Annotated in this window: 95 protein-coding genes and 4 pseudogenes (2 of these 99 only partly in view); 45 read left to right on the top strand and 54 right to left on the bottom strand. The window is 41.2% G+C overall.

Going from position 1 to position 115,343, the window contains the following annotated elements:
* The 3 genes and pseudogenes from metK to H3299_RS12510 all read right to left on the bottom strand — a co-directional run.
* A pseudogene (gene metK / locus H3299_RS12500) lies at positions 1-357 on the bottom strand (methionine adenosyltransferase); it reaches 907 nt to the left of the window's first position.
* A gap of 401 nt (positions 358-758) precedes the next feature.
* Positions 759-2,129: a sensor histidine kinase gene (locus tag H3299_RS12505; RefSeq protein WP_182417976.1), complete on the bottom strand. Its 1,371-nt coding sequence runs from the start codon at positions 2,127-2,129 to the stop codon at positions 759-761.
* A gap of 304 nt (positions 2,130-2,433) precedes the next feature.
* A complete protein-coding gene (locus H3299_RS12510) occupies positions 2,434-2,718 on the bottom strand; it encodes a BolA family transcriptional regulator (RefSeq protein ID WP_182417977.1) in 285 nt (94 codons plus the stop codon).
* Positions 2,719-2,999: 281 nt separating this feature from the next.
* On the opposite strand from H3299_RS12510, the gene H3299_RS12515 reads away from it, so the two are divergent.
* Both H3299_RS12515 and H3299_RS12520 read left to right on the top strand, forming a co-directional pair.
* Complete coding sequence (locus tag H3299_RS12515) at positions 3,000-3,620, top strand: J domain-containing protein (protein ID WP_182417978.1); 621 nt, start codon at positions 3,000-3,002, stop codon at positions 3,618-3,620.
* Positions 3,621-3,795: 175 nt separating this feature from the next.
* A complete protein-coding gene (locus H3299_RS12520; RefSeq protein ID WP_182417979.1) occupies positions 3,796-4,620 on the top strand; it encodes an inositol monophosphatase family protein in 825 nt (274 codons plus the stop codon).
* Between the two features lie 143 nt (positions 4,621-4,763).
* Here the strand turns inward: H3299_RS12520 and H3299_RS12525 are convergent, their stop codons facing one another.
* Complete coding sequence (locus tag H3299_RS12525; protein WP_182417980.1) at positions 4,764-5,054, bottom strand: YggT family protein; 291 nt, start codon at positions 5,052-5,054, stop codon at positions 4,764-4,766.
* Positions 5,055-5,306: 252 nt separating this feature from the next.
* The gene (locus H3299_RS12530; RefSeq protein WP_182417981.1) at positions 5,307-6,263 is read right to left on the bottom strand and encodes an aldo/keto reductase; all 957 of its coding nucleotides are present in this window, start codon (positions 6,261-6,263) and stop codon (positions 5,307-5,309) included.
* Between the two features lie 290 nt (positions 6,264-6,553).
* Between H3299_RS12530 and H3299_RS12535 the strand changes: the two genes are divergently transcribed.
* Both H3299_RS12535 and H3299_RS12540 read left to right on the top strand, forming a co-directional pair.
* Complete coding sequence (locus tag H3299_RS12535) at positions 6,554-6,844, top strand: hypothetical protein (RefSeq protein ID WP_246708078.1); 291 nt, start codon at positions 6,554-6,556, stop codon at positions 6,842-6,844.
* 53 nt (positions 6,845-6,897) lie between these two features.
* The gene (locus H3299_RS12540; protein ID WP_182417982.1) at positions 6,898-7,650 is read left to right on the top strand and encodes a class I SAM-dependent methyltransferase; all 753 of its coding nucleotides are present in this window, start codon (positions 6,898-6,900) and stop codon (positions 7,648-7,650) included.
* 81 nt (positions 7,651-7,731) lie between these two features.
* On the opposite strand, the gene H3299_RS12545 is transcribed toward H3299_RS12540, so the two are convergent.
* From H3299_RS12545 to H3299_RS12580, 8 genes are all read right to left on the bottom strand, one after another.
* Positions 7,732-8,184: an SH3 domain-containing protein gene (locus H3299_RS12545; protein ID WP_182417832.1), complete on the bottom strand. Its 453-nt coding sequence runs from the start codon at positions 8,182-8,184 to the stop codon at positions 7,732-7,734.
* Positions 8,185-8,508: 324 nt separating this feature from the next.
* Entirely contained in the window at positions 8,509-9,063 is a 555-nt protein-coding gene (locus tag H3299_RS12550) for a hypothetical protein (protein ID WP_182417983.1), read from the bottom strand.
* A gap of 132 nt (positions 9,064-9,195) precedes the next feature.
* Positions 9,196-10,245 carry a LacI family DNA-binding transcriptional regulator gene (locus H3299_RS12555; RefSeq protein WP_182419765.1) on the bottom strand — a complete coding sequence of 350 codons (1,050 nt, stop codon included), beginning with the start codon at positions 10,243-10,245 and terminating at the stop codon, positions 9,196-9,198.
* 186 nt (positions 10,246-10,431) lie between these two features.
* Positions 10,432-11,712, bottom strand: a complete 1,281-nt coding sequence (locus tag H3299_RS12560) for a D-tagatose-bisphosphate aldolase, class II, non-catalytic subunit (protein WP_182417984.1) — start codon at positions 11,710-11,712, stop codon at positions 10,432-10,434.
* 48 nt (positions 11,713-11,760) lie between these two features.
* Positions 11,761-12,702, bottom strand: coding sequence for a sugar kinase (locus H3299_RS12565; protein ID WP_182417985.1), 942 nt, complete (start codon positions 12,700-12,702; stop codon positions 11,761-11,763).
* Between the two features lie 2 nt (positions 12,703-12,704).
* Complete coding sequence (locus H3299_RS12570) at positions 12,705-13,679, bottom strand: ABC transporter permease (RefSeq protein WP_182417986.1); 975 nt, start codon at positions 13,677-13,679, stop codon at positions 12,705-12,707.
* Positions 13,676-15,205, bottom strand: a complete 1,530-nt coding sequence (locus tag H3299_RS12575; protein ID WP_210276106.1) for a sugar ABC transporter ATP-binding protein — start codon at positions 15,203-15,205, stop codon at positions 13,676-13,678. Before H3299_RS12575 ends, H3299_RS12570 begins: the two co-directional genes overlap by 4 nt.
* Before the next feature lie 5 nt (positions 15,206-15,210).
* Positions 15,211-16,071 carry a substrate-binding domain-containing protein gene (locus H3299_RS12580; RefSeq protein WP_371739847.1) on the bottom strand — a complete coding sequence of 287 codons (861 nt, stop codon included), beginning with the start codon at positions 16,069-16,071 and terminating at the stop codon, positions 15,211-15,213.
* Between the two features lie 693 nt (positions 16,072-16,764).
* On the opposite strand from H3299_RS12580, the gene H3299_RS12585 reads away from it, so the two are divergent.
* Both H3299_RS12585 and H3299_RS12590 read left to right on the top strand, forming a co-directional pair.
* Positions 16,765-18,951: an AAA family ATPase gene (locus H3299_RS12585; protein WP_182417988.1), complete on the top strand. Its 2,187-nt coding sequence runs from the start codon at positions 16,765-16,767 to the stop codon at positions 18,949-18,951.
* Positions 18,941-21,127: a UvrD-helicase domain-containing protein gene (locus H3299_RS12590; RefSeq protein WP_182417989.1), complete on the top strand. Its 2,187-nt coding sequence runs from the start codon at positions 18,941-18,943 to the stop codon at positions 21,125-21,127. Before H3299_RS12585 ends, H3299_RS12590 begins: the two co-directional genes overlap by 11 nt.
* Before the next feature lie 281 nt (positions 21,128-21,408).
* Here H3299_RS12590 and H3299_RS12595 read toward each other — a convergent pair whose 3' ends face one another.
* Complete coding sequence (locus H3299_RS12595) at positions 21,409-21,567, bottom strand: hypothetical protein (protein WP_182417990.1); 159 nt, start codon at positions 21,565-21,567, stop codon at positions 21,409-21,411.
* Between H3299_RS12595 and sdhC the strand changes: the two genes are divergently transcribed.
* Genes sdhC through H3299_RS12615 form a run of 4 tightly spaced genes read left to right on the top strand, consistent with a single transcriptional unit; the run spans position 21,566 to position 25,016 of the window.
* Positions 21,566-21,991 (top strand): succinate dehydrogenase, cytochrome b556 subunit, encoded by a 426-nt coding sequence (gene sdhC / locus H3299_RS12600; RefSeq protein WP_182417991.1) that lies wholly within the window; start codon positions 21,566-21,568, stop codon positions 21,989-21,991. The two genes, H3299_RS12595 and sdhC, sit on opposite strands and share 2 nt — an antisense overlap.
* A complete protein-coding gene (sdhD, locus tag H3299_RS12605) occupies positions 21,991-22,374 on the top strand; it encodes a succinate dehydrogenase, hydrophobic membrane anchor protein (RefSeq protein ID WP_182417992.1) in 384 nt (127 codons plus the stop codon). Before sdhC ends, sdhD begins: the two co-directional genes overlap by 1 nt.
* A gap of 5 nt (positions 22,375-22,379) precedes the next feature.
* Positions 22,380-24,224: a succinate dehydrogenase flavoprotein subunit gene (gene sdhA / locus H3299_RS12610; protein WP_182417993.1), complete on the top strand. Its 1,845-nt coding sequence runs from the start codon at positions 22,380-22,382 to the stop codon at positions 24,222-24,224.
* Positions 24,225-24,236: 12 nt separating this feature from the next.
* Positions 24,237-25,016 carry a succinate dehydrogenase iron-sulfur subunit gene (locus H3299_RS12615; RefSeq protein WP_182417994.1) on the top strand — a complete coding sequence of 260 codons (780 nt, stop codon included), beginning with the start codon at positions 24,237-24,239 and terminating at the stop codon, positions 25,014-25,016.
* 262 nt (positions 25,017-25,278) lie between these two features.
* Here H3299_RS12615 and H3299_RS12620 read toward each other — a convergent pair whose 3' ends face one another.
* The 9 genes from H3299_RS12620 to gshB all read right to left on the bottom strand — a co-directional run bounded on the left by H3299_RS12620 (position 25,279) and on the right by gshB (position 35,053).
* Positions 25,279-25,590, bottom strand: coding sequence for a hypothetical protein (locus H3299_RS12620; RefSeq protein WP_182417995.1), 312 nt, complete (start codon positions 25,588-25,590; stop codon positions 25,279-25,281).
* Positions 25,591-25,963: 373 nt separating this feature from the next.
* On the bottom strand, positions 25,964-26,827 hold the full coding sequence (locus H3299_RS12625; protein WP_182417996.1) for a cell wall hydrolase: 864 nt from the start codon (positions 26,825-26,827) through the stop codon (positions 25,964-25,966).
* A gap of 330 nt (positions 26,828-27,157) precedes the next feature.
* The gene (gene phoB, locus H3299_RS12630; RefSeq protein ID WP_182417997.1) at positions 27,158-27,841 is read right to left on the bottom strand and encodes a phosphate regulon transcriptional regulator PhoB; all 684 of its coding nucleotides are present in this window, start codon (positions 27,839-27,841) and stop codon (positions 27,158-27,160) included.
* A 274-nt stretch (positions 27,842-28,115) separates the two neighbouring features.
* Entirely contained in the window at positions 28,116-28,835 is a 720-nt protein-coding gene (phoU, locus tag H3299_RS12635; protein ID WP_182417998.1) for a phosphate signaling complex protein PhoU, read from the bottom strand.
* Positions 28,836-28,854: 19 nt separating this feature from the next.
* A complete protein-coding gene (gene pstB, locus H3299_RS12640) occupies positions 28,855-29,613 on the bottom strand; it encodes a phosphate ABC transporter ATP-binding protein PstB (protein WP_182417999.1) in 759 nt (252 codons plus the stop codon).
* A 130-nt stretch (positions 29,614-29,743) separates the two neighbouring features.
* A complete protein-coding gene (gene pstA / locus H3299_RS12645) occupies positions 29,744-31,048 on the bottom strand; it encodes a phosphate ABC transporter permease PstA (protein ID WP_182418000.1) in 1,305 nt (434 codons plus the stop codon).
* Positions 31,045-32,523 (bottom strand): phosphate ABC transporter permease subunit PstC, encoded by a 1,479-nt coding sequence (pstC, locus tag H3299_RS12650; protein WP_182418001.1) that lies wholly within the window; start codon positions 32,521-32,523, stop codon positions 31,045-31,047. The genes pstA and pstC overlap by 4 nt, the downstream gene beginning before the upstream one ends.
* A 64-nt stretch (positions 32,524-32,587) precedes the next feature.
* On the bottom strand, positions 32,588-33,637 hold the full coding sequence (locus H3299_RS12655; protein WP_182418002.1) for a substrate-binding domain-containing protein: 1,050 nt from the start codon (positions 33,635-33,637) through the stop codon (positions 32,588-32,590).
* A 477-nt stretch (positions 33,638-34,114) separates the two neighbouring features.
* Positions 34,115-35,053 (bottom strand): glutathione synthase, encoded by a 939-nt coding sequence (gene gshB / locus H3299_RS12660; RefSeq protein ID WP_182418003.1) that lies wholly within the window; start codon positions 35,051-35,053, stop codon positions 34,115-34,117.
* Between the two features lie 195 nt (positions 35,054-35,248).
* Between gshB and H3299_RS12665 the strand changes: the two genes are divergently transcribed.
* From H3299_RS12665 to H3299_RS15695, 6 genes and pseudogenes are all read left to right on the top strand, one after another.
* A complete protein-coding gene (locus H3299_RS12665; protein WP_182418004.1) occupies positions 35,249-36,004 on the top strand; it encodes a molybdopterin-synthase adenylyltransferase MoeB in 756 nt (251 codons plus the stop codon).
* Positions 36,005-36,102: 98 nt separating this feature from the next.
* Positions 36,103-37,065: a ribokinase gene (gene rbsK, locus H3299_RS12670; RefSeq protein WP_182418005.1), complete on the top strand. Its 963-nt coding sequence runs from the start codon at positions 36,103-36,105 to the stop codon at positions 37,063-37,065.
* 200 nt (positions 37,066-37,265) lie between these two features.
* Positions 37,266-37,586: a hypothetical protein gene (locus H3299_RS12675; RefSeq protein ID WP_182418006.1), complete on the top strand. Its 321-nt coding sequence runs from the start codon at positions 37,266-37,268 to the stop codon at positions 37,584-37,586.
* A gap of 30 nt (positions 37,587-37,616) precedes the next feature.
* On the top strand, positions 37,617-39,335 hold the full coding sequence (locus H3299_RS12680; RefSeq protein WP_182418007.1) for a leucine-rich repeat domain-containing protein: 1,719 nt from the start codon (positions 37,617-37,619) through the stop codon (positions 39,333-39,335).
* Between the two features lie 474 nt (positions 39,336-39,809).
* Complete coding sequence (locus H3299_RS12685; RefSeq protein ID WP_182418008.1) at positions 39,810-41,999, top strand: TonB-dependent hemoglobin/transferrin/lactoferrin family receptor; 2,190 nt, start codon at positions 39,810-39,812, stop codon at positions 41,997-41,999.
* A 159-nt stretch (positions 42,000-42,158) separates the two neighbouring features.
* A pseudogene (locus H3299_RS15695) lies at positions 42,159-43,025 on the top strand (hemin ABC transporter substrate-binding protein).
* Between the two features lie 114 nt (positions 43,026-43,139).
* Here H3299_RS15695 and H3299_RS12700 read toward each other — a convergent pair.
* Positions 43,140-43,358, bottom strand: a complete 219-nt coding sequence (locus H3299_RS12700; RefSeq protein ID WP_182418010.1) for a DUF1674 domain-containing protein — start codon at positions 43,356-43,358, stop codon at positions 43,140-43,142.
* Between the two features lie 223 nt (positions 43,359-43,581).
* On the opposite strand from H3299_RS12700, the gene htpX reads away from it, so the two are divergent.
* From htpX to H3299_RS12735, 7 genes are all read left to right on the top strand, one after another.
* On the top strand, positions 43,582-44,565 hold the full coding sequence (gene htpX, locus H3299_RS12705) for a zinc metalloprotease HtpX (protein WP_182418011.1): 984 nt from the start codon (positions 43,582-43,584) through the stop codon (positions 44,563-44,565).
* Complete coding sequence (locus H3299_RS12710) at positions 44,556-45,989, top strand: RsmB/NOP family class I SAM-dependent RNA methyltransferase (RefSeq protein WP_371739561.1); 1,434 nt, start codon at positions 44,556-44,558, stop codon at positions 45,987-45,989. The genes htpX and H3299_RS12710 overlap by 10 nt, the downstream gene beginning before the upstream one ends.
* 40 nt (positions 45,990-46,029) lie before the next feature.
* Positions 46,030-46,416: an Imm8 family immunity protein gene (locus H3299_RS12715; RefSeq protein WP_182418013.1), complete on the top strand. Its 387-nt coding sequence runs from the start codon at positions 46,030-46,032 to the stop codon at positions 46,414-46,416.
* A 173-nt stretch (positions 46,417-46,589) separates the two neighbouring features.
* A complete protein-coding gene (locus H3299_RS12720) occupies positions 46,590-47,843 on the top strand; it encodes an aminopeptidase (RefSeq protein WP_182418014.1) in 1,254 nt (417 codons plus the stop codon).
* Between the two features lie 292 nt (positions 47,844-48,135).
* Positions 48,136-49,005: a bifunctional DNA-formamidopyrimidine glycosylase/DNA-(apurinic or apyrimidinic site) lyase gene (mutM, locus tag H3299_RS12725; protein WP_182418015.1), complete on the top strand. Its 870-nt coding sequence runs from the start codon at positions 48,136-48,138 to the stop codon at positions 49,003-49,005.
* A 123-nt stretch (positions 49,006-49,128) separates the two neighbouring features.
* Positions 49,129-50,508 carry a M20/M25/M40 family metallo-hydrolase gene (locus H3299_RS12730; RefSeq protein ID WP_371739563.1) on the top strand — a complete coding sequence of 460 codons (1,380 nt, stop codon included), beginning with the start codon at positions 49,129-49,131 and terminating at the stop codon, positions 50,506-50,508.
* A 67-nt stretch (positions 50,509-50,575) separates the two neighbouring features.
* Complete coding sequence (locus H3299_RS12735; protein WP_182418016.1) at positions 50,576-51,202, top strand: ribonuclease D; 627 nt, start codon at positions 50,576-50,578, stop codon at positions 51,200-51,202.
* A 189-nt stretch (positions 51,203-51,391) separates the two neighbouring features.
* Here the strand turns inward: H3299_RS12735 and H3299_RS12740 are convergent, their stop codons facing one another.
* The 6 genes from H3299_RS12740 to H3299_RS12765 all read right to left on the bottom strand — a co-directional run bounded on the left by H3299_RS12740 (position 51,392) and on the right by H3299_RS12765 (position 58,931).
* Positions 51,392-51,769: a hypothetical protein gene (locus H3299_RS12740; RefSeq protein WP_182418017.1), complete on the bottom strand. Its 378-nt coding sequence runs from the start codon at positions 51,767-51,769 to the stop codon at positions 51,392-51,394.
* 305 nt (positions 51,770-52,074) lie between these two features.
* Entirely contained in the window at positions 52,075-53,721 is a 1,647-nt protein-coding gene (locus tag H3299_RS12745) for an ABC transporter ATP-binding protein (protein WP_182418018.1), read from the bottom strand.
* Positions 53,718-54,929 (bottom strand): ABC transporter permease, encoded by a 1,212-nt coding sequence (locus tag H3299_RS12750; protein WP_246708079.1) that lies wholly within the window; start codon positions 54,927-54,929, stop codon positions 53,718-53,720. Before H3299_RS12750 ends, H3299_RS12745 begins: the two co-directional genes overlap by 4 nt.
* A complete protein-coding gene (locus H3299_RS12755) occupies positions 54,929-56,038 on the bottom strand; it encodes a microcin C ABC transporter permease YejB (protein WP_182418019.1) in 1,110 nt (369 codons plus the stop codon). The genes H3299_RS12750 and H3299_RS12755 overlap by 1 nt, the downstream gene beginning before the upstream one ends.
* A gap of 209 nt (positions 56,039-56,247) precedes the next feature.
* Positions 56,248-58,185: an extracellular solute-binding protein gene (locus H3299_RS12760; RefSeq protein WP_246708080.1), complete on the bottom strand. Its 1,938-nt coding sequence runs from the start codon at positions 58,183-58,185 to the stop codon at positions 56,248-56,250.
* Positions 58,186-58,346: 161 nt separating this feature from the next.
* Positions 58,347-58,931 carry a cytochrome c family protein gene (locus H3299_RS12765; protein ID WP_182418020.1) on the bottom strand — a complete coding sequence of 195 codons (585 nt, stop codon included), beginning with the start codon at positions 58,929-58,931 and terminating at the stop codon, positions 58,347-58,349.
* 136 nt (positions 58,932-59,067) lie between these two features.
* On the opposite strand from H3299_RS12765, the gene H3299_RS12770 reads away from it, so the two are divergent.
* From H3299_RS12770 to H3299_RS12825, 12 genes are all read left to right on the top strand, one after another.
* Positions 59,068-59,823: a 3-deoxy-manno-octulosonate cytidylyltransferase gene (locus H3299_RS12770; protein ID WP_182418021.1), complete on the top strand. Its 756-nt coding sequence runs from the start codon at positions 59,068-59,070 to the stop codon at positions 59,821-59,823.
* The gene (locus H3299_RS12775; protein ID WP_182418022.1) at positions 59,823-60,698 is read left to right on the top strand and encodes a prephenate dehydratase; all 876 of its coding nucleotides are present in this window, start codon (positions 59,823-59,825) and stop codon (positions 60,696-60,698) included. The genes H3299_RS12770 and H3299_RS12775 overlap by 1 nt, the downstream gene beginning before the upstream one ends.
* Before the next feature lie 18 nt (positions 60,699-60,716).
* A complete protein-coding gene (locus H3299_RS12780) occupies positions 60,717-61,175 on the top strand; it encodes a GNAT family N-acetyltransferase (protein ID WP_182418023.1) in 459 nt (152 codons plus the stop codon).
* Between the two features lie 31 nt (positions 61,176-61,206).
* A complete protein-coding gene (locus tag H3299_RS12785; protein ID WP_246708081.1) occupies positions 61,207-61,716 on the top strand; it encodes a CAP domain-containing protein in 510 nt (169 codons plus the stop codon).
* Positions 61,717-62,162: 446 nt separating this feature from the next.
* Positions 62,163-62,579: a hypothetical protein gene (locus H3299_RS12790; RefSeq protein WP_182418024.1), complete on the top strand. Its 417-nt coding sequence runs from the start codon at positions 62,163-62,165 to the stop codon at positions 62,577-62,579.
* A gap of 212 nt (positions 62,580-62,791) precedes the next feature.
* Positions 62,792-63,847 (top strand): bifunctional transcriptional activator/DNA repair enzyme AdaA, encoded by a 1,056-nt coding sequence (locus tag H3299_RS12795; RefSeq protein WP_182418025.1) that lies wholly within the window; start codon positions 62,792-62,794, stop codon positions 63,845-63,847.
* 143 nt (positions 63,848-63,990) lie between these two features.
* Positions 63,991-64,194 (top strand): 50S ribosomal protein L35, encoded by a 204-nt coding sequence (gene rpmI / locus H3299_RS12800; RefSeq protein WP_182418026.1) that lies wholly within the window; start codon positions 63,991-63,993, stop codon positions 64,192-64,194.
* A gap of 46 nt (positions 64,195-64,240) precedes the next feature.
* Positions 64,241-64,642, top strand: coding sequence for a 50S ribosomal protein L20 (gene rplT, locus H3299_RS12805; protein ID WP_182418027.1), 402 nt, complete (start codon positions 64,241-64,243; stop codon positions 64,640-64,642).
* Positions 64,643-64,929: 287 nt separating this feature from the next.
* Positions 64,930-65,751 carry a serine/threonine protein phosphatase gene (locus H3299_RS12810; RefSeq protein WP_182418028.1) on the top strand — a complete coding sequence of 274 codons (822 nt, stop codon included), beginning with the start codon at positions 64,930-64,932 and terminating at the stop codon, positions 65,749-65,751.
* On the top strand, positions 65,748-66,830 hold the full coding sequence (pheS, locus tag H3299_RS12815) for a phenylalanine--tRNA ligase subunit alpha (RefSeq protein ID WP_182418029.1): 1,083 nt from the start codon (positions 65,748-65,750) through the stop codon (positions 66,828-66,830). The genes H3299_RS12810 and pheS overlap by 4 nt, the downstream gene beginning before the upstream one ends.
* 57 nt (positions 66,831-66,887) lie before the next feature.
* Positions 66,888-69,302 (top strand): phenylalanine--tRNA ligase subunit beta, encoded by a 2,415-nt coding sequence (pheT, locus tag H3299_RS12820; RefSeq protein ID WP_182418030.1) that lies wholly within the window; start codon positions 66,888-66,890, stop codon positions 69,300-69,302.
* An 849-nt stretch (positions 69,303-70,151) separates the two neighbouring features.
* Positions 70,152-70,421 carry a hypothetical protein gene (locus H3299_RS12825; protein WP_182418031.1) on the top strand — a complete coding sequence of 90 codons (270 nt, stop codon included), beginning with the start codon at positions 70,152-70,154 and terminating at the stop codon, positions 70,419-70,421.
* Positions 70,422-70,526: 105 nt separating this feature from the next.
* Here H3299_RS12825 and H3299_RS12830 read toward each other — a convergent pair whose 3' ends face one another.
* A complete protein-coding gene (locus tag H3299_RS12830; protein ID WP_182418032.1) occupies positions 70,527-70,688 on the bottom strand; it encodes a hypothetical protein in 162 nt (53 codons plus the stop codon).
* Positions 70,689-70,902: 214 nt separating this feature from the next.
* On the opposite strand from H3299_RS12830, the gene H3299_RS12835 reads away from it, so the two are divergent.
* Entirely contained in the window at positions 70,903-71,166 is a 264-nt protein-coding gene (locus tag H3299_RS12835; protein ID WP_182418033.1) for a hypothetical protein, read from the top strand.
* Between the two features lie 74 nt (positions 71,167-71,240).
* Here the strand turns inward: H3299_RS12835 and H3299_RS12840 are convergent, their stop codons facing one another.
* Complete coding sequence (locus H3299_RS12840) at positions 71,241-72,068, bottom strand: hypothetical protein (protein WP_182418034.1); 828 nt, start codon at positions 72,066-72,068, stop codon at positions 71,241-71,243.
* 362 nt (positions 72,069-72,430) lie between these two features.
* Entirely contained in the window at positions 72,431-75,127 is a 2,697-nt protein-coding gene (acnA, locus tag H3299_RS12845; protein WP_182418035.1) for an aconitate hydratase AcnA, read from the bottom strand.
* Positions 75,128-75,549: 422 nt separating this feature from the next.
* Between acnA and ccmA the strand changes: the two genes are divergently transcribed.
* The 6 genes from ccmA to H3299_RS12875 all read left to right on the top strand — a co-directional run bounded on the left by ccmA (position 75,550) and on the right by H3299_RS12875 (position 79,470).
* Positions 75,550-76,194, top strand: coding sequence for a heme ABC exporter ATP-binding protein CcmA (ccmA, locus tag H3299_RS12850; RefSeq protein ID WP_182418036.1), 645 nt, complete (start codon positions 75,550-75,552; stop codon positions 76,192-76,194).
* Complete coding sequence (ccmB, locus tag H3299_RS12855; protein WP_182418037.1) at positions 76,191-76,856, top strand: heme exporter protein CcmB; 666 nt, start codon at positions 76,191-76,193, stop codon at positions 76,854-76,856. Before ccmA ends, ccmB begins: the two co-directional genes overlap by 4 nt.
* Positions 76,857-76,926: 70 nt before the next feature.
* A complete protein-coding gene (locus tag H3299_RS12860) occupies positions 76,927-77,694 on the top strand; it encodes a heme ABC transporter permease (protein WP_182418038.1) in 768 nt (255 codons plus the stop codon).
* Positions 77,691-77,879 (top strand): heme exporter protein CcmD, encoded by a 189-nt coding sequence (ccmD, locus tag H3299_RS12865; protein WP_182418039.1) that lies wholly within the window; start codon positions 77,691-77,693, stop codon positions 77,877-77,879. The genes H3299_RS12860 and ccmD overlap by 4 nt, the downstream gene beginning before the upstream one ends.
* The gene (locus H3299_RS12870) at positions 77,876-78,448 is read left to right on the top strand and encodes a DsbE family thiol:disulfide interchange protein (protein WP_182418040.1); all 573 of its coding nucleotides are present in this window, start codon (positions 77,876-77,878) and stop codon (positions 78,446-78,448) included. Before ccmD ends, H3299_RS12870 begins: the two co-directional genes overlap by 4 nt.
* A 467-nt stretch (positions 78,449-78,915) precedes the next feature.
* Positions 78,916-79,470 (top strand): hypothetical protein, encoded by a 555-nt coding sequence (locus tag H3299_RS12875; protein WP_182418041.1) that lies wholly within the window; start codon positions 78,916-78,918, stop codon positions 79,468-79,470.
* A gap of 10 nt (positions 79,471-79,480) precedes the next feature.
* Here H3299_RS12875 and H3299_RS12880 read toward each other — a convergent pair whose 3' ends face one another.
* From H3299_RS12880 to mdcA, 18 genes and pseudogenes are all read right to left on the bottom strand, one after another.
* Positions 79,481-80,404 carry a YihY/virulence factor BrkB family protein gene (locus tag H3299_RS12880; RefSeq protein WP_182418042.1) on the bottom strand — a complete coding sequence of 308 codons (924 nt, stop codon included), beginning with the start codon at positions 80,402-80,404 and terminating at the stop codon, positions 79,481-79,483.
* Between the two features lie 131 nt (positions 80,405-80,535).
* Complete coding sequence (locus H3299_RS12885) at positions 80,536-82,038, bottom strand: tryptophan 7-halogenase (protein WP_182418043.1); 1,503 nt, start codon at positions 82,036-82,038, stop codon at positions 80,536-80,538.
* Between the two features lie 298 nt (positions 82,039-82,336).
* On the bottom strand, positions 82,337-91,039 hold the full coding sequence (locus tag H3299_RS12890) for an Ig-like domain-containing protein (protein WP_182418044.1): 8,703 nt from the start codon (positions 91,037-91,039) through the stop codon (positions 82,337-82,339).
* Positions 91,036-95,004 (bottom strand): Ig-like domain-containing protein, encoded by a 3,969-nt coding sequence (locus H3299_RS12895; protein ID WP_371739848.1) that lies wholly within the window; start codon positions 95,002-95,004, stop codon positions 91,036-91,038. The genes H3299_RS12890 and H3299_RS12895 overlap by 4 nt, the downstream gene beginning before the upstream one ends.
* An 80-nt stretch (positions 95,005-95,084) precedes the next feature.
* Positions 95,085-95,264 (bottom strand): annotated as a pseudogene (locus H3299_RS15835) (Ig-like domain-containing protein); the annotation flags it as partial.
* 105 nt (positions 95,265-95,369) lie between these two features.
* On the bottom strand, positions 95,370-95,741 hold the full coding sequence (locus H3299_RS12905; RefSeq protein ID WP_371739849.1) for an Ig-like domain-containing protein: 372 nt from the start codon (positions 95,739-95,741) through the stop codon (positions 95,370-95,372).
* A complete protein-coding gene (locus H3299_RS15840; protein ID WP_182419772.1) occupies positions 95,660-95,926 on the bottom strand; it encodes an Ig-like domain-containing protein in 267 nt (88 codons plus the stop codon). Before H3299_RS15840 ends, H3299_RS12905 begins: the two co-directional genes overlap by 82 nt.
* 153 nt (positions 95,927-96,079) lie before the next feature.
* Positions 96,080-96,163 (bottom strand): hypothetical protein, encoded by an 84-nt coding sequence (locus H3299_RS15845; protein WP_371739850.1) that lies wholly within the window; start codon positions 96,161-96,163, stop codon positions 96,080-96,082.
* On the bottom strand, positions 96,160-96,360 hold the full coding sequence (locus H3299_RS12915; RefSeq protein ID WP_182418047.1) for a hypothetical protein: 201 nt from the start codon (positions 96,358-96,360) through the stop codon (positions 96,160-96,162). The genes H3299_RS15845 and H3299_RS12915 overlap by 4 nt, the downstream gene beginning before the upstream one ends.
* A gap of 212 nt (positions 96,361-96,572) precedes the next feature.
* Positions 96,573-100,001, bottom strand: a complete 3,429-nt coding sequence (locus tag H3299_RS12925) for an Ig-like domain-containing protein (protein ID WP_182418049.1) — start codon at positions 99,999-100,001, stop codon at positions 96,573-96,575.
* A 495-nt stretch (positions 100,002-100,496) separates the two neighbouring features.
* Complete coding sequence (locus H3299_RS12930; RefSeq protein ID WP_182418050.1) at positions 100,497-102,341, bottom strand: hypothetical protein; 1,845 nt, start codon at positions 102,339-102,341, stop codon at positions 100,497-100,499.
* Positions 102,342-102,694: 353 nt separating this feature from the next.
* Positions 102,695-103,618, bottom strand: a complete 924-nt coding sequence (locus H3299_RS12935; protein WP_182418051.1) for a malonyl CoA-ACP transacylase — start codon at positions 103,616-103,618, stop codon at positions 102,695-102,697.
* A gap of 3 nt (positions 103,619-103,621) precedes the next feature.
* A complete protein-coding gene (gene mdcB / locus H3299_RS12940) occupies positions 103,622-104,518 on the bottom strand; it encodes a triphosphoribosyl-dephospho-CoA synthase MdcB (protein ID WP_182418052.1) in 897 nt (298 codons plus the stop codon).
* Positions 104,481-105,149, bottom strand: coding sequence for a malonate decarboxylase holo-[acyl-carrier-protein] synthase (mdcG, locus tag H3299_RS12945; protein WP_182418053.1), 669 nt, complete (start codon positions 105,147-105,149; stop codon positions 104,481-104,483). The genes mdcB and mdcG overlap by 38 nt, the downstream gene beginning before the upstream one ends.
* Complete coding sequence (locus H3299_RS15580) at positions 105,142-105,825, bottom strand: biotin-independent malonate decarboxylase subunit gamma (protein ID WP_246708232.1); 684 nt, start codon at positions 105,823-105,825, stop codon at positions 105,142-105,144. The genes mdcG and H3299_RS15580 overlap by 8 nt, the downstream gene beginning before the upstream one ends.
* 117 nt (positions 105,826-105,942) lie before the next feature.
* Positions 105,943-106,851, bottom strand: a pseudogene (locus H3299_RS15585) (biotin-independent malonate decarboxylase subunit beta); the annotation flags it as partial.
* Entirely contained in the window at positions 106,848-107,162 is a 315-nt protein-coding gene (mdcC, locus tag H3299_RS12955; RefSeq protein WP_182418055.1) for a malonate decarboxylase acyl carrier protein, read from the bottom strand. The gene mdcC and the pseudogene H3299_RS15585, both read right to left, overlap by 4 nt.
* A gap of 11 nt (positions 107,163-107,173) precedes the next feature.
* Positions 107,174-108,820 carry a malonate decarboxylase subunit alpha gene (mdcA, locus tag H3299_RS12960; protein ID WP_182418056.1) on the bottom strand — a complete coding sequence of 549 codons (1,647 nt, stop codon included), beginning with the start codon at positions 108,818-108,820 and terminating at the stop codon, positions 107,174-107,176.
* Positions 108,821-109,026: 206 nt separating this feature from the next.
* On the opposite strand from mdcA, the gene madL reads away from it, so the two are divergent.
* From madL to H3299_RS12975, 3 genes are read left to right on the top strand one after another with little or no spacing between them, the layout of a single operon-like run.
* Positions 109,027-109,437, top strand: coding sequence for a malonate transporter subunit MadL (gene madL, locus H3299_RS12965; RefSeq protein WP_182418057.1), 411 nt, complete (start codon positions 109,027-109,029; stop codon positions 109,435-109,437).
* Positions 109,430-110,191, top strand: coding sequence for a malonate transporter subunit MadM (gene madM, locus H3299_RS12970; RefSeq protein ID WP_182418058.1), 762 nt, complete (start codon positions 109,430-109,432; stop codon positions 110,189-110,191). Before madL ends, madM begins: the two co-directional genes overlap by 8 nt.
* Positions 110,192-110,202: 11 nt before the next feature.
* A complete protein-coding gene (locus H3299_RS12975) occupies positions 110,203-110,889 on the top strand; it encodes a GntR family transcriptional regulator (protein ID WP_182418059.1) in 687 nt (228 codons plus the stop codon).
* A gap of 39 nt (positions 110,890-110,928) precedes the next feature.
* On the opposite strand, the gene H3299_RS12980 is transcribed toward H3299_RS12975, so the two are convergent.
* The 3 genes in view from H3299_RS12980 to H3299_RS12990 are tightly spaced (each overlapping or abutting the next) and all read right to left on the bottom strand, a layout consistent with a single transcriptional unit that may run on beyond the window.
* On the bottom strand, positions 110,929-112,962 hold the full coding sequence (locus H3299_RS12980; protein ID WP_182418060.1) for a hypothetical protein: 2,034 nt from the start codon (positions 112,960-112,962) through the stop codon (positions 110,929-110,931).
* Complete coding sequence (locus H3299_RS12985; RefSeq protein WP_182418061.1) at positions 112,959-114,104, bottom strand: VWA domain-containing protein; 1,146 nt, start codon at positions 114,102-114,104, stop codon at positions 112,959-112,961. Before H3299_RS12985 ends, H3299_RS12980 begins: the two co-directional genes overlap by 4 nt.
* On the bottom strand, positions 114,101-115,343 hold the 3' portion of the coding sequence (locus tag H3299_RS12990) for a DUF5682 family protein (protein ID WP_182418062.1). The gene runs 1,181 nt beyond the window's last position; the window shows 1,243 of its 2,424 coding nt (coding positions 1,182-2,424); the start codon falls outside the window, past its right edge; it ends in the stop codon at positions 114,101-114,103. Before H3299_RS12990 ends, H3299_RS12985 begins: the two co-directional genes overlap by 4 nt.

Genomic DNA, 115,343 nt, shown 5'->3' on the forward strand with positions numbered 1-115,343 from the left:
GCAGGTTTTCCAATGGAAACCCTCTTGTTCATAGCCAATTTCTTTAATAGCACGGCGCGCTGCCGCACGAAAACGCGATGGATTAATTTGCGGATTGCCCTGCTCGTCAACAACCAAATTGCCCTGCTTATCTTTTTTCAAGAATGTATCAGGTACACGAACTTCCCCAGCAATGATAACACGATTTGTGGTTGCCATTGTTTCACATGCAATACGCACACTCCATGGATCAGTACTGGTTTTTCGCGCTTCCTTATAAATCATGTCAACAATTTCATCAGAAATACGGTCACAAACCTTATCGGGATGACCTTCTGAAACGGATTCACTAGTAAAAAGATAAGAATGACGGTGCACGGGAAACCCCTCTAGAAAGATAATATTTGCAATTCAATCCTAAACTTTGCAATGACACTGGTGGTGACACTTAATGGTGACTAGTGCTAGTGACAATGGATAGTTTAGTAAAAACTTAAACATTTAATAGCATATGCCGCATTTTTTGCCACATATTTTTGCTATTTGCTGTTTGTGCCAACAATATTTAGTGTCGTCAATGTTGTTTTCCAATATCCCAACAAATTCTATGTGATTTTAAACCTATTACAATCAAGAAACTGCAAAGGGATAAGATGCAATATGTTCAAATGGAATCTATAAATCACTATAAATTATAACAAGAGATAGCATCTTTTGTTAAGCCAAAATCTCAAATAATAGTCAAAATGATACAATCTTCAAATAACGCATGGATTGACTTAATGTGGTTTAATCAAATCACTAATTGGTGCAGTTAGGTGATAGCTAAAACCATTTGGTGCATAATCAAGTTTTGCTTCACCGTTCAAGCTTGCAGGCAATAAGCGTTCCACCAATTTTGCCCCAAAACCCTTGCGGGTTGGTTGTTTAGTAATTTCAGGCCCACCAATTTCATGCCATGCAAAATGAAATTTGCCATCATCAAAATCCCATGTAATGTCCACTCGTCCTTGTTCATTCGATAAAGCGCCATATTTTACTGCATTGGTTGCAAATTCATGCAATGCCAGAGACATGGAAAGCGCCGCCTCACTATCAAGCGCAGCTTTTGGGCCATTACAGGTAAAGCGATTGGTTAGGCCAATATTACCCTCAAGGCAATTGACGATGATCTCATGCAAATTAATACTGGAGGAGGCTCCGTGCGTTAATATATCTTGTGCATCAGCAAGGGCTTTTATGCGTGCGGTTAAAATGCGGCGTGCTTCTTCAATGTTCGTGGCATTATTTAAGCTTTGATTGCAAATACTTTGCACCATAGCTAAAGTATTTTTAACCCGATGGGCTAACTCTTGCGCTAACATTTCTCTTTTATCTTGAGCAAGCCGCCTTGCAGTTACATCTTGAATAACTCCAAGGATCGGGCGATGCCCTTGCATTTCACCAATATCAATTGGTGCTTTTTCTGCGCGAAAAGCAATCCAACGTCTTTCATTATTGTCACTGCGTTGAATTTGAATTTCTAGCGATACTAATTTATCATCTGGTGGATTAAGCATCTGACTGGCAATATAAGACACATTGGTAACGATTACATCTAAAAATTCTTCAATTGCAAGTTCTGGCTTAATTTCAAGTCCTAATAGTTCCATAAATTTGGGTGTAGCAAGAATAATACCTCGATCCACATCAATGGAAAAAGACCCAATGCCACCGGCCTCTTGCGCAAGATGGGCGCGTTCCTCACTTAATCGGAGCGCCTCTTGATGTTGTCGCTCGCTAGTCCTATCCCGAACAATTTTCAAAAAACCCCAAGGTGCGCCATTTTCATCTTGAAATAATTGCAAATCACCCGATGCCCAAAACTTACTGCCATCTTTGCGCAAATGCCAGCGCTCAACCGGATCCAGCCTGTGTTGACGGGCCATTTCGCGTCGCTTTGCTGGCAATCCATCTGCTTGATCTTCACGTGTGAAAAGCGTGTCTAATGATTTTCCTATAATTTCTTCTTCGCGCCAACCAAATAAATTATGTGCGCCCGCGCTCCAACTATCAATAATTCCATTCATATCAGTGGTTAATATGGCATAATCTAAAGCATTTTCAAGAATAAGCCTATCACGCCATTGGGTTCTAGCTGCGCGTTCCATATATATATTCCAACATATTAATGAATAACTATCTCATTTAAGCAATTGCGATCAAATATAATTCATTTATAGCAAAAATTACAACAATTCAAATTAAAGAATTACAAAGAAAGCTTTATTATTAACCACTTTGATATTAGATATTAATCTCGCATTCACTTAAGCGAAGATAACGCATGAATATGCATCGAAGTTCCATAGCTTAGGGTTAAAACTCAGTATTTAAATTAAGTTTTGCATATTTCACTAGGGAACAAAACAGTTGCAATCTAAAGTGCGTAAAAATTTCACTGTTAAGTGCCGTTTATGGTGTTGCCTGCGCCTCAATTGCAAGAGCATGAACCTTATCAGCAAGCTCGTCTTTTAATACATCGTTAATGGCACGATGCTGCTCTACCCGTTTCATGCCGATAAATTCATTTGAAGTAATTTTTATTCTAAAATGTGTTTCACCTTCACCATCAAAAGAGCTACCGTCGTCATGACTATGACCGGCATGCAATGCACTTTCATTGATAACTTCTAAATGTTGAGGCGTAAAAACGGCGCGCAATTTTTTTTCCATTATTTCTTTAATCGTGCTGGACATAATTATTTTCCCAAACCATATCGTAGCTCTTGCAGTTTTTTTATAATTGGTTAAAATCGCCAATCCAAATATGAAACTGCAACGCTTTCAGTTTAATTAAGTTTAAAAGTTTAATTTAAACCCCATATATAGCGTAGTATCTTTTATTAAAAAGGACAAAATCATTGTTTGATCGTGTTTTCTTGAAAGGGCACTAGTTTGCCTTGTATAAAGTTTGGTGCGATTTCATTCAATTGTCAAACATTATTACACTATAATCCATTCGGAATGACCTAAATATCATGGCAATTAATTCAAAATTCTTTGACTCTATACGCATTAGTTCAGGCAAAAAGGCAAAAGCCGAGCCTGAAACAATGAAATGCCAATGGGAAGGCTGTGAAAAGCCAGGCCCCCATCGTGCACCTGCTGGTCGTGGCCGAGAAGGGCAATTTTTACATTTTTGTATTGACCATGTACGTGAATATAATAAAAATTTTAATTATTTTTCCGACCTTAGCGATGCGGAAATTGCTAAGTTCCAAAAGGATGCTGCAACCGGCCACCGCCCGACAAGGAAAATAGGCTCTAACCGCACCACAGCCACTAAAACCTCGCAGGAATTTTCCAGCATTCGTTCAGGCTCCGCTGTTTCGCAAAAGCGCTTACGTAACCCTTATGGGCTGATTAATGAAAAGCGTGTTGAAGCGGCGCCTAAACGTAAATTGAAAGTGCTGGAAGCAAGAGCTTTTGCCACATTAGAGCTAAAAGAAATGGCAAGCAGCGAAGAAATCAAATCGCAATATAAGATTTTAATCAAACGGCACCATCCTGATGCAAATGGCGGCGATCGCAGTTCTGAGGAGCGTTTTCGCGCTGTTTTGCAAGCTTATAACCAACTTAAACAAGCGGGATTTTGCTAAGTTTTGCAAACCGTTTTGGGTAAAAAATCATAAAAATTTACAATCAAGGCTATGCTTAAAACATAGGCTTGATTTTTTTATGCATATACCGCACGCCCTCATGATTATGCGACACGGATGTGTTATAATAATAAATTACATAAAGCGTTGCTATTCACTTTAAAACGGAACTGTCATGACCTCGCTAAATATCGAAAATGAACTTCAAAATATCGAAAAATTGTTACAAACACGCTATGCTCTTGCGCAGCAATTGGCAAAAAGTGCGGGCAACCTTGCCTTAGACTATTTTAATAACCGCGATAAATTAATTATTGAAACCAAACAAGACCCGCAAGATTTGGTTTCAATGGCTGATCGCAATGTTGAAAAGCACATTCAAGAAGCAATTTATCGCCATTTTCCTGATGATGCATTTTTGGGCGAAGAAAGTGGTATTAGCAACCATCAATCAGATTTCCTATGGGTAATCGACCCTATTGACGGCACGGCGCCTTTTTTAGCAGGAATTGGTGATTGGTGTGTTTCGATCGCCATTTTATATCAGGGCAAACCTGCAATTGGCGTGATCTATGCACCATATAAAAACGAGTTTTATCGCGCCATGACTAATGATGGTGCATTTTTAAATGATAAACCAATTGAAGTAACGAAGAAAAATACCATTGCCAATGGACTTACTGGCTTTGGCTGCAATCATCATATTTCAACAGAGCGCAAAATTGATGTTTTACAAAATCTTTTGGCTGCGGGCAGCAATTTTTATCGTAATGCGTCAGGCGCATTGATGATTGCTTATGTCGCGGCAGGTCGCCTCGTCGGCTATGTTGAACCCTATATGCATTTATGGGATTGTGCAGCTGGTTTTTGCCTTGTCCAGGAAGCAGGCGGCAAAATTATGCCATTCCCCACCGATCGTGAAAATCTCAAAAAAGGGCATCCTGTTCTTGCTGCTGCGCCCCATAATTATGAACAATTGAAAAAAATTGCCAATTTTTAAAAGCATGGTCACAAAGCGGCGCTTTGTTAAATATCCAATTTGTTAAATATCCAAAGTTATTAAAAAGCCGTTTTAGTTTTTCAAAACTAAAACGGCTCATTATTTTTAAATCTTATTCCATCCTTTGGCGCAGTTTACTTTACTTACACAAATGCAGGCATAAGTGATGTTGCAATCAACATTTGCAAAAAATAAATCCCAAAAAAGATAATAATAGGCGAAATATCGATTGGGCCAAGATCCGGCAATATACGCCTTATTGGTGCTAGCATAGGTTCAGTTGCTGTATAAAGGAAATTACCAATCATACCGAAGAGCTGACTGCGCGGATTAACAATATTCATCGCATAAAGCCAAGAAATAATTATTCTGCCTACAATAAGTATCCTAATAAAGTCTAATATAAGACTTATAGTCGAAAAAAAAGCATACATCTATCTCTCCTGGGCTAAAGCACTTTAATTAAAGTCACTAAAATGCTCTAGTTTTTTGCTTTTACGTATTTTGGCGACAACGCCTCATATTTTTGCGAAAATATTCTGATCGCTAGATTTAGTGGCTAAATCCAATTTCGGCAAGACCTTAAAATAAACCTTGCTCAAATATAAAAGCAAATCCGTTTCATTTTGAAATGGATTTGCTCACAATTTTATATTTTAACAATGTGGAATTTAATTTCTAGCTTATTAAAAAGCGCTGGCATTAGTCAAATGTGTTATATCGTCATTGCTTAGTTTAAGGGTCGTTGCTTTAACAAGGCTTGCCAATTGTTCAAGACTTGTAGCACTAGCAATAGGTGCGGTCACTGCCTTTTGTGCAATAATCCAAGCAAGCGCCACTTCAGCATTGGTTGCATTATGTGCCTTTGATATGCCATCAAGCACATCAAGAATATGCAGGCCACGTTCATTGACATATTTTTCAACCATGCGTTGGCGCGCTTTGCCCTCAACATCTTTTTGGCTGCGATATTTTCCCGAAAGAAAACCAGATGCAAGACTGAAATAGGTGATGACACCCAAACCTTCTTGGCAGCAAAGATCGGCAAGTTCGCCTTCAAAACCGCTGCGATCATAAAGATTATATTCAGGCTCAAGCACTTGATAGCTTGGCAAATTCAAGGATTTTGATGTATCAAGCGCGCTCTTTAAAAGTTTTGCATCATAGTTAGAGCAACCAATTGCACGCACTTTACCGGAATTTATAAGGTCTTCATAAGCACGCAATGTTTCTTCATGGCTGGTTTCTGGGTCAGGCCAGTGGGATAAATAAACATCAATAGCTTCACTTTGTAAGCGTCTTAAAGAATCTTCAGCCGCTTGTTTTATCCAACGCGCCGATAGCCCTTTTTTACCAGGCTCCAACATATCTGAGCCAACTTTAGTGATAATAACGACCTTTTCGCGCTTCGTTGGATTTTGCTTTAGCCAATTGCCAATGATGGTTTCAGATTCTCCACCCTTATTGCCCGGCGCCCAAGTTGAATAAGCATCGGCTGTATCGATTGCATTTAAGCCTGCATCAACAAAAGCATCAAGTAAATTAAATGAGCGTTTTTCATCAACAGTCCAGCCAAAAACATTGGCACCAAAAACTAAAGGCGCAATGTTAAACCCAGTTTTTCCTAATGCACGGTATTCCATAATTTGTTCCTTACATAAAATTTGTTTAACAAGCTTATAGGAAATTGCATATGATTTTTGTTATTATCTGGCAAAAACCATTTAAACTAAGACAGACGCTGCATCAAAAGCCTAGCAAATATTTATGATAAATCAATTCACTCATTTATATCAAAAACATATATATGGATAGACGCATGTTTTTTTGCTATGCTTTAAGCCATACAGCGAGTAATATCTAATCATTATAAAATAACTTACCAATAACACTATCGTTATTTAAATGAGATTTGGCAATTTGCGGGGGATTTATGTCGTCTTTTTCAAAAACTGTTCTTCAAAACTTAACCCAAAATAGACGTGCTTTAGCAGCGTTACCGATAATCGGGCTACCATTTTTATGTGGTTGCACTGCCAAAGCAACAGCATGGAGCGAAAAAATCGCATTTTCGCAACCATCTATGCCAACCCAGTGCGCTGGTTGGCAAAAGCTTGAGATTAAGAATAGCACGCGTTATTATTTACTCGAAAAAGACCAGCGTCTCCTTGTCGATCTTGATGCTCATAATTTGCGAGGTCGTCAAATAGGTTGTTGGCAATAACGACATTTTAAAACGCATTCAAATTTCATCTTAGCGCAAAGGGTAGGCACGCAATGTATCTTGATATTCACTCTTTGCAAAAGTTTTATCAATCACCTTTAGGTAAAAAGGTGCAGCAAAATTTAAATAACGCACTTCAGCCACATATTCCAACCCGCAATGATGAAAGGATTATGGGACTTGGTTATTGCGTTCCTTATCTTGAACCATTTCGCTTGAAATGTGATTGTTGTTTTGCTTTTATGCCGGCGCGGCAAGGCGCTTCAACTTGGCCAGATATCCAAAATGTTGCAACTGCCTTGGTCTTTGAAGAAGATTTGCCCCTCGCTGACGGTTGTCTTGACAAGATCATCCTTGTGCATGCCTTAGAACAAACTGAAAACGCGAGCGAAACCCTGCGTGAATTATGGCGGGTTATAGCTCCTAATGGCAAACTCATTATTATTGCACCAAACCGACGTGGCTTTTGGGCAGGTTCTGATGCAACACCCTTTGGCTCCGGCGAACCCTATAGCCGTGGCCAACTAAACCAAATTGTGACCAATGCTGGTTTTACCTGTCAATCGCTTAGCGAAACGCTGCATTTTTTACCGCAAAGAAATTTAAATATCCGGCGCTTTTCCACGCTTTTTGAAAAAATGCAAAAGCGTTTTTTTCCTTATTTTGGTGGCGCTCTCGTTCTTGAAGCAACCAAGCATATCAGTCAAGGCATCCCACTGTTAAAACGCAATTCACGGCGGATATTTTCACCCGTTTTTACCCCGCAAACAACGCTTACACGTGGTGAACAACATTTAAAACAATAAAAAAGACCTATCTGATCGATCATGAAATCAGATAGGCCAATTGGTTAGCTTGATTTTAGCTAACGGGGATTTGTGAAATTCTTAACGCAAGTTTTGTGGTGCAATTTTAGCAACATTAATGCGATTGTGGTTTGCAGCCTTTGCTTCTGACTTTTCAGGAACAATGGTGATTGAAATATTTAAGCCAGCAGATGCTGTACGGCCACCAGTTGCAGCAGAGCCGCCTGCACCACCGCTAACTGCCATTGAACGAGCACGGCTATTTGCAGCAGCCAATTGTGTTGAAAGCTTATTGGTTTCAACCCAACCTTTTTGGTTGCCTGCAGTTACATAGCACCAAGCTGAATTGCAAACACCAACATTAACTTGAGTACCCTTAGCAATATTGCTGGTTACGGCCGCACTTGTTGCAGGTGCATTATGCAATGATAAGGCAGGAGCTGAAATTGTGGTTGCTTGTGCAGTAAGTGCGCTAGCGATTACAGCAATTGCAAGAGTTGAAGCAGTGATGATTGATTTTGCAAAACGGTTCATGATCTTTATCCTTAAATTTGTTTTGGAAGAACCGCCCAACCGTGTTTAAACAAAGCTTCCTTGTTCGCAAAAACTGGTTTTGCGTTGGATCACTTTAAATTTAGGCAAGGTTAGATCGTTAACGGGAAACCAATTTGCTTCCGTTTATTAGATTCTTCTAAGTTATCTGATTAATTGTTTAAGTTTCTCGGCTTATTTACCTTTTGTTAGCCTTGTTGCACCATTAACGGTTCGATCACGAAAAAGTTCCCGAGTTTTTTGAAAAAAATTCATTAATTTTTTACTTTTATTATAAGTTATTGATAAAAAACAATAATATTAATTTTAAAAATTTTTCTTTTGTAACACCACAACGCCCAATGATGGTACTAAGGCAATATTATTGACACCGGCGTGATAATATTCAATATTTAAAAACTCATTACTCTCAAGTATCGCAAATAGCTTTAAATCTAAAGCGCGCGTCGCCAGAGCATCGAAAAGACCAACAGCTTGGTTAAAATTTTCGTCTAAAGTAAAATTCTTTTTAAAATTAAATGCAATGAGCTGACAATTTTGTCTTATTGGTGCTTTATCTTCACATTGATAAAATGGATTGCGAAAGGCAATGCTTAAATTAAAACTTTCGATATAACAATCTGATTTATCGGCCACTTTAAGTGAGATATGAAAAACTTTACTCAAGGCATCATTATATTTTAAAGCTCGTTTAATAAGCCTTCCGTAACTTCTATATCCATAACTTTGAAAAAAAGGGGAGTTATAATCAAACTGGGTGAACTGTCGATTAAAACAGTTCATAATAGCAAAAGATTGCACATTAAAATCGCTAAAATGATAATTACTCTTGATATGTCCCCAATAAGCGTATGATAGCATTAAGTAATTTCCTAGGATAGCCATATTCTATTTATTTAAATAGTCTAACAAATATGACCATTGTGACAGGTTATTACTATACTTTCATCAAAGAAAAATTTAGTTTATAATTCGAATTGGCTAGACAACCGTTTAAGCTGATCGTCTTAGCATTAGACTTGCTTTAAGCAATGTCTGGTCTTTTTGCTTTAATTGATCTTTACTCTTTACATGTTCTTTTAGCTTAGATGGTTCTTGCCGATCTTCATTATCAAACAAATCCATTAGTTTTTGCATGGCAATTTGTGCAATCAGCGCATAATCTTGTGCAACGGTTGTAAGGGGTGGTGATGTATAACGCGCAAGCGGATGGTCATCATGGCCAGCGATGCGTAGTTCGCTGCTTGGTAAACCATGCCCCACTTTAATGCCCATTTCCCATGCAGCATGCAAAGCGCCAAAAGCAATGCGATCATTTGCACATAATATTGTATTGGTTGGCAGACCGCTTTTGACATTTTTTATTGTTTGCTCATAGCCAAATTTTTCGAATTCCCAGCTATTTGAGCTATCAACTGGCAATATAAGAGGTTTAAAACCGTTGCGTATCATCGCTTCTTCATAAGCATGGCGGCGTGATGTTGAATTGGCATTTACCCCCGGCATACCCAAAAAGCACGGTGGTTCTCCTGATCGGCATAAATAATCAATGATAAGGCCAAGGCTTTGGCGGTTATCAGTACCAACAAAGGGTACATCACTTTCTTCCTTACTATCGACATAAACAAGGGGAATGCGATCAGCTAAAGAGTTTAATTTATCTTGGCTTGCCGAATGGGCAATTGGTGCAATTATTGCACCAGCAATATGCATGGATTGCAATCGTTCAATCGCATCAGATTGTCTTGATACTTGCCCTTGCGAGCTTAATACAACAGCAAAATAGCCATTTTTTTCGGCAATTTCTTCAATTTTGCGGGTGAGCTCCATATAAAATGGATCAAGCGTATCTGGAATAATAACGCCCAAAATTTTAGTACGCCGGCGCTTTAAATTAACCGCAAATAGATTAGGGCGAAAATCAAACTCAGCTAAAGCGTTTTCAATGAGTAAGCGTGTTGAATTTCTAATCGATGTTGGATCATTAAAATATTTGGATACTGTTGGGCGTGATAATCCGATATGGCTAGCAAACTCTTCCATTGTACGAATTTCCGGTGTACGAATTTCAGGTATCGAATTTATTTTTTTCATTTTTAATCTTTTACCCAACAAAAAGTGTTATCTTTTATTTTTATACAAATACCTTCAGGCGTTTTAATCTAAAAAACATGTCTGGCTTTCACTATCGTTTCAACCAAAGCCAGACAATGTCCTTAATTTTGCAATTTAAGCTTGCCAACAAGCAGCAATATAATCATTGATTGCTTTTTCAATGCTTGCGAACACCAAAGCCTTGGCATTAGCTGGCAGGCGGTGGCTACGAACATCATGATAAAGGCCGCCAAGATATTGCCCGATAAGAGTTTCTGGCAATGTGACATTGTTAAATAACCCCAAGAGTTCTTCAACCGCACGATTAGCTTTTTCATTAGGCCAATAATAGCGGATACGGTCGCTATAAGAAAAATGGCGCTGCAAGGCCAATTCATGTTGATCACCGTGATAATAGCGATCCCAATTAGCAGGAGAGCTGAGCATGACCTCTTCCATGGTTTGGCGCAAAGTCTTTTGACGTCGCCCTGCAAAAAGCTCTTCTGCAATCATATCAAGACCATATAAGGTTTCACGCATAACAAAGGTAAGGCCGGGGCCAACTTTTAAAATACCAAATCCATCATTAACCAAAGCCGTTAAAGCGGCGCGGGTTTGATAATCAGTAGAATGCGCCTCAAATACAATATTCGGCATAAGCGGCAATGCAGAACATAGAGTGACTGCAGCTTGCGGATCATAATCAATGACATTATGATTGCCAAACTCAACGCCGGGCTGCACAACAAGGCCAATAACTCGTGAAAAGGCATCTTCTAAGCCTTGTGCTATAAATGCCTGCTTATGAATATCATAAGTTGTAAGGGCGGCATCTTTGTTCGTTACTTCAAGCCCTTCAATCTCTTCCAAAGCACCACCAGGCACTGGTACTTCAGTTCCAATAATGTAAACAGGGGCGATTGAGCCTTGCGCTGCTGCTTCTTCTGCAGCCTTGGCAAGTCGGGCAGCACGCAGCGCAATAATATTATCATCAAGTGCCAAAGGTTCATTAAGACAGCCCATGGAACAATCTAAATGCAACTTGGTAAAACCGGCAGCCGAATAGGCACGGATCATGACTTCGGCTTTATCCATAGCTTCTTCTGCGGCTAAATTTTTCCACGGATTAGGTCCAAGGTGATCACCACCAAAAATTAAACGCTCAACTGGAAAGTTGCAGTTTTGGGCAATATCTAGCACAAAATTTTTATAATCTTGTGGTGTCATACCAGTATAGCCACCATCTTGATTAACTTGATTGCAGGTTGCTTCAATCAATAGTGGCAATGGCGTTGGCATGGTTGCACGCATTGCCGCCTCAATAACCATGGGGTGCGCTGTGCAAATAGACGGTATGCCAGATGGCCCCGATTGCTGACGCCAATTTGAAATAGATTGCAGAGGATTTTTAGTCATGGAATATCCTTTTACGAGTGCAGGTTTAACAAATTTTTGTCCAAATGATCAAAGTGCTTTTTGCGCAATAAAGCGCTCGAGATCGGCAAGGGTTGACGTTCCCTCCATAGGGCCAATTTCGCTAACCGCACGCGCACCTGCAGCATTGGCAAAATCAAGCGCTTGTTGCGGATCGGTATTTTTGAGCCAAAAACTCAAAAATGCTCCGCCAAAACAATCACCTGCGCCAGTTGGATCTTTTTCCTCAACCTTAAAAGCTTGTGCGTCAAACCGCTTGCCATTTTCATAAAGACTCGCACCTTTTTCCCCACGCTTCACCACAATGGTTTTGATACCACGCGCCAATAGATGATTGACCGCTTCTTCTTCATTGCCAGCTTTTTCAAATAAGAAAATTTCTTCTCCAGACGGCATAAAAAGATCAGTGATAGATAGAATAAATTCGCAAGATTGTTTAAGACCAGGGGTATTCAATAATTCAGGGCGCAAATTGGGATCGAAGGAAATTGTGCCACCCTTATGTTTTATTGCCTTTGCAGCTTCAATAACCATGGCGCCAAGTTCAGGCGCTGAAAAAGCCGACCCCATAACATGAAGATGATCGCAATCCTTAATCATATCCTTAGCGCTTTGAGTGGTGTTTAATGTGCCACATGCACTATAGCGGATATTATAAACAAAAGCGCGACTGCCATCCTCGCGATAGCGCACAAAAGCACTACCAGTTGACTCACCTTGGGCAATCTCAATAGCTGAAACATCAACGCCATCAGCTTTTAAGCGATCGATATTGACGCGGCCAAAATCATCATCACCAACGCGGGAAATAATCGCGCATGGCGTATTCAATTTGCCAACTTGATCGATAAAAATAGCTGGTGCACCCGATGGAAACGGTCCAATAAGCGGCTGCGCACTTAAAAAACCATCACCTTTGGTGGTGGCAACAATCTCGACTAAAATTTCGCCAATAGTTAAAACTTTACCCATAATTAGCCTCTTTTTCTTTTGGCTCTTACATCAAACCAAACAGCGATTAAGATGACCAAACCTTTAACGATAAGCTGGAAAAAATAAGGAACAGACATCATATTCATGCCATTGTTCAACACACCAATGATAAGTGCGCCAAACAAAGTACCAACCATGGTACCTACACCGCCAGATAGGCTAGCACCGCCAAGTACAGCTGCGGCAATGGCATCAAGTTCATTATTTACGCCCGCATTGGTTTGCGCCGAATAAAGGCGAGATGATAATAAGATCCCAGCAATAGCTGCCATAACGCCCGATAAAATAAAAATTTGGATTTTTAGGCGGCCGACTTTGATGCCGGAATATAAAGCAGCCTCTTTATTACCACCGGTTAAATAGGTACGCCGGCCGAAAGTTGTTTTTGATAAAAGAATATGATTGAATAAAAATAGTATTATAAAAATCCAGATAATAATCGGCATGTATAAAAATTTACCAGAACCAATAGCAATCCAGAACGGATCTCTAATCGCTTCTGGTGAGCCATTGGTTGGCAGATTAACAAGACCGCGATAAATGCCCATTGTAGCAACGGTGACAATAAAGGACGGCAACAGTAATTTCGCGGTCAATGCACCATTGATAAAGCCCATTACCGCCCCAGCAAGTAAGGTAATAATAATTGCAGGCACAAAGCCATAGCCAAAAGCCAGTATTTGCGCACCAACCATACCAGCTACCGCAATAATTGAGCCAATAGACAGATCTATTTCACCAAGCAAAATTACCCAAGTCATACCAAAAGCAGCAATGGCAACAGGAGCTGTTTGCTGCAAGATATTTAAAGCGTTACTTCGGTTTAGAAATTTGTCGCTAAAAAAAGCGAAGATAACACATAGAATGACCAGAGCCAGTAATATGCCACCATATCGTTGAATTGAGTTTTTTAATTCATTATTTTGTATTGTAAAGAATTGTGCGGACTGTTTCATTTAACTATTCCTGTGGCAACCGTTCCGGTAGCAAAAGCCATAACATTTTGTGGTGACATATCCGCATCATTGAGCGTCGCAGTTATACACCCTTCAGTCATAACAATGAGACGATCAGCAAGACCTAAAACCTCGGGCAATTCAGAAGAAACAAGAATTATCGCTGTTCCCTCATCAGCTAATTGTCTAATAATTTTATAGATTTCAAATTTAGCGCCAACATCAACACCGCGTGTTGGCTCATCTAAAATGAGAAGCTTGGGATTGGTTAAAAGCCATTTAGCAAAAACAATTTTTTGTTGATTGCCGCCCGATAGAGTATTCACCACTGTGTCTAAACCCTTGGCTTTTACTGAAAGACGATCAGCTTCTTGAAGCGCAACTTTTTTCTCTGCGCCAAAATTCATAAATCCCAAATTATTGGTAAATCCGTTGAGCGATGCCATGGAAATATTGTGCATAACATTAGCGCTTAGAATTAAACCTTCTTCTTTGCGGTTTTCTGTTACAAAGCCAATACCGGCAGCGATAGATTCTGCAGCACTCTTAAAATTAACGGCCTTACCCTCAAGGCGTATGGTCCCACTTGCCTTTTTCATGCCGAATATGGCATTCATCACTTCAGAGCGACCAGAACCAACCAGACCAAAAAAGCCTAATATTTCACCTGGACGAATAGCAAAAGAAACATCTTGAAATTCATCTTTAAACGATAGTTTTTCTACTTCTAAAATTGGAGATATTTTTTCAAAATTAGGGCTAGAAAGGGCGGGGGGATAAATTTCATCCATTTTTCGCCCAACCATCATTGCGATTAATTCATCAATATTGGTATCCTGACGACGTTTTGTGTCGATATATTCGCCATCGCGAATAACCGTTATATCATCCGATAAACGCATGATTTCTTCCATGCGATGGGAAATATAAATGATAGCCGTTCCACGTTCTTTCAAACGGTCAATCAATGAAAATAAGATTTCAGCTTCTGAATCGGATAGGGATGAGGTCGGCTCATCAAGAATAAGAACTTTAGCTGGTTTACTCAAACCTTTGGCAATTTCGACCAATTGGCGCTGGGCAATTGACAGATCGCCCACTTTGTCTCTAGCACGGATTGGTAGCCCCAAATAGGCGATCAACTCATCTGCTTCTTTGCGCAATTGTCTGTCATTAATAAAGCCAAAACGTTGTGGCTCATGGGTTGCAAAAATATTTTCAGCAACACTCATATTATTGCAAAGGCTTAACTCTTGAAAAACAATCGATAAGCCTTTGGCAACCGCTTCACGCGGGTTTTTTGGGCTATAAGGCTCACCATCAAATATGATTCGCCCCGCCGTTTGCGGATAAACACCCGCAAGAACTTTCATCAAGGTGGATTTACCGGCACCGTTTTCACCCAATAAAGTATGCACAGTTCCTTGGCGCACAGTAAGTTGCATATTTTTAATAGCTTTTACTGGGCCAAAGTACTTTTGAATATCCTTCAAGGAAAGGATGATTTTATCTGTCCGGTCCATCATTTAACCTATTTTTGCTTTGTATAAACACCAGGAACGATAGGCTGTTCAGCAGGTACCTCTTCGCCAGCAATGACTTTTACAGCCGTATCAACGGCAAGTTTGCCCATTTGATCAGGGAACTGTTGAATGACGCCCACCATTACTGGATCACTATCAACTGCATCGCGCGCTTCTTTCATGCCATCAAAGCCGATAACAGCAACCTTATCACTCATATTCGCAGCTTTAACGGCAACAGCTGCGGCAAGGGCAGCATCATCACCAAAGCCGAAAATACCAGTAATATTATCATTGGCTTGAAGGATGTTTTGCGCCACAGACAAAGCATCGGCACGAGTGATGCCTGCTTGTTGAGCAACAATTTTGATATCAGGATAGCTTTCAAGCGCTTTTTTAAAGCCTTCGATACGGTTTACAACCGACTGCACGGTTGGATAATCGATGATTGCAACTTCACCCTTGCCATCAAGGATCTTGGCCATCAATTCACCAGCTTTAACGCCGCCAGTATAATTATCGGTACCAATATGAGAAACAACATCACCTTCCGCGGCAGGAACATCTACCGTAATTACCTTGATGCCAGCGGCATTGGCTTTTGCAATTGCCGCATAAACGCCTTTACTGTCAACCGGTGAAATTATGATAACGTCAACGCCTTTGGTGATAAAATCTTCAACATCGGATAATTGCTTGTTAAGATCTTGGTTAGCGATGCTTACTTCCAATGCCACATTTTTTTCCTTGGCTTCAGCTTTCATAGCATCTGCAAGTTCAATATAAAATGGATGCTGCTGGGTAAGGAGTGAAGCACCAATACCATCTGCAAAAGCATTTGACGTAAAGCAAGCTGCTGCACTTAACATCAATGTAAAGATTGTCTTTTTAATACCCATGTAAATCTCCATAATATTTGCACGAAACGCATTTGCGATCATTAAAGACATCCAGACATTTGGATAATCCCAAACATTTGGACAACCAAAGCATCAGAACAGCTTAAATATGAGTCCGATTTTTTAAAAAGCTTTTTATATGCCAAACCATTGTAATTAAAGAATTGTAATTGCAGAATTTCTGCTAAAATAGCTTGCTAAAACATCCAATAACTTAATTTGATAGGCAAAAAACGCCTTTAATAAAATCCGCCAACTCCTCTGCTTCTCACGATGCTGAGTGTAAGGGTAAATTTTTACTCGTGTCAAATTTAAATTTTATTCAAAGCATTTTTAAATCGGTTTAATGTAAAAAATGCATATATATTTTTTCATATTTTTGCTTTTCCGTATCCAAATTTGCGCAAAAACTATTTTATCTTGCGTATTTTCTAACAAAATTTATGTGAATCACTTTGCAATCTTGATGGGCTATTGATTGAAATCACTTCTCAATAACATATAGTCAAACTCATTATGTCGTGCAGATTAATCACGGTGACTATTCTTTTGAAGCCTATGTTTTTTTTAAAACACTATAGCTTTTCTCATTTAAAGAAAAAGAACATTGAAAGTATTTTAAAATGGTGAATAATAAAGAAGCTTAAAATTGGGGAATAAAATATGCATTTGGAAAGTTTAACAATCAAAAATTACCGAAAATTTGGCACAGAAAATAATAAGATTGAATTTGTCCACGCCTCTCTATTACATGCTTCCGAAACAAATATTGCACAATCTAGCACACTTGTTATTGGCAAAAATAATACTGGTAAAACAACAATAACCAATGCTCTATCATATTTAGCATCATCAAATTCAACGCGGCTTAAATCGAGTGACTTTAATGTCTCCTATTTAAAAGACTTAATAAAAAAATATTCGGCCTTTTATGAAACTGCAGAGCCAACGCCGCCGCAATTAGAATTTACCGTTCAAGTAGCAATTGGCCAAAATGAACAACAAAATTATATTACCCATATCGCACCATTTTTATCAATTAATGATAATTTAGATGAAGACATAACCGTTGATATTATAATTCGCTATCAAGTTAAAGATACGCAAAAGTTTAATAAAATTTTTTTTGAAAAATTATTAACGCTAAAATCAGCAACCGCAAAAGATGACGACGAAAGCAACAAAATAGATTTAGAATATCAACAATTTGAAGAATTATGTAAACTGATTGATGATGATGCAAATGAATTTGAAAGAACCTATCATAATAAAAATGGTGTAGAAGTTTCTAACTTTTTATTAAGTAATTTAATTTGCATAAAAAATATTGCAGCAAATAGAGATATGGCAGGGGCAATCCTATCAAAAAAGTTTCATGAAATATTTTTACTTTTTATAAAGAAGGAAAAAAGAGAAAATTCAAATCAAATTAAACCAGTTGACGAAGAAGTTTTAAAAATTAATAAAATAGTTAAAAACTATATTAGGGAAATCGAGAAAAAAGTACAAAACATAGTATCAAAGATTGCCAGTCAAAACCATGTTGATTTGAAATTGGAAGGAAACGTAACAACTGATGCCCTTTGGAGGGATATGATTAAATATATTTTTCGCGATGGTGAGGATTTTATACCTGAAAATCAATTTGGGCTTGGCTACATTAATCTAATCACCATTGTTGCCGAAATTATTCATTACATTGATAGTTATGAAAAAGATTCCCATCAAAGTCGCCTTAATCTTTTTATAATTGAAGAGCCTGAAGTCTTTATGCATCCACAAATGCAGGAATTTTTTATTAAACGAATTGATAATGCAGTTGCAAAAGCGCTGTCCTTTAGTGACAAAAAACCCGAATTACAATTTCAAATTATTATAACCACGCATTCGTCACATGTTGTAAATAGTAAAATCCATAGTAGCAATTCATTTAATAATATTAACTATTTAACCAATCATGGTAAATTTGCGATGTCCATTCCGCTTTGTGATACAATTATTGAAACGGAAATGGAAAGCAGTGGAAAAACAAATGATGAAAAAGAAGCTGAAAATAATTTTAAATTTTTAAAAAAGCATATTAAATATAAAGCTTCTGAACTGTTTTTTGCTGATGCTGTTATTTTTGTTGAAGGCGCAACTGAAGAGACTTATCTTCAACATTATCTTGCGCAAGATGATGAATTAAAAAAACATTATATTTCAGTTTTCCGCATTGATGGCAGCCATGCAAAAGTCTACTTGCCGCTTATCAAATTATTACAAATTCCTTGCCTCATCATCACGGATTTAGATATTACAAGAGAACGTTGGGAAAGAAGCCAAGCCACTAAAGCTGATATTGATGATGGAAAAACCAATGAATATAAACAACTTGATGATTTAACCGATCACGTAACAAGCAATGAAACACTCAAATCTTTTTTTAATGATAAAAGTGGAAAATTGCCCTATGATAACTATCATGAAGATGGAAATTTATGCGTAGTTTTTCAAAAGGATAAAATTAGCGACTATTATGCCACAAGTTTAGAAGAAGCGATTATTTTAACCAACTCAGACAATCCATTATTGCAAGAAACCTTAAAAGAAATAAAACCAAATATTTACAAAGAAATTGTTGGTGACTCTACCTCACCCTCTACCCTATTGGAGGCTCATTCATTTGAATTATATGATAAACTTCACATAAATAAAGAAAAATCGAAATTTATGGGAACTTTTTTATATAAAATATTAACAACTGAGCCAACGAAACCACCAAAGCTGCCTCAATATATTGAAGATGGGTTTAAGTGGATTAATGATAAATTAACGGTCGGCAATGGGGGAGAAAAAATTGTCAATTAATCAAAACTTACGAAACGAGCAGCAAATACAAGATGATATTTTTGCTGCAATTGATAGGTTTGAAAGCTTTTGCTTTAATGCTGGTGCTGGCGCTGGTAAAACCCACGCCTTAGTTGAAGCAATCAAACATATATTAATCAACAAACATAACATTTTAAAAAAGCACAAACAAGGCCTGCTTTGCATCACCTATACCAATGTTGCAGCCAATGAATTGAAACAGCGTTTAGGCAATTCACAATTTCTCACCATATCAACTATTCATGATGTATTATGGGATATTATTAAACGATACAATGATGAGCTTTTATTATTACATAAAGAAAAAATAGATAGCGAATTAGCGGATCTAGACAATAAAATAAATGGTTTTAAAGATGAGAAAAACTTTATTAAGTTAGCTCCCAAGATGGAAACATTCAAAAAAATTGTACTGGAAAATAGGCAACTATTCTGGGATAATGAGACTGCTAACTCAAAAGAATTTAAAGAGGTTTTTGCACAATTAATTGATCAATATGATTTTTTAAGTGATGCTTTAAAAAATGTCGCGAAATTTAAGAATTTATTCCAGGCTATTGATAAGCAACGCCGACTTATGGAAACATTAAAAAAATTAAAACTAAATAATTCTAAATTTGAAGTGAAATATGACGGCAAATCAAATTTTGATCAATTAGACAAGTTCCTTATTGGCCATGATACACTTATTGAATATAGCGAACAGCTTATTATAAAATATCCAACGCTACAGCGCATTTTAACCGATCAATTCCCATATATCTTTGTCGACGAATATCAGGACACGAATGAAAAGGTTGTTAACTTACTTGCAACACTAGATAAATCTACCATCGAAGAAAGCGCAAAAAATAAAAATTTTCTCCTTGGCTATTTTGGCGATAATAAGCAAAAAATTTATGATAATGGCATTGGTGGCAAGCTAACAAAAATACATCCAAATCTGAAAATCATTAATAAAATATATAATCGTCGATCACCTAAAATAATTATTGATATTATTAATAAAATTCGCAATGATGAAATTAAACAACAACCGATTGATCCAAGTAATACGGAAGGCGCAGTCGAGTTTTATTATTGTACGGAACACGAACGAAATAAACAAGAAAATATCGCTAATTTTATACAATTTATAAAGCAGAATTTACAAGCAAGCGCTCCCAATATTGCCTCAATAAGACAACAAATCTCTGAACCTAAAATTGATTGTCTTGTTCTAATCAACAGATTACTAGCAGAATTAGAATGTTTTAACGAAGTTTATAGTTTGATAAGCGATTCAGGTCTTATATATTTTCAAGAACTAAATACCAAGATACTATCTAGGCAAATTGATAAACTTCATCCTGCTCTTGTTATCATATATAATGTATTAAGCCTCTATAAAAAATTAAAGGATAAAAAAACAACTTACTATGATTTAATTGGACAAACAGACGTCACAGTTAAACAAGCGCAAGGCGCAGTAAAAAATTTAATGGCATTTACCGGCGAAAAACTTCGCAACTTTATTCAACATATTGCCAGTTACACAAACGGCGATGAAGTCACCCAATGTATTTTGCGCAATTTTTTTGGTGCTTCAAATATTACCAATGAAAGTTTTGGCGCATTTGAAAAATTTATTGAAAATTCAATTTACACAAAATGGAAACCATTTTCTAAAACTAAAAATAGTAACGACATGAACAATAAGATAACAGCAAAACAACAAAATGAAGAAGATAAAAAAGCTATTGAGCTCACCAAAAACCTTTTAGACCTTGATCTAAGAATATGGCTAAATTGGTTTGATTTTATTGAAGATAAGGGTAAGGAAAAAAATATCCGTTATCATACCTATCACGGGACCAAAGGTGAGCAATATGATAATGTTGTTATTATTATGGAGCATCATTTTGGAACAAAAAATAGAAATAAGTTTTTAGATTACTTTAAATCTTTAAGCTCAGATAATACGCAAGGCAATGACAAATTGCTCGATGAGGTAGCATTATCAAAACTAGAAAACACCCAAAATCTCATTTATGTAGCCTGCTCACGCGCTCGCAAAAATCTTTATATTCTTTACCTTGATGACATCGGTGAAATCAAAGAAAACATAACACATCTTTTTGCCCCCCCTCAAATCTGGAAATCAACAATTGAGTAATAGCATTAACGTATGAAACCAGAAGGAGTTAACCATCGCAACCAACAACCCAAATTGGTTATTGAGTCGTTTTTAAATAAAAAACTAAAAAACCTTCAAATTTTAATCAAGTTTTTTAAACGATTAAAACTATATTTTTACACAATTTTTTCTATTTTCTCAATCTTTTGATCGAAAAAATGCTTTCTTGCTTTGACGTGAATCAAATTCCGCATTAGAAGCAAAGCAAGCTGAGCGGCGTTTTGCGCCGTTGCCAAGCCGTACGCCCGTGAACGTGACCTTTAATCCGCTTCATCAGGCAGTCGGTCGAATGTGTGAGAATTTTTTCTTACACGGCAGAAAAAGCTGTTTTGATTCTTTAAGAATGGAAACGGATTCATTATTTTGCCGATATTGTTTTTTGCAATATCACGATCACATGTCAGGTCAGGAACGCTCATGACAGATACGACACCTTCTGGACGGCCTCTTTCACCCCACGTTCAGATTTACCGTTGGCCGATTACGATGGCAATGTCTATTGCCCATCGCGCGACAGGTGGCGCGCTTTATTTCGGCACATTTTTATTTGCTGCTTGGATTATTTCAGCATCAATGGGTGAAGTTGCTTTTGAAAAAGTTAATTGGCTCTTTGGCTCATTTTTAGGGCGCACGGTACTATTCCTTTATACTTTGGCACTTGTTCACCATCTTGTAGGTGGTGTGCGCCATTTATTCTGGGATACCAATCCTGCTCTTTTAGAGAAAAACTTAGCCATCAAAACGGCTTGGTCAACCATTGTAGTTTCAATTGTTCTGACACTCCTTATTTCCTTATTTGGATTGTCGGCTATGTTGTCTATGTTGTGCGCTAGGAGGGTGTGATGAAAGATTTTAGAACACCGCTTAATAAAAGCATTGGTCTTGGTTCCGCTAAACATGGTACTGACCATTTTTGGCGCCAACGTTTGACAGCCTTTGCAAATGTGCCGCTATTTATTTTCTTTATCATCTTGCTCATCATGTTGGTTGGTAAAGATTATGCAACCGTTATCAGCTATTTATCAAACCCGATTATTGCAGTTGTTATGGCAGTAATGGTTATTGCTGGCATTTATCATATGAAATTAGGCATGCAGGTAATTATTGAGGATTATTTCCCTAATCATTATCTCCGCGTTTTTATCCTATCGCTTAATATTTTCTTTTGTTTCATTATGGGTGCAGCCTGTCTTTTTGCGCTCGTAAAAATCGCTTTGGGAGGTTAAATTCCATGGCAAGTAATAATTCAAATGCTTCGGCAGCGCAGGATAAAAAATCCTATCAATATATCGACCACGAGTTCGATGTTATTGTTGTTGGCGCTGGTGGCTCTGGTTTGCGTGCAACCTTGGGCATGGCCGAGCAAGGTTTTAAAACCGCTTGTATTACCAAGGTGTTCCCAACCCGCTCGCATACAGTAGCCGCACAGGGCGGCATTGCCGCATCCCTATCCAATATGGGGCCTGATAACTGGCAATGGCACATGTATGACACCATCAAGGGCTCTGACTGGCTTGGCGACATGGATGCGATGGAATACCTCACCCGTCAAGCACCTGCTGCGGTTTATGAGCTTGAACATTATGGCGTGCCATTCTCGCGTACCGAAGAAGGCAAGATTTATCAACGCCCCTTTGGTGGCCACACCACTGAATTTGGTGAAGGCCCACCCGTGCAGCGTACTTGCGCGGCCGCTGACCGTACCGGCCATGCCATTTTGCATACGCTTTATGGCCAAAGCCTAAAACATAATGCGCAATTTTTCATTGAATATTTCGCACTTGATCTCATCATGACTGACGGTGTTTGTACTGGCGTTGTGGCTTGGAACCTTGATGACGGTACAATTCACCGTTTTTCTGCCAAGATGGTTGTGTTAGCAACTGGTGGATATGGCCGCGCTTATTTCTCAGCAACTTCTGCCCATACCTGTACTGGTGATGGCGGCGGCATGGTTGCACGTGCAGGTCTACCTTTGCAGGATATGGAATTTGTACAATTCCATCCAACGGGTATTTACGGCTCTGGCTGTTTGATTACTGAAGGCGCACGCGGTGAAGGTGGTTATCTCATCAACTCTGAGGGCGAGCGCTTCATGGAGCGTTATGCGCCATCTTTCAAGGATCTCGCATCGCGTGACGTTGTATCACGCTGCATGACCATTGAAATTCGCGAAGGACGCGGTGTTGGTCCAAAGAAAGACCATATTTTTCTCGTTCTTAGCCATATTGATCCAGCTATTCTTCATGAACGCTTACCTGGTATTTCTGAATCAGCCCGTATTTTCGCTGGTGTTGATCTTACCAAAGACCCAATTCCAGTATTGCCAACCGTTCACTATAATATGGGCGGTATTCCAACCAATTATTGGGGCGAAGTGTTAAATCCAACTGAAGAAGATAATGATCGCGTTCAACCAGGCCTAATGGCAGTGGGTGAAGCAGGTTGCGCTTCAGTTCATGGTGCCAATCGTCTTGGCTCTAACTCGCTTATCGATTTGGTGGTTTTTGGTCGTGCTGCCGCTTTGCGGGCTGCAAAAGTAATTGACCGCGATGGTCCAATTCCTGAGCTTAATATTGAAGCTTGTGACAAAATCATGGAACGCTTTGACCGCATTCGTTTTGCCAATGGCTCAATCCCCACAGCCGAGCTACGTGACAAGATGCAACGCGCCATGCAGGAAGATGCGGCTGTTTTCCGTCAAGAAGATTCGCTAATAAGTGGTTGCGAACGTATTTCTGCTATCTGGAAAGAATTACCAGATGTGAAAGTGACAGACCGCTCGATGATCTGGAATTCAGATTTGATGGAAACATTGGAACTTGATAATCTGATGGCCAATGCAATTTGTACCGTTTACTCGGCTGTTGCACGTAAGGAAAGCCGCGGCGCTCATGCCCGTGAGGATTTCCCAGATCGCGATGATGTCAACTGGCGTAAGCATACACTATCTCATCTTTCACCGGAAGGCGAAGTTAGTCTTTCCTATCGTGCTGTGCATGTGGATCCACTTACCCGCTATGAAGATGGTGGTATTGATCCAAAGAAAATCGCGCCTAAGAAGCGCGTTTACTAGGGGAGCAAAATTATGGTTCAAATGACCCTTCCCAAAAATTCCACGGTTAAAAAAGGCAAGGTCTGGCCAAAGCCAGAGCAAAACCAAAACCTAACGGAATTTCGTATTTATCGTTGGTCGCCAGATGATGGCGAAAATCCACGCCTTGACACTTTTTATGTGGATCGCGATTCATGCGGGCCAATGATTTTGGATGGTCTTTTATACATCAAAAATCATGTTGACCCGACTTTAACGTTACGTCGTTCTTGCCGTGAAGGTATTTGCGGTTCATGCGCCATGAATATTGATGGCTCTAACACCCTTGCTTGTATTACCGGCATGGATGAAGTTAAGCACCCAATTAAGGTCTATCCATTGCCTTCAATGCCAGTGGTTAAGGATCTTGTGCCAGATCTTAATCGTTTCTATGCCCAGCATCGTTTGATCGAGCCTTGGTTGCAAACCGTATCGCCAACACCAGAAAAAGAATGGCTACAAAGCCATGATGACCGCTTGAAACTTGATGGGCTTTATGAGTGCATTTTATGTGCTTGCTGCCAAACATCTTGCCCAAGCTATTGGTGGAATGGGGATCGTTATCTGGGGCCCTCAGTTTTATTGCAGGCCTATCGTTGGATTGCAGATTCACGCGATGAAGCAACTGGTGACCGCCTTGATAAGCTTGAAGATCCCTTCCGGCTTTATCGCTGCCATACCATTATGAACTGCACGCAAACCTGCCCTAAAGGCCTTAATCCTGCCAAGGCAATTGCCGAGATTAAGAAATTAATGGTCGAGCGTCAGCTCTAATTACACATTCTCTTATTGTTTATTAAAATGCCCTGAATGAAAATTCAGGGCATTTTCTTTGCAACAAAGTTTCTACCATTTGGAATTTACGCACAATAACGCATAGATTGCATTCAAAATACCATATGAAAATAGGGCGTTTTTGGTCAAAGGCTTTTGTTAGATTATATTTTCAGCCGAAGACAATTAGCAATCCACTGCATTAAATCCATGAGTCAACAAGTTTATCAATGGTTAAAAACAAACGCTATTATATACGAGCCTAAACTACGATTTTATGGCTGACAGCCGTTGATCCTATCAAACGCTTGCGATAAATTTCCTGGTGAAGATCAGCTTGCGCCATGCCACTACCATCTTTTGTATAAAGCCAATAGACCATGGCTCGCTTCGGCTCTTTATCTTTCAAAGATTTCGAGTTTGATAAATCTTCTTCATTCAATTTTTCTGGCGCAGAACAGGCAGAAGGGCCAGCCTTGTTAGTATTTGAAATACCGAAACTAGGTGTCAAAGATAATAGCGTTAAAGCGGCACTACCTTTTAAAACAAGTCTGCGAACCATCTTATTTTTCATGCTTACATCCTCGTCCTATATTTCTAAATCGGCGTTAGATTCGCTCATAATTATCATTATTTTCTAACTATATATTGCAATAACCGCATTTTCAGCACGCATATACAGTTCTACTATGGGATATTGAGCGCGCCACATATTAGCACGGCAATCGCTTTGCAATTTATCAAAAAACATATTCATGCATTATAATTTCGCTTAAACCTTAGCAAAAGTCGTTGAGTTGTTAGATTAATATTACAACTATCAAATGAGATGTAAAATTAATAGGCGGGCAATAGTTTATTCATTTTATCCATTATGAAAATGTTTTTAATAAATTAAAGGGCGCTTAAAGCGCCCTTTAAAAAACGATAATCATTAAATCTTAATATTATTGGTTTTGCTGTCGCAATAACATGGCACCGATGACATCAGCATGACGGGCTTCTGGAATTGCATAGCCAAGGGCAACAGTCTCTTCATGCTCGGCACGCGGCGATGGCATTGGCACGGGGACATGCTCGATAATTGCTGCAACCGCATCCTGTCGCACTGCATGAGTTTGTGATTGACTAGCGATTGGTGCAGCTTCACGCATAGCAACTTGCTGCATTGCAACAGGCTTAGCTGTTTCAATGTTCTGAGCAACTGCAATGGCTTCGCTACGGGCTTCAGCTTCTTGACGGATAATGCGATCAAATTTCGGCGCTGCGCCGTTCTTTTCCTGAGCAAAGGCTAAAGCAACATTATAAGGCTGATCATTAACTGCAAGCTGCAAATTGCCATCGCGGCCACGTTTTTCATAAAACGCATTGCCACCGGCAACCAAAGTATAATGCATATTGCGATAAGGGAATTTAAGACCAGCAGTATGGAAGAACATAGCATTCTTCAATTTTTGGTGGCGTTCACCGCGCAATACGGCATCAGCAGCAGCTTGAACATCAGGCATAGCCTTAGAATTCATTGGACGGGTCAATACGCCTGGCGCAAATTGCTTAGGCTGACCAACTACGGCACAAATGGTCTTTGGATAATGACTTGAATTAACGCGGTTCATAACCACAGTACCAACAGCAATCATGCCTTCACGGCTAGAACGGTTAGACTCAAAAAACATTGCCCGCTCTAAACAAGTGCGCTCACTTAATGGGTAAGAATAGGTCTTTTCACCACCAAGGCTTGCAATGCTCTTCCCACTATTGGAACAACCTGTAACAACAAGCGGAGCAAGCAATACTCCCACCAGTGCCATCCATTTCGCTTTAATTGAAAACCGCAATAGACTTCTCACTCTTTAATTTATCCAAGGCATAGTGCCGGATTACACAATCGTAATATATATGGCGAAAAAAAGGCAAAATGGTAATTTTGTCATAAAAAACACCAAATCAACGCAATATAATCGCTTTATACTCAATTTTGGCGTTATGTTCCTAAATAAAAGTTAATGACAGCACTGTGCTGCAAAACCAATGCTAAAACATGTTCTTATGTTTAAGAAAGAGTTAACATCCACAAATTTAATCCAATTCTATAGCAAATTATGCAATTTTAACGCAGCAAAAATTTGTTGCCCAAGCACTTATCCGAAGGAATAGCCAGTGCCACGCACTGTGCGAATAAGATCTTTTTCACCAATATTAATCGCTTTACGCAACCGGCGAATATGAACATCGACCGTACGGTCATCAACAAAATTATCATTGCCCCACACTGCATCTAATAATTGCGTTCGCGTAAAGACGCGACCAGGTGCCATCATAAAAAACTCAAGCAAGCGAAATTCTGTCGGCCCTAGTTTTACTTCAACATCTTTGAAAAAAACGCGGTGCTGTTGCCGATCAAGAGTTAAATCATTATTGGACAAAACATGCGCCAAAGTACTTGGATTAACCCGCCGCAATAATGCTTTAACGCGTGCCATTAATTCTGGTATTGAAAAAGGCTTAGTCACATAATCATCAGCGCCAACTGACAATCCACGTACACGCTCATTTTCTTCGCCGCGCGCAGTTAGCATAATAATCGGTAAATGAGCGGTTGAATCACGCTGGCGCAAGCGGCGGCATAATTCTATGCCGGATAGTCCAGGTAACATCCAATCCAGCAAAACAAGGTCAGGTCGGTTTTCCTCCAACTCGAACTCGGCGTCATCTCCCCGCATAATGACTCGCACCTTATAGCCCTCAGCTTCAAGATTGTAGCGCAATAAGATTGTTAGTGCATCTTCATCTTCAACAACCGCAACTTCTGGTACTCGCGCCATATTTTCCACGTCCCTCACAAAAAACCATGAGTGGTTAATCAAACATACAATACTCCTATGGCTGAATATAATTTTTCACAGGCATTTATGCTGTGACATGCCATAGCAATATTGCTCGTGATCCCCCTCATGGATATCACGTCTAAAAATCTAATATTTTAGGCCTATTAAGGATGAATATTCACTCCAACATTTTTAACGAGCTGATATATTCTATTGTTACCCTTAATCCTTATATGGGAAAAGTCCACTCCCCCAATATGAAACCAAAGTCTTATTTTTGTTCCAACTCTTCCGTCACCAAAGTGTGAGTTAAATCTTCGCGGTGTCGTTCATTGGTCGGATAATTGCCACTGATGATATAATGAACCGTCTCAGCGATATTGGTCGCATGATCGCCAATGCGTTCAATATTTTTGGCGCAAAATAATAAATGCGTACAAGCAGTAATATTGCGCGGATCTTCCATCATATAGGTCAACAATTCACGGAAAAGCGATGTATAGATAGCATCTAGTTCTTCATCTTTCTTGCGCACAATATCAATGCGCTCAAGCGAGCGCATGGAATAGGCATCAAGGACTTCTTTCAACTGGTTTACAGCAAGAGACGCGAAATTTTCCAAGCCACGATAAAACGAAGTTGGTTGACGATTTTCAGAAATCGCCGCAGCACGCTTGCCAATATTCTTGGCCATGTCACCAACGCGCTCCAAGTCGGCAGCAATGCGAATAGCTCCAACAACTTCACGCAAATCAATCGCCATTGGTTGGCGCTTAGCAATGATTGTCACTGCACGTTCGTCAATTTCGCGTTCAGCTTCATCAAGAATACGATCTTCTGCTACAACCTCATCAGCAAGCATTAAATCATCACGAATAATAGCATCGACCGAGCGTTCCACCATGCGTTCCGCATAGCCACCCATCTCGCCAATTCGTTGGGTTAAATACTGCAATTCTTCATCGAAAGAGCGAACAATATGCGTAGGCATGAGCTTTATCCCTTATAAATCAGCCAAAACGGCCCGTAATATAATCTTGAGTCCGTTGTTCCTTAGGCGATGTAAACATCATCTCAGTTTCACCAACCTCGACCAGATCACCCAAATGGAACATTGCAGTAAATTGCGAAACACGCGCCGCTTGCTGCATCGAATGCGTCACAATAACAATTGTATAATTTTGGCGCAAATCGTCGATGAGTTCTTCAATACGGGCGGTCGCAATCGGATCAAGCGCCGAGCATGGCTCATCCATCAAAATGACTTCGGGGCTAACAGCAATAGCACGCGCAATGCAAAGACGCTGCTGTTGGCCACCAGAAAGACCCGTTCCAGGCTCTTTCAAGCGATCTTTAACCTCTTCAAAAAGACCAGCTTTAATAAGACTTTTTTCAACGATTTCATCAAGCGCGGCTGCATTTTTAGCCAAACCATGAATACGCGGACCATAGGCCACATTTTCATAAATAGATTTTGGAAAAGGATTTGGCTTTTGGAACACCATACCAACCCTTGCGCGTAGCTCGACAACGTCAATACTAGGATCATAAATATCCTCATTATCAAGGGTCAAAAGACCTGTTACGCGTGCACCGTCAATGGTATCATTCATACGATTAAGGCAACGAAGAAATGTCGATTTACCGCAACCTGATGGCCCAATCAAGGCCGTGACCATGTTTTCAGGCACATCAAGATTTACGCCGTGTAACGCTTCCTTGTCGCCATAAAAGACCCGCACATCTTGTCCACGCATTTTGATATTCATCTTGGGCTCCATCAGCCATTTCCTTTAAAAGTCTATTTGCCATATAATTTTAGTTTATGCCGAACTGGCTAAAATTAACGTCAAAAATTCACTTTAATACCTTAAAATTTGGTTTTGTTCCAACCGCTCACTACCAACGGCGCTCAAATCTGCGGCGCAAAATAACGGCTGTTATGTTCATCAAAGTCATAAAGGCAAGCAAAACAATAATACCACCCCATGCGCGTTCTTGAAAACCACGTTCAGCTTCAGAAATCCACATGAAGATTTGTACCGGCAATGCGGTTGCAGGATCAAAAGGCGTTACCGGATAATTGGCAACAAACGCCACCATACCAATAAGCAATAATGGTGCGGTTTCACCTAAAGCGCGTGCCATGCCAATAATTGTACCCGTTAGTACTCCAGGTGCTGCCAAGGGTAGCACGTGATGGAAAACCATTTGGGTTTTTGATGCACCCACACCAAGAGCCGCTGTGCGGATAGATGGTGGAACAGCACGCAAGGCTGAACGTGTTGCAATGATGATTGTCGGCAATGTCATCAAGGTTAAAACCAAGCCGCCAACCAAAGCTGACGAACGCGGCAAGCCCCAAGCATTAATGAAAATGGCAAGACCGAGCAGACCAAAAACAATAGAGGGAACAGCAGCAAGATTATTGATGTTTACTTCAATAATATCGTTAAACTTATTTTTCCTTGCGTATTCTTCTAAATAAATCGCTGCTGCAACACCAATTGGCAATGCAAGTACCAACACAATCAGCATCATATAAAGTGAACCAATGAAAGCAACACCAAGCCCAGCCATTTCAGGACGGCTTGATGGTGGATTAATAAAGAAGCCAGTATTAAAAGCTTTATATAGCGCACCATCCTTAGCAAGTTCATTCATCCAAGCAACTTGCTGATCACTTACTTTCCGGTTTGTTTCAGGAGCTGAAAGATCAATATGGCCTTTATAGGCTTGGTCGATATCACTTGATGCTAATACTTTTACCGTTTGGGTTGAACCGATAATGCTTGGATCCTTAGTCACCATTTCACGCAATTGCACACGGACACCATCAGAAAACATCGCATTAATCTGGCGCAATTTAGCACGGTCATCCAAGGACACGCCAAGCTGTTCAGCCAATGAGTTTCTAACCAATAGCGGATAATTAGCCGTCAGCAAAACATTTGGATTGGTCGCCCGTTGATCTTTCGGATCAATAATCGCCTTATCAAGTTTGACAGATAGGATCATGGTCGTTTGCCCAAAAACCGTATAGCCATTTGATAGAATCGAGGTCATCAAAATTAAAAGAAATAATATGCCAATTGCAATTGCTGATATGCCATAGGCCTTAAAACGACGTTCGGCACGATAGCGCTTTTTTAAACCAATATCACGGCGTGGTTTTGGGGCTGCACTCATTGAGATCTCACTCATTCATATTGCTCCCGATATTTGCGCACAATGTAAAGGGCAAAAATGTTAATAACAAGGGTTATAAAAAACAGTGTAATACCGAGAGCAAAAGCAACAAGCGTTTGTGGTGAGTTAAACTCAAGGTCACCAGTTAACTGATTGACGATTTTAACCGTAATCGTAGTCATTGGCTCAAAGGGGTTTATTGAGATATTTGCCGCGACACCAGCGGCCAAAACAACAATCATCGTTTCACCAATCGCACGTGACGCTGTTAAAAGTAACGCGCCGACAATACCAGGTAAGGCGGCAGGCAAGGTCACACGTTTTATTGTTTCAGATTGAGTTGCACCTAATCCATAAGACCCATCACGCATCGCCTGCGGCACAGCATTAATAATATCATCTGATAGGGATGATACGAAGGGAATGAGCATGATACCCATCACAAGACCGGCGGTTAGCACACTTTGCGACATGATAAAGGCATGACCACCAGCAAGTGCTGCTGAAATATCACGCAAAAAAGGGCCAACTGTTAATAGGGCAAATAAACCATAAACAATTGTTGGAATACCAGCCAAAATTTCTAAAAGCGGCTTAACAACACTGCGCACCTTTGATGATGCATATTCTGACATATAAATAGCGGCAAAAAGCCCAATGGGCACCGCAAAAAGCATAGAGACAAAAGCAATGTAAAAAGTACCGGCGAGCAAAGGTAAAAGACCAAACTGGCCGATTGCATCAGATCCTGCAGCCGAAAAACGCGGATCCCAAACCGTACCCAAGAAAAAATTGCTTAACGGCACTGACTTAAAGAAAGAAATCGTTTGGAACAGCATTGAAAACACGATGCCAACTGTCGTAAAAACGGCAATAACTGATGCTAGGATTAAACCAACTAGCACCATTTTTTCAACTTTGTTTCGAGCGCGCTGTTGAGCCTTAACACCATTTAAACCATATAGAAAACCAACAATAGTTAGCAATACGGCAAAAACATCACCAAGCATAAAAAGATTTTTGGACTTTTGCGCCCAATCAACCGCCAAAGGTACCATATAATCTTGCCCTTGCTCGGCTAAAAAAATACCTTTTTCGTTAAATTTTTTGCGGATATCTTCATATGTATTGGATTTATAGGCATCTAAATCGCCGCCTGCTTTTACAAAACCATCTGCAAGATTGCGGACCATACCCATAATAAGGCTATGATTTTGTACATTTCCTGGCTGTGATGATGCAATATCGGATGATTGAGGAATTTGAGATGAAACACTTTGTTCTAGCGCGACCTTTACCCCCCCGTCCCAAACGGTTAATAAAATTAGTGATGGAACAATAGCCAATAACAGCGTCCACCACGCATAGTAATTTGGCCGCGAATGAAGCTTACCGCCGCTCCGTTCAATGGCAAGGGAGCGCGAACGACTAAGAATATATCCTAAGAGGCCTACACCCAAAATAACAATTATGACCCAAGAAATAGTCATCACTCGCCTTTCCCAAAAAAATCCGGCGCGAAAACATCTTCGCGCCGGCTACTCATCACTTAAATTACTTCTTAACAGCCATTACTGTACCATCTTCAAATGCTTTACGTTGTGCTTCACGCTCGCTTTCAGGCGCTGCAACAAGACCATAAGCAGCCAAAGGACCATCAGGGCCAACCATTTGGTCATCAAGGAAGAATTCTACATATTCCTTAAGACCAGGAATAACACCCAAATGCGCTTTCTTAACATAGAAGAACAATGGACGTGATACTGGATATTCGCCACTTGCAATGGTTTCAACCGATGGTGAAATGCCATCAATTGTTGCAACTTTCAAGCGATCCGCATTGTTTTCATAAAAAGCAAGACCAAATACACCAACACCAGTCTTATTAGCAGAAATACGTGCTAGAGTTTCTGAATAATCACCATCAATATCAACGGCTTTACCGTCTTTACGCACAGCAATACAAGCTGACTTTGCAGCCTTTTCATCAATACCAGCAGCCTTCATCGCATCCAATGCGCCGCTTTCCTTACAACCTTCGGTCATAAGCTTTTCTTCAAAAACTTCACGTGTACCGTGTTTTTCGCCAGGAATATAAGCAGCAATATCCCAAGCTGGAAGATCGGCATTTACTTCATTCCATTTGGTGGCCTTATTATCAACCAATTTGCCATCAACAACAACTTGTGCTGCAAGGGCTTTATAAACATCAACTGGCTTCAATTTCCAATCTGGACCAGCAATATCGGTTGCAAAAACAATACCATCATAGCCAATACGCACTTCCTGCACATCGGTAACGCCAGCAGCAATACAAGATTCCAACTCGCTAGTTTTCATAGCACGTGATGCATTGGCAATATCAATGGTGTTTTCACCAACGCCACGGCAAAATTCTTTAATGCCAGCACCAGAACCACCTGATTCAATAACAGGAGTTTTGAAATTAGGGAATGTTTCGCCAAAAGTTTCAGCAACGATTTTTGCATAAGGCAAAACAGTTGAAGAACCAGCCACTTGAACTTGATCGCGGGCTTGCGCTGCACCAGCAGCAAAAGTAACAGCAAATGCCAAAGCGGCAGCAGTTGATAACAATCTGTTCATCCATGAACTCCTTGCATATGGACTGAAAATGTCCTGACAGTCATTTTAATCAGGTTGTAGTTCCATTTAAAAAGATGCTGTTACCGTTCTATGACAGGTTTATTACAGTTTTATGACAATTGATTTTACTAAGAATGTATGTAGCATTTTAGAAAAATTCTCAAAATAACAATATGAAACAATAACTTGCTCACAAACAACTAAAGAAATCCGTGCGCATATAGAATTTATTTATGACAAGATAAACGGCGCTTCATAGTTAACCAATTTTTACTGCCGCTAGGATTTTCCAAAAGCCCAAAAAGATCCAACCAACTGAAACAATTGTAATAATCCAACTATTTAAATTAGATAAAAAGACAATATTAGCCGCATTAATAGCGTCAAAGGCAAAAATAGCGATATTACGCCTAGCATAATATCGCTATTAATAATGTCATATTTTATCCAAAAGAACTAATAATAGTTCACAAGCTTTTATGCCTGTTTCTTGTTTTCCACACAATCCCAAAACAAGGCTGCAATATCAGCGCCGCCAAATTTGGCAACTTCACGTACACCGGTTGGTGAGGTCACATTGATTTCGGTCATATAATCGCCGATAACATCAATACCAACCAAAATAAAACCACGTTCACGCAAGGATGGACCGATACGAGCGCAAATTTCTTGCTCGCGCTTAGTAAGTTCAGTCTTTTCAGCTCTGCCGCCAACATGCATATTAGAGCGCGAATCGCTTTCAGACGGCACGCGATTAATTGCGCCAACCGGTTCGCCATCAATCAAAATAATGCGCTTATCGCCGCCGCGCACTTCATTTAAATAGCGCTGAACAATAAAGGGCTCCGGAAACATTTGTGCAAACATTTCCAAAAGCGAGCTTAAATTACGATCATCTTTTTTAAGATGGAATACACCAGCGCCACCATTACCATAAAGCGGCTTTACAATAATATCACCAAATTCTTCTCTAAAAGCCGCAACTTCCAAAGGATCTTTAGTAATTAATGTTTGCGGCATCAAATCAGGAAATTCGGTCACAAATATTTTTTCTGGCGAATTCCGCACCCAAGCAGGGTCATTAACAACTAGAGTTTTAGGATGGATTCGCTCTAAAATATGGGTTGTGGTAATATAATTCATATCAAAAGGCGGATCTTGACGAAGCAAAACCACATCCATTTCTGCCAAATTTGTCCGCTGCGCTTCACCAAGCGTGAAATTGTCGCCAACAATATCACGCACGCTCAACGCTTCAACCCGCGCACTCACCTCACCATCGCGTAAGGAGAGGCGATCGGGTGTATAATGGAAAAGACTATGTCCGCGTTTTTGCGCTTCAAGACATAAAGCAAAAGTCGTATCACCTGCTATATTTATGGAAGCTATATGATCCATCTGGACAGCAATTTTCATTGAAACCTACCTTTTATGACCCATTTTCTAAAATAATGGTCTAATTTCTTATATTATGCTATTGTTGCTGAATATAGTGAGCGCACTTGATTTTTACAAAAATCAAGTAGAAAAGACGAACCATAGTAAAAATATATATACTCCGCAAATTCATTTTTAAAATGTATGACGTATATAATATTTCAAGGGTAGATTATGACGCAACAAAATGAAATTCAATTAAGCAATGATGAAATATCACGTTATGCCCGTCATATTGTTTTACCCGAAATTGGTGGCCTTGGCCAACAAAGACTAAAAGCTGCCAAAGTCATGGTTATTGGCGCCGGCGGTCTTGGTAGCCCAGTATTGCAATATCTTGCTGCCGCAGGCATTGGCACTATCGGCATTATTGATGATGATCATGTATCATTATCCAATTTGCAGCGCCAAATTATTCATGACAGCGATAAAATTGGTGAGGACAAGGTAACAAGCGCAAAAGCCGCTCTTGCAAGAATCAATCCCCATAGCACTATACATGCGATAAATGTGCGACTTACCAACGAAAATGGTCGTCAATTGCTTGAAAATTACGATATCATCGTTGATGGTTGTGATAATTTTTCAACCCGTTACCTTCTTGCAGACCTTTGCGAAGATATAAGTCGCCCTTTGGTCAGTGGCGCAATTGGTCGCTTTGATGGCTCGGTTACAGTATTAATGCCCTATAAGGATAATAATCCGCGTTACCGTGATCTCTTCCCCGTAGAACCGCCAGAAGGAACAGTGCCAAGCTGCGCCCAAGCAGGAGTAGTTGGGGCGCTACCGGGCGTTATTGGCTCGCTGCAAGCTATGGAAGTGATTAAGCTTATCACTGGTGCTGGCCAGCCATTAATTGGGCGATTACTGCTTTATGATGGGCTTAATGCACGTTTTGATACCATTTCTTATAAGCGAAAAACCACTTAAAGCCTTATTTTTTAGCAAGACAAAATAAGCCCTTACAGATATAGACAAAGAAAATCGTTTATCGATCTAGTCATTAGACACATCAAGGAGAATTGCCCATGTCCAAAGCATCTATCGCGGTTTTTGGCAGCATTAACATTGATATGACCAACCGAGTTAGTGCACTGCCACAGGCGGGCGAAACCATTCATGCGCAAAGCTTTGCCATGGGCCTTGGTGGTAAAGGTGCTAACCAAGCGGTCGCAGCAAGCCGCATTACACAAGATAGCGGTATTGAAGTGCGCCTTGCGGGTTGGATTGGTGATGACGCTTTGGGGAACTACGCGCGCGCTCACCTAGAGGCAACAAGTCTCAATCTTGCCGGATTAAATGTCCACCCAACTGAAATAACCGGCATTGCCTCAATCAATATCAACGAAAACGGCGAAAATACCATTGTTGTTGCAGGCGGCAGCAATATGGCACTTGGCATCGATGATGTCGATACTATCAAGCCCGTTATTGAAACCGCCAAAGTATTGATGATGCAGCTTGAAGTACCAATGGATACGGTTTTAAAAGCGGCACAAATTGTTAAAAATGCTGGTGGTATCATTATTATGGATCCAGCGCCTGCGCCGCAAAGCCTGCCCGATGAACTTTATCAGCTTGCGCATGTTATGACCCCCAATGAAACGGAAACAGAAAAGCTCACCGGTATTCGCCCACATGACCGCGCATCGGCGCAACTAGCGGCAGATGTTTTTTTAAGCCGTGGCCTTGATATTGCTATTATCAAACTAGGAAGCGAAGGCGTTTGCTACTTCACCAAGCAAGAACGTGGATTTTTACCGCCCTTTAAAGTGACTGCGATTGATAGTGTCGCGGCTGGCGACAGCTTTAATGCTGGCCTTGCAACCGGCCTTGCTAATGGTCTTGCTATTGATGAAGCTATCCGCATTGCAGGTGCAGCTGGTGCTTTAGCAACCACCAAAAAAGGCGCTTCCGAAGCTGCTCCAACTTGGCACGAAATTACCCAATTGCTAGAAAGCCAAACTGATATTAAATGCGAAAAATTTTAAGTTATAAAACGCCATAATATACATTTAGATAATCAAGCAACATGATGAATAATCGTGTTGCTTTTTTGATTGCAATTGCATATTTTTATTTTAAAATCTACCTTTCAATACTATATCGTTAAAAAGTCACAATCTAATCCGATTAATAGCAAATGTATTAATTCTATATTTTTATTTATATAGTCAAATTAGAGGTGGCAATGAAAGTTTTTTTCAAGAATAAAATTGTTTTTATCCTTTGTTTATTGCTCATTCCCAATTTTTCTCATGGTCAAGATGCGAAATCCACTAATGACCAAGTAGGAACCGTTTTAATTGGCGATCAAACCATCGCCTTGAACAGTAGCTTTGTATATTTAACTCCCCCTGTGTCGGGTTACACGCACCAAGATTGGCAAAATCTTGCAAAACTAATACAATTGCATACACTTAATATAAAAGGCGAAGGTTTAAAATCCTTAGCCAATTTTCCAATATTGCCTAATCTGGTTGAGCTAAAAATTGAAGAAACACGTCTATAAGACATTAGCCCTTTAAAAAATGCCCGTAATTTGAAAAGCTTGAGCTTAAGGCATATTAAAAGCCGTACAATATCCGGTTGGAGCGAGTTAACAAGCTTACAAAATCTTACAATTAATTATACCATACTTGATGATTTTAGTTTTTTAACAAGTCTGTATCATCTCAATTATCTAAATCTTGCTGATAGTAATTTTTCTTCTCCGCGCTTGATTAGTGCAAATGCTGATATTGCCATATTAGATCTTTCAAGAACAAATGTTCGTAACATAAGATTACTAGAACATTTTAAAAATTTACAGTTTCTTTGGCTAGACGGCTTAGAACTTGGCAAACAAAATCTTCCGTCATTCAAGAACACAGCCCTCACCTATTTGAGTATGAGTGAGGTGAAAGTTGAAGATCTGAATTTTTTAAAACGATTTCCACGTTTAAATTATCTCAACTTAACGGACGTTATAGTGGACGATTATGCTCCAATAGCCGATTTACCTGATCTTACAACCTTAATTCTTACGGGAACAAAAATTGACGATTTGAGTTATTTTAAACAAAAAAATTTAAAAACCCTCCTCCTTAATGATACAAAAATAAGCAATTTAAATAAACTTCCTTATTCTTATTACACGCTTAATCATTTAGATTTGCGCGGCACTCTTGTAGAAGATGCATCACCCCTTAAAAAAATCAATTGGCTAGATTGGCTGCTATTGTCCAATAGCAAAATTAAAGATCTTTCCCAAATACCGGTCTCTAAATATCTTGACCTACGGGGTTTTGATGATGCCAGCTTAGCTAGTACACGCTTGCATTATTATTATATTGCAACCAAATTGCCTAATATTCTACATGGTAAAGCACCGAGCAATAATCGTGAAACCAATTTTATTTATAATCCCGAAGCTCTCATCGACGAAGAATATTTCATACCTTCAGAACAAACAGATGATTTTGTTCACCAAAAACGCGGCGATAAAAAAATACAATTTATGGGCGGAGATTTTTGGGTAGACCATGAAGATATTACGGTTTGCTATAAGCCCGACAAATTAGAATACCCACTTAGTCACTTTTGCCATAATAAAAACTACGCCGACAAGCCTTTACAAACAGACCAATTATTAACCAAAGCAGAGCTTGCAAAATTAACAGAATTCAAAAATCTCAAAAAATTGCAACTTATTAATTTTCCAAATTTTGATCCTAGTGAATTACCAACCATTCATAACCTAGTTGTGCTAGATCTTAACCGCACGAAAATCACCAAAGATAAGCCATTTAATCACCAAGAAAAAATTCAATTTCTTATTCTTGACGAGAGTGAAATAAAGGATTTAGTTCTTATTAGCAATTTTACCAGCCTTAAAGTCTTAAGTTTACGCCATACACCTTTAACTAGCCTTGTTGGTCTTGAAAATGTTTCCAAGCTTGAAGCGCTTGATCTTTCATTCACCAAAATAAAAGATTTTAAAAACCTAGAAAATTTAACTAAACTTGAGACATTATTATTGGCAAATACTGCCTTTAATAAGCTATCCATTCTTAACAAAATGGGGAGGCTAACCAATATTGACCTAAGCAATGTAGCTGCACTAGATCTTAGTGATTTAAAAACAAAGACGATGAAGATTAAAATAGGTATAGCCGAAGAAAAGCTTACTCCCTTATATCACAACGAAAAGGAGCTAGTGCCTCACAATTTTCTAGACGATCCATTTTTTTATCGTCCAAATGATGTCCGTAAATTTTAAGTTCATTGTTTAATCAATAAATGCATTAATCTTACCAATGATAAACTTCATAAATCCAAACTATTTTTGAAGCACAAGAGAATTGCACTTCCAAGTAAGCAATTCAGCACAATAAAAAATCAGGGCGATAAAAATGATCAACATGGATTGATCTTATTAAAAGGTAAAATGCCGCTCTGTGCGCACGCGACTTTTTGGCGCAGATATAACAAAATAAACCCAAAAATCTGCGCTTTTTATAACTTTATTTCTAATTTAAAAAAGTGCTTTTTAATTTATATCTTGACTAACTTTATCATGTTTGATAGCCAAAATAAAAATAAATATAGGCTAGATAAAAGTTTATCTCGATAGTTGTCGAAAAATAAGAGTTTGTATTACCTAGTCATATTTAAGTTATGATCGTTTATATAGCCCGTTAAAAATCTAATTAATGACTATATTTACTTAACTTGATTTATTGGTGATAGTAAAATGATAAAAATCAAACCTAGATTTAAAACAAAACTTCTATTAACCACATTTTTGACATTATCAATATTTTATGAAATTGCTACATTTCCAGCAATAGCGGCACAAGAAACTGAACTTGACACCGTTGTTGTGGAAGCTGAAAAAAACCAAAATATAAAAAATAAAGGTGTTTTAACCGATACGGTTACATCCAAAGACATTGAAAATAAGCAAGTTGATAATGTCAACGATATTTCTCGGCTTGATCCAGCAATCAATTATAATCGTCAAAATGACAGTTTTAATATTCGCGGTCTTGATGGCAATCGTGTCACCACCATGATTGACGGCATACCTATTCCTTGGCTTGATGATATTACACGTGGTGTAAGGGGTGGGGCGTCAGCCTTTGATTTTGGTAGTTTATCAGCAATTGATATTGGCAAAGGAGCAGATTCAAGTATTTACGGTTCTGGCTCGCTAGGCGGCATTGTGTTAATGCGCACCTTAGACCCTGAAGATCTTATTAAAGACAATAAAAATTGGGGATCAATTACCAAAGGCAGTTACGATTCAGCCAATCGCAGTTGGCACATTAACGAAGCTTTCGCAGTTAAATTTAATCAAACTTATATGCTGTTTCAAGGCGGCTATGTTGGCGGCAAGCAACGCGCAAATAATGGCGATGATGGCGGTTATGGCGTATTGCGTAGCATGCAAAACCCTGAAGACTTCACTAGCAAAAATTACTTATTTAAGATTCATCAATATATTAACGATCAACACCGCTTGGGCTTTACCGCCGAGCGTTTTGACAATGACCGTGACACATGGGTGCTAAACCAAGCGAGTGCTCAATTTAAACCAGCGAGTACCTATCAAGAACAAAATCGCAAGCGTGAGCGTTATTCAGCTTCATATGATTATTATGGCAATGGTGATGGTTGGTTAGATCGTGCCCGCATCATTGGCTATTGGCAAGAAAATAGTGCAAGTTCTGGAACCGAACAAATTCGATTAACCACACCCAAAGGGGATTTTTATCGAATTTCCAATACGCAAAATCGAGATTACGGCTTAACATTTGATGCAATGAAGGTATTAAATTTTGAGCACGTAACCCATACTTTGCGCATTGCAGGTAATGGCTCGTCTTCGCGCTTTGAACAATATACAACGGGTCATGATACTTGCCCACCGCCACCCTATCGTCCACCCTATATGATGTGCAAATTTTTACTTAGCGACCAATCTGAAATACCAACTACCCGTTCAACAAGTTGGGGCATAAGTATTGAAGATGAAATGGCATTTTTGAACAATCGCGTAAGAATTACCCCTGGCGGTCGGTTTGACTGGTTTAAACATAAGCCCTCAGCCACCAAAGGCTTTGAATCCAACGTATTTTTCCACGGCTATCCAGCAGAGGTTAGCGATTCGCACTTTTCACCAAAATTACGTGGCGAATGGGATGCAACCGATAATATAATGCTTTACGCGCAGTGGGCACAAAGTTTTAGAGCGCCCAGTTCATCGGAACTTTACTTAGAGTTCGCCAATCCTGGCATTTATCACCTTTATGGCAATCCTAACTTGAAGCCTGAAATTGGCAATGGCTTTGATATTGGTGCAAAATATACAAGTCACAACTGGGGTGGTTCGCTTGGACTATTTAGCAATTATTATAAAAATTTTATCGGCCGCAAAGAACTTGGACCATCGCTTATGTTTCCAAGCGGTGAGGCTGTTTATATAAACCGCGCTAAGGTTCGTATTTCCGGCGTAGAAGCAAAAGCCTATTGGCAAATAACTTCCAATTGGCGCACAGATTTCAGCCTTGCTTATATGGAAGGCAAGGATCGCGAAACGGACGAATATTTAAACTCTATTCCACCCCTTAAAGGAACGCTTGGTCTTGGCTATGCCCAAGAAATATGGGGCGCGGACATAAGAATGACGGCGGCGTCAAAACGCAACCGTGTAGAAAACAAGTCAGATTACGCCAAAGCACCCGGCTATGCCGTTTTTGATATTAGTGGTTGGTGGCGTCCGCTTGGTGAAAAAGGGCCAAAATTACAAGCAGGTATTTATAACATATTTAATAAAACCTATTGGAATGCACTCGATCTACCATCAAGCGCCAATTATAAAAAAGCTTATTATAGCGAGCCGGGGCGCAATTTTAAAATCTCATTTGTGCAAGAATTTTAGCCAATAACGTAACAAAGGGCAAAGCCTTGGACATTTAACAAACCTGCAAGACACAGCGATAAACAAAGTGTCCTGCTTCACATGCCGCAAAAATGAAAAGGATAGGTTATGACAAAAACACATAAGACTGTTACCAAAAACCGAATTTTTAAAACTTTTATGCTTGCGGCATTTGCACTGGCGACCAATAGTCAACCGTCTTTAATACAAGCTAGCGAAATCTTGATTAGTGATAATGCTAAATTAGTATCGATCGGCTGGCCGGTTACCGAGACAATTATCGCCCTTGGTGATAAAGATCGCTTAGTCGGTGTTGATAAGCGCAGCACATTTATGAAGGAGGGACGCGATCTTACAAATATTGGCGCTGCCGCAACTATTGACCTTGCTGCAATTAAAAAAGTTGATGGCCAAACTGTCTTGGCTTTAGAAGGCGCTTTAAATAAGGATAATTTAACCTCTATTGAAAACAACAAGATTCCAGTTCTTATTATTCCAGATGATCACAGTGAAGATGGTGTCATTGAAAAAATTAGTTTTATTGGCCATGCACTTAATCATGAAGATAAGGTCAATGAGTTAATTGCGCGGATAAAAAACGACTTTAATAAAGCAAACAGCATAAAGGCTGAACTTACCACTAAGAAAAAAGTGCTTTTTCTGTTGACTGTACCTTCAGGCGACAAGGAAGTTGGACCCATATTCATGGCAGGTTAAAACACCCCCGCCAATGACATTATTGTTCTTTCAGGCGGAGAAAATGCCGCCGCCAATCTTGAATCCTATGTGCCTTTAGATAAAGAACAAGTAACTAAAATGGCACCCGACCTTATTTTATCTATGAGCAATGATGGCTTCCCAACGGTTGAAACATTGCTAGAGCAAGCGCCATTACAAGATACTCCGGCAGTTAAGAATAAAGATCTTTTGCGGCTGGATGGTTTAAAACTACTTGGCTTTGGCCCCGATACCGGTATCATCATGCAGGAGATCGCCCAAAAATTGGTAGATATCCAAAATCGTTAATTTAAGTTATGTAAGACAAATATATAAGCAAGGGTATTGATGGCTTAAACCGGCAAACAATACCCTTGCTTTTTTAGGCTTTAAAAGCACTTAAATCAACCGCGCCCGTCATAATCAAAAATCGATAGCACGGCCTTTAATTTCCCAGTCACCATAACGCGCAGGGTCATGACCACCGCGCCCACCAAGTTCTCGCTTCGTCTTTTCAGCGGCAAGGGCTGCCTGCTCACGGCGCTCTTGTGCTTCGGCTAAAGCACGTTTTGCTGCCGGTGCAATGAGCTTTTCCTCGGCGACATCATCATCTTTATTGATTATTTGCTGTTCTTCCGTCATTTTTTCACCAATCCATTGAAAAAATTCTTACAAATCCACATTTTATATAAAATTGGTAAATCTTGCCAGCTTATTTTTAAAGACAAGCTTAGGAATATTCCTATGCTTCAAATAATCACAAAAACTGTCCTCAATAGGCATTTTTTGGTCATTATAATATAATAAGTGGGTAAGTAGATTTACAAAATACGAACAGAAACAAATTGACAATGGAGTTTTGTAGATGAACATTATTCGGACCGCCATGCTTTTAGCATTCATGACGGCCCTTTTCATGGGTGTAGGTTATATTGTCGGTGGCCCTTCGGGCATGATGATTGCCTTTGTGATTGCAGCTGGCCTTAACCTGTTTTCTTACTGGAATTCAGATAAAATGGTGTTGCGCATGTATGGTGCCCGTGAGGTTGATGCACGCTCTAACTCTGAATATTACAATATTGTCAGCGATTTAGCCCGCAAAGCAGGCCTGCCACAACCACGCGTTTATATTATGGAAAACCCGCAACCCAATGCTTTTGCAACGGGTAGAAATCCACAAAATGCGGCAGTTGCAGCAACAACTGGGCTATTAAACAGCCTAACACCGGAAGAAATTGCTGGCGTTATGGCGCATGAGCTTGCCCATGTGCAAAATCGTGATACTTTAACCATGACAATTACCGCAACTATTGCTGGTGCTATTTCAATGCTGGCAAATCTTGCCTTTGTTTTTGGTGGCAATCGCGATTCCAACGGCAATTCTAGCAATCCACTTGGGATAATTGGAACGGTGATTATCATGTTTGTTGCGCCTTTTGCTGCGATGCTCGTACAAATGGCAATTAGTCGTACCCGTGAATATGCTGCCGACAGACGCGGCGCAGAAATTTGCGGCAATCCTTTATGGCTTGCATCGGCTTTAAACAAAATTGCTCGCGGCGCCCATGAAGTGGTTAATGACGAAGCCGAACATAACCCTGCTACCGCCCATATGTTTATTATCAACCCATTATCAGGTCGAGGAACAGATAATCTCTTCTCAACCCACCCTAATACTGAGAATCGTATTGCAAAATTGCGTGAAATGGCTCAAGAGATGGGAACACAGTCAAACAGCACCTTCGACATGCGCAGCAATAGCCCAAGGCAAACCATGCGCAAAACTGTTGAGCGGCCAAGCTGGATGAAAGTTAAAAAAGATAATAAGCCAAGAGGTCCATGGTCTTGAACAACGCCAAAGCGCAAAAAAACAATAATCAGAAGCCAAAACGCGATAGTAACAAACAAGATCGCCAGCCCAAAGTGGCTGGCATCGCTGTTCGGCAAGCAGCCTTGCGTATGCTTGGCGCAGTGATTGACAAGGCAACCTCGCTTGATGGCTTAACCGATAATGAGCATGGCCACCCTCAATATTTAGCACTGGATGTGCGAGACCGCTCTTTGGTACGGGCAATTTTGGGTGCAGCTTTAAGAAATCGCGGTGCTATTGATAATGCGATTGACCAGTTTGTCGATAGGCCATTACCGCAAAATGCTAGCGCATTAAAACATCTTATTCATATTAGTGCGGCGCAAATTCTTTATCTTGATGTACCAGATCATGCGACAATTAATCTTGCTGTCACCATTGCCAAATCCGATCCGCGCCTCACTCGTTTTTCTGGCCTAGTAAACGCTATTTTACGCCGCTTTACCCGAGAAAAAGATGCAATTTTACAGCAAGATGATGTTCTATCTAATGTGCCTTTATGGTTCGCGCAAATGCTAGAGCGCGATTACGGAAAAGAAAAAGCCCAAGACATCATTAAGGCACAAGCCTATGAGCCGCCTTTGGACATCACGGCAAGCGGTGATGTTGAAGCAATAGCACAAGAGCTTGGCGGCGAAGTGCTGCCCTTCCTATCTATCCGAATTGCTGAAGTTGATTGCTCTATTCCAGAATTACCGGGCTTTGCCCAAGGTAAATGGTGGGTGCAAGATGTTGCAGCAAGCCTACCTGCCCGCTTAATGAAAGCTGTTAAAGGGCAAAATATTGCCGATTTATGTGCGGCCCCTGGTGGTAAAACCGCGCAGCTTGCCAGTACTGGGGCAAATGTCACGGCGGTTGACGCCTCGACAAATCGCATGAAACGGCTCATTGCCAATATGGAACGTTTAAACTTCAATGTTGCCACTTATAATGGCGAATTGCAGGATTTTAAACCAGAACAGCCTTTTGATGCACTATTGCTTGATGCGCCCTGCTCATCAACTGGCACTATTCGCCGCCATCCCGATGTATTGTGGACAAAATCCCTTGATGAAATCGGCAGGCTTGCAGATTTACAATTGCAGCTTTTAGAAAAAAGCATTGATCTGGTTAAAATTGGCGGCATGATATTATTTTCCAACTGTTCTTTAAGCAAAAGAGAAGGCGAAAGACTGGTTACTAAGTTTTTGAAAAACCGCACCAATGTTGCGCTTATTCCTTTCACAGTTGAAGAACTCTGCCAAAGCTTTAATAATACGTCCGATGAGGCTAAAAATATTTATGCAAATATTTTAACCGATGAAGGATATTTACGCACGACGCCTGCCGATTTACCCAATGAAAATCCAAAACTTAGTGGCATGGATGGTTTTTTTGCCGCCCGTTTTAAGCGTTTAAGTTAAGGATGAAAGCAAAACTTTTGATTTTATCTTAGGTTTTAAAATGCCCAAAAAATACACAAAATTAATAAGCAAACAGCTTGAAATCAAAGGCTTCCATTGTTCAGATATTGATAATATTGAAAAATGGAAGCCACTTGATAATTGTGTCTTTTATTCACTTGACATGTATATTGGCTATAGGGGTGAAGATGGCAGTGACATTTATAGCGTGATGATTGCAACAAGAGAGGGCATTGCCCAATTAAAACACAACAACTTGAATCGTCCTTATAAAATCATTTTAATTGAGAAATATAGCTGGCAAAAGGTCAAAGATATTATTCAAAATATTTTAAGTAATGCAAAGCAGATCATTAGCCAGATAGATGCTCAACTTTATTTATGCCAATATTTTTCATGGGAATATGAGGGCATGATTAATCGATAGGCGCTTATTTATCATTGCTAAATGAGAAAATTGGCGATCAATAATAAAATGATAAAAAAGCTTTTCCATACGGCAATAGACATTGTTATGTGATATTTAAGCATTGCATTTCATTGGCTTTCAGCGATATTAATTTTAGCCAATAATTTGCAAGTAAAAAAGAGGTCAAATCCATGCAAGAAAATAAGACAATTATTGATGAAACGAAACTTGACCGTTTAGCAGAAGTTGCGGTGAAAGTTGGGCTTGGGTTAAAAGAAGGACAAGATGTTGTCTTAACCGCGCCGATTGCGGCATTGCCTTTGGTGCGCCGCATTGCCCATCATGCCTATAAGGCTGGTGCAGGCGTTGTGACCCCTTTTTTTGGTGACGAGGTTTTAAGCCTAGAACGTTTTCATAACGGCCATGATGCAAGCTTTGACCGCGCCGCTTCATGGCTTTATGAAGGCATGGCAAAAGCTTTTGAAAATGGCGCAGCTCGCCTTGCCATTGCTGGCGATAATCCACTTTTACTTTCTAACGAAGATCCTGAAAAAGTATCACGTCTTAACAAAGCAACCTCGCTTGCCTATCAACCTGCGCTTGAAAAAATTGCCGGTTTTGACGTGAATTGGAATATTGTTTCCTATCCCAATCCATCATGGGCAAAAGTTGTTTTTCCCCAGTTGAGTGAAGATGAAGCCACCCATCAATTAGCAGAAGCTATTTTTAAAGCAAGCCGTGTTGATAATGATGGTGCGGTTGAAGCTTGGCAACGCCATAATGCCAATTTACGTCTGCGCAGTTCATGGCTCAATGGGCAAAATTTTTCTGCGCTGCATTTTAAAAGCGCAATAACTGATTTAACCGTAGGTCTCGCCGATGAGCATGAATGGCATGGCGGCGCATCCATGGCTAAAAATGGTATTATTTGCAATCCGAACATTCCAACTGAAGAAGTATTTACCACACCCCATCATAGCCGTGTTGATGGCTATGTACGCTCAACCAAGCCCTTGTCGCACCAAGGCAGCTTGATTGATGATATTTTCATGCGTTTTGAAAATGGCAAAGTGGTTGAAGCAAAAGCATCTAAAGGCGAAGCTGTTTTAAACAAGGTACTTGATACCGATGAAGGTGCCCGCCATTTAGGTGAAGTTGCCCTTGTGCCTCATTCTTCACCGATTTCCGCAAGTGGTTTATTATTCTATAATACCTTGTTTGACGAAAATGCCGCTTGTCATATTGCGCTTGGTCAATGCTATTCCAAATGCTTTAAGGATGGCGCATCATTAAGTGCTGACCAAATTGCAGCGCTTGGCGGCAATCGCAGCTTTATCCATATTGATTGGATGATTGGCGGCAAAGATATGGATATTGATGGCATTAAGCCCGATGGTAGCCGTGTTGCTGTATTCCGCCAAGGTGAATGGGCATTTAACGTTTAACGCTATAACGCAAAAAAATAGCGGATGAAAAAATCATCCGCTAAAAAAAGCAAAGGCCGGGAAATGGAGTGCCCGACCTTTTGTCAAGCTTTGCCAGTACATCCGTGGTCAAAGCCATGACAATAACACCGATGATTTATTTTTCGCATAGATTTATTGCATTCATATGACAGATTGACCACCTATTGAATAAAACTAACGAATAATATGCCGAGCAGTCTATAATTATTCCTGACAATATTTTTTTAACAAAACCAAATACGCTCACTACAATAGGAATTAGGGACTATAAATGCCAGAACTACCCGAGGTTGAAACGGTCCGTAGCGGTCTTGCACCAGATCTTGAAGGCGCACATATCGACTATATTAAAACCAGTGATAAAAAATTGCGTTTGCCCTATGCAGAAAATATGAAAGACCTCATTAAAGGGCAAAAAATCAGATCCTTAATACGGCGTTCTAAATATCTTGTTATCCATCTTGATGGTGGCTTTTTTATTGTTAGCCACTTAGGGATGTCCGGGTCATGGCGGCTGCGTCAAAGCGGTGATGATACACCAAAAGATAAAATAGTCGCCCATGACCATGTCATTTTAGGGCTTAATAAAGATGGTAAAATTTTTGAAGCCGTTTATAATGATCCGCGCCGTTTTGGTTTCTTCACCCTTGAGCTAGACACAAATTTTGCTGACTATGCAGCATTTAAGAAACTAGGCATTGAACCCTTAGGCAACGTATTATCAGGCGACTATCTGCGCGATGCCTTTAAAAATAAGAAAGCTCCCCTTAAAGCCTTATTATTGGATCAAAGCATCATTGCTGGCCTTGGCAATATTTATGTGTGCGAATCCTTATGGCGAGCGGGACTATCGCCGCAATTAAGCGGTGAACATTTAGCCAATGGTAGTGAATTTGCGTTGCAAAAAAGTGAAGCATTAGCCATTGCCATTAAGGATGTTATTGCTGAAGCAATTAAAGCTGGTGGCTCGACCTTGCGTGACTATCGCCATGCGGATGGTTCACTTGGCTATTTCCAACATAATTTTGCTGTTTATGGTCGTGAAAACCAACCATGCACCAATTGTGGCACAATCATTTCACGCATTGTACAATCGGGTCGCTCAACCTTTTATTGTTCATCTTGCCAAGATAATGGTTGAAGATCAATTTATTTGATCACGAAGATGATAGGCCCAAGCTTATTTTAACTGCGCCCTTGCTTGAAGTGTTTTTTTTAGCTTTAATACTGCTTAATTATTTTACAATTTTTGGAAAGTGAATTTATGATGCTGGAAAATGTTCTTAAACGCCTTGATGGTAATCTTGATCAAAGCCTTGAACGGCTATTTGATTTGTTAAGAATTAAATCTATTTCCACCGACCCTGCCTTTAGGGAAGATTGTAAAAAAGCTGCGGATTGGCTGGTAGAAGATCTAAAATCTATTGGCTTTGAAGCATCGCGCCGCGATACGACCGGCCACCCAATGGTGGTTGCCCATCATGCAGGCCCAAGCGAAAACTGCCCTCACGTGTTGTTTTACGGTCATTACGACGTTCAGCCAGTTGATCCGCTTGCCCTTTGGGAGGATGATCCGTTTGACCCAAAAGTGAAAGAGCGCGATGGGCAAAAAGTTATTACTGGTCGTGGCTCATCTGATGACAAGGGTCAGCTTATGACCTTTGTTGAAGCTTTGCGGGCTTTTAAAGCAGAAACTGGGCAATTACCTGTTGCAGTTACCATTTTATTTGAAGGTGAAGAGGAATCGGGTTCCCCTTCCTTAAAGCCATTTTTAGAAAGCCATCGCAATGAATTGCGCGCTGATTTTGCCCTTGTTTGTGATACATCGATGTGGAATGAGACAACGCCTTCCATTTCAGTTGGCTTGCGCGGTCTTGTGGGCGAAGAAATTATTGTAAAAGCTGCCAATCGTGATCTTCATTCAGGCTATTATGGCGGAGCTGCCGCTAACCCTATCCGCATTTTGAGCAAAATTCTTGCCGATGTGCATGATGAAAATGGCGCAGTGACTATTGCCGGCTTTTATGATGGTGTTGAAGAAACCCCTACCCAAATTTTAGCACAATGGGACAATCTTGGTCTTGGGCCAAAAGAATTTTTAAATCCAGTTGGCCTGTCTTTCCCAAGCGGTGAAAATAATCGCAGTCTGCTTGAACTTATCTGGGCGCGTCCTACTGCCGAATTTAATGGCATTAGCGGTGGCTATGAAGGGGAAGGCTTTAAAACTGTTATTGCAGCACAAGCATCGGCTAAAATCTCTTTCCGTCTTGTCCATAAGCAAGACCCGATCCAAATTCGCAACGCTTTCCGCAAATTTGTTAAAGAACGCATCCCTGCTGATTGCTCGGTTGAATTTATCGAGCATGGCGCTTCCCCTGCTATTCAATTGCCTTATGATTCCGCAATTGTCTCCAAGGCTAAAATTGCCCTATCGCAAGAATGGGGTAAGCAAGCGGAATTGGTTGCCATGGGCGGCTCTATTCCAATTGTTGGCGATTTTCAAGATTATTTAAAAATGGAATCCCTGCTTGTCGGCTTTGCTCTTGACAGTGACTGCATCCATTCACCCAATGAAAAATATAATTTGACCTCTTTTCACAAGGGGCAACGTTCTTGGGCACGTATTTTGGCGGCACTTGCATAATATTTCTAGCCGTGCAAAGAACAATTTTGCACGGCATATTTAATAACCATGTTTTAGGAAAAATTTGATGACTGATATTCGTGTTCATCGGGGTGATTTGCCAAATCTCGACCATTATAAAAATGTTAAGGCAGTTGCCATTGACACTGAAACTTTGGGGTTGCAACCTCATCGTGACCGTTTATGCGTTGTACAAATTTCCCCTGGCGATGGTACTGCCGACGTTATTCAAATTGCTAAGGGGCAAAAAACTGCACCTAATTTGGTGAGCCTTTTAAAAAATCAAGAAATTGAAAAAATCTTCCATTTTGGCCGCTTTGATATTGCCGTTTTAAGCCTTGCTTTTGATACGGAAGTAAAGCCAGTATTTTGCACTAAAATTGCGTCAAAACTTACCCGTACCTATACCGACCGCCATGGTTTGCGCGACATTTGCATTGAATTATTGGATGTTACAATTTCCAAGCAGCAGCAATCATCTGACTGGGCAGCCTTTGAATTAACGCCAGCGCAAATCGAATATGCGGCATCTGACGTCCTCTACTTACATCGCTTACGCGCAATTTTGGTAGAACGCCTTGCCCGCGAAGGCCGCACAAATGTTGCAAAAGCCTGTTTTGAGTTTTTGCCATCAAGAGCAGAGCTCGACCTTATGGGCTGGTCTGAAAGTGATATCTTTTCCCATAGCGCTTAAAAATCTATCTATTTGCTTTTAGAGCGTTTTTAGAAAAGTGTGAAGCGGTTTTCGGACGAAAAACGCGGTGTAAACAATGTATTAGAGCGCGGATTTGATCCAATCAGATCGAAATGCGCTCTAATATATCTTTAATCGTTGTAGCATTTGTTGCTGCAACGTTTTTTTAAAGCCAAGGCATCAATAAACTCATTTTGATAAAATATTAAGATTTATTCTGCTTACTTTTATTTGGACAAATTTATTATCAAGATAGCCATAGTCTAATAAAAATTCATCATCAAAATAAAGTCCATTTAAAAACAACGAACCATGACTGTAATAGCCATAAAGAGTATAGTTAAAACCGTCCCCATCACGCTCGATCCTGACATTATTACCCTTGGCCTCTTCTAGAATTTCATTATCAAAAAAATCAAGGTCAATTTCACAAAGATAAATTTTATTTTTATCAAATGCCTTTGGCATATAGCCACAAAAGCAGACAAGAGTAAATTCGCCGATAGAGATGGTAATCTCTTCGTTTATAACATCATCAATATCAACTATTTTAGCATAACAGATCATATATTTTCTTAATTTTCACGACCAATATAGTCCAATTTAAGCATAAAATCCTGCGTTAAAACTCGTATTTTTATTTTGATTAATAAATTCTGATATGTTTTTTTGTCAGCAATGAGGTAAAAAATTTAAGGCGTTGGAAAGCCTCCCCATCCAAATGGGAAAGCACTTTTCTTACGAATTTAACGGTCTAAGTAACAACTAATATCGCTAGATGATATGCGAAAGCATTGTCATAAATTTTACGATTAGAGGTTGCTAATTTTATGAACAATATTTGTTAAACACCAAAGCGAATTTTTGGTGTTTTATAGTTTTGGCATAACTTTCTCATTATTTAATCGCGTATTCATATTAAAAGCAGCGGCCATAAGGGTTTTGGTATAGTCTTCACGCGGATTAGCAAAAATATCTTTTGCGGCCCCCCGTTCAACCACTTTACCATCACGCATCACCATCACCTCATTGGCAAGGGCTTTAACCACCTTTAAATCATGACTGATGAAAAGATAAGAAAGATTGTGTTTTCGTTGCAACTCGCGCAGCAAATCAACTACCTCGGCTTGCACACTCATATCAAGAGCAGAGGTTGGCTCGTCCAACATAACAAAACGCGGATTTAACACCATGGCACGCGCTATCGAGATACGCTGTCTTTGCCCGCCAGAAAATTCATGGGGATAGCGATGGCGCGATTGCGGATCAAGGCGCACCTCCTCCATCGCGGCAATCACCCTATCCTCGCGCTCATCATAGGATAGCTTTGGCTCATGAATAGAAAGCCCCTCGGCAATAATTTCCCCCACCGACATGCGCGGCGACAATGAGCCAAAAGGATCTTGGAAAACAATTTGGATATCGCGGCGCAATGGCCGCATTTTCTTAAAGCTTAAAGCATTAATATTCTTATCATCAAATTTGATAATGCCTTTTGACGAAATCATGCGGATTAAAGCAAGTCCTAAGGTTGTCTTTCCTGAGCCTGACTCACCAACAACGCCTAAAGTTTGCCCTGCTTTTATGGTAATATCAATGCCATTCACCGCTTTGATATAATCGGTTGTTCTACGAAAAAGCCCGGTCTTTATCGGGAACCACACCCGCACATTTTCGCCGCGCATAATAATTGGTGCATTTGGATCAACCGCAGGCGGACTACCCTTTGGCTCTGCTGCTAAAAGCTTTTTGGTATATTCATGTTGGGGATTGGCAAATATTTCATCCACCGGTGCCATCTCAACGATTTCACCCTTAGTCATGACCGCAACACGGTCGGCAATTTTTCGCACAATGCCAAGATCATGGGTGATAAACAACATGGACATTTTATGTTGTTTTTTCAAATCAGCCAAAAGATCCAAAATTTGCGCTTGTACCGTTACATCAAGGGCGGTGGTTGGTTCATCAGCAATCAACAAACGCGGATTATTGGCTAATGCCATAGCAATCATGACCCGCTGTCTTTGTCCGCCGGATAATTCATGTGGGTAAGAGCGTAGCCGAGTTGCTGCATTTTTAATGCCCACCTGCTCCAAAAGTTCAACCGTACGCAAACGCGCAGCATTAGTGCTCATACCTTGGTGGATACGTAAAATCTCACCAATCTGCTGCTCCACTCGATGTAGCGGATTAAGCGAAGTCATTGGTTCTTGAAAGATCATCGAAATATCTTTGCCGCGCACGCTTTGCAGCTGCTTTTCGCTATATTTCATCAAATCCTTGTCCCTATCATCTTGGCGAAATAAAATTTCGCCCGATGGATGGCTAGCCATAGGATAGGGTAATAATTTTAATACCGATAAAGCCGTGACTGATTTACCTGACCCTGATTCACCCACCAGTGCAACGGTTTCACCGGGCAAAATATCAAAGGACACATTTTTTACCGATAGCTTTTCTTCACCATCTTGACGAAAGGCAACAGAAAGATCGCGAACTGATAGCAATGGCGTCATTGGAGTGTCTTTCTTGGGTCAAACGCATCACGCGCCGCTTCACCAATAAAGGCAAGCAAGGATAAAAGCACGGCAAGAGTAATAAAGCCGGTTATACCAATCCACGGCGCATTAATATTGTTTTTTGCCTGCAGCATTAATTCACCAAGCGAGGGCGAGCCGGGCGGCAAACCAAAGCCAAGGAAGTCAAGTGAAGCGAGGGCTGAAATGCCAGCAGTTAACAAAAATGGTAAAAAGGTAATGGTGGCAACCATTGCATTTGGCAATAAATGACGGATCATAATAGTGATATTGGAAACACCCAGCGCACGTGCGGCATTAACATATTCAAAATTACGCGCTCGTAAAAATTCGGCCCGCACCACGCCAACCAATGTTACCCATTGGAACAGCAGCATAATCGCCAGCAATACCCAAAAGCCCTGTGCAAAAAATGCCGATAGAATAATCAGCAAATAAAGCGTTGGTATAGACGACCAAATCTCAATAAATCGCTGGAAAATAAGATCAACCCAACCACCAAAATAACCTTGCACCGCACCGGCCGCAACGCCAATAATTGTGGAGAATACGGTTAAAATAACCGTAAAGGCCACCGATACGCGGAAGCCATAAAGAGCGCGGGCAAAAATATCGCGCGTTTGATCGTCTGTCCCTAGAATATTCCAATTGCCAAATTTACATTCGGGATTTGCTGCACCACCATCATAAAATCTGCAACGCTCATCCTTACTTTGCATCCAAAAGGGTGGAGATAAAGCTTGGGTTTGCTCGCTTGGTGTATCATAAGAATAATGAATAGGTGGCCAAATCGCCCAACCATGCTCATTTATTTCTTTTTGAATATAGCCATCACGAAAATAGGCAGCAGCCAAAGTGCCGCCAAATTTTTCATCAGGGTAATCAACAAAGGCTGGAAACAGCAATTCACCCTTATAGGACGCAATAATCGGTCGATCATTGGCAATAAAGGCAGCCCCAAACGAACAAAGGCATAAAAATAAGAATAACCAAAGAGACCAATAACCACGACGATTTTTCTTAAAATTACGCCAACGCCGTTGGTTTAATGGCGACAAAAACGGACGGCGATGTTTTTGTTTATTTTGTTTTTGTTCGCTTGAACGATGAACGTCCTGCGCAATTTCGCTTGCTAAACCATTAGCGGTATTTTCACCCGCCATAATATTTGAAGGATTACTCGCCATTATACATCCCTCTTTTCAAAATCAATACGCGGATCAACCAACATATAAACAAGATCTGACACAAGCGCGACAACGAGGCCAAGCAATGAAAAAATGAACAAAGTGCCAAGTACAACTGGATAGTCACGATCCACAACTGCCGTGTAACTCATGAGCCCCATGCCTTCTAAGGAAAACAGCATTTCAATAAGCAGCGAGCCGGTAAAAAAGGAATTAATAAATGCTGCAGGAAAGCCAGCAATAACGACCAACATTGCATTGCGGAAAACATGCCCATAAAGCACTTTACGATCACTTAGCCCTTTGGCGCGGGCGGTTACCACATATTGCTTACGGATTTCTTCCAAAAAGCAGTTTTTAGTAAGCAATGTTGTTGTAGCAAAAGCCGAAATTGCCATAGCAGCAACAGGCAAAGTGATATGCCATAAATAATCAAGAATCTTGCCACCCCATGATAATTCATCAAAATTATCGGAGGTTAATCCGCGAAGTGGAAACCAGTCAAAGAACGAACCGCCGGCAAAAAATACAATCAGCATAACGCCAAACAAAAAGCCGGGAATAGAATAGCCGATAATGATAACCGCACTTGTCCAAACATCAAAGGCAGAGCCATCTTTAAGCGCTTTGCGAATACCAAGAGGAATGGAAATCGCATAGGAAATGAGCATTAACCAAAGACCAAGCGTCACCGAAACAGGCAAGGTCTTTTTAATCATATCGATAATTGGTTGGTCTGAAATGAAAGAATTACCGAAATTAAATGTGCTATAATCGCGCAATAAAATGAGATAGCGTTGCCAAGCTGGTTTATCAAAACCAAATTTTTCTTCAAGCTTTTTGATATAGGCTGGGTCCATACCTTGCGCACCGCGATAGATTGACTGGCTGGAACTTGTGTGAGCGCCAACATTTTCAGCGCTAATGCCCATATCACCGCCACCGCCAGAGATACGGTCTAATGGACCATTTCCGCCACCTTGCAATTGTGCAGCAATGGTTTCAATTGGCCCACCAGGGGTAAATTGCAAAATAACAAAAGTAATGGTTAAAATGCCAATAATGGTTGGTATAATCAACAATAAGCGGCGTAGGATATAAGCGGCCATTAATATCTCCCCATTATTGCTAGCGGCTCTATCCGCGCCATTGATTTCATTGCCATTTTCTTTCTTCAATATGCAATTGATTTTTACCAATCAGTCACAAAACGAAATTCGCCTAATTTTGTTATAATGATAAAACGTAACTCTAAGCAAATATGGTAAATAAAGTGCAAAATAAATGCCGCTATTTAAAACCATAATTACCGATAAGATTATTGACCTGACGATTTTTGCTGTAACGCTTGTTCTTTTTGCGGATCAATTGACCAAGAATAAATATCAAAACCTGATACCTCTGGCTGCGGTCGCGGAATATCAAATTTATCCCAATAGGCAATATTAATCTTTGATGATGTCCATTGCGGCACCACGTAGTAATTCCATAATAAAATTCGATCCATTGCCCTTGCCGCTGCAACCAAATCATCACGATTTTTGGCATAAATAATGGCGTTAATCATTGCGTCAATTGCAGGATTTTTAATGCCGACATAGTTTTTACCGCCATTTTTATTTGCCATGCTTGAGCCAAAATAATAAAGCTGTTCATTACCTGGTGAATCTGATTGGCCGATGATGCTAGAAATAACATCATAATCATAATTATAAAGACGGTTTTGATATTGGGCAGTGTCAATTGTGCGCATTGTTGCATCAATACCCAAGCGCTTTAAATTGGCAATATAAAGGGCGGTTACCCGCTCGAAAGCTGAATTATCCAACAAAATTTCAATTCTAAAAGGCGCGCCTTGCGCATTAACCAATTGATTATTTTTCAACTGCCAACCAGCATCTTGCAACAATTTCATAGCTTCGCTTAAATTTTTACGCAGCTCTGTTGAATTCTTATAAACAGGCAAGGTAAAAGGCTTTTCAAATACTTCTATTGGTACTTCCGACTTAACGCTTTCCAATAATTGCAATTCTTTACCTTGCGGCATCTCTTGCGCGGTAACAAAATCGAGCCCATAAAAATAGCTGGTGATGCGTTGATATTGATCAAAAAACAAAGCTCGGTTCATATGTTCAAAATCAAAGGCTAAAGTTAAAGCCTTACGCACTCTAACATCATCAAATTTTTCACGCCGTAAATTTATAAAATAACCCTGCATGCGACCAGAGCTATGAATTTCAAAGCTTTCGCGTTTAACCAAACCGTTTTTAACTGCAGTAAAATCATATTTTTGCATCCAAGATTGAATACGGGTTTCTTGCCTATAATCACCAATACCGCCTTTTTTAAAGGCTTCCCAACTGGCGTTTTCATTCAAATAATAAGTGTTGCGAACCGCATCAAAATTATTGCGGCCAATGTTGACCGGCAAATCCCTACCCCAATAATTATCCACCCGTTTATAAAGAGAGGATTTGCCAAAGTTATAGTTTTCCAAACGGTAAGGGCCAGAGCCAAGCGGTATTTCACGCAAAGGCTTAGAAATATCACGCGGTTTACCATTAGCGTCCTTTGCCTCCCACCAATGTTTTGGCAAAATCGGCAATTGGCCGATAATATTAGGCAATTCGCGGTTTCCTGCTTCAGCAAAAATAAATGTGACTTCGTCTTTTCCGGTGACTTCCGCCAATTTTACACCACTATAATAAGAGCTATAAATGGGCGACACACTTTTTAATGTATTAAATGACCAAGCCACATCTTCCGGCGTAATCGGTGTACCATCATGAAATGTCGCCTTATCCGTTATTTTATATTTCACCCAAGAATAATCATCAGGATATTGTAAGGCCGTAGCGATAAGCGGATAGTTTACACTTTGTTGGTCTGTTGAACGTGCCATCAAAGTATCATAAATCAACATAATATTGCTATCAACATTACCATTAGGAATGAAAGCATTTAGATTATCAAAAGTACCAGTTACAATAATATTAAGAGTTCCACCCTTTTTTGCAGCAGGATTGACATAATCATAATGTTTAAAATTAGCATCATATTTGGGTGCATCGCCAAGACTTGAACTTGTTCGCCATATTGGTTCAGCTTTAGGTGAGCTTTGCTGGGTATTATCAGATTGCACACCCAACTCTTGTTGGTGATTGGCGGGCTCGGCAAGAGCGTTAAGCGCGACATTAAAAGGCATTATCAAAGCAGTTAGAAGTATGATTTTAAAAAATGTCGCTACTCTTTGCATATTGAACCTTTGCCTATCAATTCATTTGTCGAGCATCTATGAGCTATAGTTTAAATGCTATTATCATGTGCTTTTTGCCAAACTTATGGCAAATTCTTCATAATTAATTATCTTTAATAAATGAATAAGATGGACTTTTACACCAACAAAATAGTGCAAAACTACTGGTCTTCACTATCAATTGCTTTATCAACCTTTGGTAGGTCCTGCGGATTATCACTTAAAGAGCGCAAATAAAGTAACAGGTCAGCGCGATCTTGTGCATCTTTCATGCCCTTATAGGTCATGATTGTGCCTTTTAATGTGCGTTGTGGCGCGCTTAAAAATGCATCCAAGCTTTGATAATTCCATTTTGCACCGCTTTGCCCCAATTGGCGCATGGCACTTGAATAATTAAAGCCATTAACCGCACCAGCTGGACGACCGACAATCTGCCACAAATTAGGACCTAGACGATTTGGGCCATTCTCAGCGGGTATGTGACAAAGACCGCATTCACCAAATAATTTTCGCCCATGTTCTATATCACCTGTTGCAAGGCGGGTTTCTAAAGTCTTAGTTGTTGTGGTTGTCTTATCAGCGATATTATTTGCGCTTGGCTCTTGCACAAGACTATTTTCACTTTTTATTGGATCAGGATTGCTATAAATTGTCTCACTAACATAATAAAGTGTGATAAGCACAATAAACCATAACAGGCAGATAAGAATAAAATTATTAATGGTAGCAACTGAAATGCGAAACATGAGACAAAGAAAAACCTTTTAAAAATAGCTTTGGTAAAATAGAACTTTTGTAATAAGACTGCAACGTCTATAAAGTCGCAGCACACCCACCATCGGCAATGATTTAAAATGGCAATGCTGTTTTTGAGGATATTTCATGACCCAATCCGCCCTTATCATTATTCCAGCCCGTTTAGCCTCTACCCGTTTACCCGGCAAGCCACTTGCCGATATTTGCGGCAAGCCAATGATCGTCCATGTGGCTGAACGCGCGCAAGCTGCCAATATTGGCTCAGTTGTTGTTGCAACCGATGATGAAACCATTAAAGCGATGGTGCTTCAACATGGTTTTGACGCAGTAATGACAGCCAAAGACCATGAATCGGGTTCTGACCGTATTTTTGAAGCGCTACAAAAAGTCGATAGTGATGGCAAATATGATGCGATCATCAATGTGCAGGGCGATTTGCCCACCATTAGTCCAGATGAAATTCGTGCTGCCTTTGCACCTCTTGATGACAAAAATGTTGATATAGCCACCCTTTGCGTTGAAATTACCCGTGAAGAAGAAAAAAACAACCCCAATGTCGTCAAAGTAGTTGGCTCACAAATTGCACCGCAACGCTTGCGCGCCCTTTATTTTACCCGCGCCACCGCACCAACAGGCGCCGGCCCACTTTATCATCATATCGGGCTATATGCCTATAGGCGTGAAGCGCTAAAGCGCTTTGTTAGCCTAAAACCCTCCCCACTAGAACAACGCGAAAAGCTCGAACAATTGCGTGCATTAGAAGCTTTTATGCGTATTGATGTTGAAATTATTGATAGTATTCCCCTTGGGGTTGATACACTAGAAGACCTTGAACGCGCCAAAGAAATCATAAAATTAGAAAATGGAAAGGCTTTAAAATAATGGCTACACAACCAGCGCAACCAAAAGCAAAAATTGCCTTTCAAGGGGATTATGGTGCTAATTCCGATACGGCTTGCCGCAATATGTTTCCCAATATGGAGCCTTTTCCTTGTGCAACTTTTGAAGATGCATTTAGCGTCGTTGAAAGTGGCGAAGCAAAACTTGCGATGATCCCAATTGAAAATACGCTGGCTGGTCGTGTTGCTGATATCCATCATTTATTGCCACGCTCACCTTTAAATATTATTGGTGAGTATTACTTGCCTATCCATTTTCAACTTATGGTTTTACCCGGTGTAAAACGTGAAGAAATTAAAACCGTACACAGCCATATTCATGCACTTGGCCAATGCCGCAATATTATCAAGCAAAATGGTTGGAAGCCGATGGTTGCAGGTGACACCGCCGGTGCCGCCAAACTGGTTGCCGAAAAGGGAGAGCGCAGCATGGCAGCACTTGCACCATTTTTAGCGGCAGAACTTTATGGCCTTGATATTTTGCAAGAAAATGTTGAAGATTCAGCCGATAATGTTACACGCTTTGTGGTTTTATCCCGCGATGCCCATCGCCCCCAATATGATGAAGCTGACGAAAATATTGTTACAACAATTGTTTTTCGCGTCCGTAACGTACCAGCCGCGCTTTATAAGGCATTGGGTGGTTTTGCCACTTGCGGTATTAATGTTACTAAGCTTGAAAGCTATCAGCTTGAAGGACAATTTAAAGCAACACAATTTTACATTGATATTGAAGGCCACCCAGAAAGCCACCTTGTTCATTTAGCGCTTGAAGAGTTAAAGTTTTTTTCAAGTGAATTGCGCATTGTTGGGGTTTATCAGGGCTCAAACTTACGCATTGAACAGCGCAATATTTAAAATTTTTGATAGGGGAAAATGATGGAAAATGCCGTTAATATTCGTTATTTACAACAAGCAGACCACGAAGCATGGCTTGAATTATTTCGCCAATATATAATTTTTTATGATGCTGATCCTGATACAATCGAGCTTGATATTGCTTGGCAACGCATGATGGACAATAATTTTCCCATCTTTGCAGTTGGTGCTTTTATCAATAATGAATTAAGCGGTATTGCCCATTTTGTCATTCATGCTTCAACATGGACAAGCAAACCCTATTTTTACATGGAAGATTTGTTTACCGCAGAAAAATCGCGGAAATTGGGTATTGGCGGCAAGCTTATTGATTTTATCCATAGTATTGCCCAAAATAATGGAGGCGAACGACTTTATTGGGCAACCAAAGAAAGTAATAAAGCGGCCCAAGCCCTTTATGATCAAAAGGCACAAAAAAGCGATTTCATTCAATATCGCATTAAAATCGAAGCTTAATTTACTTGAACTTATCTAATAAAGGCATTTCATGATGAGTGATCAAAAAAGCAATGCTAAAACCTTGCTGCACCGCCGCCATTTTTTAACCCTAGGCATCGCGCTTGCACCTAGCATTTTATTGCCGCAAACAAGCTTCGCCCAGCTTGGTAAATTATTTAAAAAAGAAGATGAGGTTACCCAGCTTTTCAATGCAATCCGCAAAGAAAATCGCCTATCCTCTATGAGCCCAGATCCATTATTGCAAAAAGCTGCCCAAGACCAAGCAGAGCGTATGGCACAAAAGCAAAAAATGGGACATTCGATTGGTTGGGGCAATGATTTTGGCGCACGGGTGCGCAGATTTGGCATAAGAGGCGCAGCGGCTGAAAATGTTGCGGCTGGCCAACCTGACCTTGCAACAGTTTTTAAAGCATGGATGAATTCCAAAGGCCACCGCAAAAATATGCTTGATCCAGAATTTAGCCATTATGGTCTTGCCTACGCCGTATCACCGCAAAAACCAAGCTATCGCTATTGGGCTTTAGTGCTTGGTAGATAGGCAAGATTTACCGTAAATTGTGTTGATAGCTATTTTGGAAAAGAAAAAATGCGCTTATAGCTTTTACAGCTTTCTTTAGAGTAGCACGTGATAGACCATATTGAACTTGCAAACCGCCCAAAGCTATCACCACAATATATCGAAATTGATTTACTTAGCGCAAGTTAACTTATTTAATGACCCAAATGAATTTAAAGATTTCGACATTTTGAAAAGCAATATTAAAATGTCGCTACCTTGCATTGAGAATGAAAATTAATATCGTATTATTTGGGCAATCAAATACCTAAAATACAGATTATATTTATTTCTTGAAAAATAGGTTTCTTTCGCATATATTTTTACTTAATGGAAATTATCCTTGGTGTTCGATTGCTTTTAACAAGCCTAATTTTTAACACATGCCTTCCAAAACAATTCAATCCATTTTAAAGTGCGGATGTGTCATGTTTATAATCAAATATTTACAATATCACCAGGTTGACGAAGAATATGGCAAGGATAATGCTAAAATTGCAATAAATCTTATTAAATGCCGATCGACCTCCGAAGTCATTAATGCATTTATCGCTTTACTAAATGGTGAAAAATTTACCTATTTTGCAGAAGGTGGACAATCAAAATTCGGCACATATGGCTTGAAGGATGTATTTTCAGATTGGATAAGCGAACACGCGGAAAAAGGTAAAACATTAAAAATTCTTATTAATTCCTTTAAGTTGAGTGATAAAGCAAAACTTGATGGTGTGTTAGATTTTCTTGATGATGGCTTTTTTTCCGGCTTTTTATATTCTGATGTGGCTAAGGAAGATTTAAAGCTAAAAATGGAAAAAATGCGAGTTACCGTCTATATTATCCATTAACTCAACGCCTCAATTTTAATTTTTCTTTTGGGCATCGATATTCCAAACGGTGAAATTGTTTTGACGTCCGTATATTACGGATAAACTTCGCTCCCCATAGGTTGAGGGTTTTTAAATATTTTATTGCAAAATTATGCCTATAAATGCAGTTGTAAAAATTGCTTGCCCGATAATCGGCGGACAACGTTGAAAAAATACTTTATATTGATTTTATGAGCACAATTTTTTTAAATAATGATGATGAATTATATCAAGCCCTTTGCGCATCAAGCCATGCCTATGATGGGCATATATTTGTTTGCGTTAAAACAACCGGTATTTTTTGTCGCCTTTCTTGCAAGGCACGCAAGCCCTTACAAAAAAATGTATTTTTTGCCGACAATGCGGCAAGTTGTTTGGAGCAAGGTTTTCGCCCCTGCACGAAATGCAAACCTTTACAAAGCCTTTCTGAGAAAGACCCATGCTATTTAGACCTGATGCAAAGGCTTGAAAGCAACCCCGACCATATTTGGGGTGAAGAAGATATCAGCGCACTTGGCTATGAATTATCAACGGTGCGGCGGATTTTTAAGCGCACCATTGGCATGACCTTTCTTGACCTTGCAAGGCTAAAGCGCGCAAGCAAAGCTGCCGCCCAATTAAGCGCCGGCGATTCAGTCATTAATACCCAACTAGAAACTGGCTACGAATCATCAAGCGGCTTTCGTAATGCGATTATTCGATTGATTGGTGAGCCGCCACAGGCACTTAAAAACCGTACCCTCCTCAAAGCAAAATGGATTGATACGCCGATTGGTCAAATGCTAGCAGTAGCGGATAATCAATTTTTACATTTGCTTGAGTTTTTTGACCGCAAGGGGCTACCCAACGAACTTAAAAAACTACAATTATCGACGAAGTCAGCAATTGAGTTTGCCAATAACGATATTTTAGATCGGTTGAGTGCGGAACTTGATGCTTATTTTAGCGGCCAATCCTGTATGTTTAAAACGCCGCTAGCCCTTCATGGGTCGCCATTTACCGCCGATGTTTGGCGGGCTTTGCAAGAAATACCCAACGGCACGACTTGCTCTTACGCAGCTCTTGCCAAAGATATTGAACGACCAACGGCTATGCGGGCAGTGGCAAGAGCCAATGGCCAGAATCAGATAGCCATCATTATTCCATGCCACCGCGTTATTGGCTCAGATGGGTCTTTAACTGGCTATGCAGGTGGTTTATGGCGCAAAGATTGGCTATTAAACCATGAAAAGCGCTTCTTTTCGTGAACACTTACTTGCTATTTTACCCTCAATAGGCTATGGAGCAAGCGTTCAAGTTGTCCGGCAGGGCATGCCGTGGTAACTTTTGAGTAGCTTGGAATTGGCTCTGGTCAGCCTTTTCCTTTAATTTTTAACATATGGAGAGCAAAATGCCCAAGATGAAGACCAAATCTTCTGCCAAAAAGCGGTTTAAAATTACTGCAACTGGCAAGGTCAAGGCTGCTGCCGCTGGCAAGCGTCATGGCATGATCAAACGGTCCAATAAATTCATTCGTGACGCACGCGGCACTATGGTGCTTGCTGAGCCGGATGGCAAAAAGGTTGTAAACTTTTATCTTCCTAACGGACTGTAAGAAATTATCGCACTCTTATTGAGTGTTTTTTCAAGGATATCATGACATGGCACGTGTAAAACGCGGCGTAACGTCTCACGCCAAGCACAAAAAAGTTTTAAAGCAAGCTTCAGGTTTTTATGGCCGTCGCAAAAGCACCATTCGTACTGCGAAGGCTGCTGTTGACCGTTCAAAGCAATATGCTTATCGCGACCGTAAAAATCGTAAGCGTACATTCCGCGCATTGTGGATTCAGCGTATTAACGCTGCCGTTCGCGCTGAAGGTTTAAGCTATGGCCGCTTCATTGACGGTCTTAACAAGGCTGGTATTGAAGTTGACCGTAAGGTTCTTTCTGATCTTGCAATTCATGAACCTGCAGCATTTTCTGCTCTTGTTCAGTCTGCAAAGAAGGCTTTGGAATATCTTAAAGACACAACTCCAAATGCTTTTGAAGCTGCTGTGCAATAAGCCAGTGGTTCTAAAAGGATCTTGAGTGAAGATCAAGCCCGCACTGGCAAAACCGGTTGCGGGCTTTTCTTTTAACTTTTTAATCAAAAAAAGCTAAACACAAAAATATAAATTTTATCAAAAGGCTAGACTTATCGCATTGATAATGCAACAAAAGGGCCGATTTATTTTTTTGCTTTCAATGGAATTTAAGCATAGTGGAAACAAACATAAATTTTGTTAAGCATTGCTATCCATTATTTACACCCAATACCTCGACATAAATAAAGGCACGAATAAGCGCTATCATGTTAGAATTTTCTTTTTCCGATCCCTATGCATGTAGTGAGGCTGACAAAGTTCTCATAGCGGCAAGTGTTGGAAAAAGAACAAGCTATGCCATGCGTGGTGATGAGCGGGTTTTTATCAAACGCCATGATGTTGGCGGACCCCGTCTTGGGCGCAAATTACACGGGTTGCTATCACCGATTTTACCAGCGCATTTTTTGCGCGCCTCGCCGATTTTAAGCCCCGCCGATATGGCAAAACGCGAATTGCGCAAAATTGCTCTGTTTCAGAAACACCATATTGATGTACCAGAAGTTATTTGCAGCGATGGTAGTGCAATCATGATGGGTGACGTTGGCGAAAATATTCAAACTCGTTTAAAGCAATTACGCGAATTAAACACCCATCTTCACGATAGCCTATTGATCCAATGCTCAGCTGCATTAGGCGATGTTCATGCGGCAGGTCTTTGTCACGGCAGACCTCATCCGGTCGATATGTTTTTAGGCCAAGCTAAAATTGGCTTTTTTGATTTTGATGAAGAACCAGAAACCGTGATGAGCCTTGCGCAAGCACAAGCGCGCGATGCATGGTTATTGTTTTTTCAAATCGCCACGCAAGCGGTTGATCAGGAACGAACGCCCCATGCGGCATTTGGTGCATGGCGGCGCAAAATTTCGTTAGAAACTTTGGAAAGCTTGAAAGAGCTGGTTTTATTTTTTAAATTTTGCATCCTACCTTTAAAAATGGCCAAAAATATACGGCTTGGTGTTGATGGACAAAATATGTTAAATGCAATGGAATTTTTTATGCTGCACTTGGGACTTAAGGCAAAATCATGAGTGATATTGAACAAATTGAAAAAGAATTAACCGCTGCGATTGAAAATGCCAATGACGAACAGGCATTAGAAACAATCCGCATTGATGCTTTGGGTAAAAAAGGTGCTATTTCTGAAAAGATGAAAAGCCTTGGTACCATGTCTGCTGAAGAGCGCAAAGAGGTTGGGCCAATATTAAACGGGCTTAAAAACCGTATTACGGATCTTTTAAGCAATAAACGTGATGTGCTTAAAAAAGCGGCTATTGCAGAGCGTTTACGCAGTGAAACTGTTGACGTTACCTTGCCGGTGCGTCCATCACCTGCAGAACAAGGCCGCATCCACCCTATTTCGCAAGTCATTGATGAAATTACCGCAATTTTTGCAAATTTAGGTTTTGCTATTGCTGAAGGTCCAGATATCGAAACCGATTATTATAATTTTACCGCGCTAAACTTTCCGGAAGGTCACCCTGCGCGTGAAATGCATGATACGTTTTTCTTCCATCCTGATGAACAAGGCAACCGCAAATTATTGCGCACCCATACAAGCCCTGTGCAAATTCACACCATGGAAGTGCAACAACCGCCTATTCGCATTGTTATCCCTGGTAAAACCTATCGCATGGATTCAGATGCCACCCATTCACCAATGTTCCATCAGATTGAAGGCTTGGTGATTGATAAAACCTCCACCATTGCCAATATGGTTTGGGTTTTTGAAGAATTTATTAAAGCGTTTTTTGAAGTACCATCGGTTAAAATGCGTCTTCGCCCATCCTTCTTCCCATTCACCGAGCCATCTATGGAAGTTGATATCCAATGTGACCGCTCTGGCGGCGAGATTAAATTTGGTGAAGGCAATGATTGGTTGGAAGTATTGGGTTGCGGCATGGTTAACCCCAATGTCTTACGCAACTGCAATTTAGATCCTGACGAATATCAAGGCTTTGCTTGGGGTATCGGCATTGATCGCCTCGCCATGCTTAAATATGGCATGCCGGATCTGCGTGCTTTCTTTGAAGCGGATGTTCGCTGGCTTAACCATTATGGTTTCCGCCCGCTTGATATTCCAAACTTGCTAAGCGGTCTTAGTCAATAAGCCTTGTTACATATTGCGTGATTGCGGCGCCAAGCGCCATACCGAAAGGTTAAAAAAATGAAATTTACTCTATCTTGGCTTAAAGAACACCTTGATACGACAGCCAGCCTTAATGAAATTACTGAGCGTCTCACCTCTATCGGTCTTGAGGTTGAAGATGTTGATACGCGTGAAGCCTTTAATGCCTTTGTTATTGCCAAGGTTGTTAGCGCACAAAGACATCCTGATGCCGATAAATTACAGGTTTTATCAGTCGATACTGGTGATGGCAAACCCTTGCAAGTTGTTTGCGGTGCGCCCAATGCGCGCGCCGGCCTCATTGGTGTTTTTGGTCGCCCCGGTGCTTATGTACCCGGCCTTGATGTAACACTTGCTGTTGGCAAAATTCGCGGCGTTGAAAGCTTTGGCATGATGTGCTCTGAGCGCGAATTATTGCTTTCCAACGAGCATAATGGCATTATTGATCTGCCAGAAGATGCACCAATTGGTAGCTCTTTTGCGAGCTATGCAGGTCTTGATGATCCAATCATTGATGTATCAATCACCCCCAACCGTCCTGATTGCACGGGCGTTCGCGGTATTGCCCGTGATTTGGCGGCAAGTGGGCTTGGCACTTTAAAGCCGCTCAATGTTCCAGACATTCAAGGCAGTTTTGAGCCATCGATTGATGTTAGCCTTGATTTTGCAGATCAAACACCGCTTTGCCTAGGCTTTTCATGGGTTATGGTAAAGAATGTTAAAAACACCCAAAGTCCACAATGGATGCAAAAGCGCCTTACTGCCATTGGTTTACGGTCAATCAATGCCGCAGTCGATATGACCAATTATATCACTTTTGATCTTGGTCGCCCATTACATGTTTTTGATGCCGATAAGGTTAAGGGTAATTTGACGGTTCGCCGCGCAAAAGATGGTGAAACCATTATTGCCCTTGATGGCAAGACCTATGATCTTAACAATAAGATTTGTGTCATTGCTGATAGCGCGCAAGTTGAATCAATTGCCGGTGTTATGGGCGGCGAAGATAGCGGTGTAGATGAAAATACTACCAATATCATCATTGAATCAGCGCTTTGGGATCCCCGCAATATTGCGATGACAGGCCGTGAGCTTGGCATTGTTACCGATGCGCGTTATCGTTTTGAGCGCGGTGTTGACCCTGAATTTATGGTTGATGGCTTAAAAATTGCCACCAATTTACTAACCGATATGGTTGGCGGTACACCAAGCACGCTCAAAACTACTGGCTATCAAGCAGCAGACCTAAAAGTTGTCACTATGCCATTTAGCGAAATCAAGCGTCTTACTAGCCTTGATGTAAGCAAAGAACAAGCTGCACAAATTTTGGAAAGTCTTGGCTTTAAGGTTGCCATCAACGGTGAGAGCGCTAATGTAACGGTACCAAGCTGGCGCCCTGATATTGATGGTAAGGCTGACTTAGTTGAAGAAGTGATGCGTATTTATGGCATTGATAAAATTGTGCCAACACCTCTCGCAATGCCAGCAGGCGTTGGTGAAGCAATTTTGACAACGCTACAAATTCGCACCCGCCTTGCCCGCCGCTCGCTTGCTGCTCGCGGTATGATGGAAGCCGTCACTTATTCCTTTATTTCAGAAAAAGCAGCCAATGCTTTTGGTGGTGGCGATAAAGCGCTAAAGCTCGCAAACCCAATTGCTAGCGATATGTCGGATATGCGCCCATCGCTTTTGCCGGGTCTATTATTGGCAGCGCAGCGTAATGCTGATCGTGGCTTTAATGATCTTGCACTTTTTGAAGTCTCTGGCACCTATCAAGGTGATACAGCCGACAAGCAGCGCCGTGTTGCAGGTGGCATTCGCCGTGGTAGCGCGAAACTTGACGGCTCTGGCCGCTTTTGGTCGGGCAATGCCAAGAATGTTGATGTTTTTGATGCAAAAGCCGATGCTTTAGCTGTGCTTGATGCCTGCGGTCTTACGGCTGACAAGGTGCAAATTGAAAATGGCGGCCCAGCTTGGTATCATCCTGGCCGTTCCGGTACAATTAAATTGGGACCAAAAGTTATTCTTGGCTATTTTGGCGAATTTCATCCAGAAACACTAGAAACCCTTGATGTATCTGGTAGCCTATGTGGTTTTGAAGTATTTATTGATGCGGTGCCAGAACCACGTAAAAAACCAACAAAGACCAAGCCTGCCTTACAATTATCACCTTTCCAAGCGGTTAGTCGTGACTTTGCTTTTGTAGTGGATAAGAATGTCACCGCCGCGGTTATTATCCGTGCCGCCCTTGGCGCCGATAAAAAGCTAATTAGTGGTGCCAAGGTCTTTGATATTTTTGAAGGCGCAAGCCTTGGCGAAGATAAAAAATCAGTAGCGATTGAAGTGGCAATCCAACCAGTTGAGCGCACATTAACCGACGCTGATTTTGAAAGTTTAGCGAAAAAGATCATCGATAATGTGGTGAAATCCACAGGCGGTAGTCTACGCGCTTAAGGCTAAAAATGGCTTGGAATATTGAACCCTGCTTTCAATATTCCAAGCCAAACATTTAAGAAGCAAGAATCATTTATTTAAATGAAATGGCGGCATAAATAAAAGCCACAATATTTTCATAAAACCAACCAATTATACGTTTAATAAAACTAATGCCGTTTTATTGAAGGGGGTAGATTTATGACAATAGATAGTAAAAAAATCCTTGAAAATAGATGTTAATCCGGCCAAAGACAAGAAACCTATTCAAGAAAAATATAATAGTTTCAAAAAAACAAAAATAGGTAAAACCATAACATTTACATTTTCTGGCATTTTACTGATAATTAGTTATATCCTCTTCATTGGTTTAACTATTCAATATATTGCATTTTTTTACGACATATTTAAGTGGTTATATAATTTAGTATTTTAATTACAATCACTTTTATTATTTATGTAACCATCATAATTACGGCGATAGCTTGCACGTTGAAGATAGAAGATGTTAGCTATTACAAACACGGATAATCAAACACCAATAATGGCGTCGCTCCAATAGATTAAGAAATAATGAGCAAGCGTAGATTCTGAAAGCTTAGCGAAAGAATCTATAATAGAATATAATCAACCAGTTGTAGGCTTTTCATGTCGCATGCGCCAATTGCGTAGTTTAAAAAAAGATAATAACAAAGCGAAAAATCAATAATTTTTACGTATTATAATCATTAATTACCCCAATATACTGTTAATAAAGCAAGAAAAATCAATTTTAGATTTTTCTTTTAATATTGAATAAATATAGTCAACTTGCTTAAATACTAGGCATTAATTTTATATTACAAAACACTAAAATACAGAGGTTTTATTATGAAAAAAATTATTCTTGGTTTGGTTTTTGCTTTAACGAGCACAGCTGCATTTGCTGCTTGCACTCAAGAAGAATATACTGCCAAAGCAACTGAATTATCAACCAAATTTCAGCAAGTCATGATGAAAGATCCTTCCAGTGCACAAAAATGGCAAACACGTATGAGCGAAGTTGCGCAAGCTGAAGCAGCTAAAGGCAATGGTAATGACATTAATGCAGCATGCGATATGATGGATAATCTTATTAAAGAACTCGAATCTGCACTTTAATTTTAAATACTGACGCATTATGAAAAGCATATATTGTTTTCAATATATGCTTTTTGTGTTTTGAACCCTTAAACAAAATTGCGATTTTAGTTATGGGGTCGCCAATTAGGATAACAACACTGCTATTGTAAGGAAATTGGTTTCCCTATCATCTGTGATGATTATTTGTTGCGCATCCTTTAACACCAACAACTTATCCATCATATCACTTTCAAGACCACAACCAAGACGAACAAAATAGCTTTTTGTTTCATCGCTATTACCCATCTCATCATTACTGTGAGCTTTACCTGATTTTCCTCTATTATCGCGTGATAGTGATAGTCACCGTTAAAACTATCAAATATCCTGCCCTAATCAATTATTGCCATTATTAACTCATCGCCTAATAGCCAGTTTTGCTTGTTACTTTAATATACACCATTTTCATGATGGGCATTTTAATATATATGACTGAAATTCAATCCATGAGGGGTTTATAATGAAAAGAACTATTCTTTCTATCATCTTTGCAATGTCGACAACACTCGCTTTTGCAAATTGCACTGAAGATGAATTACGAGCAAAGAATATGGAGCTTAACCAAAAGGTAAATAAAGCTATCACGGACAATCCTGAAAATTCGCAAAAATGGTATGCCCGTATGGCAGAACTTAGCGAAAATTGGACGTCTGAAAATGATGATATTAATAAATTTTGCGATATGCTTGATAAGCTTATCAAGGAAGTTGACGCTGGATTATAAGGATTAGCTTCTCCATTACAGTGATAAGAAGAGTATATTGGAAATATTATACTCTTTTCTTATTTGTTTTTTGTTTAAACAAAATTACCTTTCCAATCAACCGGACGCCAATTAGGATTATCATACCAATCCTGTAAGGAAATGGGTTTCATCCTATCACCTGTTATGGCAATTCGCCTCGCATCTTTTAACGACAACAACTCATCCATAACATCGTTCTCAAGACTGCAACCGAGGCGAATAAAATAGTTATCAGCCTTATCAGCATTGCTCACCTCAATATTACTTTGAGCTTCGTCTTGCCTTGCCCTATTATCTTGCTTGATAGTGATGGTTACCTTCAAAAAACTATCAAATATTTTGCCTTTAATCGGATAGCGCCAAATCGACTTATAAAATCCAGAATCAATAATATTTTGGTGTGTTGCAGCTTGGCTTGCCAAAAAGGTGTTAGCGTAGCCTTGTTTTTGAAATTTTAGAGCGATATCGTCAGCCATAAGATTAGCATTGGCTAGGCTTACTGACTTTATCGGAATATCAATGGTATAGCCAGTAATATATCCTGCCTCTATGTTAATGATGAATGTTGCACTTAGCGGCAATTGAATAGGGGAACTATTATAAAGCCAAATATCATAGACACCCAAAAAATCGCTGCTAACGTCATTTTTTCCAAACAAAAAACCCGGCCATGAATCATCATGCAGCTCATTATTATGATTATGCAATGCATCAAAGGGATCGATGTTATTATTGTTAAAAAAATCTCGAAAGGGTTGCAATAGTTGTAAATGGATTGTCTTTATGACCGTTGGCTTCTTAGAAAAAAATTTAACGATACTAAAACCAGCAAATGCAAGAAGCGGTAGCCCCAAGATTATTCGCCGTTTTACAAAAGCCATCTTAACCATAAAACCTTCGACAACTCGTTAAAATGTGATTGAAGATTATTTTTCATAAACTTACAAATATTAGGCATTATTGAAGGTAATTTGATATTGAACCTAGCCCAAAACAATTGGACGATTTTACCGTCAGCAATTAGAGCAATATTGTAAAAACCTCACTATAATTTTTATATACTAACCTTATAGCAGATTAAAAAACTCTGGGAAGAGTATTTTATTAAAATAAATAAATTCAATAATTTAGCTTAAGCTAACAATATAATATAAGAAAATAAAAAGGCATGTATTGTTTCCAATACATGCCTTCATTCAGTGCAACAGCATCAGACATTTAGTCCGCCTGACTATTTTCACCGTTATTTATTTTGCTTGGCCAAATTGCGCAGAACATATTGCAAGATACCGCCATTATGGAGGTAATCAAGCTCTTCTAGCGTATCAACACGGCAAAGAAGTGGTACTTCCTTAATGCTGCCATCACCGCAAGTAATGGTTGCCTTGGTCATCTGGCGTGGCTTGATTTCATTCAACCCCTCAATAGTGACAGTTTCTTCACCATTTAGCCCAAGAGTTTTCCAACTCGTACCTTCTTCAAAAACAAAAGGCACAATACCCATACCAACTAGGTTGGAACGGTGGATACGCTCAAATGATTGGGCAATAACCGCACGCACACCTAGAAGATTGGTGCCCTTAGCTGCCCAGTCGCGTGATGAACCATTACCATATTCAATACCGGCAAATACCACCAATGGAACGCCATCATGCTTATATTGCATGGCTGCATCATAGATGGATTCTTCTTCCTTAGATGGGTAATGAATAGTGTAACCACCTTCACGCCCGTTTTCACCAAGCATGAAATTGCGAATACGAATATTGGCAAAAGTACCGCGCATCATAACTTCATGGTTACCACGACGGGTACCATATTGGTTAAAATCTGCAGGCTTTACACCATGTTCCATAAGATAACGGCCAGCTGGCGAATCTGCCTTAATCGAGCCTGCAGGTGAAATATGGTCGGTGGTAATTTTGTCGCCAAAAAGACCAAGAATATGTGCCTTTTCAATGTCTTTTACTGCGGTTGGTACGCGTGGCATATTTTCAAAATAAGGCGGATTACGCACATAGGTTGAATTATCATCCCAAGCATAGGTTTTACCTTCTGGCACTTTTACTTGCTGCCAGTTAATATCACCCTTGAACACATCGGCATATTTTTCCGAAAATAGCTTACGTGTAATATTTTCTTCAATAAATTCTTGGATCTCTTTTGATGATGGCCAAATATCTTTAAGATAAACAGGTTGCCCATCAGAACCGGTACCAATTGGATCCTTGGTTAAATCTTTGCGCACGGTACCTGCAAGCGCGTGAGCGACAACAAGTGGTGGGCTTGCAAGATAGTTTGCCTGAACATCAGGTGATACGCGGCCTTCAAAGTTACGATTACCGGAAAGAACGGCCGCCGCAATAAGCCCCTTATCATTGATGGTTTTTGAAACTGGCGCAGGCAATGGTCCTGAATTACCAATACAGGTGGTGCAACCAAAGCCAACAAGGTTGAAACCAAGCGCATCAAGATCTTTTTGCAAGCCTGAACTTTTTAAATAAGCTTCAACCACTTGGCTACCTGGAGCAAGCGAGGTTTTCACCCAAGGCTTAGCTTTCAGCCCCTTGGCAACTGCATTACGAGCCAAAAGACCTGCAGCAATCAAAACGCTTGGATTTGATGTATTGGTGCAAGAAGTGATTGCGGCAATCACCACATCACCATGGCCAAGATCGAAATCTTCACCTTCAACTGGATAGCGATCCTGTTGACCTGTTGTTTTCTTATATTCATTTTCAAGCGCGATATCGTAATTAGCACCAACATCTTCAATTGGCATACGCCCTTCAGGACGCTTAGGACCAGCCATTGATGAAACAACGGTGCTGATATCCAATTCAACCACATCGGTAAAGATTGGATCGGCTTGGCCTGCTTCACGCCATAGCCCTTGCGCACGCGAATAGGCTTCAACAAGCTTGATGCGATGTTCGTCACGACCCGTCATGGTAAGATAACGTACGGTCTCGCTATCAATTGGGAAGAAGCCACAGGTTGCGCCATATTCAGGACCCATATTAGCAATGGTCGCACGGTCAGCAAGGGTCAAATGATCAAGGCCGGGGCCGAAAAATTCAACAAATTTGCCCACAACGCCTTTTTTACGCAACATCTGGGTTACGGTCAAAACCAGATCGGTTGCGGTAATGCCTTCGCGGATTTTACCGGTAAGACGGAAGCCAATAACTTCTGGAAGCAGCATGGAGACGGGCTGGCCAAGCATACTTGCTTCAGCTTCAATACCACCAACACCCCAACCAAGAACACCAAGACCATTGACCATGGTGGTGTGGGAATCGGTACCAACGCAAGTATCAGGATAAGCAACGGTTTCGCCGCTATCTTCACGGATCCAAACTGATTGGGCAAGATATTCCACATTAACCTGATGGCAAATACCCGTACCTGGCGGCACAACGCGGAAGTTTTTAAAGGCTTGCTGACCCCATTTCAAAAAGCGATAACGTTCGCCATTGCGCTCATATTCAAGGTCCACATTGTGTTTAAATGCGAGTGGATTGCCGAAATCATCAACAATAACCGAGTGGTCGATCACAAGATCAACCGGTACTAAAGGATTAATAGATTCAGGATCATCGCCAAGCTTAACCATCGCATCACGCATGGCAGCAAGATCAACCACTGCAGGGACACCAGTAAAATCCTGCATCAATACACGAGCTGGGCGATAGGCAATTTCTGCCCCTGCACTGCCCTTATCATTAAGCCATTTGGCAACGCTTTCGATGTCCTCTTTCTTGACCGAGCGACCATCTTCAAAACGCAAAAGATTTTCAAGAAGCACTTTCATGGAAAAAGGCAGTTTTGAAACCCCTTCTAGACCATTTTTTTCAGCTTCAATTAAACTATAGTAAACATATTCTTTGCCATCAACATCAAGTGTTTTGCGGCATTTAAAACTATCAACTTGCGACACGACTGTTCGTCCTTATGCTTGCGGGCCAGAGAACGAACCAACTCACTGCAGGTCAAGGCTACAAGCGAGGTGCGGGTGCAGTCATTTCCGCTGTCCGCCCCTTTCAACCAAGATTTTTAAAATATTGTTTTTAAAAATTAGATTGGGAGATCGGCCCAAAATCGTCAACCACGCCGACCGCTGGCATGACTGTTCTTCTTATAGAGGTTTTTTTGGAACTGTTCCAGAGTTAAATATTCAAAAACGAATGACTCAATAAAAATTCCTCCACCTCTATTGTTTGTAATAAGTATTTTAAAGTGATTTTAAAAGAGCAAAACTAGCCTTTTTCGGAAAATACCGTTAAACCAAGTCTTTAATTGTTTAAATTGGGCAAATTTTTTAAAACTCCAACCAAAAAACGCCCGGTGACAGAGGATAGAATGCAGCTTATTGGTGAAAATCTTTGTATTGAGCGGGGCGGCGAAATCTTGTTTTCTTCAGTCAATTTTTTGTTAGAAGAGAATCAACTACTGGTTATAACCGGTGCGAATGGCGCAGGAAAATCCACCCTATTGCGAATCATTGCCGGACTTTTATCACCTCTATGCGGGACAATAAAATTTTTTGATGGTGTTTCTCATTTTGAAGTGGCGCCTTTTGCCCATTATCTTGGGGAAAAAAATGCTATGAAGCCTCATTTAAGCGTTGCTGCCAACCTTAAATTTTGGGCGCGTTTTTACCAACCTTCACTCACAGCATCAGCCATACAGAGTTTGATCGAAAATGCCCTTGATAGGCTTAATCTTCGCCATGTGATCGACCTTCCCTTTGGAGTACTTTCTACCGGCCAACGCCGACGTATTGCCATTTGTCGGCTATTGCTTGATGATCGAGTTTTATGGATTATTGATGAGCCGACCAGCGGCCTTGATAGTGCGGCGAGTGATATATTTTCAGCTTTGATGCAAGAGCATCTCGATAATAAGGGTATGATTATCGCGGCAACCCATTTACCCCTTGGCATAGATACCGGCCATAATCTTGTTCTTGAACCGTTTACCGGTAATGATGAGGCCATAAAATGACAGCTCTTTTTTGGCGCGATATTAAACTAAGCTTTGGTGCAGGTAATAGCATTATCATTTCACTGCTGTTTTTTTTGGCCGTAACAACCATTGTGCCTTTTGCAGTTGGCCCTGATCCAGAGGTCTTGCGAAAAATTGGTGCTGGCATGGTATGGGTTGGTGCGCTTTTATCAATTTTATTAAGCCTTGAGCGGATGTTTCAGACAGACGCCCAAGATGGTAGTCTTGACCTTATCATTATGGGGCAAGATTTTACCAACCTAGCGCTCATCGTCTTTAGCAAAGCCATTGCCCATTGGATTGGCACGGTATTACCGCTGATTATTGTTGCACCGCTTTTTGCCCTATTCCTTAATCTTGAACCTTATTCGATCTTGATTGTTGTTTTAACCCTTATTCTTGGCACACCAGCCATTACCTTCATTGGTGCAGTCGGGGCTGCCCTCGGCGTTAGCTTGCCGCGAGGAGGCATGCTTATTTCGGTGATTGTGTTACCACTAACCATGCCAATTATGATTTTTGGTGTTGGTGCAGCTAATAGCATTTTTTCGCCAACCGATAGTTTAATGGCACCGCTGATGTTTCTTAGCGCTTTTAGCCTGATATTTTGTCTCATTGGGTCAATTGCTGCAACATTTACCCTTAAATATTTGTCGGAATAGGCAAGTTATCATTGCAGTTATATTATTAAACACTTAAAATGATTCTATAAAACAGAATTGAAGTAAGCATATGGACATGACAAAGCAAAGCTGGTGGCAAAAACTTGGCACCCCTACCTATTTTATGGAGCTTTCAAAAAAGCTTTTACCTTGGTTTGCTATACTAAGCATCATTGGCTTGGTAATTGGATTATACCTTGTTTTCACCGCTCCTGATGACTATCAGCAAGGCTCAACAGTTAAAATCATGTTTATCCATGTGCCTTTTGCTTGGCTTTCCATGCTTTGCTATACTGTCATGACCATTTCGGCGCTTGGCGCTCTTATTTGGCGACATCCTTTAGCCGATGTTAGCATCATTGCAGCCGCGCCGATTGGCGCGGTATTTACCGCCCTTTGTCTGCTAACCGGTTCGATTTGGGGGCGTCCAACTTGGGGCGCATGGTGGGTATGGGATGCAAGGCTAACCTCTGTGTTGGTGTTGTTTTTGATTTACCTTGGCATCATTGCTTTATCTCATGCTTTTGATGATTTTAGCAAATCTGCCCGCGCCAGTGCCATTTTAACCTTGGTTGGCTTTATCAATATTCCCTTGATTAAATTTTCAGTTGATTGGTGGAATACCCTTCATCAACCGGCCTCGCTTTTACGCAGTGGTGGCTCGGCAATTGAATCATCGCTGCTTTGGCCGCTTTTAGTGATGGCCTTTGCTTTATCATTTCTATTTGCTACCTTACATCTTATGGCGATGCGCAATGAGGTCTTAAATCGCCGCCTGATTAATTTACAAAAAAAGGCAGCCCGCCAGAATCGCTCAATCAAAGGGGAAGCTGCATGAACCATTTAGCCTTTATACTTGCCGCCTATGGCGCAGCAGCTTTTGGCATTATCGTCCTTACAATCTCAATTATTTGGCGCGGTCGTATTTTAAGTCGCAAAATAGCTCTCTTAGAAGCTGTTGACCCAAGGCGGCAAAAAAACAAAAAGCCTCTTTCAGCAAGCCTACAAGATGATCAACCATGAGTGATAATCAACGCCCTAAGCGCCGCCTTGCTCTGTTTATTCCGCTTGCTGCTTTTATGCTTTTTGCGACCATCGCCCTTATCCGCATTACTTCAAACAATCCTGATACCGCCAATTCATTGCCCAATGCTTTGGCAGGACAAGAAGCACCACAAACGCAATTGCCAATATTGGCTTTACGCGAACCAACTAGCGAGATATTTGACCCGGCACAATTTAAGGGCCGTGTTACCTTAGTAAATTTTTGGGGTTCATGGTGCCCCCCCTGCCGCGAAGAGCACCCACAACTTTTAACCCTTGCCCAGGATTCTCGCTTTGACCTTGTTGGAGTTAATTTTAAAGATAATCAAGAAAATGCCACTCGGTTTCTTGGCGCTTTTGGCAATCCGTTTAAAATAATTGGCTTTGACCCACGCGGCCGCGCCGCTATTGAATGGGGTGTTTATGGCCCGCCTGAAACTTTTATTTTAAACCGCGAGGGTAAAATAGTTTTTAAGCATATTGGCCCAATCATGCCAGATAATTTAGCCAAAACCTTGATGCCTGAAATTGAAAAGGCGCTACAATAACAGCGCCTATCAATCCATCATCATTTTGTATTTAACCAACGGTTGGTTGTACTATGATCAACATTGATACCGCGCTCCAATAATAGCTCTTCAATATCTTTAGCTCTAACAATAACGCAAATACCAATTGATAGCTTGAAGAATGATTATTGCATCAAAGTGGCAACCTTTAAAATCATTCCCTGCACGATGAAATAATTTATTCTTTAATTTTGCTAGCATCTATGGCTCCCTAAAATAGGCAGGCATAGTCTCAAGTTTTCATATTTTTTACGTTAATACAAATTACGAATAATATTTGCGACAACGCGGGAAGTTCCGAGTAAAACTGATGCCGCAAGGAAATTGGTAAATAAAATGAAAAATGCAGGTAGTCAAATCACAGCATGCTGTGAAGGTGGCAAGGTAGTTTTCGGTTCAGGTAGAGTTAAAACGATACCTAATTTACACTTATAGGATTAATGATTATGCTATTTCATTCATATATATTTTGGGGCACTATCCGCAAAGATAGTCAATTCAAGATAATTAACGACCAAGCAAATGAAATATTTGCTGATATGGGATTGGATATTACTCATATTAGTTATGAATCTTATAAATATGATAGTAAGGTTTTTCGAAATTACAGTAGAATGAATAAAAAGTTAATTAATTTTAATGAAAATATTAACAGAATATATATCGCCAATTTTGTTAATACCGGAAAAGAATCTGATTTTTTATATGAGTATGAAGTAGAATTTGGGTTCATGAATGAACATTATGAAAAATATATTTTAAATAATGAACAACAAAATGATATCTGCTATCTTACAATTAAAAAAGATTATTTAAACGATGAATTTAAACTAAGAGCATTACCCAAATTTAAGTTAATCAGTGGATACATCTTAGATAAATTTGAATATCAACACGTTACTTGTAAAAGTCGTATTAAATCTACAACATATCCACTTGAATACCAAAATAAAAGTTATTCCAAATCAATTAATATTTTGGAGCGTGAAATTTATAAATGAACGTTAAAGATTAAATTCCCTCAGCATTATTGGCATTTGCCATATGGGTTGCCTTTATCACCTGTCCTGGTTGCTGAGGGCGGTTGCGATAAAACATGATGGCAGCATTAATCTCGGCGCCAAGAATAGAAATAGAGGCGATGATATAGAGGAAAATAATTGCCACCATGATCGAGGCAAGACCTGCATAGGTTGAAACATAATTAGCAAAGGTTGCAAGATATTGCGCAAAAAGCATCGATGCTACCAACCATGTAATAATAGTAAAGGCAATACCCGGCAAAATATCCAACAATTTGCGTTTTCCAGCAGGTAGCCATTTATGGGCGGTAACTAAGGTCACCAATAGAATGATAATAGCAATGAAATATCGCCAAAAGCGGATTGTACCGACATAAGGCGCAAGTGCTGGTACTTCGCGTTGTGCAATGGCGATTACGAGAGGTGCAAGAACCAGCAAAAAGCTGATAGCCATAAGCCCTATCGTGCCGATAATCACAAAGACAAGACTTTGTAAGCGGCAAAATATAATGGTACGATTATCTTTTACACGGTAAGCACGATCAAGCGCTGTGCGTAAAGCTTCGACGCCATTAGAGGCAAAATAGGCCGCACCGATCGCCGAAAGGGTCAATAATCCGCCGCGCTGAACCGTTAAAACATTGGTAATTTCCTTGCCAATTGGCTGTTTCAACGCATCAGGCATCATTTCCAAAATATAGGTAACGCTCGTCGCTGCATAGGCTTGCGCACCCAAAAAGCTCGCCAAAGCGGTGGCAAAAATCAAAAAGGGAAAAAACGCCATGAGGCTTGAAAGTGCGACATAACTAGCGAAAGCAGAACCCTGTTCAGTAAAATAATGCCCAATGGCATTAAAAAGTATTTGCCAGCAATATTTAAACCAACCAACGCGTTCTTCGTCTTTTTCTGCCATATTGCAACCTCAAAAGATATTTACCTTGATGCATTACACCAATTTTGTCCGGCAACCTTAAACTATTTTTAACAAAATGGCTAAAAACTCGTAAAAAATTTTTGTTAATTTTGAAATCACTTCGCTGAATGTCAATTATTTTTACCATTTTGCAAACGGCTAAGATAAGGTTGGATATGTTGCTTGATAAAATCTTCAGGCAAGGTTTCCAATTCTGCACGGGCAGCATGGGGATTGATAATCCCAAGAGGCGCCGCTACCAGCAACCAATTGATAATATGGAAAATCGGCAACCAGCTATTGCTTGTATAAGCTTCAATATCAATCACCCGTGGGACACGCTGCGCACAACAAGCCGAAAATTCTTGATATTGCGGTGAGCGTGGCAAATATTGGACATCACGCCAATAGGCTGTATCATCGCGCGGTGTATCATAATGTAGGCGTAAAAAATCGCAAATTTCATTCCAACTTTGATTATTAGCAATATTAAATCCATCGATAATATTTTGGCCAATAACGCCGCGGCAATTATTAATGATGCGCTCAATATTGCGCAAAGTTTCTAAGCTTTGACCAATGGAAGCCGCCTCTAAAGGCTCGACAAAGCCTGCAGCAGCCCCAAGAGCAATAAGATTATTGCACCATATGCGTTCAAAATTACCTTGATTAAAATTTAAAACACCTTCGAATGTAACGGAATTGCCAAATAAAGCTTCTATTTCATCGGCTGCATGGTCTGCACTGCTATGGCGGCTTGAAAAAACATAGCCGGCACCAACGTACTGTCTTAACGGCGATTGCCAAATCCAACCCGATTTCATTGCGCGAGCAGTTGTAAAGAATTGCGGATTTTTACTTTTTTGCTGAAGGGAAAAGGTCACAGCTTTATCATTGATCAACTGGTCGCTAAAGGAGCGCCAATTTTGGCCATAGGTCGCGCCAATACCTAACCTTTTTACGCCAGATGCATCAATGACGAAATCAGTTGGCAAAATAGCTTCATCGATTTTAATCGCTGCGACATTGCCGTTTTCTGACAATAATAATTGGCGAACTTCAATCGCGCTTTGTTTAATATTTCTGTTGAGCGCTTTGCTTTTTAAAAAATTTTTAAATTTATAACGATCGAAATGAAAGGAAAGCGCCAATCCAGTATTGGCAGTTTGCAACTCAGCAGCGGCATCATATTGTGAAGCATTTTGTTGAATTAATTTAAATCCTGGGAAAAAATCGTGCAGATTTTGCAAGCTTGCAATGCGCGAAATCAATAAAGGATTAGTTCCAAAAGCTTCTAGCGTCAATTCCGGTACATTGGCATCTTTTTTAGGGAGTAAATGATAATATGCTTCATTTTCACCATTTGAACGCCAATTTTCAAATTTCGTGCCAATTTTAAAAGTGGCATCAACTGTGCTGTAAAACTCATCCATCTGAATTTGGTTTCGCTGCAATGTGGATAAAAGGTTGACCAAACCTCCCTCGCACATATCTGCAATTGGTTGTGTTTCGTCGTCAAAAACGGTGATCTCAACCAAAGGCCCAAATTGCCGGCGAAATGTTAAAGCGGCAAGCCATGCAGCAATATCACCACCAATAACCGCTACTTTTTTGATAGAACGCAAGTCCAACACAATATTGGCCTTTCCTCAAAATTTATCGAAAATTTGAATAATTAAAAACAATGGCCTGCCTTTAGGTGCCGCATCGCGAGTTCTTAAACAGTACACCTTTAAACAACCAATAAATGATAGATCAAATAGAATGCGAATAATGATTAGGCATGCAACCATTATAGCTAGGGCAAGATCATTTTTTGCAAATGGTCTTTAATAAAAAATAATCGCAAACATAAAAAAGGCAAAACCCTTAATATATTTGCGATTAAAAAATAAAAAGGTCGGAGCAGATACCCCGACCCTATTGGTTTGGTTAGACAACAATCTGACCATTGGCAAGCAAGGTTGCAAGATCAGTAGTTGTATTGTTGAGTGTCAACAATGCCGTTGATTGGAATGTACCACCCGTGCCGTCACGATCAACGTACAGAACAGCATTGCCACCATCTTGTACCACACGAAGATAATCACCAATATTGTCACCAACATCGATTTTGGCAGTGCCATTTGCGTCAAAATGGGCTGGGCCATCAGCATCGCGAACATAGCCAATCAAAATATCAGCAAGATCAATACGATCAGCATTGGCATTGGTTACATAATTGCCAAGCGTGAACTGGTTGACAACATCCTGACCATTGCCAGCGGTTGCATCAGCATTATCAATGTTTTCATAAAGCAAGGTTGTATGACCAGTGCCAGTCAATGTGAAGGTATCATTACCACCACGCCCATTAAGAACATTGTTGCCATTACCATCGGTAATCGTGTCATTGCCGCTGGTACCATAGATAGCTTCAATATTGAAAAGACGGGTAGAAAAGCCATCTGCGACTTTTTGATATGCTATGGTATCGGCAAGGCTTACTGTAATGCCTTGAGAACCAACAGCAGCAAAGTCAGCAATATCCAAACCACTATTGACGTCCCAAGTGCGCTCACCGTCACCAACGTTCCAGCCGCCACCGCCATTATAGAAGCGAGTGCCTGCACCAATAAAGAAGGTATCATTGTAACCCGTACCAACAATACCAACACTGGAGCTATAATCAGTTGTATTGTTAACTGCTCCATCTGCTTCAGCTGTCAATACATAACCATTATAAGGCTCAGTTGCTTTAAGGTTAGTCCAGCTAGAATTTACATTTTCAACTACATTACTACCATCGCCAACAATTGCCTTGCCACCAAAGTCTTGCGAATCTCCATTTTTGTTAAAGCGCATCACTGCGGTATAGGTTTCATTCTGGTCAAGACCATAGAAGTGAACGATTGCCGAGCTATCATTCCAACCCGTACCATATTGCGGATTGAGAACTTGGCTTGACACGCGCACCCCAGCGGAGTTGTATAGCTCTACCGTGTTACCATAGAAAGTGTTGGACCCATCCGGACGTAAAATACGCAAATGCATAGCAGTGCCATATTCTGGCGTATTCGGATTGGTGATAACAATAGAGGCTTCAGTGGTATTGGCACGTGATATGATCAAATCTTGATCACCATCCCAATCATAATCCATAGCAGCAGCACTTGCACCATTTTTGGCTAGATCAAGATCAGCTGCTGGCATAACTGCACCACCGGTAAGACTACCGGTCGTAGCAACCCCCATATCTTTGATATTATTCTTTTGCCAGTCAACTTGACCATCGGGTTTAGTACCGCCGTTATGATAATAAAGCGAAGTACCAATAGTATATTTCGCCTCAGGTACAACCACAATATCCATCTTGCCATCGCCATCCCAGTCGATTGCAAGGGTTGATTTACCCATGATGCCATCAGGTAAACGCTGTGGTGCACCTAAATGTCCTGTTCCATCATTATAATATACAACGCTATCAGACCCCATTGATTCAATGGTAGTATCACCGGCATTTTTAGCCTGACCTAGAAAAAGATCCATATAGCCATCGCCATTGAGATCTGCCCAAGTCATTGAAATGGTGCGTTCAAAACTATCGCCCTTGTAATTATAACCACTCGAGTTGAACACTTTTGTGAAATGATCGCCCAAACTCCAATTATCACCGGTAGCAGAAGTTTTACCATTATTCAAAAGCGTTACCATATCATAAGAATCTTCATTTGAATATACATAATGAGCATGCATAGCAAGATCAACTGCACCATCATTGTTAAGGTCAACAGCAGATAATTCATGATCTGTACGAAGGTTTTTTAATGCAGTAGGTAGAGTTGAGGGACTGGAGGGGAAACCATACGTGTCCCATTGCTGTGTACCCAGATTAAGATCTTTTTGCCCTTTATTATGAAGGAATGTAGAACTATCACTACCCGAGTCACCCAAAACCACATCAAGCCAACCATCGCCATCCATGTCAAGACTAACCGTACTACCAAAGTGAGTGAGCGAATTTACTTGAACAAGCGTTGCTGTGTACTTGCCATCTTTATCACCGACAAACATCGTTCCGGTGCCATTACCTGTAATGCCAGCATCGTAGGTTCTATCAGTCAGGAACATATCCATATAACCATCACGATTGTAATCGCCATAGGTATAAGAACTAAAAAGCTTTTCGGTTTTGTATTGACTTGAAATAGCGGCATCGCCTAGACTTCCCCATGCCAACCGATTGGGTTGACCAAAATCACGGAAATCATTACCGTCAGCTGAATATTCAGCCATATCGGTCATCATTGTCCAGCCACCATTATTACCAAGCCGCAAGGACATGGAGTAAGTAGCATCAGCACCACCAATACCAACATTTGGCGCCATATTACTATCGGTTGTATCAATGGCAATTTCAAAAGCATCTGATAGTGAGCCATTCACACCAGATCGACTTTGCACTGCAGCATAGTATGTATAGAATGTTCCATCTGACAGTGCTGTTGGCTGCGTAAAGCTCCAAGTTGTGCCTGTCACCGTTGCATAACCAACAAAAACGCTACCGCGGTAAATTGCAATTGCGGCACCTTCATCAAGCTCTTTGGTCAAAGTACCATGCAAGGTTGGTGTCGTATCATCTGTATAGCTACCTGATGGTAAGGTATCATAAACTTGTGGTGCCTGATCATCGCTAAAATGGGTAATTTTAGTGGTAGCTTCAGGAACCTTATTATCAATGACAACTTGCTGGCTGCTTTCAGTCCCCAAATTACCTGCTGCGTCTATAACACGGGTTTTAAATGTGTAAGTACCATCAGCAAGTAAGGTATCTGTATTATCCAGCGTCCAACTATCAGTAGATGCCGCATAGGTAGCATCGCGCCAAGTTGTGCCATTATCTAACGAAATTTGCACGCGTTCATTATCTGATAATGTACCAGTAACCTTGGCACTAATAATCAAGGTACCATCGCGGGTAACATAGTCATTGGTACCATTACCAGTATCTTCAGTGATAGAAGTAATATTCGACAATGCCGTTGGAGCAGCTGTATCGAAAATAATACCAAATTGATTAGAGGTCGCACCTTCATTGCCAGCAGTATCAGTTACAACCGCTTGGAAAGTATATTGGCCATCTTTGAACGCTTGTGCCGCAGTTACCTGATATTCCCAAGTTCCAGCTGATACGACAGCCACACCTAAAACAGTTGTTACACCATTTGCATCAGTTACTTTAATGACAACACGTTCGCCATCGGCAACACCAGCAATCGTTCCTTTAAGCAACGGTTCGGTATCATCGGTATAGCTATTATTGGCCGTCACTTCGCCTTGGATCAAACCAACATCATCAGTAAAGCCAGTAATTGAAACAGAAACACCGTCAATTGGTGCAGTCTTATCAATAGTTACAGTTTGTGAGCCACCAGTAGTGATGTTACCAGCAGCATCAACAACGCGGCTTTCAATCTTATGGTCACCTTCTGACAAGGCATTGGCCTGATTGTCATAGCTCCAAGTTTTATCTGTTGCATTATAAACAGCATCAACCCAAGTACCGCCATCAATACGGATTTGAACCTTTTCACCCGCATTTAATGTTTCAGATACGCTACCGTGAATGATGAGTGTATCATCACTGGTGATATAATCGCTATCGCTAAAGCCCGTATCATCGGTAATACCGGTGATTGAAGATGTAGCGGTTGGCGCGGTTAAATCAAGATTAAGATCAAAGCCAGTTGACGTTTTACCCTCATTGCCTGCCTTATCAGTGACAACAGCTTCAAAAGTGTACTTGCCTTCGGTCACAAATTTCTGTGCTTCTGTAACTTGGTATTGCCAAGTTCCATTGGTCACAGTTGCATTGCCAAGAATGATCTTTGTGCCATCAGGACCGGTCACCTTGATAACAACTTCATCACCTGTCTTAATACCTGTTACAGTACCTTTCAACAATGGTGTTGTATCATCAGTTGATGTACCAGATGTGGTCATATCACCTTGGATCAAGCCAACATCATCAAAGAAACCAGAAATGGCAACTTCATAACCTTCAACTGGACCAGTCTTATCAATAGTTACAGTTTGTGAGCCACCTGTAGTGATGTTACCAGCAGCATCAACAACGCGGCTTTCAATTGTATGGTCACCTTCTGACAAGGCATTGGCCTGATTGTCATAGCTCCAAGTTTTATCTGTTGCATTATAAACAGCATCACCCCAAGTACCGCCATCAATACGGATTTGAACCTTTTCACCCGCATTTAATGTTTCAGATACGCTACCGTGAATGATGAGTGTATCATCACTGGTGATATAATCGCTATCGCTAAAGCCCGTATCATCGGTAATACCGGTGATTGAAGATGTAGCGGTTGGCGCGGTTAAATCAAGATTAAGATCAAAGCCAGTTGACGTTTTACCCTCATTGCCTGCCTTATCAGTGACAACAGCTTCAAAAGTGTACTTGCCTTCGGTCACAAATTTCTGTGCTTCTGTAACTTGGTATTGCCAAGTTCCATTGGTCACAGTTGCATTGCCAAGAATGATCTTTGTGCCATCAGGACCGGTCACCTTGATAACAACTTCATCACCTGTCTTAATACCTGTTACAGTACCTTTCAACAATGGTGTTGTATCATCAGTTGATGTACCAGATGTGGTCATATCACCTTGGATCAAGCCAACATCATCAAAGAAACCAGAAATGGCAACTTCATAACCTTCAACTGGACCAGTCTTATCAATAGTTACAGTTTGTGAGCCACCTGTAGTGATGTTACCAGCAGCATCAACAACGCGGCTTTCAATTGTATGGTCACCTTCTGACAAGGCATTGGCCTGATTGTCATAGCTCCAAGTTTTATCTGTTGCATTATAAACAGCATCACCCCAAGTACCGCCATCAATACGGATTTGAACCTTTTCACCCGCATTTAATGTTTCAGATACGCTACCGTGAATGATGAGTGTATCATCACTGGTGATATAATCGCTATCGCTAAAGCCCGTATCATCGGTAATACCGGTGATTGAAGATGTAGCGGTTGGCGCGGTTAAATCAAGATTAAGATCAAAGCCAGTTGACGTTTTACCCTCATTGCCTGCCTTATCAGTGACAACAGCTTCAAAAGTGTACTTGCCTTCGGTCACAAATTTCTGTGCTTCTGTAACTTGGTATTGCCAAGTTCCATTGGTCACAGTTGCATTGCCAAGAATGATCTTTGTGCCATCAGGACCGGTCACCTTGATAACAACTTCATCACCTGTCTTAATACCTGTTACAGTACCTTTCAACAATGGTGTTGTATCGTCGGTTGATGTACCAGATGTGGTCATATCACCTTGGATCAAGCCAACATCATCAAAGAAACCAGAAATGGCAACTTCATAACCTTCAACTGGACCAGTCTTATCAATAGTTACAGTTTGTGAGCCACCTGTAGTGATGTTACCAGCTGCGTCAACAACGCGGCTTTCAATCTTATGGTCACCTTCTGACAAGGCATTGGCCTGATTGTCATAACTCCAAGTTTTATCTGTTGCGTTATAAACAGCATCAACCCAAGTACCGCCATCAATACGGATTTGAACCTTTTCACCCGCATTTAATGTTTCAGACACGCTACCATGAATGATGAGTGTATCATCACTGGTGATGTAATCGCTATCGCTAAAGCCTGTATCATCGGTAATACCGGTGATTGAAGATGTAGCGGTTGGCGCGGTTAAATCAAGATTAAGATCAAAGCCAGTTGAGGTTTTACCCTCATTGCCTGCAATATTGGTAACGACGGCTTCAAAACTATATTGACCCTCAGTTGTAAATGCTTGCGCATCGGTTACCTGATATTCCCAAGTTCCCTCAGTAACAGTCGCAACACCGAGAATAATTTTTGAACCATCCGGCAATGTTACCTTGATGACGACCCGATCACCATCTTGAAGACCGGTTATAGTACCCTTCAATAGTGGGGTTGTATCATCGGTTGATGTACCAGATGTGGTCATATCACCTTGGATCAAGCCAACATCGTCGAAGAAACCAGTAATGGCAACTTCATAGCCCGTAATTGGTAAAGACGTATCAATAGTTACCACTTGAGTTGATGGAGTTGATGGGTTACCTGCCGCATCACGGACAACGGTCTCAATTGTATAACGACCATCAGTTAAGGCGTGGTCTGCATCATTATGATTAACACTATAAGTGCCATCAGCATTTTTAGTAGCTTGGATCCATTGGCCAGCTGTGCCGCCCTCTGGTTTGATGCGCATCCAAACAGTGTCACCCGTTTCCAATGTACCAGTTACCTTAATTGTATAGATCAAGGTTGTATCATTGGTAATAAAGTCGGCTGTATCAAAACCTGTATCATCACTGATCGATTGAAGGGCAGCGGTTGCTGATGGACCTGTTGTATCAACAATAACATCAAACTGCGCACCATCACTAACATTACCAGCCGCATCGGTTGATGTAACGGTAAGATTATGTGTGCCTTCAGCAAGCTCATCAGCTGTAACCGACCATTTGCCATCACTATCAACGGTGGTTGTACCAACAACTGTACCATCCTTATCCTTGATAGTGATGGTTGAACCAACTTCACCTGTACCACTAAAGGTTGGTGTTGTATCATCGGTTGATGAACCAGACGTAATTGGCCCTTGAATAAAGCCAACATCATCGAGAACTTCATTGATAACTGGAGCTGATGGTGCGGTTGCATCAATCTCAAGTGTGAAGCTTACTGTGCCTTTAACACCAGCAGCATTTACGGCTTCAGCACTAAAGCTATATTTACCATCGCTAAGATCAGCTGATGGCGTCAAGCTCCATGCACCCGTGCTATCGGCAGTTGTTGTACCAACAACAACCTTCGTACCTGCTGCATTAACATAGCTAACCGTAACTGTTGCATTGGCGCTTGCGCTACCAACCATAACAGGTGTGCGGTCATCTGAGATACCACCACTCTTAACATTGCCTTGGATTGTGCCAACATTATCTTCAAAGTGGCTAAAGCTCACAACAACATTGCTAGTATCAACGGTAATATTAAAGGCAGGACTTGCAGCACTTTCATTACCAGCCTTATCGGTAACCGTTACTGTAATTGAATGGCTACCATCGCTAAGACCTGGTGCTGGCGGTGTAAAGCTCCATGAGCCATCGGCGCCAACGCTGGTCGTACCAAGAACGGTATCACCATCTTTAATGGTTACTGTGCCACCGGCTTCTGAACTACCGGCATTACCAGAAAGAACAGGCTGTTTGTCGTCAGTAGTATCATTGGCAGATAACGCACCAGTAACATCACCAACATTATCAGTAATGGTTGGTTGGCTAGGTGTTGCAGGCGCAGTCGTATCAAGAACAACTGGGAAGCCACCGGTCATATTACTTAATTGACCAGCCGAGTCATTGGCCTGTGCCTTGATCGTATAAGTACCATCACCCTTACTAAAGGCAGGAGTAATCTCAATAGTCCAGCTACCATTGGCATTTACAGTAGTTGTACCACCAACAAAGCTTACGCCATCTGGACCTTCAACATGAATGGTAATGGTTGAGCCAGCTTCACCGGTACCTTTAACAACAGGTGTTGTATCATCGGTAACGCCGTTCTTTTGAAGGGCTCCTTGGACCGAACCTTCATTATCGCTAACGCTGGTAATGGCAGGATCAGCTGGTGCATCACCAACAAGCGTGAAGTTCCAATCCGTTGTCGCTGGACCTTCATTGCCAGCCTTATCAACAGGACGGGCGGAGAAGATATAATCACCAGGCGTTAATGGTGGATTTGGATCAAAGCTCCAAGAACCATCAGCATTAACACTGGTTGAGCCAATAAGCTTAACAACGCCACTTGCATCCTTATTATAGATATTAATGCTTGATGCATCATTAGCATCAACAGAACCTGCAGCACCACTATAGGTTGGCGTGCGATCATCCGTTGGATCACCACGATTGATCGTTCCTTGAACAGGACCAAAATCATCAACCAAATCCATCTTAGATGTATCAATCGCTGCCGGTGCAGTCGTATCAACATTAAGATCAAAGAGACCAGATTTGGAACCTTCATTACCAGCCTTATCGGTGACAATAGCTTCAAACTTATAATCACCCTCACTAAGAGCTTGTGCATCAGTTACCTGATAGCTCCAAGTGCCACCAGTAACTGTGGCTGTACCAAGAACCTTGGCAACACCATCAGAGCCAGTTACCTTGATGACGACCCGATCACCATCTTGAAGACCGGTTACAGTACCCTTCAATAGTGGGGTTGTATCGTCGGTTGATGTGCCAGATGTGGTTATATCACCAGTAATTGCACCAACATCATCAAAATAGCCGCTAATCGTAACCGTGCCACCAGTTGGGCCTTGAGTATCGATTTCGATATTTTGAGTTGATGGAGTTGATGGGTTACCTGCTGCATCACGGACAACGGTCTCAATTGTATAACGACCATCAGTTAAGGCGTGGTCTGCATCATTATGATTAACACTATAAGTGCCATCAGCATTTTTAGTAGCTTGGATCCATTGGCCAGCTGTGCCGCCCTCTGGTTTGATGCGCATCCAAACAGTGTCACCCGTTTCCAATGTACCAGTTACCTTAATTGTATAGATCAAGGTTGTATCATTGGTAATAAAGTCGGCTGTATCAAACCTGTATCATCACTGATCGATTGAAGGGCAGCGGTTGCTGATGGACCTGTTGTATCAACAATAACATCAAACTGCGCACCATCACTAACATTACCAGCCGCATCGGTTGATGTAACGGTAAGATTATGTGTGCCTTCAGCAAGCTCATCAGTTGTAACCGACCATTTGCCATCACTATCAACGGTGGTTGTACCAACAACTGTACCATCCTTATCCTTGATAGTGATGGTTGAACCAACTTCACCTGTACCACTAAAGGTTGGTGTTGTATCATCGGTTGATGAACCAGACGTAATTGGCCCTTGAATAAAGCCAACATCATCGAGAACTTCATTGATAACTGGAGCTGATGGTGCGGTTGCATCAATCTCAAGTGTGAAGCTTACTGTGCCTTTAACACCAGCAGCATTTACGGCTTCAGCACTAAAGCTATATTTACCATCCGCCAAATCAACTGATGGCGTCAAGCTCCATGCACCCGTGCTATCGGCAGTTGTTGTACCAACAACAACCTTCGTACCTGCTGCATTAACATAGCTAACCGTAACGGTTGCATTGGCGCTTGCGCTACCAACCATAACAGGTGTGCGGTCATCTGAGATACCACCACTCTTAACATTGCCTTGGATTGTGCCAACATTATCTTCAAAGTGGCTAAAGCTCACAACAACATTGCTGGTATCAACGGTAATATTAAAGGCAGGACTTGCAGCACTTTCATTACCAGCCTTATCGGTAACTGTTACCGTAATTGAATGGCTACCATCGCTAAGACCTGGTGCTGGCGGTGTAAAGCTCCATGAGCCATCGGCGCCAACGCTGGTTGTACCAAGAACGGTATCACCATCTTTAATGGTTACTGTGCCACCAGCTTCTGAACTACCAGCATTACCAGAAAGAACAGGCTGTTTGTCATCAGTAGTATCATTGGCAGATAACGCACCAGTAACATCACCAACATTATCAGTAATGGTTGGTTGGCTAGGTGTTGCAGGCGCAGTCGTATCAAGAACAACTGGGAAGCCACCGGTCATATTACTTAATTGACCAGCAGAGTCATTGGCCTGTGCCTTAATCGTATAAGTACCATCACCCTTACTAAAGGCAGGAGTAATCTCAATAGTCCAGCTACCATTGGCATTTACAGTGGTTGTACCGCCAACAAAGCTTACGCCATCTGGACCTTCAACATGAATGGTAATGGTTGAGCCAGCTTCACCGGTACCTTTAACAACAGGTGTTGTATCATCGGTAACGCCGTTCTTTTGAAGAGCTCCTTGGACCGAACCTTCATTATCGCTAACGCTGGTAATGGCAGGATCAGCTGGTGCATCACCAACAAGCGTGAAGTTCCAATCCGTTGTTGCTGGACCTTCATTGCCGGCCTTATCAACAGGACGGGCGGAGAAGATATAATCACCAGGCGTTAATGGTGGATTTGGATCAAAGCTCCAAGAACCATCAGCATTAACACTGGTTGAACCAATAAGCTTAACAACGCCGCTTGCATCCTTATTATAGATATTAATGCTTGATGCATCATTGGCATCAACAGAACCTGCAGCACCACTATAGGTTGGCGTGCGATCATCCGTTGGATCACCACGATTGATCGTTCCTTGAACAGGACCAAAATCATCAACCAAATCCATCTTAGATGTATCAATCGCTGCTGGTGCAGTCGTATCAACATTAAGATCAAAGAGACCAGATTTGGAACCTTCATTGCCAGCCTTATCGGTGACAATAGCTTCAAACTTATAATCACCCTCACTAAGAGCTTGTGCATCAGTTACCTGATAGCTCCAAGTGCCACCAGTAACTGTGGCTGTACCAAGAACCTTGGCAACACCATCAGAGCCAGTTACCTTGATGACGACCCGATCACCATCTTGAAGACCGGTTACAGTACCCTTCAATAGTGGGGTTGTATCGTCGGTTGATGTGCCAGATGTGGTTATATCACCAGTAATTGCACCAACATCATCAAAATAGCCGCTAATCGTAACCGTGCCACCAGTTGGGCCTTGAGTATCGATTTCGATATTTTGAGTTGATGGAGTTGATGGGTTACCTGCTGCATCACGGACAACGGTCTCAATTGTATAACGACCATCAGTTAAGGCGTGGTCTGCATCATTATGATTAACACTATAAGTGCCATCAGCATTTTTAGTAGCTTGGATCCATTGGCCAGCTGTGCCGCCCTCTGGTTTGATGCGCATCCAAACAGTGTCACCCGTTTCCAATGTACCAGTTACCTTAATTGTATAGATCAAGGTTGTATCATTGGTAATAAAGTCGGCTGTATCAAAACCTGTATCATCACTGATCGATTGAAGGGCAGCGGTTGCTGATGGACCTGTTGTATCAACAATAACATCAAACTGCGCACCATCACTAACATTACCAGCCGCATCGGTTGATGTAACGGTAAGATTATGTGTGCCTTCAGCAAGCTCATCAGTTGTAACCGACCATTTGCCATCACTATCAACGGTGGTTGTACCAACAACTGTACCATCCTTATCCTTGATAGTGATGGTTGAACCAACTTCACCTGTACCACTAAAGGTTGGTGTTGTATCATCGGTTGATGAACCAGACGTAATTGGCCCTTGAATAAAGCCAACATCATCGAGAACTTCATTGATAACTGGAGCTGATGGTGCGGTTGCATCAATCTCAAGTGTGAAGCTTACTGTGCCTTTAACACCAGCAGCATTTACGGCTTCAGCACTAAAGCTATATTTACCATCCGCCAAATCAACTGATGGCGTCAAGCTCCATGCACCCGTGCTATCGGCAGTTGTTGTACCAACAACAACCTTCGTACCTGCTGCATTAACATAGCTAACCGTAACTGTTGCATTGGCGCTTGCGCTACCAACCATAACAGGTGTGCGGTCATCTGAGATACCACCACTCTTAACATTGCCTTGGATTGTGCCAACATTATCTTCAAAGTGGCTAAAGCTCACAACAACATTGCTGGTATCAACGGTAATATTAAAGGCAGGACTTGCAGCACTTTCATTACCAGCCTTATCGGTAACTGTTACCGTAATTGAATGGCTACCATCGCTAAGACCTGGTGCTGGCGGTGTAAAGCTCCATGAGCCATCGGCGCCAACGCTGGTTGTACCAAGAACGGTATCACCATCTTTAATGGTTACTGTGCCACCGGCTTCTGAACTACCGGCATTACCAGAAAGAACAGGCTGTTTGTCGTCAGTAGTATCATTGGCAGATAACGCACCAGTAACATCACCAACATTATCAGTAATGGTTGGTTGGCTAGGTGTTGCAGGCGCAGTCGTATCAAGAACAACTGGGAAGCCACCGGTCATATTACTTAATTGACCAGCCGAGTCATTGGCCTGTGCCTTGATCGTATAAGTACCATCACCCTTACTAAAGGCAGGAGTAATCTCAATAGTCCAGCTACCATTGGCATTTACAGTAGTTGTACCACCAACAAAGCTTACGCCATCTGGACCTTCAACATGAATGGTAATGGTTGAGCCAGCTTCACCGGTACCTTTAACAACAGGTGTTGTATCATCGGTAACGCCGTTCTTTTGAAGGGCTCCTTGGACCGAACCTTCATTATCGCTAACGCTGGTAATGGCAGGATCAGCTGGTGCATCACCAACAAGCGTGAAGTTCCAATCCGTTGTCGCTGGACCTTCATTGCCAGCCTTATCAACAGGACGGGCGGAGAAGATATAATCACCAGGCGTTAATGGTGGATTTGGATCAAAGCTCCAAGAACCATCAGCATTAACACTGGTTGAGCCAATAAGCTTAACAACGCCACTTGCATCCTTATTATAGATATTAATGCTTGATGCATCATTAGCATCAACAGAACCTGCAGCACCACTATAGGTTGGCGTGCGATCATCCGTTGGATCACCACGATTGATCGTTCCTTGAACAGGACCAAATCATCAACCAAATCCATCTTAGATGTATCAATCGCTGCCGGTGCAGTCGTATCAACATTAAGATCAAAGAGACCAGATTTGGAACCTTCATTACCAGCCTTATCGGTGACAATAGCTTCAAACTTATAATCACCCTCACTAAGAGCTTGTGCATCAGTTACCTGATAGCTCCAAGTGCCACCAGTAACTGTGGCTGTACCAAGAACCTTGGCAACACCATCAGAGCCAGTTACCTTGATGACGACCGATCACCATCTTGAAGACCGGTACAGTACCCTTCATAGTGGGTTGTATCGTCGGTTGATGTGCCAGATGTGGTTATATCACCAGTAATTGCACCAACATCACAAAATAGCCGCTAATCGTAACCGTGCCACCAGTTGGGCCTTGAGTATCGATTTCGATATTTTGAGTTGATGGAGTGATGGGTTACCTGCTGCATCACGGACAACGGTCTCAATTGTATAACGACCATCAGTTAAGGCGTGGTCTGCATCATTATGATTAACACTATAAGTGCCATCAGCATTTTTAGTAGCTTGGATCCATTGGCCAGCTGTGCCGCCCTCTGGTTTGATGCGCATCCAAACAGTGTCACCCGTTTCCAATGTACCAGTTACCTTAATTGTATAGATCAAGGTTGTATCATTGGTAATAAAGTCGGCTGTATCAAAACCTGTATCATCACTGATCGATGAAGGGCAGCGGTTGCTGATGGACCTGTTGTATCAACAATAACATCAAACTGCGCACCATCACTAACATTACCAGCCGCATCGGTTGATGTAACGGTAAGATTATGTGTGCCTTCAGCAAGCTCATCAGTTGTAACCGACCATTTGCCATCACTATCAACGGTGGTTGTACCAACAACTGTACCATCCTTATCCTTGATAGTGATGGTTGAACCAACTTCACCTGTACACTAAAGGTTGGTGTTGTATCATCGGTTGATGAACCAGACGTAATTGGCCTTGAATAAAGCCAACATCATCGAGAACTTCATTGATAACTGGAGCTGATGGTGCGGTTGCATCAATCTCAAGTGTGAAGCTTACTGTGCCTTAACACCAGCAGCATTTACGGCTTCAGCACTAAAGCTATATTTACCATCCGCCAAATCAACTGATGGCGTCAAGCTCCATGCACCCGTGCTATCGGCAGTTGTTGTACCAACAACAACCTTCGTACTGCTGCATTAACATAGCTAACCGTAACGGTTGCATTGGCGCTTGCGCTACCAACCATAACAGGTGTGCGGTCATCTGAGATACCACCACTCTTAACATTGCCTTGGATTGTGCCAACATTATCTTCAAAGTGGCTAAAGCTCACAACAACATTGCTGGTATCAACGGTAATATTAAAGGCAGGACTTGCAGCACTTTCATTACCAGCCTTATCGGTAACTGTTACCGTAATTGAATGGCTACCATCGCTAAGACCTGGTGCTGGCGGTGTAAAGCTCCATGAGCCATCGGCGCCAACGCTGGTTGTACAAGAACGGTATCACCATCTTTAATGGTTACTGTGCCACCGCTTCTGAACTACCAAGCATTACCAGAAAGAACAGGCTGTTTGTCATCAGTAGTATCATTGGCAGATAACGCACCAGTAACATCACCAACATTATCAGTAATGGTTGGTTGGCTAGGTGTTGCAGGCGCAGTCGTATCAAGAACAACTGGGAAGCCACCGGTCATATTACTTAATTGACCAGCAGAGTCATTGGCCTGTGCCTTAATCGTATAAGTACCATCACCCTTACTAAAGGCAGGAGTAATCTCAATAGTCCAGCTACCATTGGCATTTACAGTGGTTGTACCGCCAACAAAGCTTACGCCATCTGGACCTTCAACATGAATGGTAATGGTTGAGCCAGCTTCACCGGTACCTTTAACAACAGGTGTTGTATCATCGGTAACGCCGTTCTTTTGAAGAGCTCCTTGGACCGAACCTTCATTATCGCTAACGCTGGTAATGGCAGGATCAGCTGGTGCATCACCAACAAGCGTGAAGTTCCAATCCGTTGTTGCTGGACCTTCATTGCCGGCCTTATCAACAGGACGGGCGGAGAAGATATAATCACCAGGCGTTAATGGTGGATTTGGATCAAAGCTCCAAGAACCATCAGCATTAACACTGGTTGAACCAATAAGCTTAACAACGCCGCTTGCATCCTTATTATAGATATTAATGCTTGATGCATCATTGGCATCAACAGAACCTGCAGCACCACTATAGGTTGGCGTGCGATCATCCGTTGGATCACCACGATTGATCGTTCCTTGAACAGGACCAAAATCATCAACCAAATCCATCTTAGATGTATCAATTGGATTTGGAATAACTGTATCGACATTAAAATCAAGTGAGCCGCTTGGGGTACTTGTATTACCGGCAGCGTCAGTTGCAGTTACTGTAATTGAATGATTGCCATCGCTTAGGGGATTTTCAGGTTTTAACGTCCACTTACCATCGCTATCAGCAGTAGTTGTGCCAATGACCGTATCACCATCTTTAATTGTGATGGTTGAACCTGGCTCGCCTGTCCCTTTAAACTCAGGTTTCGTTTCATTGGTGCTACTACCAGCAGTAATCGCACCAATGACTGGCTCCGTATTATCGGTCGCAGTTGGTGTTGATGGTGTTGCTGGTGGCGTTGTATCAACAGTAAAATCAATGGGCGCGCTTGGGCTGCTAGCATTACCAGCCGTATCAGTTTCAGTAACCGTAACAGAATGACTACCTTCAGTTAAAGGCGCATCAGGCTTAACTGACCAATTACCATCGGTTCCAACCGTTGTCGTTCCAATAACCGTATCACCATCTTTAATGGTAATGGTAGAACCTGGCTCGCCAGTACCTGAGAATTCTGGCTGAGTATCATTTGTGCTGCTACCAGCGGTAACAGGGCCGGTCACAGGCTCTTGATTATCAGTAACACTTGGAGCAGATGGTGTTGCTGGTGGCGTTGTATCAACAGTAAAATCAATCGGCGCGCTTGGGCTGCTAGCATTACCAGCCGTATCAGTTTCAGTAACTGTAACAGAATGACTACCTTCAGTTAAAGGTGCATCAGGCTTAACTGACCAATTACCATCGGTTCCAACCGTTGTCGTTCCAATAACAGTATCACCATCTTTAATGGTAATAGTTGAACCTGGCTCACCTGTACCTGAGAATTCTGGCTGAGTATCATTTGTGCTGCTACCAGCGGTAACAGGGCCGGTCACAGGCTCTTGATTATCAGTAACACTTGGAGCAGATGGTGTTGCTGGTGGCGTTGTATCAACAGTAAAATCAATCGGCGCGCTTGGGCTGCTAGCATTACCAGCCGTATCAGTTTCAGTAACTGTAACAGAATGACTACCTTCAGTTAAAGGTGCATCAGGCTTAACTGACCAATTACCATCGGTTCCAACCGTTGTCGTTCCAATAACAGTATCACCATCTTTAATGGTAATAGTTGAACCTGGCTCACCTGTACCTGAGAATTCTGGCTGAGTTTCATTGGTGCTGCTGCCAGGTGCGATAGGCCCAACAACAGGCTCGGTATTATCGGTTGCAGTTGGAGCAGATGGCATTGCTGGTGGCGTTGTATCAACAGTAAAATCAATCGGCGCGCTTGGGCTACTAGCATTACCAGCCGTATCAGTTTCAGTAACCGTAATCGAATGATTACCTTCAGGAAGCGCAGCATCAGGCTTAACTGACCAATTGCCATCAGTACCGACCGTTGTCGTCCCAATAACAGTATCGCCATCTTTAATGGTAATAGTTGAGCCAGGCTCACCAGTACCTGAGAATTCTGGCTGAGTTTCATTGGTGCTGCTGCCAGGCAAAATTGGACCAACATATGGCTCGGTATTATCGGTTGCAGTTGGAGCAGATGGTGTTGCTGGCGCAGTCGTATCAACGGTAAAATCAATCGGCGCACTTGGGCTGCTAGCATTACCAGCCGTATCGGTTTCCGTAACTGTAACAGAATGACTACCTTCAGTTAAAGGTGCATCAGGCTTAACTGACCAATTGCCATCAGTATCGACCGTTGTCGTCCCGATAACTGTATCGCCATCTTTAATGGTAATAGTTGAACCAGGCTCACCAGTACCTGAGAATTCTGGCTGAGTTTCATTGGTACTACTTCCAGGTAGAATAGGACCAACATGCGGTTCGGTATTATCCATAACCAAAGGTGTAGTTGGCGTTGACGGCGCTAAAGTATCCACTGAAAAAACGAAGGGATCGCTATGTGCACTTTCATTACCAGCACCGTCAGAGGCCGTATAAGTAATTGAATGAGCACCATCGGCAAGATCCACCTCAGGCTCCCAGCTCCAATGACCATCACTTGCAGCCACTGTCGAACCAATAAGCTGCCCATTATCATAAAATTTGATAACAGTTCCAGGCATTGCAGTACCGGAAAAAGTCGGACGAGGATCATTCGTACTGGTTCCGGCAACTATTGGACCAACAATAGACTCAACCTTATCATAAACATTATCAAGAGATGGAACACTAGGCGGCGCCGTATCAACAACAGGCGGCGTATAGTTATAATCAGAACTACTTGAAAAAGCTATCGCAGCAGCAATACCGCCCGCACCAAGCAAACCAATCAATATGCTTGTAGCATCAACATCATTTAAATTATGATAGATAACATCTGGATCATTAATACCATCTTGACCAGACAAAGCCTTACTAAAATCAACTAGCAGAAGCGTTCCACCGTCACTCAATAGTAAATTATTAAAGTCTAACCCATTTACAAAAAAATTCTTAATAACAAGCTTTTGACCATCTTTAAACTCGATAACCAAATCACCGCCTTCGCGCGCATAATTTGCTATATCACCCTTTGGCGCATCAATATAAAAATTACTAGCACTTTCTGGCGCATCTACAACACCCGATTTACTTGTGACTTTTAAATTGGCATGACCATTCAAATTAGACTTACTAACCACTATTCGATCCCCGCATACTTGATGTAATACTAATATAAAAATATGCTGTTATAGTACAGGCAGATACAAATATATGTCAATAAACTAAATCAATTAATTGATAATATTTTATATAATACAGATAAGAAAATACCAATATAGATGATAAATATCAAGGATATCTGGCTTAAACAGCGCCAATTATATTATAAATTAGAAAATTATAATATAACAAAACCAACTGATTTTAATGATTTCTATTTTCTCCAAAAATTGTATTGAAAAATAGAGAAGTATAAGGATCACAAAGAATATTGCATTGCCTATTACTCCCTTTTAAAGCTACCTATTTCAACCACAAAAGATGAAAGCCATCTTGCGCCAAACTCACCAAAGATCCTCACAATAAAGTCAAACAATCATCGACTGATAGAACTTTTGTAAAGATAGAAGACATAAAAAAACTGGCTCCTTTCAATCACATGAAAAGAGCCAGTCCTTAAATATTTGTAAATATTAAACGATTGTTACATTAACACCTGCTTGGATGTGAAGACTTTCATCACCATGAGCATAGACACTATAAACAACACCAGCACCATCCGTATAGCTGCCGTCAGTAAGCGACCAGCTATTATCAAGCTTAACAACATCGCTACCGTCACCCTTAATATTAAGACTTTTATCATCAAAGCCATTATCAAAAAGCGAACCATTAAAACTTAATGTATTTTTACCATTACCAGTAAGGTCAAGCGCTGTAACTGCAGAGCTAAAATCATCACTAAACAGATTTCCAGCATTAATATTGCGACCATAACCGCTAATATCAACTTCAAGACCAAGCTGATTATTGTGATTTTCGTTAAATTCATTAATCAAAGTGCCAAGCCAATCAAGACTTGCAAAGCCAAATGATTTTACAGAGTCAACGCGCAATACATCAAGATTGCTATTTGCCATACCATCTGTATGGAACATGTCGGTTAGCCATGTTTGATAATAAGTATTAAAGCCAGCAACAGTAAGCGAGTTAAGCTCTAATGTGTCATAACCCTCGCCAGCATTAATTTGCAACGCACCTTGCTGAATAAAGCCATTAAGCGAAATTCGGTCATTGCCATCGCCCGTATCAATAAGGTTATAGCCTGTTCCAGATGCTAACACCTTGCCATAAATCTCGACAACATCATTGCCTTCACCAGCGAAAACTTCGTTTTTACCGCCATTTTGCGCTTCAAGACCGCGACTAAACACAATCTTATCGTCACCCTCGCCGGCATCAATGTGATTGGTTCCAGCAGCAATCACTTTATTCGTGAATAGCAGTGTATCGTTACCTTCGCCTGAACTAATACTATTAATACCGTTTTCATGGCTAACCATACCGCGAGCAAAGGTCAAGAAATCATCACCAGCGCTCGTTGTAATTTCATTAAGATGATAGCTTTCAACAAGACCTGAAATGGTAAGAACAGTTTTGCCGCCATTTACTGTAAAGATATTTGAGCCAGTATTGCTAGCAGTAAAGTTACCAACTATGGTTACTACATGATCGCCAGCACCGATAACAAATTGATTAAAGCCACTTGCATAAACGCCATTAGTTACCGTTAAAACCGTATTACCATCACCAAAAGTTAATGAATTTTCACCGCCAACGCGCGATTCAATACCGCGGGCAACAGTAACTACGTGGTCACCTGCAGCTGCGGTAATTCTGTTCGTTCCACTGGCAAGAAGACGGCCACCGATAGATAAAACCGTTTTTCCAGCACCAAAAGAGAAAGAATTTACGCCATTTGAAGCGGCATCAATACTGCCCCAAATACTTGCGATATGGGTACCCTCACCCATTGAAAACAGATTTGCAGCTTCACTCGCTGCTGTAACACTACCCGTAATTTTAAGCGTTTTTGTTCCATCACCAAGTGCAACCCGATTTTGGTTACTTGATTGTACATTGCCTAAAATAGAAATAACATCCGTGCCATCACCCAAACTAATGGTGTTGCTACCAAGATTATTGGTTTTCATACCCCAAAAGAAGGTTAAACCATGATTGCCATCGCCAAATACAATGCTATTTTCAGCGCCTGCTGTAGCATCCAAACCACCCCATACATTAAGGAGCTTATTGCCATCGCCACCGGTAATCGAATTTGAGCCGCTCCCCTTTAACCGACCACCAACAAAAATGCTATCATTGCCATTGCCAACATCAATACTGGTTGATGCGCCTGCAGAACTTTCAACATTTGACCAAACCTTGATAATATCATTATTATCACTGCCGCTAATCTCCTTTACACCTGCAGTAGATGTAAAATTCCAACTAGACCAGAAATTTCCTAAAGCCATTTAAATGCCCCACATGGTTAAAAATATTAAAAAAGAGAATGCTATGCTAGCTAAGTTAAATATATAACTATACATGGTAAGCTATTGCGTATAGTCACAAATATAAATTAAAGCATTGTTATATTTATTACAGCATCAAATATTATTCAACAACAATCTAACCGTACATATATTTTTATTTATATTTTTATTTATATTTTTAATTATATATTATATTAGTTATATAATATATATTTTTTTCTTTTAAAAAGAGAATTAAACAATAATTTATCTATATTAAAGCTTATAAAAATACTAAAAATCTTATATTAATTTTACTTAAAAGCTAAAATAACGCATTCCCCACCTTAAACTTATTCCTGCCTTTTTAACCACGTTTCGATTCCATCAATCGTTTGAAAATCACCAACTGCATAAGCAGACATTGCAGGATAATAACTTTTAATCATATTTGCCAATGCGTTACCCGGACCAAGATCAAGGATAGACATTACCCCTTGCTCACTCAATGCCTGTAAAACCGCTTGCCAATCAAGCCGCTGAGCAATTTCCTCGGCAAGTTTTTTTAAACCATCTTGCACTTTAAAAATGCGGCCACCATCGAGACCACTAAAGAGCAAACGATTATCATCCATTGCATTAAAGGGCTTTGCTGCTATAAAATCATAAAAGGGGCCAACCGCATTTGCAAGAAATGGCGTATGCGAGGGAATAAACACATCTAGAACATCACAGCGCGTTGCCCCTATATTGCGCAATTCTTTACATAGTGTTTCAATATCATTTTCATTGCCAGCAAGTATAAAAAAATTATCTGGATTATGAATAGCAATGACACAATTAGCTTGATGCAAAGGCGTTTGCAATTGTGTTTCACTTAGCCCCATAACAAAAGCTAGCCGCGCCTTTATCGCATGAGCGCTATCCATCAAGGTTGCTCGTTTTAATGTGATAGCCAATGCTTCAGCTGGCTGCCAAATATTGGCAATAGCAAAAGCTGCAACCTCGCCAACACTATAACCAGCCACGCATATGCGTTCAGGCAAATGATCCTTAATTAAATTATAATGGCATAGGGCAGTAAGTACAGAAAAGAATTGGTTATAATAATTACTTGACCGTATTTGCGGATCACTTTCACGTAAAAACTTTAACGGATCATGGCCTAATAAAACGCCGGCAGCATGAAGCAAATCACTATTTTTCGAACTATTTGCACCTAAATCTAAGGATTGCGGCATTAAACGTCCTTGCCCGCCGCATAATAAAGCAAACATTTTCTATCCATCCCCCAAGCAATCTAAAAACACGGTAGCAGCCAGCATATCGGCAACGCCACCCGGCGACAAATTGCGTTTAATGAAGTTATCATGTATTTCCGCGGCCTTTTTTTGCCAATCAATCTGTGTAATAGAACCATCTTTGATAAATTTTTGCGCAGTGTGCTGCGCAAAAGCCATTCCTTCAATACCTCCGCGATGCAGTAAATTGGTGTCGCAGATTTTGGCTAACAATCGCATCGTTACATGAATCCGTTGTGCTTCTTCCACCTTTGTCCACTGGCGCGCCTCATGTAATGCCGGCAAACCAATTTCATATAGGGATGGATAACCCCTTGCCGCCTCTTCACGCGCACCACCTGCGCCATATAAGCGCAATACTTTGGTGCCATGACTTGTCAAGCTAATTGGCCCTTGTGAAATATCTTGCCCCCACTGATTGGCGATAATAGTACCTAGCTTTATAGGAAGCGAAAAATTTTGCGTTTTAAACCCATAGGCTGCGCATAGTAAACCAAGAGCAAAGATTGCGCCACGATGGGCATTTATACCATTAGTTGCCTGTATCATTGCCTGTTCGGCAGCTATACCGATGCTGCGCAGTTCACTCATTTGCGCGCTTTTTGTACCAGCAATAAATAAATCTTTAAAAAACGGTCGAATAGCATCAGCGCTCTTTGCCAATATTGCATAATCCATATCTGCATGCGCGCCATTATCTATATGACTTACAAGGCCGGGCTTTGGATAAGTTTGCAATTCCTTGATGAGGGCGTCATATGCTTTATTGGCAATGGCATCACCTTGTTGCCCAATATCATTAAAAACCAGACTGTTTTTTAACTGACCAAATTGTTTGTTAAACTGACCAGACTGTTTGTTTAACTGATAAGTCATCGTCATTCTCCCCCACCCATGTTGCAAAAGGCATCAGCACCACACCAGTATTGGTTTTTACGATTATATCATCCTTATATTGACGTAATATTTCTTGATAATGAACTCCGCCCTTTGGTCTAATCAGCTCCACATCAATACGCATCAATGCAGTTTTATTGATGCTTTCAATGCTATTACATAGATTTAAAACATAATCTTGCCTTGGTAAGACAGTTAAGCACAAATCAAGATCGGAAGTTTTACTGATATAATGCATATTTGTTAGCGCTTGCCAGCATAGACTACCAAACACTCTAAAATTTGCGTCAATTTGCATCATCGCCTTAATCAGGTTTTGCCAATCATAAGGTGCATAACGCGCTAACTCACTTAGCAAAGGTGGCGGAGTTGTTTTGCTTATGTGATGTTTATGAATTATGAGCGATATTCTTGCCTTGCCCATGGTTGGAGGTAAAGGCAAACCAAGCAACAGATCATCATTATTTTTCAGCATTGGTTGTTGCGTAACAATGAGGGGGAAGTTTTTTGCCTCCCACTCTTTCAACACATCAAAGTGATATTGCTCATATAAAGCTTGCCAACCTGTCGCATCAAGCCAAACAAGGTCATGACGATGAAAATCACCCATCACAATTCGCAAGTTTTATAACTGCATTTGACAAAGGCAATGTCTTTAATCGTCCCCCTCTTTCCAAGCCTAACTGCGCCCTTTTATCATGAGGGTGCTGCCCCTCAAGACTTTGATAAAGGCTAAGGAGTTTTTGCGCCTTTATATCGACATTGGCGTCATTTTGCCAAACCTCATCTATCCCGCCAGTCTTATAAAGGTTTAGAAGCCCTGGAGCAAAAACCGGCGTTGCCTTGGCCATTTCGGTCAATTGATCAATCGATAATTTGGTAACCCGCGCCATTGATGGCAAATCCATCACGGCTGGATATGCATCAGGCAAGGCAATAAGTGATTGGGTGGCAAGAGCGCTGGCAATAAAAGCACCTGCCGCACTATGGCCGTATAAAACACCAATCGTTACATGCCCATTAAGCGAGGCAAAAATCAATGCTTTGGCCAATTGTGACAAATACTGATTAAGACCCAATAATTCATCACGTTTGCTCATATTTTGGCTAGCAGAATCCACCAACACCAAAATTGGCTGCTTGGGATGATTTTCAACGATATTGATAATATGCCGCGATAAAATATTGGCATCATCAATGGCAATTGGTGCACTATTAGCAATGCCAATAATATGACACGGCGTGCCATTTAAACTTGCTTGCCCGATAATATGATTATTACTCACCGTTACCGTAAATTGGCCTGCAAACAAAGATGATAATAATTGATTTAACCCATCAGGCAATGGCTGGGTTGGCGTTGCAGTAGTTGTTGCGACATTTTTTGATGCATCACTGCAATAAGTTTGTTTTACGCCGCTTAAGAGGTGTAAAAATTGATCATCAGAAAGCGATGGAACTTCTTGCGCGTTGCTAATACCCGATTTTGTCCAAATATCGATTGCATCTTTGGCATCACCAAAATTATTAAGCCGGCTTTCAAGCTTTTCTTGCTGTTGCTTTAAAGCGGCAAACCCAAATTGCTCATCTTGCTCTAAAGCAGTAATTGCAGCGCGCCGAAATGCTAATATGTCATCGGCAACAAAATAGTCCGCATCCTGCATTAAGCTGCGATGTTTACCGCCCATTGTGCGCCACACAAGCGCACGATCGCGCGAGTCAAACTCCTCAACTCCTTTGTTGGTTTCAATAACTTCCGGGCCGCTTACACTCATGCGCCCATATTCGGACATAACAATTTTACTGGCGCAAGCACTGATAAGACCAGCGCCCCCATAGCAACCAGAACGCCCGCCAATTAAAACCACAACCTTGATGCCAGAAAGCCGCGCCTCGACAACTGCCCGCATAATTTCAGCAATCGCAATTTCACCAGCATTGGCTTCTTGCAATCGCACGCCGCCGCTATCAAGCAAAAGCACAAGATCATGGTTTTCATGCTGTGCCGCCTTTATCAGCCCTAGCAATTTTGCACCATGAACCTCGCCAATTGCACCGCCCATAAAACGCCCCTCTTGCGCGGCAATGAATATCGGCTTTTGCTCAAGCATGGCACGGCCAATAACAATACCATCATCAAATTGTTCTGGTAGATTGAACAATTTAAGATGTGGGCTAACAACTCGTTGTTCTGGGCCGATAAATTCTTGAAAACTATGCTTATCAACCAGATAATCTATTCTTTGTCGCGCACTTGCTTCATAATAGCTTATAGATTCATTTTGATTGGAAAGTTGAGCTGAATTCGTCATTCGACTTCCTCCATTAAACGCAAGGCTTGTGCAAGACGCAGCGACACCGTATCAGGTCGCGCCCCACCATCATTAATCGATATGCGCAAACCACCAACCGCATACTGCTCGACAAAATCTCCCATCACCGCTTGCCATATTGGCTCAAAGCCATGCGAAGCTGTTTCCACATCAATGATACAACGGGTTTTATCATCAATGCGCTCCACCAAAGCCTCAAGATTACCCGAGGCAACAACGCCGATAATGACTTGCTTTCTTTGGGGTTGCGCCGCCTTATTGGTTAAAAACTCAAATTTCATGTTTTCCATGATTGCTCCCCTCACCAATTACGAAAACGGCTAGGAGGATTGTAAAGCCCCCCTGATTGCACCATAATATCCTTGATGGAACGCGCGGCCAAGTAACGCCGATCAGCATCAAGCGGATCAATGCCCAAATCAATGGGGCGCTGAATAACACCGCGCGCCCTTAAAGTTTCCACCATTTTTTTATCACGCTGACGACCAATATCCGTATAGCCGGCAACACCGCGAATGGCTTGCTCGCGCTCAGTTGCATTGCGGCAAAGCAATAAATTGGCAATGCCTTCTTCGGTTACAATATGGCTAACATCGTCATTATAAACCATAATTGGCGCAAGATCGAGGCCAAGCTTTTCGGCCAAAATTTCGGCATCCAACTTCTCGACAAAAAGCGGCACATTATTAGCACCAAAGGTTTCTCCAAGTTGCACGACAAGCTTTCGACCACGGCGTAAATTCGCAGGGATGTCGGGCTGTGCTTCTTCCCCTGCCTTTAACCAAGCAGGGCTACTATGACGGCGACCATGGGGGTCTGACCCCATATTGGGCGCTCCACCAAACCCCGCCACACGATCAGTAGTAATTGTGGAACTATGACCATTAAGATCAATTTGCAAGGTTGAGCCAATAAACATATCACAAGCATAAAGGCCTGCGGTTTGGCAAAAAGCTCGGTTAGAGCGCAGTGAGCCATCAGGCCCCGTAAAGAAAACATCCGGACGCGCCCGAATATAGTCCTCCATGCCAACCTCAGATCCAAAACAGTGGATCTGCTCCACCCATCCCGCTTCAATGGCTGGAATTAGGGTTGGATGCGGATTTAAGGCAAAATGCGTGCAGGATTTGCCTTTTAGCCCCAGCTTTTCGCCATAAGTGGGCAATAATAACTCAATAGCTGCCGTACTAAAACCAATACCGTGATTAAGTCGCTTGACCTCATAGGGAAGATAGATGCCTTTTAGCGCCATCATCGCAATCAAGATTTGCGTTTCAGTTATTGCACCGGGGTCACGGGTAAATAATGGCTCAACATAAAACGGCTTTTGCGCATCAACCACAAAATGCACAAGATCACCTGGAATATCAACACGGGGAACCTTATCAACAATTTCGCCCACTTGCGCAATAACCAAACCGCTTTTATAGGCGGTTGCCTCGACAACTGTTGGGGTATCTTCTGTATTGGGACCAGTGTAAAGATTACCATGCTTATCCGCGCTTACGGCGGCAATTAATGCAACATTAGGTGTTAAATCAATGAAGTAACGGGCGAATAATTCAAGATATGTATGCACCGCGCCAAGTTCAATTTTGCCGCCAAACAGCATGCGGGCGATACGCGCCGATTGCGGCCCCGAATAAGAATAATCAAGCCGTTTGGCAATGCCTTTTTCAAAAACATCCAAATGCTCTGGTAAAACAATGCCCGATTGCACCATATGCAAATTATTAAGCTGGTCGGCATCTTGCGCAGCTAGCGCTTTAGCTAATATATCCGCCTGTTTTTGATTATCCCCCTCAAGGCAAACACGGTCGCCAGAACGGATCACCGCCGCCAATAATTTTTCAGTATTTGTCCGCTCGACAATTTTACCTTTAGCAAAGGCGCTCCCCGACGCAATTCTTTGCTCCAATGCTTGTTTTTGGCAGTTCCAGTTTCTCATCGAGTCCTCCTGCATACAAATATAAAGATAATCTATCTCAATGTATTTATATTGTCCATAATATTTTTTTGTGTATACTATAAATCATATTTATCCAGTGGGAGGATACATAAATGAGGAAAAAATCTAAAACGCAATACATTTTTCATTCATATGGGGAAGCTGTCCTTTGGGGGAAACTGCAATTGGCAGCATGGGAGGGGTAAATGACTATATCAGGTGTCGCACTTCTGGCGATTTGCACCCTATTGGGTGGTTTTTTAGGAGATTTATTGGGTAAAATTCTTGGCGTGCATGCCAATGTTGGCGGTGTTGGTATAGCGATGATGCTATTAATCGCTATGCGTTTATGGCTCAAAAATAAAAATATTTTAAGTCGCGGCGTTATTTTTGGCGTTGAGTTTTGGGGTAGTCTTTATATCCCGATCGTGGTCGCCATGGCAGCCAGCCAAAATGTTGTTGCAGCGGTTGAAGGTGGGCCACTCGTTGTTATTGCTGCAGTGAGCGCTGTTGCTGTTTGTTTTGCTTCAGTTGCAATTATCGGCAAAATGAGTGGCACAGTGGAAACCATGGACGAGATTGAAGCACGCGAAAAAGCGGAGGGCAAAAATGGTTGAGATGATTATGAGCGTTTTGCAACATAATGCGCTAATTACTGCTTTTGCCTTTATCGGTATTGTCATGTGGATTTCAGCCATGCTGTCCAAATATCTAACCTTTGGGCGCGTACATGGGTCAGCGATTGCCATTATCATCGGCCTTGCCCTTGCCTTTTGGGGCGGCATCGCGACCGGCGGTCAAAAGGGGCTTGCCGATGTGGTTGGCTTAACCGGCATTGGCTTAATGGGCGGCGCTATGTTGCGCGATTTTGCAATTGTTGCCACCGCTTTTGAGGTGGATGTTGAACAAGCAAAAAAGGCAGGTATTATTGGCTTTGTTGCATTATTACTTGGAACATTTTTTCCCTTCATCGTGGGAGTAATCATTGCTTTTGCCTTTGGCTACACCGACCCGATTGCCTTAACAACAATTGGCGCCGGGGCAGTTACCTATATTGTTGGCCCAGTAACAGGTGCGGCAATTGGTGCCGATTCTGCCGTTATGGCGATATCAATTGCGACTGGCGTTTTAAAAGCAATTTTGGTAATGATTGGTACGCCCTTTGTTGCCAAGATGATTGGTCTTAACAATCCACGATCAGCCATGGTTTTTGGCGGGCTCATGGGGACGGTCAGCGGGGTTAGTGGTGGCTTGGCTGCAACGGATAGGCGTTTGGTGCCTTATGGCGCCCTAACCGCAACATTTCATACCGGTCTTGGTTGCCTTTTGGGGCCATCAATATTATTTCTTGCAGTAAAAATGATCTTTTAAAGAAGTTGAATATGAGTGAAAAATTTGGTGGCGATGAACAAACGGTTTTATTATCCGAACGCATTAGAAATGCTTTAAGCGATGAAATCACCGATGGCACCCTGCCACCAGGCTCTGATTTGGACGAGCAGCAACTTGCAATAAAATATGGCGTTTCGCGCACCCCCGTGCGCGAAGCTTTACGTCATTTGGAGGCCAATGGCCTTGCTGAAAAACGCGGCCGGCGCGGTCTTATTGTTACACCGCTAACTGCTGAGCGCATTATGGACATGTTTGAAGCAACGGCTGAAATTGAAGCGGTCTGCGTTCGCCTTGCCACTTATAGAATGACACCGCTTGAGCGGTGTACCTTAATGGAACTTCATGAACAATCACACGACATGGTCATTAACAATAAAATCGATGATTATGACCGCATGAACCGTAAGTTTCATGAAAAAATCTATCATGCCACCCATAATCGGTTTTTAGAAGAACAGGCCATTGCTATTCGCTCCAAATTAAGTGCTTTTCGCCGCCTGCAATTGCACGAAAACAATCGTATTAGTAGATCTCGCCAAGAACATGATATGGTTATGCAAGCCATATCACAAGGCGATGGTGAAAAAGCTGCTCTTTACATGCGCGCCCATATGTTAAATGCCGCCACCGCACTTGCCCATTATATTGAACAGCGCATCAATAAAGAGGCAACTTAATTTTTTACGTTTTTATCTCAGCTCGATTTATCAAACCAACTATTTTAGCGGCTGTAAATAGGGCAAAGAGCGCAATTTTTGTATTGCTTGGTTAAGTGCATAAATAAGCGTCAATAGCGGATATGCAAGCTTTGCAAATTCACTATCAGCAAAATCTTGTTCAGCAATAATGGTCGCCATACTGGCAAATTTGCTGAACCCCGCCTGTTGAAGGATAGAACCAGCCTTTTGCAAATTATCCTTATATCGTTGATTTGCAAAACCAATTTCAGCAATAGATTGAATTTGGTCCAAAGCATCAGCAAGAACAAAATTTGCGCGATCACTTTGTTGAAAGTCAAAGCGCTTATTTTGAATAGCGTTTAAAAATCGATGCCAACTCCAATTTTTATTGGCAGTTTTGCCATCTAGCCCTAAATTTTCAATCATATTTTTGCAAACAACCGCAATTGGCCGCAAGGCAAAGCGCCCTTGCTCAACAACAACATTAGCGACAATCGCATCAACTTTATTGCCTGAATGTAATTCAACCGCAATAATGCGCGCTTCCTTATCACTATTATGATCCAATGTTAGCGCCAACCATTGGCCATTACTATCCATAATTGGCCAGATCACTTGTTGACGTAAATCATCAAAATAATATTCAAAATTATTGCTTGGCACTAGCAAAACGGGTTGTATTGTCGGGGCAATATTATGAAGTCCTTGCATAAAAGCCTGTTGTAAATCATCAGCCAAAACCTGCCAATCGCTATAGGCACAAGCAAGATCGGTATAGGTGCCAGTAAAAAGCTTGACATCTTTTGCTATAACGCCTTGCGACATTGATAAACGCCCTTGGGGGGATGCCAAAGCGCCGGTTAAAGTCAACTGGCTGCGGCTCAAATCCCTTGGTGATTTGCCAAATAAATGCCCAGTATAATAAGCACTATTAGGTATAAAGGAAGGATCGACACCCGATGGACGCGCCAAAGCACCACTATACCATTGTTGGTTTTGCGGCGCATAAAAAATTGTACTAACGCCGCGTGCGCCAGTGGTTGTGCGCCAAATTTCAGCCCCCATCCCCACTAAGTCAATATCACCAATTGGCAGATAATCTTGCCGATAAACACCTGCAAGTTTTATGAAATTTTCATCATTTATATTGGTTTTTCTTAAAATACGCACCAACATGGCAATATGAGCAATAAATGGTAAATATTGCTCAATTTCAAATGATAAAGCGCGTTTTCTGCGCTCGCGAATACGATTTGCTAAAATGCGCAAAAGCGCCGATAATCTTGGTAAAGCATCCGCTCGTGATGATACAGAAAGCGCAAAGATACGCTCCTCTAAGGCTTTGGGGGCAATATTTAACCCTGTGCGCAAGGCATCTAATAAGGCTTCATCAACACTATCAAGAAAGCCGCTATCGGGTGCTTGCTTTTTAATGATTACCGCGTTCTCTTCGCTGACATCATCATTAATGTGCCATTTTCTACGGGCAATCAATAAGGCGGCAATATGAAATATTTTGCGCTTAGCAGGCGATATTTTCGAGACCATCCCCTCTAGCCCCTGCCCCAAAAGATAGCAAATTTCCTCATCCATGATGAAAATACGAACGCTATTTTTTTCCTCTTTGACGATTGCCCCCTTAGCCGCAATATCATGAGCTGCCTGCCATCCAGCTTTGCCGGCAAAACGCTGTAGAATAGCTGATGAAAACTCGCAAATCTCGTCACGGGCGCTTTGGCTTTGCTCCAAGATTTGATCCTTGACTTGATCCTTGGCTCCAAGACCATCCTCAATCGGCAATGCGCGTAAAAATAATGTTGCTGCAAGCTTATGGCGGCAGACAGACGCGGCAGGGCAACTGCATTTTGCCTTAAGGGGGCCGGCTAAACCCATTGCAACGCTTTCGCCATCCGCCCTAACTGTTGCATTATCACCGTCACAATCGATAAATGTAACCTTGCCGCCCTCAATATCGCGGGCAGCACGACGCACCAACCCCTTATTCGCTAAAAGTTCAAGCGCACTTTCGTCAAAGGCTACTAAAGCTTGATGGAGAGCGAGCGATATCATGAGGATATAACTCCCCCTAGCCAATCTGCCAACCTATCTGGTGTAAGTGCCGCCACCTCCATACCAGCCTTTGCCAAGCGTTGTGCCATGCTTATATCATAATCAACAATACCATCATCATTAAGGGCTGCAACGCCAAGCATTGTTACTTGCGCACTAGCAAGACGGCGAATAGCTGCCAATAATTTAGCGGGTGAACCACCTTCACAAAAATCGCTAATTAACACAAAAATGGTTTGGCGTGGTTGCTCGACCAATTGCTCACAATAATTCACCGCCATGCCAATATCGGTACCACCACCAAGTTGCACCGACATAAGCACCGAAACAGGATCAGCAAGTTGATCGCTCATATCAACAATGCGCGTATCAAACAGCACCAACTTTGTTTTAACCGATGAAAGACCACCTAAAATAGAAGCCATGATAGCGGCATAAATAATAGAGCTGGTCATTGATCCCGATTGGTCAACACATAAAATAATAGTCTTGGAGAAATAGGATCTTGATCGCGAATGAAAGCGCAGCTTATCAGCAATAATGCGGCGATTAACAATATCATAATTTTTAAGATTATCGCGAATGGTTGCCCGCCAATCAAAATCCTGCATCCGCCGTAAATGGCCGCGCCGAAAACGATTACGCCGCCCTGATGCAGCGCGCTCTAAGCGCAGTTTTAAGCGCTTTTTTATATCTTCGATAATTTTTTTGGCAATATCGCGAATAGTCGCTTGAATAGCGGGATTGGCTCTATCCTTATAAAGCATCAAGCTACGCAAAAGATCTGTGTTCGGAGTTAACGTTTTTAAAGTTTTAGGATCGCTCAATAATTCGGTCATGCCAAGATTGTGCAAAGCATGCCCTTCAACCACTTCACATACGGATTTTGGAAAAATCCCACGCAATTGCTCTAGCCAATCAATTGGCTTAACACCACTTGAATCGCGACCTCCTAATGGGCTTTTTTTCGCATTTTCCTGGCGTAATCCTCTTTGTTTTAATTCGCGTGAATAAAGATAATCAAAAGCTTGGTCGCGCTCAATATCAACACCTCCAAGCTTACAATCACTGCCTAGTCCCGTTTCACTATAGCGGCCAAGCACAAGGCGCCAACGGCGTAAACCTTCAACCGAATTGGTCATATAAGCTGCTCCTCCTGCATTTGCGCCAATACATCTTGCTCAAGAGCCAATCGTTGTAATACCGTGTTTTCATCAAGGCTAGAATGAAGCAATAAAAAATCTTCCTGATGATAATATTTACCAATATTTTTACCAAGCCGATCCAATTCATCTGGATCCAAGCGGCTAAAGGCCAAGCGCAAAAAGGGTAATATTTCAAGGAAACTATCGTCATCAAAACTCGTCAGCAGCATATCTGCCTTTTCCATTAATTGCGATACACGCCATAATAATTCACGCGAAATCGTAATCACCCCATGAAGCCAACCAACGCGCTCTTCACTCGTGCTATAAGCTGCCTGTATTTCCCCTGCAAAACGCTCAACCAATTGTTCATCACTTATTTGGCCATTAAGACAAGCAAGGGCGGCAATAGCACCACGTATGACGGGCGGCGCATCGGTATTAGTGAGTAAATTTGCAATTCTTTCCTGAAATATTTCCCCATCAAGCTTTGTTGCTTCCCGTTCACTTAAAATAAGCAATTCCCGTAAATTCGCTAATGCATCAACAAGAGCCATGCTTTGTTCGTTGTCAGCATGAATAATATTGGGTAGTAAAAACATGGCGCGGCGGTAGCAAATGGTAATTAAATCACGCACCACTTGCTCATCATCCAAAGCCAGCCATTTACGCGCTTGCCATAAGGCGAGCACCGATTTTAACCCATCAACAACACTTACAAGATTAGCATCTGCAATAATTTCTTGTTCAATAAGCGGTAATATTTGCTTTGCAGCCCCTGATAAACCAGCTTCGCAAGCATTAATAAAAAGCCTAACAGCGCTTGCCGTCTCCCCACCATGCCCATTTTCTTTCAAGGCAGTAATATTGTGAAATAATTGCAACAATAGCGATTTTTGTAATGTGTCACTTTCACTTGCAAGCTCGATTAAACGCGCCTCGGTCAAGGGTGACCATTGAATGGTCCAGCTTTCAAATAAACGATCTGTTGCATAACCATTGCTAAAATCTGGCCCAGCGGTGCGACTAGCAAATTGCACATTTAAAAACTTCATTCCATGTAAAAAGCGGCTAATAGCGCGATGTTTTGGTTTGCGATAAATATCAAGAGTACGATTGCGTGCCTCCCCATCATCAATCTTAATACCTAACACACGCGCTTTAGCAAAAAAATCGCGTAAAAGCGGTGGCACAGCTGCTTTTGACGATATTGCACCAATGGTAGAACCCGTTAAA

Origin of the sequence: Bartonella sp. HY038 (genome assembly GCF_014117425.1) — a bacterium.
Classification (GTDB): Bacteria; Pseudomonadota; Alphaproteobacteria; order Rhizobiales; family Rhizobiaceae; genus HY038.

Coding starts and splice junctions, on each gene's coding strand:
- ccmB (WP_182418037.1), top strand. CDS start 76,191: ATGACAGCTCTTTTTTGGCGCGATATTAAACTAAGCTTTGGTGCAGGT.
- H3299_RS12980 (WP_182418060.1), bottom strand. CDS start 112,962: ATGATATCGCTCGCTCTCCATCAAGCTTTAGTAGCCTTTGACGAAAGT.
- H3299_RS12545 (WP_182417832.1), bottom strand. CDS start 8,184: ATGAACCGTTTTGCAAAATCAATCATCACTGCTTCAACTCTTGCAATT.
- mutM (WP_182418015.1), top strand. CDS start 48,136: ATGCCAGAACTACCCGAGGTTGAAACGGTCCGTAGCGGTCTTGCACCA.
- H3299_RS12570 (WP_182417986.1), bottom strand. CDS start 13,679: ATGAAACAGTCCGCACAATTCTTTACAATACAAAATAATGAATTAAAA.
- H3299_RS12700 (WP_182418010.1), bottom strand. CDS start 43,358: ATGACGGAAGAACAGCAAATAATCAATAAAGATGATGATGTCGCCGAG.
- H3299_RS12840 (WP_182418034.1), bottom strand. CDS start 72,068: ATGGCTTTTGTAAAACGGCGAATAATCTTGGGGCTACCGCTTCTTGCA.
- H3299_RS12770 (WP_182418021.1), top strand. CDS start 59,068: ATGACCCAATCCGCCCTTATCATTATTCCAGCCCGTTTAGCCTCTACC.
- mdcB (WP_182418052.1), bottom strand. CDS start 104,518: ATGACTTATCAGTTAAACAAACAGTCTGGTCAGTTTAACAAACAATTT.
- H3299_RS12665 (WP_182418004.1), top strand. CDS start 35,249: ATGACGCAACAAAATGAAATTCAATTAAGCAATGATGAAATATCACGT.
- H3299_RS12615 (WP_182417994.1), top strand. CDS start 24,237: ATGGTTCAAATGACCCTTCCCAAAAATTCCACGGTTAAAAAAGGCAAG.
- H3299_RS12795 (WP_182418025.1), top strand. CDS start 62,792: ATGAGCACAATTTTTTTAAATAATGATGATGAATTATATCAAGCCCTT.
- H3299_RS12655 (WP_182418002.1), bottom strand. CDS start 33,637: ATGAACAGATTGTTATCAACTGCTGCCGCTTTGGCATTTGCTGTTACT.
- mdcA (WP_182418056.1), bottom strand. CDS start 108,820: ATGAGAAACTGGAACTGCCAAAAACAAGCATTGGAGCAAAGAATTGCG.
- ccmD (WP_182418039.1), top strand. CDS start 77,691: ATGAACCATTTAGCCTTTATACTTGCCGCCTATGGCGCAGCAGCTTTT.
- pheT (WP_182418030.1), top strand. CDS start 66,888: ATGAAATTTACTCTATCTTGGCTTAAAGAACACCTTGATACGACAGCC.
- mdcG (WP_182418053.1), bottom strand. CDS start 105,149: ATGGGTGATTTTCATCGTCATGACCTTGTTTGGCTTGATGCGACAGGT.
- H3299_RS12740 (WP_182418017.1), bottom strand. CDS start 51,769: ATGATCTGTTATGCTAAAATAGTTGATATTGATGATGTTATAAACGAA.
- H3299_RS12880 (WP_182418042.1), bottom strand. CDS start 80,404: ATGGCAGAAAAAGACGAAGAACGCGTTGGTTGGTTTAAATATTGCTGG.
- H3299_RS12875 (WP_182418041.1), top strand. CDS start 78,916: ATGCTATTTCATTCATATATATTTTGGGGCACTATCCGCAAAGATAGT.
- H3299_RS12510 (WP_182417977.1), bottom strand. CDS start 2,718: ATGTCCAGCACGATTAAAGAAATAATGGAAAAAAAATTGCGCGCCGTT.
- H3299_RS12765 (WP_182418020.1), bottom strand. CDS start 58,931: ATGTTTCGCATTTCAGTTGCTACCATTAATAATTTTATTCTTATCTGC.
- H3299_RS12985 (WP_182418061.1), bottom strand. CDS start 114,104: ATGACCAATTCGGTTGAAGGTTTACGCCGTTGGCGCCTTGTGCTTGGC.
- H3299_RS12535 (WP_246708078.1), top strand. CDS start 6,554: ATGTCGTCTTTTTCAAAAACTGTTCTTCAAAACTTAACCCAAAATAGA.
- H3299_RS12620 (WP_182417995.1), bottom strand. CDS start 25,590: ATGAAAAATAAGATGGTTCGCAGACTTGTTTTAAAAGGTAGTGCCGCT.
- H3299_RS12835 (WP_182418033.1), top strand. CDS start 70,903: ATGAAAAGAACTATTCTTTCTATCATCTTTGCAATGTCGACAACACTC.
- sdhA (WP_182417993.1), top strand. CDS start 22,380: ATGGCAAGTAATAATTCAAATGCTTCGGCAGCGCAGGATAAAAAATCC.
- H3299_RS12515 (WP_182417978.1), top strand. CDS start 3,000: ATGGCAATTAATTCAAAATTCTTTGACTCTATACGCATTAGTTCAGGC.
- madM (WP_182418058.1), top strand. CDS start 109,430: ATGGTTGAGATGATTATGAGCGTTTTGCAACATAATGCGCTAATTACT.
- H3299_RS12675 (WP_182418006.1), top strand. CDS start 37,266: ATGAAAGTTTTTTTCAAGAATAAAATTGTTTTTATCCTTTGTTTATTG.
- H3299_RS12720 (WP_182418014.1), top strand. CDS start 46,590: ATGCAAGAAAATAAGACAATTATTGATGAAACGAAACTTGACCGTTTA.
- H3299_RS12595 (WP_182417990.1), bottom strand. CDS start 21,567: ATGAGCGTTCCTGACCTGACATGTGATCGTGATATTGCAAAAAACAAT.
- H3299_RS12825 (WP_182418031.1), top strand. CDS start 70,152: ATGAAAAAAATTATTCTTGGTTTGGTTTTTGCTTTAACGAGCACAGCT.
- phoB (WP_182417997.1), bottom strand. CDS start 27,841: ATGGCGCGAGTACCAGAAGTTGCGGTTGTTGAAGATGAAGATGCACTA.
- ccmA (WP_182418036.1), top strand. CDS start 75,550: ATGCAGCTTATTGGTGAAAATCTTTGTATTGAGCGGGGCGGCGAAATC.
- rpmI (WP_182418026.1), top strand. CDS start 63,991: ATGCCCAAGATGAAGACCAAATCTTCTGCCAAAAAGCGGTTTAAAATT.
- gshB (WP_182418003.1), bottom strand. CDS start 35,053: ATGAAAATTGCTGTCCAGATGGATCATATAGCTTCCATAAATATAGCA.
- H3299_RS12760 (WP_246708080.1), bottom strand. CDS start 58,185: ATGCAAAGAGTAGCGACATTTTTTAAAATCATACTTCTAACTGCTTTG.
- H3299_RS12520 (WP_182417979.1), top strand. CDS start 3,796: ATGACCTCGCTAAATATCGAAAATGAACTTCAAAATATCGAAAAATTG.
- rbsK (WP_182418005.1), top strand. CDS start 36,103: ATGTCCAAAGCATCTATCGCGGTTTTTGGCAGCATTAACATTGATATG.
- madL (WP_182418057.1), top strand. CDS start 109,027: ATGACTATATCAGGTGTCGCACTTCTGGCGATTTGCACCCTATTGGGT.
- H3299_RS12555 (WP_182419765.1), bottom strand. CDS start 10,245: ATGGAAGAGTTTGCTAGCCATATCGGATTATCACGCCCAACAGTATCC.
- H3299_RS12715 (WP_182418013.1), top strand. CDS start 46,030: ATGCCCAAAAAATACACAAAATTAATAAGCAAACAGCTTGAAATCAAA.
- pstA (WP_182418000.1), bottom strand. CDS start 31,048: ATGAGTGAGATCTCAATGAGTGCAGCCCCAAAACCACGCCGTGATATT.
- H3299_RS12735 (WP_182418016.1), top strand. CDS start 50,576: ATGACTGATATTCGTGTTCATCGGGGTGATTTGCCAAATCTCGACCAT.
- H3299_RS12780 (WP_182418023.1), top strand. CDS start 60,717: ATGATGGAAAATGCCGTTAATATTCGTTATTTACAACAAGCAGACCAC.
- H3299_RS12580 (WP_371739847.1), bottom strand. CDS start 16,071: ATGTTAAGTGCAGCAGCTTGCTTTACGTCAAATGCTTTTGCAGATGGT.
- H3299_RS12745 (WP_182418018.1), bottom strand. CDS start 53,721: ATGACGCCATTGCTATCAGTTCGCGATCTTTCTGTTGCCTTTCGTCAA.
- H3299_RS12930 (WP_182418050.1), bottom strand. CDS start 102,341: ATGGCTTTAGGAAATTTCTGGTCTAGTTGGAATTTTACATCTACTGCA.
- H3299_RS12530 (WP_182417981.1), bottom strand. CDS start 6,263: ATGGAATACCGTGCATTAGGAAAAACTGGGTTTAACATTGCGCCTTTA.
- mdcC (WP_182418055.1), bottom strand. CDS start 107,162: ATGGAAAACATGAAATTTGAGTTTTTAACCAATAAGGCGGCGCAACCC.
- sdhC (WP_182417991.1), top strand. CDS start 21,566: ATGACAGATACGACACCTTCTGGACGGCCTCTTTCACCCCACGTTCAG.
- H3299_RS12685 (WP_182418008.1), top strand. CDS start 39,810: ATGATAAAAATCAAACCTAGATTTAAAACAAAACTTCTATTAACCACA.
- H3299_RS12830 (WP_182418032.1), bottom strand. CDS start 70,688: ATGGGTAATAGCGATGAAACAAAAAGCTATTTTGTTCGTCTTGGTTGT.
- H3299_RS12870 (WP_182418040.1), top strand. CDS start 77,876: ATGAGTGATAATCAACGCCCTAAGCGCCGCCTTGCTCTGTTTATTCCG.
- H3299_RS12710 (WP_371739561.1), top strand. CDS start 44,556: ATGGTCTTGAACAACGCCAAAGCGCAAAAAAACAATAATCAGAAGCCA.
- H3299_RS12750 (WP_246708079.1), bottom strand. CDS start 54,929: ATGGCGAGTAATCCTTCAAATATTATGGCGGGTGAAAATACCGCTAAT.
- H3299_RS12730 (WP_371739563.1), top strand. CDS start 49,129: ATGATGCTGGAAAATGTTCTTAAACGCCTTGATGGTAATCTTGATCAA.
- htpX (WP_182418011.1), top strand. CDS start 43,582: ATGAACATTATTCGGACCGCCATGCTTTTAGCATTCATGACGGCCCTT.
- H3299_RS12755 (WP_182418019.1), bottom strand. CDS start 56,038: ATGGCCGCTTATATCCTACGCCGCTTATTGTTGATTATACCAACCATT.
- H3299_RS12560 (WP_182417984.1), bottom strand. CDS start 11,712: ATGACTAAAAATCCTCTGCAATCTATTTCAAATTGGCGTCAGCAATCG.
- pstB (WP_182417999.1), bottom strand. CDS start 29,613: ATGAATATCAAAATGCGTGGACAAGATGTGCGGGTCTTTTATGGCGAC.
- H3299_RS12585 (WP_182417988.1), top strand. CDS start 16,765: ATGCATTTGGAAAGTTTAACAATCAAAAATTACCGAAAATTTGGCACA.
- H3299_RS12550 (WP_182417983.1), bottom strand. CDS start 9,063: ATGCTATCATACGCTTATTGGGGACATATCAAGAGTAATTATCATTTT.
- H3299_RS12860 (WP_182418038.1), top strand. CDS start 76,927: ATGGACATGACAAAGCAAAGCTGGTGGCAAAAACTTGGCACCCCTACC.
- pstC (WP_182418001.1), bottom strand. CDS start 32,523: ATGACTATTTCTTGGGTCATAATTGTTATTTTGGGTGTAGGCCTCTTA.
- H3299_RS12505 (WP_182417976.1), bottom strand. CDS start 2,129: ATGGAACGCGCAGCTAGAACCCAATGGCGTGATAGGCTTATTCTTGAA.
- H3299_RS12975 (WP_182418059.1), top strand. CDS start 110,203: ATGAGTGAAAAATTTGGTGGCGATGAACAAACGGTTTTATTATCCGAA.
- pheS (WP_182418029.1), top strand. CDS start 65,748: ATGAGTGATATTGAACAAATTGAAAAAGAATTAACCGCTGCGATTGAA.
- H3299_RS12785 (WP_246708081.1), top strand. CDS start 61,207: ATGATGAGTGATCAAAAAAGCAATGCTAAAACCTTGCTGCACCGCCGC.
- rplT (WP_182418027.1), top strand. CDS start 64,241: ATGGCACGTGTAAAACGCGGCGTAACGTCTCACGCCAAGCACAAAAAA.
- sdhD (WP_182417992.1), top strand. CDS start 21,991: ATGAAAGATTTTAGAACACCGCTTAATAAAAGCATTGGTCTTGGTTCC.
- H3299_RS12790 (WP_182418024.1), top strand. CDS start 62,163: ATGTTTATAATCAAATATTTACAATATCACCAGGTTGACGAAGAATAT.
- H3299_RS12625 (WP_182417996.1), bottom strand. CDS start 26,827: ATGGCACTGGTGGGAGTATTGCTTGCTCCGCTTGTTGTTACAGGTTGT.
- H3299_RS12525 (WP_182417980.1), bottom strand. CDS start 5,054: ATGTATGCTTTTTTTTCGACTATAAGTCTTATATTAGACTTTATTAGG.
- phoU (WP_182417998.1), bottom strand. CDS start 28,835: ATGCCTACGCATATTGTTCGCTCTTTCGATGAAGAATTGCAGTATTTA.
- H3299_RS12575 (WP_210276106.1), bottom strand. CDS start 15,205: ATGATGGACCGGACAGATAAAATCATCCTTTCCTTGAAGGATATTCAA.
- H3299_RS12810 (WP_182418028.1), top strand. CDS start 64,930: ATGTTAGAATTTTCTTTTTCCGATCCCTATGCATGTAGTGAGGCTGAC.
- H3299_RS12565 (WP_182417985.1), bottom strand. CDS start 12,702: ATGGGTAAAGTTTTAACTATTGGCGAAATTTTAGTCGAGATTGTTGCC.
- H3299_RS12775 (WP_182418022.1), top strand. CDS start 59,823: ATGGCTACACAACCAGCGCAACCAAAAGCAAAAATTGCCTTTCAAGGG.
- H3299_RS12540 (WP_182417982.1), top strand. CDS start 6,898: ATGTATCTTGATATTCACTCTTTGCAAAAGTTTTATCAATCACCTTTA.
- H3299_RS12935 (WP_182418051.1), bottom strand. CDS start 103,618: ATGTTTGCTTTATTATGCGGCGGGCAAGGACGTTTAATGCCGCAATCC.